The following is a 114,384-nucleotide window of genomic DNA, read 5'->3' as shown; positions in this document are numbered from 1 at the left end:
CACGTCCTCGTCGGTGCAGGACGACGGCACCCAGTTCTGGCTGGTGGTCTTCCAGGACATCACCGAGCGGCGGCGCGCGGCCGAGGCCCTGCGCTACCAGGCCACCCACGATGACCTGACCGGTCTGCCGAACCGCGCGGCGGTGAAGGACCTGCTGCTCGGATTGCTCGGGCGCGCCGACTCGCACCGCGTCGCGGTGCTGTTCTGCGACATCGACAACTTCAAACGGGTAAACGATTCACTGGGCCACGACGCCGGGGACGAACTGCTGGTCGCGCTGGCCCGGCGGCTCGAAGGCGGGCTGCCGGACGGCTGCACGGCGGCCCGGTTGTCCGGCGACGAATTCGTGATCATCTGCCAGGACATCGAGGCCGTCGGCGGCGTCGACTCGCTGGCGACCCGGGTGTCCGGGCTGCTGCGCACCGCGGTGCCGGTGCACGGCCAGCTGATCCGGGTCTCGTCGTCGATCGGCGCCGCGGTGCCCAACGGATCGGGGGCCGGCGGCGAGGACCTGCTGCGGTTCGCCGACGCGGCGATGTTCGAGGCGAAGCGCCGCGGCACCGGCAAGGTCTCGCTGGCCAGCCCCGCCCTGATGGCCTCGGCGGACCGGCAGCTGCAGCTGGAGGGCCAGCTGCGGGAGGCGCTGAACAACGACGGGCTCGTCCTGCACTACCAGCCGGTGGTGAACTCCGAAGGCGTGGTCGTCACCGCCGAGGCGCTGGTGCGCTGGCCGCACCCGGATCGCGGGATGCTCGCGCCGGACGCGTTCCTGCCGGTCGCGGAGCAGGGCGACCTGCTGCGCGAGCTGGACCGCTGGGTGCTGCGGACCGCGCTCCGGGAGGCGGCGACGTGGCCGGCCCGCAACGGCCGCCCGGTCGGCGTCGCGGTGAACCTGGCGGGCCTGGTGCCGGGCGGCCCGGAGTTCGTCGACGGGGTCGCCGACATCGTCGCCGAGACCGGCATCGCCTGGAACCGGGTGATCCTGGAGCTGGTGGAGACGGCGCTGGTGGACCTGCCGTCGCGGACCCGGCACGAGATGGGCGAGCTGGTGGCGCGCGGCGTGCGGTTCGCCGTCGACGACTTCGGCACCGGCTACTCGTCGCTGGCCCGGCTGAAGGACCTGCCGGCGCAGATCATCAAGGTGGACCGCCGGTTCGTCGCCGGCGTCGGCGGCGACGCCTCGGACTTCGCGGTGGCGCGGGCGGTCGTGGACATGGCGCGCGCGATGGGCCGCCAGTGCGTCGCGGAGGGCGTGGAGACCGCGACGCAGTTCCACGTGCTCTGCGGCGTCGGCGTGGACGCCTACCAGGGCTGGCTGTTCTCGAAGGCGATCCCGGCGCGCGAGTTCCGCGACCTCCTCGAACGCGGCCCCGTGCCGATCCCGGGAGCCTGACGAGGCGGCGGTTTCGCGCGAAACCGCCGCCCGTAGGCGTGCCGAACGCCGTTTTCGCGCGAAACCGCCGCGCAGCCGAACAGTCCCGGCGACGAGGCGACGCCTGGACCTCCGGAGAGCTCGCGGTCGTTACGGTGTCGCGGCGCGGAGCAGGTCGGCGATCCGGTGGCGGGGCAGGTCGATCAGGCGCAGTTCGAGGTCGGCCGCGCTCGGGGCGAGCGCGGCGACCCGTTCCCTGGCTTCGCGCTTGGTCAGGTCCGCCTCGGAGCGCGCGATCAGCGCCTCCCGCCAGACGTTGCCGACCTTGCCGTGCGCCCGGGTCAGCAGGTGGTGCGCCACCGTCGGGGTGTCGACGAGGTCCGCCACCAGGATCGCGTGCTTCGAATCCGGGCTGCTGCGGTGGAACCGCAGCCGGTACTTCGCCTCGACCAGCCCGGAAATGGCGCGCTGGGCGCGTTCGCTGGTGATGTCGGGGTGGTTGTTCGGCACCACGAATCCGGCGCGTTCGGCGTTGCAGGCCAGCAACATCCGCAGCAGCCACGGCCCCGGGTCGGCCCGCAGGTCGAACACCGGCGCGCCCTGCTGCTGCCGGATCGGCCGGGGCCAGCCGGGGTCCCGCAGCGACGTGACCGGGCCGCCGACCCGCTCGCCGATCGCCTCCAGGAACTCGGCGGGCGCGGAGGCCTCCAGCGCCTCCACCGACTGCGGGCCGTGCGTGTAGATCCCCGGCGCCTGGCGCAGCGCCAGCTTGCGGGTGTGCGCGGTCGGCTGGCACACGTACAGGTCGCTGGCGCTGCCGATGGCCTGCGCGCCGAAGTACCGGTGGAACCGGGGCAGGATCGCCTCGAACACCATGCCCAGCCGCAGCAGTTCCTGCTGCACCTTGTGCCCCAGCGCCGGCGTCCGCGGGCTGTAGCCGTAGGCGATCAGCAGCCTGCTGTTCGGGCCGGCCAGGCACTCGGCGGCCCGGGTGGCGAACAACCCGATGCCCTCCGGGGTGTAGGGCGGGTCGGTGAACACCAGGTCCGCGCTGCTCTCCAGCACCGGCGGCACCCCGAACCGCAGGTCGGCGTGCATCGTCCGGACGGCGAAGCCGTGCTCGGCCGAGACCGAGTCGATGTGCTCCAGGATGCGTTCGTCGACGTCCACCACGGTCACCGACGCCGACGGCACGACGATGCTCAACGCCAGCGAAGTCAGGTCGTGGTCGCCGAGGCAGAGCACCTGCGCGCCGCGCAGGTCGTAGGTGTCGCGCAGCCATTCGGCGCGGCGCAGTGCCGTTTCCGGCGTAGCCGTCACGTGGTCGAGCGCCGCCGCAGGCGCCGGCCCGCTCTCGATGAACTCGCGCATCTTCGCCAGCTGCTCGGCGCCGGTGGGCGCGGCGGGTCGCAGCTCGTCCAGCGCGAAGCGCTGCCGGTAGCGGTCGCGGGCCTCCGGCGTCAGCCGGTACGTCTCGCCGGAGGCTTCGACGTCGGGGCCGGCGGTGGCGATCAGGTCCTCGACCGTGCGCCGCGTGACGGCCGTCCGGCGGATCAGCTCGTCGAGCGGCAGCGCGCCTTCGGCGAGCTGGGCGAGGACTTCGCGCAGCCGTCGGGCGAGGACTCCGGCTTCGGCGAGCACCGCTTGCACGGCGTCGACGGGCTCGGGAGTTGCGGGGTGCTGAGCAGTGTTCATCGGGTTCTCAACCTTACGGCGTGCCCCGCGCGGCCGCTGCCGCGCAGGTTCCCAGAGCGTGGGAGCGCGCTGTCGAGAAGATCACGCGATGGTCTCAGCCGATCGCACGATTCGGCCGATCGAGCTAGGGTCGGCCAGGTTTGGGGGACCGCGACGATCTACGAGGGGGCTCGGTTGATCGAGTTCCAGGCCGTGCGCAAGCAGTACGACAACGGCACTGTCGCCGTCCAGGAGCTGAGCCTGTCGGTGGGGACTGGCACGATCACCGTCCTGGTGGGGCCGTCCGGGTGCGGCAAGACCACCCTGATGCGGATGGTGAACCGGATGATCGAGCCGTCGTCGGGAACGGTGCTGGTGGGCGGCGAAGACGTCCGCCGGCGCGATCCCGCGCAGCTGCGCCGCGGCATCGGCTACGTGATCCAGCAGGCCGGGCTGTTCCCGCACCGCAACGTCCTCGACAACGTGGCGACGGTGCCCGTGCTGGACGGTCGCAGCAAGCAGGAGGCGCGGCGGCGCGCGAGCGAGCTGCTGGAGCTGGTGGGGCTGTCGCAGGAGCTGGGCAAGCGCTACCCGGCGCAGCTCTCCGGTGGTCAGCAGCAGCGCGTCGGGGTGGCCCGGGCGCTGGCCGCCGATCCGCCGGTGCTGCTGATGGACGAGCCGTTCAGCGCCGTGGACCCGGTCGTGCGCGAGGGCCTGCAGGACGAGTTGCTGCGGTTGCAGGACGAGCTGGACAAGACGGTCCTGTTCGTCACGCACGACATCGACGAGGCCGTGAAGCTGGGCGAGAAGGTCGCGGTGCTGCGCCAGGGCGGGCACCTCGTCCAGTACGCCGCGCCCGACGACCTGCTCGCGGAGCCGGCCGACGACTTCGTGACCTCCTTCGTCGGCAAGGACCGCGGCTACCGCCGACTGTCCTTCGTGGACTCCGACGGGCTGAGCCCGAAACCGGTGGCCACGGTCGAGGTGGGGACGCGGGTGGCGCCGGAGCAGCGCTGGCGGCTCGCGCTGGACGGCGACGGCCGGCCGCGCGGCTGGCTCCCGCCGGGCTCCACTGTGGATGGTGAGCTGGCCGAGGCGCAGCTGGTCGCCGGCGGCTCGCTGCACACCCTGCACACCCCGCTGCGCGGAGCGCTGGACGCGGCGTTGTCCACGCCGTCGGGTCTTGGCGTCGTCGTCGACGGCGACGGCCGGTACGTCGGCGTGATCACCGCCGACCACGTGCTCGGCCTGATCGAGCAGCACCGCCGCGCGGACGGCGAAGGGCTGACATGATCGACTTCTTCAGCAGCCCCAGCAACCGGGAGATGGTGCTCGAACAACTCGGCCAGCACATCTACCTCTCGCTGCTGCCGCTGCTGCTCGGCGTCCTGGTGGCGCTGCCGCTGGGCCGCCTGGCGCAGCAGGTGCGCTGGCTGCGCGGCCTGTTGCAGGGCAGCGCCAACATCTTCTACACGATCCCGTCGCTGGCCCTGTTCGTGATCATCCCCGGGCTGCTGGGCACGCCGCTGCTGTCCTCGATCAACGTGATCATCGCCCTGACGCTCTACACCGCGGCGCTGCTGGTGCGGCCGGTCCGGGATGCCCTGGAATCGGTGCCCGCGCACATCGTCACCGCCGCGACCGCGATGGGCTACCGCTCCGGCCGGCGGTTCCTGGCCGTGGAGCTGCCGCTGGCGGTGCCGGTGCTGGCGGCCGCCGTCCGGGTCGCGTCGGTCAGCAACATCAGCCTGGTCAGCGTGGGCGCGCTGGTCGGCATCGGCGGCCTCGGGCGGCTGTTCACCGCCGGGTTCCAGCTGGACTACCCGGAGCAGATCATCGTGGGCATCGTGCTGACCGTGCTGCTGGCGCTGGTGGTCGACCTGCTGCTGGTGGCGTTGTGGCGGCTGCTGACGCCGTGGGCGCGGGCGGGGGTGAGCGGCGCATGATCGGCTCGCTGATCGCCTGGCTGACCGACCCGGCGCACTGGACGGGGCCGGGCGGAATCGCGGCGCAAACGCTGCTGCACCTGTACTACTGCGTGCTCTCGGTCGCCGTCGCGTCCGTGGTGGCCGTCCCGCTGGGTGTCTACATCGGACACACCGGGCGCGGCGCGGTGTTCGTGGTGGGGATCAGCAACGCGATGCGGGCGCTGCCGACGCTGGGCGTGGTGACGCTGCTGGTGCTGGGATTCGGGCTCGGGGAAGGCCCGGCGCTGGCCGGGCTGGTCATCCTCGCCATCCCGGCGATCCTCTCCGGCGCCTACGCCGGGGTCCGCAACGCGCCCGCCGACGCGGTCGACGCGGCCAAGGGCATGGGCATGACGCCGATGCAACGGCTGTGGCAGGTGGAGCTGCCGACCGCGCTGCCGCTGCTGCTCGGCGGGGTGCGCAGCGCGATGCTGCAGGTGGTCGCCACCGCGGCCGTCGCCGCCTACGTCGGGCTCGGCGGGCTGGGGCGGATCCTGCTGGACGGCCTGAAGATCAGCAACTACGCGCAGATGGCCTCGGCCGCGATCGTCATCGCGGTGCTCGCGGTCCTGCTCGACCTGGTGTTGGCCGGCGCGACCCGGCTGTTGGTGCCGCGCGGTCTGGTGCTGGCCGCCCGACGAGGAGGTAAGGATTGATGAAGCGGTTGCTGGTGTGCGCCGCCGCGGCGGCGCTGCTGCTGACCGGCTGCGGTTCGCAGGACCCGTTGCAGGCCAACCGGGACGCCGCCGGTGGCGCGCTGGTGGTCGGCTCGGCGGACTTCGCCGAGAGCGAGCTGCTCATGCACATCTACGCCGAGGCGCTGAAGACCACCGGCGCCGAGGTGGAGACCCGGCCGCGCATCGGCGCCCGGGAGTTCTACGTGAACGCGGTGCGCAACGGCGAGCTGGCGGTGGTTCCCGACTACACCGGCAACCTGCTGCAGTACCTGGACCCGCAGTCGCCGGCGACCGAGAGCCAGCAGGTCTACGACCAGCTGAAGAAGGCCGTGCCGGGCGAGATGGAGCTGCTGGAGCAGTCCCCGGCGGAGGACTCCGACGTGCTGACCGTCACCGCGGCCACCGCGGGCACCGGGGTGCGCTCGATGGCCGACCTCGGGCCGCGCTGCGGCGAGTTCGTGCTCGGCGCGCCCGCGGAGTGGAAGTCCCGCTGGGAGACCAAGATCGCGGAGGACTACGGCTGCCGGTTCAAGGAGATCCGCCCCGTGGAGGCGGGCACCATCACGGTGAACGCGTTGACCGCCGGGCAGATCCAGGTGGCGAACCTGTTCACCACCTCGTCGCAGATCGCGGCGAACAACCTGGTGAAGCTGGACGACCCGAAGAACATGTTCCCGGCGCAGAACGTGGTTCCGCTGGTGCACAAGGGGAAGCTGACCCCGCAGCAGGCGGAGGCGCTGAACAAGGTGTCCAAGGCCCTCGACACGGACAAGCTCACGGAGCTCAACCGCAAGCTGGAGGTCGAGAAGGCCAACCCGGCGGACGTCGCCAAGGAATTCGTCGCCTCGGCCGGCCTCTGACATTCCAGGTGTTCCAGGCTCGTTCTGCGTAGCGGTGCGGCCGCTGATCCTGGTGGGCGCGAAAGCTGGTTCAGCTCGCTTTCGCGCCCTCAGCCGGTCAAACGGCTTGGATCGCGCAGCGCACGAGTCCGGCCTGCGCGAGCAGGCCCTTGTCCCGCGTCAGGAGAGGGGCGCGGAGGTGTTCCGCTGTCGCGACGTAGGCGGCGGCGTAAGCCGTGAGGTTGCCGCGGAGCTCCCACACCCTCGGTAGCAGGTCGGCCGTGGGCACGACTTCGATCGCCATTTCCCGGATGACGTTGAGCACCGCCGACGCCTGGACGTCGCTGAGGTCGTTGCGCGCATGACGGCGCAGGACGTTCACGATTTCCAAGCGCAGGTGTTCAGGCGCGGCGAGTTTCGTGTACGACTCGAGCGCTGCTCGCGCCGCTGCGCGGCGGTCGCCGGGCAGCAGCGCGTCGCACCAGACGCTGGCGTCGATCACAGCGGTGCTCATGAGTGCCCTTCTGCACGGTCAGCGTCGCGCGCGTCTTGTTCGTCCCGAAGCTCGCGGACCGCTTCTGCGGCGTCCTCGGTCAGCATCGGCTCGTCGCCGAGAACCGCGTCGAGCTGAGCGAACATGTTCCGCATCCGGGTTCGCGCCGTGTGCTCTTCCAGCACGGAAAGCAGATGCTGCTGGAGCGACAGCCCGTGTTCCTCGGCCTCAGCGCGCAGCGCATCCATGACGTCGTCGGGAACATTTCTGACCTGCACGCTAGTCATGCGTCCACGCTAGCATGCACTTGCTGCATGCACCCGTGTCATCAGGCGGTGCGGCCGCTGATCCTGGTGGTCAGCTCCGTTGCCGCGTGGTGGACCTGAGCGGCCAGGTCCGGCCAGGTCTCGGCGCAGGGTTCGCCGCCCGGGGTCTCGCAGAAGTGGCGGAACGTCACGCTGATCGCCGCGATGGGGCGGGCGCCGTGGTCGAACACCGCGCACGCCACCGAGGCGAAGCCCGCCGTCACGAAACCGTCCTCGACCGCCCAGCCGCGGCGGCGCTCCGCCGCGAGCAGCCGGCGCAGTTCGGGCAGGTTCCGCGGGCCGCGGTCGGTGCGCAGCACGAACCGCTCGCTGGACGGCAGGAGTGCGCGCACGTGCGCGGCGGGCAGGTGCGCGAGCATCGCGCGCCCGGACGCCGTCAGCTGCGCGGGCAGCCGGACGCCCACGTCGGTGACCAGCGTCTGCGGCTGCGACGGCCGCTCCTTGATCAGGTACAGCGACTCGCCGCCGTGCAGGACACCCAGGTGCGCGGTGCGGCCGACCTGGTCCACCAGCCGCCGCAGCAGCGGCCCGGCGAGGCGTTCCAGCGGGTCGTGGCGCAGGTAGGCGGAGCCGAGCTCGAAGGCCGCCATGCCCAGCCCGTAGCGCCGCTCCTCCGGCAGGTGGGTCACGAAGCCGGCGGCGACCAGCTCGGCCAGCAGGTGGTAGGTCGTCGACCTGGGCAGGTCCAGATCGCGGGCGATGACCCCGGCCGACACCGGCCCGGCGCGGCCCGCGAGGACCCGCAGGATGGCCAGCCCGCGCCGCAGCGCCGGCACGTCGCTGCTACCGCCCACGACCGCCTCCGTTCGGGTTCCGGTCTCGTATTCCAGACATTCTCACCCCATCCGGTCTTCTGCCGGTAGCGCCGTCGCGCTGGTATGGAGATATGCAGGACGACATGCTGAATGTTGGTCCGGAGCCGTTGCACCGCGAGCAGGTCGTGGCCGTCGCACGCGCCGCGACGCGGGTGGAACTGACCCAGCTGGCGGAACAGGGCATCGTCGCGACGCGCAAGCACATCGAGGCGCTCGCCGCCGAGAAGCGCCCCACCTACGGGGTGTCGACCGGCTTCGGGGCGCTGGCCGTGCGGCACATCCCGGCCGGTCGGCGCGTGGCCCTGCAGCAGTCCTTCGTCCGGTCGCACGCGGCCGGCGCCGGTCCGGCGGTGGAGCCGGAAGTGGTGCGGGCGCAGATGCTGCTGCGGCTGCACACGATCGCCACCGGGCGCACCGGCGTCCGCCTGGAGACCGCGCACGCGCTGGCGGCGATGCTCAACGAGGGCATCGTGCCGGTGGTGCACGAGCACGGCTCCCTCGGCTGCTCCGGCGATCTCGCGCCGCTGGCGTCCGTCGCGCTCGCGCTCACCGGCGAGGGCGACGTCTTCGACGCTTCGGGGCGGCTGCGCCCGGCCGCCGAAGCGCTGGCCGACGCCGGGATCGAGCCGGTGGTGCTGGTGGAGAAGGAAGGCCTGGCGCTGACCAACGGCACCGACGGCATGCTCGGCATGCTGGTGCTCGCGCTGCACGACCTGTCCGCGCTGCTGGACGTGGCCGATGTGACCGCGGCGATGAGCGTGGAGGCGCTGCTGGGCACCGACCGGGTGTTCGCCGCCGACCTCCAGCGCCTGCGCCCGCACCCGGGGCAGGCGGTGTCCGCGGCGCGGATGTCGGCGCTGCTGGCGGACTCGCCGATCATGGCGAGCCACCGGGGCCCCGACTGCACGCGCGTGCAGGACGCGTACTCGCTGCGCTGCGCGCCGCAGGTGCACGGCGGGGCGCGGGACACCGTCGCCCACGCCGAGGCCGTGGCCGACCGGGAGCTCGCGGCCGCCATCGACAACCCGGTGGTCCTCGACGACGGCCGGGTCGAGTCCAACGGCAACTTCCACGGCGCGCCGCTGGCCTATGCGCTGGACTTCCTGGCCATCCCGCTGGCCGACGTCGCCGGCATGTCCGAGCGCCGCACCGACCGGATGCTCGACGTCGCGCGCTCGCACGGGCTGCCCGCGTTCCTCGCCGACGACCCGGGCGTGGACTCCGGGCACATGATCGCCCACTACACGCAGGCGGGCCTTGTCGCCGAGCTGAAGCGGCTCGCCGTGCCCGCGTCGGTCGACTCCATCCCGACCAGCGCGATGCAGGAGGACCACGTGTCGATGGGCTGGTCGGCGGCCCGCAAGCTCCGCCGCGCCATCGACGGCCTGACGACCGTGCTCGCCGTCGAACTGCTCACCGCCGCCCGCGCCCTCGACCTGCGCGCGCCGCTGCAGCCGGGCCCGGCCACCGGCGCCGTGCGGGACCTGCTGCGCACCCGAGTCCCGGGCCCCGGCCCCGATCGCCACACCGCGCCGGAGATCGCGGCGGCCGAAGAGCTGATCCGTTCCGGCGCGGTGCGCGACACCGCCGCCGGCTTCACGAACTCCACAGTGGACCGGAGGTTGCCATGAGCGAAGCCCGACCCGTGCGCGCCCCGCGCGGGAGCACCCTGACCGCGCGGAGCTGGAGCACCGAAGCACCCTTGCGGATGCTGCAGAACAACCTCGACCCGGAGGTCGCGGAGCGGCCCGACGACCTCGTCGTCTACGGCGGCACCGGCAAGGCGGCGCGGAACTGGGCGTCGTTCGACGCGATCGTCCGGGAACTGACGACGCTGCGCGAGGACGAGACGCTGCTCGTGCAGTCCGGCAAGCCGGTCGGCGTGCTGCAGACCCACGAGTGGGCGCCGCGGGTGCTGATCGCCAACTCCAACCTCGTCGGCGACTGGGCGAACTGGCCGGAGTTCCGGCGCCTCGACGCGCTCGGCCTGATGATGTACGGCCAGATGACCGCCGGATCGTGGATCTACATCGGCACGCAGGGCATCCTGCAGGGCACCTACGAGACCTTCGGCGCGATCGCGGCCCGCCGCTTCGGCGGCAGCCTCGCGGGCACGCTGACCATCACCGCCGGGCTCGGCGGCATGGGCGGCGCGCAGCCGCTGGCGGTGACGATGAACGAGGGCGTCGCGCTTGTCGTCGAATGCGACGCCGAACGCGCGCACCGCCGCGTCCGGCACGGCTACCTCGACGAGGTCGCCGACAGCCTCGACGACGCCATCGAGAAGGCCGTGGCGGCCAAGGAAGCGCGGCGCGCGTACTCGGTGGCGGTGATCGGCAACGCCGCCGAGCTGCTGCCCGAAATGCTGCGGCGCGGCGTGCCCGCCGACATCGTGACCGACCAGACCTCCGCGCACGACCCGCTGTCCTACCTGCCGCTGGGCGTCGACGTGGACGACTGGGCCGACTACGCGGCGAAGAAGCCCGACGAGTTCACCGAGCGGGCGCGCGACTCGATGGCCAAGCACGTGGAAGCGATGGTCGGGTTCCTCGACGGCGGCGCGGAGGTCTTCGACTACGGCAACTCGCTGCGCGGCGAGGCCCAGCTCGGCGGCTACGAGCGGGCGTTCGCCTACCCGGGTTTCGTGCCCGCCTACATCCGGCCGCTGTTCTGCGAGGGCAAGGGCCCGTTCCGGTGGGCGGCGCTGTCCGGCGATCCGGCCGACATCGCCAAGACTGACCGGGCGATCCTCGACCTCTTCGGCGAGGACGAGCACCTGGCGCGGTGGATCCGGCTGGCCGGCGAGCGGGTGTCCTTCCAGGGGCTGCCCGCGCGGATCTGCTGGCTCGGCTACGGCGAGCGCGCCGAGGCGGGCCTGCGGTTCAACGAGATGGTGGCCTCCGGCGAGCTCGCGGCGCCGGTGGTGCTCGGCCGCGACCACCTGGACTGCGGATCGGTGGCCTCGCCGTACCGGGAGACCGAGGCGATGGCCGACACCTCGGACGCGGTCGCGGACTGGCCGCTGCTGAACGCGCTGGTCAACACGGCCTCCGGCGCGACGTGGGTGTCGCTGCACCACGGCGGCGGCGTCGGCATGGGGCGGTCGCTGCACGCGGGTCAGGTGACGGTCGCCGACGGCACCGAACTCGCGGCGCAGAAGCTCGCGCGGGTGCTGACCAACGACCCGGGCATGGGTGTGATCCGGCACGTCGACGCGGGCTACGACCGGGCGGAGCAGGTCGCCGCCGAGCGCGGCGTCCGCACGCCCCTGGTCGGCTGAGCACTCGTGAGTGTTTTTGGCCGCCATAGCGACCAAAAACGCTCACGAGCTCTGGAACTGACGGGTTGCTGCCCGGGACGCGGGTGTTCGGGAAGGAGCGGGTGTGGCGGGACCGAACGAGTTGATGGCGGCCATCGCCGATGTCGGCGCGGACCGGCGCCGGGGCGGGTACTCCCGGCACGTCTTCGACGACGCCGAGCGGGAGCTGCGCGAGTGGTTCGTCGAGCAGGCCGAGGCTCGCGGCCTGCGCGTCACCACCGACCAGAACGCGAACATCTGGGCGTGGTGGGGCGAGCCGGGCGATGACGCGGTGGTGACCGGCAGCCACCTGGACTCGGTGCCCGGCGGCGGCGCGTTCGACGGCCCGCTCGGCGTGGTCAGCGCCTTGAGCGCGGTGGATCTGTTGCGGGCCAAGGGTTTCACGCCTCGGAAGCCGCTCGCGGTGGTCGTCTTCGCCGAGGAGGAAGGCGGCCGGTTCGGCGTGCCGTGCCTGGGCTCCAGGCTGCTGGCCGGGACCATCGACGCGGACCGGGCACGCGCGCTCCGCGACCCCAACGGCGTGACATTCGCCGAGGCCATGCGGTCCTTCGGCGCGGACCCGGCCAGGCTGGGGCGCGACGACGCGGCGCTGCGGAGCATCGGGCAGTTCGTCGAGCTGCACGTGGAGCAGGGCCGGGGACTGATCGACCTGGACCGCTCGGTGGCGGTCGCGTCGTCGATCCTGGCGCACGGCAGGTGGCGGTTCCGGTTCAGCGGCCAGGGGAACCACGCCGGCGCGACGCTGATCGCCGACCGCCACGACCCGATGCTGCCCGCGTCGCGGCTGGTCCTCGAAGCCCGCCGGATCGCGGCGGGCGTCGACGGCGGCCGGGCGACGGTGGGCAGGCTGGTCCCGAACCCCGGCGGCACCAACGTCATCGCGTCTACTGTGGACATCTGGTTGGACGCGCGGTCGCCGGACGACCGGTCGACGCGGTCCATGGTCGAGGACCTGTCCGGAGCGGCCGCGGAATTCGCCGCATCCGAGGGCTGCCAGGTCGAGGTGACCGAGGAGTCCTACGGCGACACCGTGCACTTCGACGCCGCGTTCCGGGACCGGCTCGCGGGCCTGCTCAGCGACGCCCCGGCGCTGCCGACCGGAGCCGGGCACGACGCGGGAATCCTCGCCGCCGAGGTGCCGACGGCGATGCTCTTCGTGCGCAACCCGACCGGCATCAGCCACGCCCCGGAGGAACACGCCGAGCCCGGCGACTGCGATTCCGGCGCGCACGCGCTCGCCCAGGTCCTGGAAGACCTGGCCGGGTGAGGCGGTTGACCACCTACTGGTGCGAATGGGCCTGGCTGCCGAGCGGACCGGAGCGGGGCGTGCTCTTCGAAGTCGACGCCGGCCGCATCGCCGCCGTCGGCTCCGCGCAGAACCCGCCGGAGCACGCCGAACGGTTCCCGGGCATGACGCTGCCCGGCATCGCCAACGCGCACTCCCACGCGTTCCACCGCGCGCTCCGCGGCGGCGACGACGGCGCCCGCGGCACCTTCTGGACCTGGCGCGAACAGATGTACCGGGTGGCGGAGGTGCTGGACCCGGACGGCTACTATCGGCTCGCCCGCGGCGTCTACGCCGAGATGGCGCTGGCCGGGATCACCTGCGTCGGCGAATTCCACTACCTGCACCACGCCGCGAACGGCACCCGGTACGACGACCCGAACGCGATGAGCCAGGCCCTCGCGCAGGCCGCGAAGGATGCGGGGATCCGGCTCACGCTGCTGGACACGTGCTACCTGGCAGGTGGTTTCGGACGGTCGCTGGACGGCGTGCAGCTGCGCTTCTCGGACGGTTCGGCGGCGAGCTGGATCGACCGGATCGATCGGTGCACTGTGGACGGTGACCGGGTTCGCCTTGGTGCGGCGCTGCATTCGGTTCGCGCGGTGCCCGCCGAGGAGATCCCGGAAGTGGCCGGCTGGGCGCGCGAGAACGAAGCACCGCTGCACGTGCACCTGTCCGAACAGCGCGCCGAGAACGAAGCGTGTCTGGCGGCGCACGGCTGCACCCCGACCCAGCTGCTGGAATCGCGCGGCGCGCTGGGGCCCGGCGTGACGGCGGTGCACGCCACGCACCTGGCCGCGTCCGACGTGGCGCTGCTGGGCGGTAGCGCGACCGGGGTGTGCCTGTGCCCGACGACCGAAGCCGACCTGGCCGACGGGATCGGTCCGGCGGCGGCGCTGGCCGTCGCCGGGAGCCCGCTTTCCGTCGGCAGCGACGGGCACTCCGTGATCGACCCGTTCGCGGAGGTGCAGGCCGTCGAGTCCTACCTGCGGCTGGACACCGAGACCCGCGGGCACTTCGCGGCCGCCGAGCTGCTGGCGATGGCCACCGAGGCCGCGCACCGGTCCCTGGGCTGGGCCGACGCGGGACGGCTCGAAGCCGGTGCCCGCGCCGATTTCGTGGCGGTGGACCTCGGCTCGACCCGGCTGGCCGGAGTCGCGCCCGAGGCCGTCCCGGCGGTCGCGCGGGCCGGCGACGTCCGGGTGGTGATCGCCGACGGGCACAGGATCGTGCAGGACGGCAAGCACGAAGCGATCGACGCGGCGGGCGAGCTCGGCGAAGCGATCGCCGCGCTGCGCGCATGAGTAATACGAACGAGGATCAGGAAGCGATGACAAGCACTGTTATTACTGGAATCGGCGAGCTGACGACGAACGACGACGAGCTCGGCACGCTCACCGATGCCGCGCTGGTCATCGACGGTGACCGGGTCGTCTGGGCCGGCCCCGCGGCCGCCGCGCCGGAAGCCGACGAGCGTTTCGACGCGGCCGGGCGAGCGGTCCTGCCCGGCTGGGTCGACAGCCACACGCACCTGGTGTTCGCCGGTGACCGCACCGCGGAGTTCGCCGCCCGGATGGCCGGGCAGTCCTACCAGGCGGGCGGGATCGCCGTCACCGTGGCGGCGACGCGGGCCGCCACCGACGAGGAACTGGCCGCCAACCTGCGCAAGCACATCACGGAAGCCGCCGCGCAGGGCACGACGTGCATGGAGACCAAGACCGGCTACGGGCTGACGGTCGCCGAGGAGCTGCGGGCCGCGAAGATCGCCGCCGAGGCCGACGAGGTGACGTTCCTCGGCGCGCACCTGGTGCCGCCTGGCGAGGACGCGGACACCTACGCGGACCTGGTGCGCGGGGAGATGCTCGACGCCGTGGCGCCGCACGTCGGCTGGTGCGACGTGTTCTGCGAGCAGGGCGCGTTCGACGCCGACCAGTCCAGGCGAATCCTGGTGGCGGCGAAGGAACGCGGGCTGGGGCTGCGCGTGCACGGCAACCAGCTCGGCCCCGGGCCCGGCGTTCAGCTGGCCGTCGAACTCGGCGCCGCGAGCGTGGACCACTGCACCTACCTCACGGAGTCCGATGTGGACGCGTTGGCGGGTTCGGGCACCGTGGCGACGTTGCTGCCCGCCTGCGACCTGTCCACGCGGCAGCCGCTGCCGGACGCCCGGGCGCTCATCGAGGCCGGTGCCGCGGTCGCCTTGGCGTCCAACTGCAACCCCGGTTCGTCCTACACGTCGTCGATGGCGTTCTGCGTGGCGACGGCGGTGCTGCAGATGCGGATGACCATCGAAGAGGCGGTGCGGGCGGCGACCTGGGGCGGCGCGCGGGCGCTGCGCCGGGAGACCGGCGACGGCGCGGTCGGCGTGCTCCGGCCCGGCGCGCGGGCGGACGTCCACGTCCTCGACGCCCCGAGCACGACGTGGCTCGCCTACCGACCGGGCGTGCCCCTCACCCACGCCGTCTGGCGCAAGGGCGCGCGCGTCGGCTGACGCGAGCATGGGAACTTTCCTGTCACCGGCCCTTGCTCACACCTCCTGGAGGCGTGAGCAAGGGCACTTTCCGGTCGCCGCGCCGCCATGTTGACCTCCAGTTAAGTCGAAGTCGGAGGCTGTTGGCAGCCAACGGAGGAGCTGAGCGATATGCGCGTGGTGCAGGTGACCGGCTTCGGTGGGCCGGAAGTGCTGGCAGTGGCGGACGTCGCCGATCCCGAACCCGGCGCGGGACAGGTGCTCGTGCGAGCGTCCGCAGTGGACGTCCTGTTCCTGGACACCCAGCTGCGCGAGGGGTGGGGCAAGGAGTTCTTCGGTCAGTCGCCGCCGTACGTGCCCGGTGACGGCGTGGCCGGAGAAGTGGTGTCGGTCGGCGGATCCGTCGACCCGAGCTGGATCGGGCGGTCGGTGGTCGCCAGCACGAGCAACGGCGGCACCTACGCGGAGCTTGTCGTCGTCGACGAGTCCGAGCTGCTCCCGGTGCCGGATGGGCTGGGCGAGCGCGAAGCCGTCAAGCTGCTGCACGACGCGACCACGGCGTTGTTCCTCGCGGAGCACGCGCGGATCCAGCCCGGCGAACGCGTCCTGGTCAACGCCGCCGCCGGGGGAGCGGCCTCGGTGCTGGTCCAGCTGGCGCGGGCGGCCGGTGCCCACGTCATCGGCGCGGCGCGCGGCGACGCGAAGCTGAACCTGGTTCGCGAGTTGGGCGGGGAACCGGTTGACTACGCGAAACCGGACTGGGAACAGCGGGTGCGGGAGCTGACCGGTGGCGTCGACGTGGTCTTCGACGGCGTCGGCGGTGCGCTTGGGAGCGCGGCGTTCGAGACGACGAACAACGGTGCCCGGTTCTACTCGTACGGCGCGGCCAGCGGCGACTTCACCGAGATCGACCCGGCGGAAGCGCAGCGGCGCGGCGTGACCGTGGTGGGGCTGCTGGACGTCCAGCCTCCCCCGGAGCAGAAGAAGCAGGTGACCGAACGCGCGCTGGCGGAGGCCGCGGCAGGGCGGATCAAACCGACCATCGGCCAGACCTTCCCGCTGGAAAGGGCCGCCGAAGCACACGCTGCGATCGCGGCCCGCACTACACCAGGCCGAACCCTGCTCCTGCCGTGACGTGTCGGTGTGACAGGAAGGTTCCCATGCTCGCGTCGCGTCGGTGACAGGAAGGTTCCCATCCTCGCGTCGCGCTTCTCGAAGGCCGCTGATCCCCAGGGCTGAGCAGCGCCCGCAGCATGAGCATGGGAACTTTCCTGTCAATCCGGCGCGACGCAGGACCGGGAAGGGTGGCCTAGCGGTCCTTGCTCGTCAGCAGCGCGTTCAGCACGACGCGGACCAGCGGGTGCTCCTCCCGTCCGCACTGGACGGCGGCGAAGACCCGGCGGGTCGGCGGCTTGCCCGCGACCGGCAGCGCGACCACGTCCAGGCCGGCCGCGATAGCGGTGCGGGGCACCAGTGCGACACCGGTGCCCGCCGCGACCAGCGCCACCACCGCGTGGAAGTCGTCCGAGGTGTGCGTGATGTTCGGGACGAAACCCGCGTTCTCGCAGGACACCTGGGCCACCGCGCGGCACGGGTTGCCCGGCAGCGGCGCGATCCAGTCGTCGTCGCGCAGCGCGTCGAGCGCGATCTCCGCGGCAGAACCGAGCGGGTGGTTCGGCGGCAGCACCACGTCGAACGGCTCGGCGTACAGCGGGAACCGGCTCACCCGGCGGGCGTCCGCCTGCAGCGTCGACGTGTACTCCATCGAGATCGCGATGTCGATCTCCCCGGCCAGCAGCATCATCAGGCTGTTGTGCGCCTCGGCGTCGCGCACCAGCACCCGCACGTCCGGCGCCTGCTGCCGCAACGCGACGATCGACGGCGCCACGACCTGCGTGATCGCCGAGGCGAACGATGCCACCTCGACCGTGCCGACGGTGCCCGCCGCGCACGCCGCCAAGCTCGCCTCCGCGCGCTCCAGCTCCGCCAGCACCGCCTTGGCGTGCTCGACCAGCAGCTCACCGGCCGCGGTCAGCCGCACCCGGCGGCCCTGCCGGACCAGCAGCGGCTGCCCGACCTCGTTCTCCAGCGCGGTGAGCTGCTGCGACACCGCCGACGGCGTCAGGTAGAGCTTCTCCGCCGCCGCGCGCACGGTGCCGTGGTCGGCGAGCGCGCGGAGCACCTGGAGCCGCCGGGGGTCTATCACCGGGCGATGGTACCCATCCGATCGCGGGCCGCCACGAACGCCGACACCGCCCGCTCCACGTCCTCGGTGCTGTGCGCGGCCGACATCTGGGTGCGGATGCGGGCCTTGCCCTTGGGCACCACCGGGTAGGAGAAGCCGATGACGTAGATGCCCTCTTCCAGCAGCAGGTCCGCCATCCGCGCCGCCTCGGCCGCGTCGCCGATCATCACCGGGATGATCGGGTGCTCGCCGGGCAGCAGGTCGAAGCCCTCCTCGGCCATCCGGCGGCGGAACAGCGAGCTGTTGTCCCGCAGCCGCTCCCGCAGCTCCGGTTGCGCGGCGACCAGGTCCAGCGCGGCCAGCGAAGCGGCCACGATCGACGGCGCGAGGGAGTTCGAGAACAGGTACGGCCGGGAACGCTGCCGCAGCAGCTCGACGATCTCGGCGCGCCCGGACACGTAGCCGCCGCTGGCGCCGCCGAGCGCCTTGCCGAGCGTGCCGGTGACGATGTCGACCCGGTCGGCGACGCCGAACAGGTCCGGCGTGCCCGCCCCCTTCGGGCCCGTGAACCCGACCGCGTGCGAGTCGTCGACCATCACCATCGCCCCGTACTTCTCGGCGAGCGCGCAGATCTCGTCAAGCGGCGCCAGGTAGCCGTCCATCGAGAACACGCCATCGGTGACGACGAGCTTGCGCCGCGTGTCGGAGTTCTCCTTGAGCAGCCGCTCGAGATCGGCCATGTCGCGATTCCGGTACCGGCCGCGGCGGGCCTTGGACAGCCGGATGCCGTCGATGATGCTCGCGTGGTTGAGCTCGTCGGAGATCACCACGTCCCGGTCGTCGAGCAGCGTCTCGAAAACCCCGCCGTTGGCGTCGAAGCACGAGCTGTACAGGATCGTGTCATCGGTGCCCAGGAACTCCGAGAGCCGCCGCTCCAACTCCTTGTGCGGGGCCTGCGTGCCGCAGATGAACCGCACCGACGCCATCCCGAAACCCCACTTCGCCAGGGCCTCCTCGGCGGCGGCGAGCAGCGCGGGGTGATCGGCCAGCCCCAGGTAGTTGTTCGCGCAGAAGTTGAGCAGCTCGGCACCGCCGACACCCACCCGGGCGCTCTGCGGCGAGTCCAGCACCCGCTCGTCCTTGTACAGCCCGGCGGCGCGGATCTCGGCCAGTTCGGCGCGGACGTCGTCAGCGATCGTGTACATCAGGCGGGCCCCTTCGTCGTCCAGTCGAGGATGACCTTGCCGCAGCGGCCGCTGCGGGCCGTCTCGAAGGCCTCCGCGTGCTGCGTGTACGGGAAGCGGTGCGTGATCACCGGGCTCAGGTCCAGCCCGGACTCCAGCAGCACCGACATCGAGTACCAGGTCTCGAACATCTCGCGGCCGTAGATGCCCTTGACGGTGAGCATCTTGAACACCACCGCGCTCCAGTCGAGCGGGAAGTCCTCGGCGGGCAGGCCCAGCATCGCGATCCGGCCGCCGTGCGCCATGTTCGCCACGGCCTCCCGCAGCGCCTCGGGCTTCCCGGAGACCTCCATCGCCACGTCGAAGCCCTCGCTCATGCCCAGCTCCTGCTGCGCGTCGGCGACCCGGGTCTGCGAAACGTCCACCGCCAGATCCACCCCGACGCGGCGGGCCAGCTCCAGCCGGTGCTCGCTGACGTCGGTGATCACCACGTGCCGGGCGCCCGCGTGCTTGGCCACCCCCGCGGCCATCAGCCCGATCGGCCCGGCGCCGGTGATCAGCACGTCCTCGCCGACGACGGGGAAGCTGAGCGCGGTGTGCACCGCGTTGCCGAACGGGTCGAAGATCGCCGCCACGTCCGGATCGACGTCGCCGCGGTGCACCCACACGTTCTGCTCGGGCAGCACCGCGAACTCGGCGAACGCGCCGTTGCGGTGCACCCCGAGGCCCTGCGTGTGCGCGCACAGGTGGCGGCGGCCGGCGAGGCAGTTGCGGCAGCGGCCGCACACCAGGTGCCCCTCGCCGCTGACGAAGTCGCCGACCGATGCCCGCGTGACCGCGGCGCCGGTGGCCACCACCTCCCCGGCGAACTCGTGGCCAACCACCAGCGGCGTCGGCACGGTGCGGGCGGCCCACTCGTCCCACGACGCGATGTGCAGGTCCGTACCGCAGATGCCGGTGCGCATCACCCGCACTACGACTTCGTCGGGGCCCGGGGTCGGGTCGGGGAGCTCGGCCAGTTCCAGGCCGGGCGCGGGTGAGGTCTTCACCAGAGCGCGCAAGGTTCCTCCGCTCTCGATGCTTGTCGCAGTGGAGTCTGGCCCGGTGCCGCGGCGCGGGTCCATCGCGACTTTCTGCACTGGCTGGTTAGCGGTGCTGCACAGCGCACGGCGCCCCACCCGCCTTCGACGAATGGGGCGCGGCGTCGGCGGCTGGTCAACCGTTCGACGACTGCTCGTGCGTGTGGGAGAAGCTCTGCTGCCCATGCGGGGAAGAGGTCTTCACGTGGTGCTGGTTCACGTGGTGGTACTTGTGCTGCTCGTTGTGGCTCACCTGGGTTTGCTGGTTCGGCCCCTGCAGGCTGCCGGCGATCGTGGCGAGGAACGGGTCCGACGCCGATGGTTGGGGGCCGTCGGCGGCAGCGGCCGTTCCGGCGGCGCCCAGCACGGCGAGACCGGTGAGCAGGGTGCTGGCAAGCAGACGTCGCATCGATTCCTCCGTAGTGCGGTGGCATTGCCAGCGCAGAGGCGATCACACATCGGCCCCGGGCGCCGCGCACGTCACTCCGTGGGGGATCACCCCGCATCCCCGGCCACCCGGCCGTGGGAGCCGCCCAGAACGCCCCGCCGACCCCCACGGCGAGAGGAAGGGAACCTTCCTGTCACCCCGGGCGCGGCGGTGGTGCGAGCAAGGGAACCTTTCTGTCACGACGAAGCCCGCACCAGCCGCTGTGAGGTGTGGAAGGGAACCTTCCTGTCACCCCGGGCGCCGTGGAGCGGGGCTGCGAGCATGGGAACTTTCCTGTCACGCGCGGCGGCCGGTGGGCGCGGTGGCGACGACTTGACTTCTACCAAGGTGGAGGTTCGAGGATCGTGTCGAAGCCGATGATCACGAGGAGGCCCGATGACGACCGGCCACACCGAAATGCCCGACATCACCCGATCCGACGTCGGCACGATCCTGGTCAGCCCGTGGCTCGTGGGCACCCCGCAGCGGCAGCGCGACGCGGTGGACTCGACGATCGCGGAATGGCGCGTCGCACCGTGGCCACCGGCATTCCTGTCGTTGAACTGCTTCGTGAGCGACGACGGCACCACGGTGCTGAACTACGCGCAGTGGACCGACGACGACGCCCACCGCGAATTCGTCCGGACCTACCGGCCGGCGCTGGTCCGCGGCATCGACGAGGCCGTGCCGGGCATCGAACGCCCCGGGCTCGTCAGGTACCGCCTGCACAGCAGCGTCGTCGCACCAGAGCCTGGACGCGGCGATCTGGTCGCGGTTTTCACCTACGACACCGAGGACATCGAGCAGGCGCGGCAGCTGGCCGACGATGCGCGCGGCCGGATCACGCCCGAGCTGCCGCCGGGGCTCATCGCCGCGCACTTCCACATCAGCGTCGACGGCACCCGGGTACTGATCTACGAGGAATGGGCCGATGAGGCCGCAGTCGCCAGCAGCACCCACCACCCGGAAACCGTTGCCGCCGGCGACCTCTACCGGCTGCACCGCAGCCTGACCCGCTACCGGGCCTGACGGGGAGGAGCAAGGGAACCTTCCTGTCACCAACGTGCGTGCGGCGGGGTGGCAGGAAGGGAACCTTTCGATCATCGCCGGCCCGACGGCCGTGGCACGAAGGGAACTTTCCTGTCACCGGCAGGCCGGCGCTCGCCTCTGAAACGGCCCGGGGCGAGGGGATGGGAACCTTCCTGTCACCAACCGGTCGCCCCGGTGCTGGCCGAGCCTCGGGGCTGGTTACTCGTCGTCGGCGTCGTCGCGGGCGAGGAACGTGGCGAGGCGTTCGGTGGCGTCCTCGAAGTCGGGGTTGAGGTCGACGAACGCCCGCATTCGGTCGGCGACCCAGGCCAGCGTGACCTCGTCGTCACCGCGACGATCTTCGAGTTCCTCAATGCCGCGGTCGGTGAAGTACACCGTGTCCTCCTAGTTGTTTCCGTCCGTGACCGGTGCGATCGGGGTTGGCAGAACAGCAGAGTACGAAACGCAATTCCGGCGGTGACGGGAACCGCCCCGAACGGCGGGAAGGTCGTTGTGCTTGCGAAGCTCCGGGACTGAACGCCACAAGGCCGGAGCAGGACTCTAATCCGACGCGGCGAACCGCATCGAGCCGGGGCCGTGGAAGCATGGGAACCTTCCTGTCACCATTCCACGCCGCAGTGCGGGGTCAGGCCCTCCCGGTCTCCCTCGAAGCAAGCTGTGCGGCAACGGATCCGGCGGTATCCAGCGCAGCGTTTCCGGGAATCCGCTGCAGCCGCAAAAAACGGGCCGCCGGTTCCGGGAGGGAACCGGCGGCCCGCTTCAGCCGTGATCAGGCGAAGGCGTTGCGCACGACCTCGGCCTGCTCGACCTCGTGGACCTTGGCCATACCGGTGGCCGGGGCGGCCATCGGACGGCGCGAGACCCGCTGGAGCTTGCCGACCAGCTGCGGGAACAGCTCCGGCAGGGCCAGGCCGAGGAACGGCCACGCGCCCTGGTTGGCCGGTTCCTCCTGCGTCCACCGGATCGAGGTGGCGTTCGGGTACCGCTCGAACAGCGCGCCCAGCTTGCGGTGGGGCAGCGGGTAGAGCTGCTCCAGCCGGACGATCGCGGTGTCGGTGATGCCCTCCTTGTCGCGGTGCGCGGCCAGCTCGTAGTAGAGCTTCCCGGTGCACAGCACGACGTTGCGCACGTTGGCCGGGTCCGGCTGCGCCGGGTCGTCGATCACCGAGGTGAACTTGCTGCCGTTGGTGAAGTCCTCGACCGGGCTGGTCGCGGCCTTCAACCGCAGCATCGACTTCGGCGTGAACACCACCAGCGGGCGGTGGATGTTGTCCAGCGCGTGCCGCCGCAGCAGGTGGAAGTAGTTCGCCGGCGTCGACGGCATCGCGACGGTCATCGAACCCTCGGCGCACAGCTGCAGCCACCGCTCGATGCGGGCCGAGCTGTGGTCCGGGCCCTGGCCCTCGTGGCCGTGCGGAAGCAGCATGACCACGTCGGACCGCTGGCCCCACTTGGCCTCACCGGACGAGATGAACTCGTCGATCACCGACTGGGCGCCGTTGAAGAAGTCACCGAACTGCGCTTCCCACAACACCAGCGAGTCGGGGTTGCCGACCGAGTAGCCGTACTCGAAGCCCAGGGCCGCGTACTCCGACAGCGCCGAGTCGTAGACCAGGAACTTCGCCTGGTCGTCCGACAGGTTCTGCAGCGGCGTGTACTCGGAGTCGTTCTTGCGGTCGATGAGCACCGAGTGCCGCTGGACGAACGTGCCTCGCCGGCTGTCCTGACCGGTCAGACGGACCTGGCGGCCTTCCATGACCAGCGAGCCGAATGCCAGCAGCTCGCCGAACGCCCAGTCGATGCCGCCCTCGCGGCCCATCTTGGCGCGCCGCTCCAGCACCGGCTTGACGCGCGGGTGCGGGGTGAAGCCCTCCGGCAGGTTGATGTGCGAATCGGCGATGCGCTCCACGGTCTCCAGCGAGACCGCGGTCGTCAGCCCGCGCGGCACCTGCTGCTCGGACTCCACCGACGGGCTCGGCGCTGGCGGGTGCTTCTCCAGCTCGCGGACCTCGTTGAACACGTGCTCCAGCTGTGCGGCGTAGTCCTTCAGCGCCTTCTCCGCCTCTTCGACGGTGATGTCGCTGCGGCCGATCAGAGCTTCGGTGTAGACCTTGCGGACGCTGCGCATCTTGTCGATCGCGTCGTAGATCTTCGGCTGCGTCATCGACGGATCGTCGCCCTCGTTGTGACCGCGGCGGCGGTAGCACACCATGTCGATCACGACGTCCTTGCCGAACGCCTGGCGGTACGCCACGGCCAGCTTCGCGACCCAGACGCAGGCCTCGGGGTCGTCGCCGTTGACGTGGAACACCGGGGCGCCGATCATCTTCGCCACGTCGGTGCAGTACTTGCTGGAGCGCGAGTGCTCCGGCGCGGTGGTGTAACCGACCTGGTTGTTGACGACCACGTGCACCGTGCCGCCGGTGCGGTAGCCCCGCAGCAGCGACAGGTTCAGCGTCTCGGCGACCACGCCCTGACCGGCGAACGCGGCGTCGCCGTGCAGCAGCACCGGCAGAACGGTGAAGCCCTCCTGGCCCTTGTCCAGGATGTCCTGCTTGGCGCGGACGATGCCTTCGAGCACCGGGTTGACGGCTTCCAGGTGCGACGGGTTCGACGTCAGCGACACCTTCGTCTCGCCGTCGCCGAACATCCGGAAGTACTTGCCCTCGGCGCCGAGGTGGTACTTGACGTCGCCGGAACCGTGCGCCTGGCCCGGGTCCAGGTTGCCCTCGAACTCCCGGAAGATCTGCGAGATCGGCTTGCCGACGATGTTGGCCAGCACGTTGAGGCGGCCGCGGTGCGGCATGCCGATGACGACCTCGTCGAGCTCGTGCGCCGCCGAGGTGTCCAGCACCGCGTCCAGCAGCGGCACCACGGTCTCGGCGCCCTCCAGCGAGAACCGCTTCTGCCCGACGTACTTGGTCTGCAGGAACGTCTCGAACGCCTCGGCCGCGTTGAGCTTCGACAGGATGTACTTCTGCTCCGACGGCTCCGGCTTGGTGTGCGGCTTCTCGACCCGCTGCTGCAGCCACTCGCGCTCGTCGGGCTCGAGGATGTGCATGTACTCGACGCCGACGGTCCGGCAGTACGAGTCGCGCAGCACGCCCAGCACGTCGCGGAGCTTCATGTGCTCCTTGCCGGCGAAACCGCCGACCGCGAACTCCCGGTCCAGGTCCCAGAGGGTGAGGCTGTGCGACAGGACGTCGAGGTCCTCGTGCCGCCGCTGCCGGTAGTTCAGCGGGTCGATGTCGGCCATCAGGTGGCCGCGGGTGCGGTAGGCGTCGATCAGCTCGAGCACGCGGGCGGTCTTGTCCACCGCGCCCTCGGGGATGTCCTGCGTCCAGCGCACCGGCTCGTACGGGATCCGCAGCGACGCGAAGATGTCGTCGAAGAACCCGTCCTCGCCCAGCAGCAGCTGGTGCATCTTGCGCAGGAAGTCACCGGACTCGGCGCCCTGGATGACCCGGTGGTCGTAGGTGGACGTCAGCGTCACGATCTTGCTGATGCCCATGTCGACCAGCGTCTTCTCGCTGGCGCCCTGGAACTCCGCCGGGTAGTCCATCGCCCCGACGCCGATGATCGCGCTCTGGCCCTTGGTCAGCCGCGGCACCGAGTGGTTGGTGCCGGACGGGCCGGGGTTGGTCAGCGAGATCGTGGTGCCGGCGAAGTCGTCGGCGGTCAGCGCGTTGTTGCGGGCCTTGCGGATGATGTCCTCGTAGGCCTGCCAGAACTGCTGGAACGTCATGTCCTCGCAGCCCTTGATGGAGGCGACCACGAGGTTGCGCGACCCGTCCTTGCCTGGCAGGTCGATGGCCAGGCCCAGGTTGATGTGCTCCGGCGTGACGGCCGCGGGCTTGCCCTTGGCGTCCTCGCCGTAGTGGCGGTTCATGTTCGGGAAGTCCCGGACCGCCCGGACCAGCGCGTAGCCGATCAGGTGCGTGAAGGAGACCTTCCCGCCCTTGTTCCGCTTGAGGTGGTTGTTGATGACGATGCGGTTGTCGAACAGCAGCTTGGCCGGCACCGCGCGCACGCTCGTCGCGGTCGGCACGGTCAGCGACTGATCCATGTTCTTGGCGATCGCAGCCGCGGCCCCGCGGAGCGTCTTCACATCGCCGCTGGCCTGGGGCTCCTTCACCGGAGCGGCCTTGGCGGCCTGCTGCGGGGACGGCTTCGGCGCGGCGGCGGGCTTGCTCGCCGGGGGCGCGGTCGCAGCGGCGGCCGGCGGGACCTGACCATTGGTCTCACTCGGGCGCGTCGCGGTGGCCGTGGTCGTCGGGGCCGCTGCAGCGGTGGCAGCAGCGGTGTTCTCGGTGGCTGCCTGGCCCGGCTTGTAGTCGGCGAAGAATTCGTGCCACGCCGAGTCTACGGAAGTGGGATCGTTGAGGAACTGCTCGTACATCTCCTCGATCAACCACTCGTTGGGGCCGAACTGTGACGCAGGGCTGCTGGACACGGCTGGCGTTCGCCTCGATCCATATGCTCGTGATTTACAGACACACTCAAGTACCAGGCTAGCGGTCCGATTCGCGCGGTTGACACACAGGACGGCCGTTCGGCCGACGAGGTCGGTCACAAAATCGATCAGGAAAGCCCAGCTCGCGGGGAACGGGCCCCGTCCGGCTCGGACGAACGATCATCGACCGCACTTCGGCATGCACCACTCAAGATCGGCGTTGCTCGGTACTACTCCATCCGGGTTGTCGTCCGACACCAGTATGACGTTTCACCGACACGCTGTGTTCCCTCTCCGTTAATCGACATCCGCGGAGTTCGGGCCTCGGTGACACTCCGGCCCCATTCGTCCCGAGCAGGTGTGACGGCAGGGGGCCGGGGTTGCGGAGCGTGTCCGGAATGTTCCTTTCCGTGTACCCCGGTGGGGGCGTCGTGCGGTTCGGTGGCAGAAAGGTTCCCTTGCTCACACCGCGGGCCTGGCGATGACAGGAAAGTTCCCTTCCTCTCAATCCGCAGCGGCGCGGCAGGCCGGTGGATGACAGGAAGGTTCCCTTCCTCACGTCACAGGGCCCGGTGGTGACAGGAAGGTTCCCTTGCTCACATCGGTCAGGCGATGTTGGTCGCGTCGATGTCCCGCTCCCGCTCGCCCGGCGCGCCGTCCGCTGCCCGCCACAGGCGTGCGTAGTGCCCGTCGTCCGCGAGCAGTTCGGCGTGGCTGCCCTGCTCGACGATCCGGCCCCCGTCGATGACCACGATGCGATCGGCGCGCGCCGCCGTCGCCAGCCGGTGCGCGACGACGAACGTCGTGCGCTGCGCAGCCACCCGGTCGCTGGCCGCGACCACCATCGACTCCGTCGCCGGGTCGAGCGCGGCGGTCGCCTCGTCGAGCAGCAGCACGTCGGGGTCCACCAGCTCGGCGCGCGCCAGCGCGACCAGCTGCCGCTGACCCGCCGAGAGGCCCCGCCCGCGCTCTCCCACCTGCTGCCGGAAGCCGCGCGGCAGCATGGCGATCCCCGGCAGCGCCCCGACCGCCCGGGCCGCGGCCTCGACCTCCGCCGGATCGGCGTCCGGCTGCGCGTAGGCGACGTTGCTGGCGATGTCCCCGGTGAACAGGTGGCCTTCCTGCGGGACGACGGCGAGCCGCCGGTGGAACGCCGCGAGGTCGTAGCGGCGGATGTCCTGCCCGTCGACGAGCACGGCGCCGTCGGTGGCGTCGTAGAACCGCGCGATCAACTTGATCAGCGTCGACTTCCCGGCACCGGTCGCCCCGACCAGCGCCACGGTCTCGCCGGGCCGCACCCGCAACGCGATGTCGCGCAGCGCGAACTGCTCCGTGCCCGGGTAGCGGAACGACACCGACCGGAGCTCGACGCCCCCCTCGAACCGCTCCGGCACGGGAGCGGGATCGGCTGCGGCGGGCACCGAGGTGGGCGTCCGCAGCAGGTCCCCGATCCGCTGCAGCCCCACCCTCGCCTGCTGGTAGCCGTCGAACACGCCGGACAGCTGCTGCACGGGCGAGAAGAACAGGCCGAGGTAGAGCAGGAACGCGACCAGCACGCCGGCGGTCAGATCGCCCGACGCGACTCGCGCCGCGCCGACGCCCAGCACCGCCGCCTGCGCGATCTCCGACAGCAGCGCGACGAACGGGAAGTAGGTGGCGATGTAGCGCTGGGCGCGCAGCCTGGACCGCCGGTAGGCGTCGCTGCGCTGCGCGAACACCTTCGCGGCGTGCCCCTCGCGGCGGTGCGCCTGCGCCACCCGCATCCCGGAGACGTTCTCCTGCAGGTCGGCGTTGACCGTGCTCACCCGCTCGCGCGCTTCGGCGTAAGCGGTCGACGAGACCCTGCGGAAGATCACGGTGGCCACCAGCAGGAACGGCAGCACCGCCATCGCCACGAGCGCCAGCGAAACGTCCGTGACCAGCAGCGCGCCCGCGATGCCGAACAGCGTCAGCACGCTGACCACGAACGTCGCCAGCCCGGTCTGCAGGAACGTCGACAGCGCGTCGACGTCCGTGGTCATCCGGGTCATGATCCGGCCGGCGAGCTCCCGCTCGTAGTAGTCCAGCCCGAGCCGCTGCAGGTGCGCGAAGCTGCGCAAGCGCAGCAGGTAGAGCAGCGTCTCGCCGGTGCGCGCGGTGATGACGGTCTGCAACCTGACGACCAGCCAGCCCGCCACGACGACCACGGCGCCCAGGCCGGTGGCGATCCACAGCGCGTCGGTGTGGCCTGAGCCCACCCCGCCGTCGATGCCGTAGCGCACCAGCGACGGCAACGAGATCGACGTCAGCGCGTCCCCGGCCACCAGCAGCACGGTCAGCAGCAGGCCCCAGCGGATCGGCCGCAACAGCCGGGACAGCTTGAAATCGGGGTCGGGCGCCGTGGCGTCTTCGCCGCGCAGATCGGGCCGATCGGTCGCGGGCGGGAGCTTCCGGATGCCTTCGGCCAACTCAGGCGTCGGCGGCATCGTCATGCCGCCCGACCCGGGCATCGTCGCCGCGCCGGCGGCAGCCGATTCGGCGTCGTCCACCGCCGGCCAGAGCTCCGGGGTGATGCCGTCCGGGCCGGCCACTACGTGGCCGTCGCTGCGGCTGTCGATGGACTCCCCAGGTCCGGCCAGCAGCGACCGGAACAGCTCGCACCGCTGGTTCAGCTCCGCCTCGGTGCCGACGTCGACGACGCGCCCCTCGTCGAGCACCGCGATCCGGTCGGCCAGCGCCAGCGTCGACCGGCGGTGCGCGATCAGCAGGGTGGTGCGCTGCGCGGTCACCGACCGGAGGGTGTCGTGGATGGCCGCTTCGGTCGCCGGGTCCACCGCCGACGTAGCGTCGTCGAGCACCAGGATCCGCGGGTTCGAGAGCAGCGCCCGCGCGAGCGCCACGCGCTGGCGCTGCCCGCCCGACAGCGTCAGGCCGCGCTCACCGACCGTCGTGTCGTAGCCGTCGGGGAGGCTGGTGATGAACTCGTGCGCCTCCGCGGCCTTCGCCGCGGCGATCACATCGGCCTCCGAAGCGTCGGGGCGGCCGTACGCGATGTTGCCGCGAATGGTGTCGGAGAACAGGAACGCCTCCTCGAACACCACCCCGACCGCGGCGCGCAGCGAATCCAGCCGCAGGTCGCGGATGTCGTGGCTCGCGTCGCCGTCCTCGGCGGGCCCGATCCGGATGCTCCCCGCGTGCACGTCGTAGAAGCGCGGCAGGAGCAGCGAAACCGTCGATTTGCCCGAACCCGCCGGGCCCACCAGCGCCACGGTCTCGCCGGGGCTGACGCGCAGCGACGCGTCTCGGAGCACCGGCTGATCGCGGGTGTAGCCGAAGCTCGCGTCGTCGAGCCGGACCTCCAGCGGCCCGCCGGGCAGGGTCGCCGCGCCGGGTTTCTCCTGCACCTCGGGCTGGGAATCGATCAGCTCGTGGATGCGCTCGACACCGGCGCGGGCGAGCTGCGCCTGGATCATCACGCTCGACAACATCCGGGCCGGACCGGCCAGCATCGCCACGTACCCGGCGAAGGCGACGAACGTCCCGAGGCTCACCTGGTCCTGCAGCACCATCCAGCCGCCGAGGCCGAGCACCCCGACCTGCCCGGCGGAGGGCAGCGCGGCCAGGCTCGCCGCCGGTTTCGACGTCATCCTGGCGGCACGCAGCCGCTCGGCGAACAGCCGCCGCGCGCGGCCCTCCAGCCGCCCGACCTCGCGGTCCTCCTGGCCGAAGCCCTTCACGACCCGGACACCGGTGACCGTTTCCTCGACGTGCTGAGCGATGTCCGCAGCGCGCTGCTGCGCCGACCACGTCGCGGGGAACAAGCTCTTCTTGCTGCGCGCCGAAATCACCGCGATCAGCGGCGCGACGATCAGCGAAACCACCGTGAGCAGCGGCGACAGCCACAACATCGCCACGATCGCGAACAGCGCGAGCACCGCAGTACCGGCCGCCAGCGGCAGCATCGACAGCAGCGAGTTCACCATCTGCAGATCGCTGATGGAGCGGGACACGACCTGGCCGGTGCGCAGCGCGTCCTGCTTCCCGCCGTCCAGCCGCTGCATCGCGGCGAACACCGCCCGGCGCAGGTCGTGCTGCACGTCGAGGGCCAGCCGCCCGGCGCTGTAGCGGCGGACGAACGCCGACGCGAACCGGAACACGCCGAGCCCGAGCAGCGCGATCACGATCCACCACAGGCGGTCGGTGCTGCGCGCGACGGCGTCGTCCACCGCCAGCTTGGTCAGCAGCGGAACCAGCGCCTCCAACCCGACTGCCGTGACGGACGCGCCCATCGCCAACATCAGGGCCACGGGGTGCCGGCGACAGGCGGCGAAGAGGCGACGGATCCAACCGCCGGAAGTCGGGCGGGGATTACCGGAGTCGCTCACCTCGCCAGGTTATGCCGCCCCACCGACGACGCAGCCCGGCCGGACGGTCGCTGTGACCCCCGCCAAACCGAGGAGGCGGTGCGAGCATGGGAACTTTCCTGTCACCACGACGGCCCAGACCGAGGCCGGAGTGACAGGAAGGTTCCCATGCACCACTCACCGGTCCCCGAGTTCGGGCGGCGGGTCCGCTTGGCGGCGCCCGGTGGCAGATGGCAGGAAGGGAACCTTTCTGTCACCGGCGTCGCAGTGACAGGAAGGTTCCCTTCCACCGGTGGTGCGCGTCAGGCGATGTCGCGCCGGCGGCCGGCCAGCCAGCCGCCGGCGATGAACACGGCGGCGTAGCCGACGAAGGTGAGCAGGCTCGCCCACCACGGATGGCCGTAGCTGCCGCCGAAGAAGAAGTGCAGGATCTCGAAGATCGCCCGCGGTGTGTCCGGCTCGTCGGGCCCGGCGACCGCGGAGACGAACAGCGGCACCGCCATGTTCGCCACGATGCCGTTGCCAGCCGTCCCGGGCAGGTACGGGCTGACTCCGGAGATCGGCGATCCGATCAGGACCAGCGACAGGATGAACTCGACCATGAACTTGTAGATCAGCGGCAGGATGATCGCGAGCACGGCGTTCGCGACCAGCGCGCCGAACCCGACGCCCAGCACCGTCCACAGCACCATCGTCAGCACACCGGCCGCGCCGACGCTGAGCCAGTCGGCCAGGCTGCCGAAGGTGCCGAAGTCCATGCCCGCGCCCACCAGGCTGCCGAGGCTCGCGGACAGCACGTTCGTCACGCCGTAGATCAGGCCGATGCCCGAGTAGGCGAGCAGCTTCGCCGCCAGCACCGCGCCGCGCGGGTTGCCGGTGAGGTACGTCGTCGAGATGGTCCTGTTCCGGTGCTCGCCGGCGAACGCCATGGCCCCGAACAGCCCCGCGAAGATGGTGCTGAAGTTCGTCGACATCGAAAGCGACAGCAGGCCCAGCGGGACCGGCCGGTCGAGCTCCTTCACCGAGTCGATGAGCGCCGCCATGGGGCCGCCCAGCGAGCCCGCGCCGAAGCCGAGCAGCACCACCGGCGCGAGCATCCCCCACCACAGGCTCGTGGTGAAGATCTTGCGGAATTCCGCCTTGACCAGCGCGACCATCATGCGGTCCCCCCGAATCCGCGGGCGTCCGGCGCGGCCTGCGCGCCGTGCTGCTGGACGCCGGTGTACTGGCCGTGGGTGAGCTGGAAGAACAGCTGTTCCAGACCGATCCGCTCGTCCTGCATCGCGTACAGCGCGATCCCGGCTTCCAGCGCCAGGTCCGCGACCGTGCGGGAGTCGGCGCCGGTCACCGCGAGCCGGCCGTCCGGGACGTAGTCGACGCTCAATCCGGCCGCGTGCAGCTTCTCGATCAGCTTGCGGGGGTCGGCGGCCTGCACGAGCGTCCGCGAGCGCTGCGCGGCGCGCAGCTCGTCGAGATGGCCGTCGAAAACGCAGCGCCCGCGGCTGATGATCACCAGCTGGTCGACGGTGTGCTCGATCTCCCGGAGGAAGTGGCTGGACATCAGGACCGTCCGGCCGCTCGCGGCGAAGGCCTTCAGGAAGTTCCGCAGCCAGGCGATGCCCTCCGGGTCCAGCCCGTTGGCCGGCTCATCCAGCACCAGCACCTGCGGGTCGCCGAGCAGCGCGGTGGCCAGCGCCAGGCGCTGCCGCATGCCCAGCGAGAACGTGCCCGCTTTGCGCTTCCCCGCGGAGCCCAGCCCGACGAGTTCGAGGGCCCGGTCGACCTGCGTGTCCGGCACGTTCATCGCCGCGGCGTAGCACCGCAGGTGGTGACGGGCGGTTCGACCGGGGTGGAAGCTCTGCGCGTCGAGCACGGCGCCGACCACGCTCGCCGGGTTCGGCAGCTGGTGGAACGGCAGTCCGTTGATGGTGGCGGTGCCCGAGGTGGGCATGACCAGGCCGAGGAGCATCCGCAGCGTCGTCGTCTTGCCGGACCCGTTCGGACCGAGGAACCCGGTCACCGCCCCGGGGCGGACCGTGAAGCTCAGGTCCTGCACCGCGCTGACCGGGCCGAAGCTCTTGCTGAGACCCTCAACGACGAGCCGGCCACTGCCGTCGTGCACACGCCCTCCATCGTCACCCGTTCAACCGACGGGGCCCATCCTGCCGGACAGGCCCGGGTGGTCAGGTGCGAAGGAGCGTTTTCCCAGCTTGTTCTCAGCGCCGGGCGTGGTCGCGGCCCTGCGGTGTGACGGGTATCGCCACGTGCGGGCGCCTAGGGCCAGCGGATGGACCGGTCGATCACGGCGGCCCGGTAGATCCTGCCGCGATCCGCATCGAGGTGACCGGTCGCCAGCGGCGGGGTCGGGTCCGTGGTCAGGTCGGGGCGGAGGAATTCGTTCGTGTCCCAGTCGCTGGGCCCGGGGCCGGTCTAGGAGATGATCGGCTCGGGGATGATCGCGATGTCCCTCGCCTCGTCGTCCCACCTGCGCCGCAACCTCCGGCGCAGCGCGTCCAGAGCGCTGCCGCGGGCGTGCGCGGGCTCGCCGGTGTGGTCCCCGATCAGCAGCCGGTGCGCGGTCACCCAGATCGTGCAAGGCCACGGTCGGCTGCGCAGCGTGCCCTGGCAGGACCGGCACCTGCCGTCCTCGGCCGGTTCGTGTTCGTCGAGCAGGGCGCGAAGGCCCTCGGTGAGCCGGTAGAGCTCGGAGCGGGCGAGCGGCAACAGCACCTCGGGTGCGTTGTCTTCGGATGCCAGATCCACCCTGTCGAGTCTGTCGAGGACAGCTTTCCGCAGCGCCGTGTCCGTCACTTCGTCTCCCACCGTCGAACGTTGCGAGTGCGTCGGTGTTGCCGTGGAGATCGCGGAGCGGAGCACCCCGACGACCCCCATCGGGTGACATCGGCAGTCGAGTCGCACGCCTGCACACCCACCACTCGAGGCTCACTCCATCGAGTGGTTATCGATTCGGTCCGAAATTGGCGGCTGAGCGGGGGCTCGCTGCTTCGGCAAATGGGCGATCGTGGCCTACACTAAAAGTGGCGGCCTGCTCCCGGTGACCCCCAGGCTGGTTGAGCGGGCCGCCCCGTTCGGCTGTGTGAGCCCTTCACCTGTTCGGTGCATTCGCGGCGACGATCCGAGAACACGTCCCAGACGGGCTCCCGCATGCGAAAACGCCGCGAGCGGGGGAACCGCCCTGCCGCGCGGTGACAGGAAGGTTCCCCCGCTCGCAGGCGAGGTCAGGCGAGCACGCTGCTGATCGGGGTGCTGGTCAGCCCGTGCGCCTCGGCGACCGGCTCGTTGACCAGCTTGCCGTCGTGGGTGTTGAGGCCACCGGCGAGCGCGTCGTCCGCGCGGCAGGCCTGCTGCCAGCCCTGGTCGGCGATGCGCAGCACGTACGGCAACGTGACGTTGGTGAGCGCGTGCGTCGAGGTGTTCGGGACCGCGCCCGGCATGTTCGCCACGCAGTAGAACACCGAGTTGTGCACCCGGTACGTCGGGTCGTCGTGCGTGGTCGGGCGGGAGTCGGCGAAGCAACCGCCCTGGTCGATGGCGATGTCGACCAGCACGCTGCCCGGCTTCATCTCGGAGACCAGGTGGTTGGAGACCAGCTTCGGCGCCTTCGCGCCCGGGATCAGCACGGCGCCGATGACCAGGTCGGCGGCCCGCACCGCCTGCTCGACCGAGTAGCGGTTGGACGTCACGGTGCGGATCTGGCCGTGGAAGTCGCGGTCGATCTCGCGGAGCTTGTCGACGTTGGTGTCGAGCAGCTCGACGTTGGCACCCATGCCCAGCGCGACGCGCGCGGCGTTGAGGCCCGCGACGCCACCGCCGATCACCACGACCCGCGCCGGGTGCACGCCGGGAACACCGCCCGGCAGCACGCCGCGGCCGCCGCTGGGACGCATCAGCGAGTAGGCGCCCACCTGCGGGGCGAGGCGCCCGGCGACCTCGCTCATCGGCGCGAGCAGCGGCAGCGCGCCGTTGGCCGTCTGCACCGTCTCGTAGGCGATGCCGGTGACCCCGGACTTCAGCATCGCGTCGGTCAGCTCGGCGGAGGCCGCCAGGTGCAGGTAGGTGAACAGCACCTGGTTCCGGCGCAACCGCGGGTACTCCTCGGCGATCGGCTCCTTGACCTTGAGGACCAGCTGGCCCTCGCCCCACACCTCCTCGGCGGTGGGCAGCACCTTCGCCCCGGCCGCGAGGAAGTCCTCGTCGGGGATGGAGGAACCGGCGCCGGCGTTCGTCTCGACGAAGACGTCGTGACCGCGGGTGGTCAGCTCGTGCACGCCCGCAGGTGTGATCGCGACCCGGTACTCGTTGTTCTTGATCTCGCGCGGAACTGCGATCTTCACGGCGGAATCCTTTCGTCTCCTGTTGCGCACCACGATCCGCTGCAGCCGAAAGGGGCGCATCATTCCCGCAGGATGAGATTGCCCCGCGCGCTTTGTGCCCGCAGCACAAAGCCTGCTGCGGCGGCGCCAACGCGCCGAGAGGGGCCGAAACGGCGCGGCGAGGCCGGGGTGACAGGAAGGTTCCCTTGCTCGCAGCCACCCGGGCGGCCGGTGAAAGCAAGGGAACTTTCCTGTCATGCGGTGGCAGGAAGGTTCCCTTTCACACGTCACCGGGGGTGCGTCACGGGCGTGGTGATGACAGGAAGGTTCCCTCGCTCGCAGCCGCCGGGGGCGCGGCTCGGCGGGGGCGGGGTGACAGGAAAGTTCCCTTGCTGTCAGCCGTGCTGGGCCCAGCGGTCGGCGAGCAGTTGCACGAACAGCGCCGCGCGGACGTTGGGGTTCTCCAGGTCGATGTCCACGAGTTGGGTGAGCCGCTTCATCCGGTAGCGGAAGGTGTTCGGGTGCACGCGCAGCTCCCGGCTCGCCTGCCGCGGGTCGCCCGGGTGGCGCAGCCACGCGTGGAGGGTTGCCAGGTATTCGGTGCCCTGCGTTCGGTCGTGCTCGCGCAGCACCGGCAGCGGGCCCAGGGAGCCGACGCCCGCGTCGGTCGACGCGCCGGCCATCCGGCTGAGCACCACCAGGGGCCAGTTGTCCTCGTACACCGCCACCCGGTCGCGTAACTGGCCGGTGCGCAGCAGGCCGACCAGCTCCTCGGCCTGCGCGCGCGACTGGGGGAGGTCGGCGACCGCCACCGCATTGCCCACCGCGATCAGCGGGCGCGGCGAAGCGTCGTGGGACACGAGCGCTTCCCGCAGGTCCGGCCAGCCGCCCGCGCCCGCCCGGTCCGGCACCAGGGCGTAGAGCATGGTGCCGATCTCGGTGACCAGCGGGCGCCGTCCGATCCCGCGCGTGATCCACTCCCACATCGCCAGCCGGTGCCCCTCCGCTGGCCCGGCGGACGACGGCATTTCGATCGCGACGACCCGATGCGCCTCGTTGGGCACCGCCAGCTCGTTCACGGCCACCCGCCAGCCCTCGCCCCCCTCCAGCAGCAGCCGCACCTGCTCGGCGGACCGGCGGCGCTCCGCGTCCGCCACCGCCCGCCACCGCAGCAGTTGCAGCGCGACCAGCGGGGCGGTGTCGGCGAACGCGGTGGACCGCTCCTCGGAGACCTCGCCGGGCACCACGGCCCACATCGAACCGAGCAGCTCGCCGCCCATCCGGATCGGCACCACCAGGCGGGGCAGGGTGCCGTCCTGCTGGGCGGGCACGAAGATCGCCGAACTGCCCTTGCTGAGCTGGCGGAACGTGCCGCGGGCCCGGAACTTGGCGAGCACCTCGTCGGGCTGCTTCCGGCCCATGATGGTCGACACCCGCGCCGGGTCGGTCAGGTCCTGCCGGGCGGAGTAGGCCAGGACCTGGGAGTGCGCGTCCTCGATCGTGACCGGCGCGTCCACCACGTCGGCGACCGCGTCGGCGAGGCGGAACAGGTCGCCGACCCCGGTGCCGCGCGCGTCGGCCTCCTCGATGCCGGTCCCGCCCAGCGCCGCCCGGATCAGCCACACCAACTGCGCCCAACCGGTACCCGGCCGGACTTCCACCAGGGCCACCCCGGCTTCCTCGGCCGCCGCGGCCACCGCGTCGTCCACCGAGATCGGCGGCTTGAGCAGCACCGCTGCCGCGCCCTGCGCGCCGCAGGCCCTCGCCAGCCGCTTCGCCTGCTCGCGATCCGCGACTGCCACGCCCAGCACGAGGTCGCCGCCCGCCGCGGTCGGCGGCTCATCGGGTTCGGCGATGACGACGTCTCCCACGCAGACCGTCGGCTCCGGGCTGACCACTGTGCGCAGCAGCGTGGGGCCGACCCGTTCGACCAGCGCCCGGATGTCCAGCATCACCGGCCTCCTGAGTGCTTCGGGCCGCTGCCAGTCAGGTGGGGGAGGGCATTGACACCAGGGCTGGCCCGTTTATCGTTGCTGAGCACATCGACAATCGCATACCGGCCGTCGACCCCGTGCGGGAGAGACCTTGAGGGCTCACACCGAGCCGTCAGGGCGCCGAAGGAGCAAGACTCCCCACAAACTCTCAGGCACCCATGACCGTTCGGGCGAGGCAACTCTGGAAAGCGCGCGTCATCCGTGACGCTCCACCCACGGTGCAAGCCGCGAGAAACCGCGGCGAAGCTCTCAGGTTCCGAAACAGAGGGGGAGGCCCAGCCCCGGGCATCCCTGCCCCCGAAAGCCTTGGAGCCTCCCGACATGTCCCTGCCTGCGAACCTGCGCTACACCGAAGAGCACGAGTGGATCGAGGACCGCGACGAGCTGGTCCGGATCGGCATCACCCAGCACGCCGCGGACGCGCTCGGCGACATCGTCTTCGTGCAACTGCCCGAGGTGGGGGAGCAGATCGAGGCGGGCCAGGCCTGCGGCGAGCTGGAGTCCACGAAGTCCGTCAGCGACCTGTTCGCGCCGGTCACCGGCGAGGTCGTGGCGATCAACGAGTCCGTCGTGGACGATCCGGCGCTGGTCAACTCCGAGCCCTACGGCGAGGGCTGGCTGCTGGAGGTGCGCACCTCCGACACCGGTGCCCTGCTCACCGCCGAGCAGTACGCCGCGGTGATCGCGGAGTAGCGGGGAATAGGCGAGGGGAGGAGACGGTCAATGGCGATCAGCGTCTTCGACCTGTTCTCGGTCGGTATCGGGCCCTCCAGTTCGCACACGGTCGGCCCGATGCGCGCGGCCCGGCTGTTCGTGCAGCGGTTGCACGGCGAGGGCCGGTTGCCGCAGGTCAAGCGGATCAAGGCGGAACTGTTCGGGTCGCTCGGCGCGACCGGGCACGGGCACGGCAGCCCGAAGGCGGTGCTGCTCGGTCTCGAGGGGCACAGCCCGGAGACCGTCGACCCGGCGGCGGTGGAGGGCCGGGTCGCCGAGATCCGGGAGACCGGGCGGCTGCGGCTCGACGGCGTGCAGGAGATCCGGTTCACCGTGGACCGCGACCTGGTGATGCACCGGCGCAAGTCGCTGCCGCTGCACCCCAACGGCATGCGGTTCACCGCGACCGGCACCGACGGGGTCGAGCTGGAGAGCGCGGTCTACTACTCGGTCGGCGGCGGTTTTGTCGTCGACGAGGACGCCACCGGCACCGATCGGATCAAGCCCGACGCGACCCCGGTGCGGTACCCGTTCCGGACCGGCGCGGAACTGCTCGCCCGCACCGAGGAGTCCGGGCTGCCGATCAGCGGCGTCATGCTGGCCAACGAGCTGTCCTGGCGCGGCGAGGACGCCGTGCACAAGGAGCTGCTGGGCATCTGGCAGGTCATGCGCGAATGCGTGGACAACGGATGCCGGAACTCCGGCGAACTGCCCGGCGGGCTCAAGGTCCGGCGACGGGCGGCGGAGCTGGCCGCTTCGCTGACCGAGCACGACGATGCGCTGGAGTGGGTGACGCTCTTCGCGCTCGCGGTGAACGAGGAGAACGCGGCCGGCGGGCGCGTGGTGACCGCGCCGACCAACGGCGCGGCCGGGATCGTCCCCGCGGTGCTGCACTACTACATGCGGTTCGTGCCGGGCGCCGACGACGCCGGCGTGGTGCGCTTCCTGCTCGCGGCCGGTGCGGTCGGCGTGCTGTTCAAGGAGAACGCGTCGATCTCCGGTGCCGAGGTCGGCTGCCAGGGCGAGGTCGGGTCCGCGTGCTCGATGGCGGCCGCCGGGCTCGCCGAGGTGCTCGGCGGGACCCCGAGCCAGGTGGAGAACGCCGCGGAGATCGCGATGGAGCACAACCTCGGCCTCACCTGCGACCCGATCGGCGGTCTCGTGCAGATCCCGTGCATCGAGCGCAACGCAGTCGCGTCGGTGAAGGCGATCACGGCGGCTCGGATGGCGCTGCGCGGCGACGGCACCCATTTCGTCTCGCTGGACAAGGTCATCAAGACCATGCGCGAGACCGGCCGGGACATGAAGGTCAAGTACAAGGAGACGGCTCGCGGCGGCCTCGCCGTCAACGTCATCGAGTGCTGACCCGCCGCACGCCCGGTGAGTGCATGGGAACTTTCCTGTCACCACCGGGCCGTGCGGTGAGTGCTGGGGAACCTTCCTGTCACCACCTGCCCGCACCGGGGCCAGGTGGCATGCGGATGGGAACTTCTCTGCCACCGGGCCCGTAGTGCGAGCATGGGAACTTTCCTGTCAGCGCCGCTCAATACCGCGGTGAGTGCATGGGAACTTTCCTGTCACTACCAGGCCGTGCGGTGAGAGCTTGGGAACCTTCCTGTCACCAGGCCGGTTCGTGCGGTGAGTGCATGGGAACTTTCCTGTCACCGATGAGCCACCGGGCGCCTGCTGTGGAGCCTTCCCGCCGTCGGCTCCGGTGCGAGGATGGGAACCTTCCTGTCACCGCTCCCCGCCGCGCACCGGCCAGATGCCGTGCACCGGGGACCAGTCGAGGAGGCGCCGCGCCGCTTCGCTGCTGACGCGGTGCGACGGCTCGGCCGCCTCGTCCGGGGCCTGCCCGGGGGCCGGGCTGCCGTCCGTGCGGGCCAGCTCGCGGTAGTAGTCCGCGACCCGGACGGGCTCGTCGGCGATGTTCAGCGTCTCGCCAGCGCAGCCGCGCTCCAGCGCGCCGACCACAGCCTCCGCGTAATCCCGCGCGTGCACCATCGCCGCCCACGACCGCCCGTCGCCCGGGATGGGCAGCCGCCCGGCGCGCAGCCGGGCCCGCTGCTGGTCCTGCACCGTCGCGGGGCCCACGAAGCGTCCGCCGCGCAGGATGCTCCACGCGATCTCGTCGGCGGGCAGTTCGCGGACCGCGGCCTCCATCGCCTGGACCGGGGCGACGATGGTCGTCCGTTCCGGCCGGTGGTCGAACGGCGCCGTCTCGGTCAGCGGGGTGTCGCCGCCGTCCGCGTAGGCCATCGTGATGCTCATCTGGACGAAGCGCCCCACCCCGGCTTCCTGCAGCGCGTCGGTCACCACCGCGGTTCCGGTGCTGCGCAGCGCCGTGTTCAGCGCCCAGCTGCCCGCGGTCGGCGGGACCGCGGTGGCCGCGTTGACCACCGCGTCGACGTCCTTGAACTCCGTCGCCAGCAGTCGCCCGGCGACCGGGTCGAGCAGCGACGCCCGGATTCGGCGGGCTTCTTCCGGCAGGCGGTCGAGGCGGTCGCCGGGCGCCATGGCGGTCACGTCGTGTCCGCGGCGCAGCAGCATCGGGACGAGGTGGCGGCCCAGGACCCCGCTGGCCCCGATGGCGAATACGTGCATCGGTTCCCCTTCAGTTCCGCAGTTGTTCGGCGAGTCCGGCGGCGAACGACCGGTAGTCGCGCGGCGGTCGGCCGGTGATGTCGGCGACCGCCGTCGTCACCACCTCCGCCTCGCCGGCCCGGTAGGTGGCGTAGAGCTGGAGGCGCGCCGCCACCGCCCAGTCCGGCACTCCCGCCGATCGCATGGCCGCCGCGACCTCGGCGGGCGCGGCGTCCACGTGCCGGATCGGACGTCCGGCCACTTCGGACAGGATCTCGGCCACCTCCCGGTAGCCGAGGGCTTCCGGCCCGGTGAGGTCGTAGTCCCCGGCCGCGACGTCCGCGGTCAGCAGGCTCACCGCCGCGAGGGCGATGTCCTCGACGTCGATCATGCTGACCCGCGCCGCCCCGACCGGCAGCACGATCGCGTCGCGCGCCCGGATCGTCGGCAGCCACTGCAGCGCGTTCTGCATGAAAGCGTTGGGGCGCAGCACCGCGTGCGGAATGCCGGCCGCGCGCAGCTCGTCGTCGCCGACGCCGTGCTGGTGGTGGATGCTCGACTCGGCCCCGGGCTGCGCCCCGAGCGCCGACAGCTTCACCACCCGGCTCACCCCCGCCTCGCCGCTGGCCGCGATGAGATTCCGTTGCAGCACAAGCTGTTCCGGGTGGAACGGGGTGAGCATGAACAACCGGTCCACGCCGCGCAGCGCGCTCAGCGTCGACGCGCGGTCGGCGAGGTCGCACTCGACGACCGCCGCGTCGGGTGCGCGGTTCGGCGAGCCGGGGCGCACCAGCGTGCGCGGGCGGTGGCCGAGCCGCACGAGTTCCCGCGTCACCGCGCGCCCGACGGCACCCGATGCGCCCGCGACGGCGATGACCGGCCCGCTCACGCCGCCCCCAGCGCGCGTGCCCCGGCGAGCTCCAGGTCCGCCGGGAGCCGGTCGTGCACCGCCGAGTCCGCGAGCAGTTCGCCCAGTTCCGGGGCGAACTTGAACAGGTTGTGCCCGGCGATCGCGGTGACCCCGGGGGAGTGCCAGGCGCGGAGCGCGTCGCTGCCCGCGGGCAGCTTGCTCATGATGCACACCCGCACCCCGATCGGCTCCGGGATCAGCCCCGGCAGGGCCCGCTCGACGTAGCCGGTGACCCGGCGGACGTGGTCCTCCATGCCTTCCTCACCGGTCAGCGCGCCGCGGGCGTCGAACGGCACGTCGACGCCGTCGCCGATGAGGCCCAGCACGTACTGGTCGGTGTAGGGGATCACCGAGCCGTACACCATCTCGCCGAACTGGCCGGACTTGTCCACCCAGCACGGCGTCGGCGCGCCGCGCAGCTCCTCGCGGATCCGGTAGTGCGGGCGGGCGTGCAGCGCGCAGTCCAGCGGGATGTCCCAGCCGAGGCGGGCGGCCAGGCGCGGCGTGTCGACGCCGGCGCAGAGCACGACGTGCCGCGCGTGGTAGATCGCGTCGGCGGTCTGGAACTCGACCTTCCCGTTGTCGAGCACCAGGAGGCTGTGGATGTCGTTGGTGATGATGTGGTCGCCGACCCAGCCGGTGAGCGTCTCGATCACGTGGTTGACGCGCAGCGCCCCGGCGGTCGGGTCGACCAGCAGCGGGCCGTCGATGGGCCCGAGCGCGCCGAACACCTCCGCGCGGTCGGCCGCCGGCGCGTAGTGGTGCGGCACCTGGTGGATCTTCAGGCCGGTGGTGTCGGAGGGGGTGGTGCCCAGGTACGCGCAGCCCTCGGTGCCCACCATCTCGACGCCGGAGCGGCGCTCCCACTCCCGGTAGCCGGCCAGGCCGCGCGCGGCCAGGTCGACGATGTGCGGATCGTCGTGCCGGTGCCGGAAGGTGCGGGACAGCCCGCCCGACTGGCCCGACCCGGGCCGGCGGCCGTCGAAGCACTTCACGTTCGCGCCGCGCCGCAGCAGGGCCTCCGTGGTGGACAACCCGAGTACCCCGGCGCCGATCACCGCGATGTCCAGTTCCCTCTTGTGCTCAGCCATCTTTCCGCTCCTCCAGCCGTTTGCCGGCGTCTGGTTCTCCTTGCGGCAGCCGGACCCCAGCATGCTTCGCCCGGCCCGGCCGCGACATCACGTGTTCTCGGGAGCCGGTCGCGAAGCGAAGATGCCGCCTCGCTCGGGCGAGGCGGCATCTTCCGGGGAAGGAAAGGAAATCGGATCGTCTACAGTGGCCGGTCAGCCCTCCACGAATTTCAGGCCGGCGATACCGACCACGATCAGTGCCAAGAATGCCAGTCTTGAGAAGGTCACCGGCTCGCTCAGGAAGATCATCCCCACCGCGGCGACTCCGACGGTGCCGATGCCGACCCAGATCGCGTAGGCGCTGCCCACGGGAAGGTCCTTCAGCGCCACCGAAAGCATGCCGAGGCTGATCATGGCGACGCCGATGCCCAGCACCGCCGGCCACAGCCGCGTCATGCCCTCGGCGTGCTTCAGCGCCAGCGACCAGATGATCTCGAGCAGGCCCGCTGCGACGAGGATGACCCAAGCCATTGCTGTTTCCCTTGTTCCAGGAGGTCGGAGCAACGCCGTCAGGCGTTGGCGCCGCCGTCGACGAGGATGCCGGTGCCGGTGATGTTGCGGCCGCCCTCGCCGGCCAGGAACGCGACCGCGGCCGCGATGTCCGCCGGGTCGTTGTAGCGGCCCAGGGCGGTCAGGGCGCGCTCGCCGTCGGCCTCTTCGCCGTCGGCCGGGTTCATCTCGGTGTCGGTGGAGCCCGGGTTCACCAGGTTGACCGTGATGCCGCGCGGACCGAGGTCGCGGGCGAGACCCCGCGTGAAGCCGGTCAGCGCCGACTTGCTCAGCGAGTACAGGCTCAGGCCGGGACCGGGGGTCCGGTCGGCGAGGTTGCTGCCGACGCTGATGATCCGGCCGCCCTCGGGCAGGTGCTTGACCGCGGCCTGCACGGCGACGAACACCGCGCGCACGTGGATGCCGACGGTCTCGTCGAACTGCTCCAGGGTCAGCTCGTCGATGGGGGCCCACGGGAAGATCCCGGCGTTGTTGACCAGGATGTCCAGCCGGCCGAACTCGGCGACCGTCTGCTCGACAGCGCTGGTCACCGCCGCGGCGTCGGTGGCGGGGGCCGCGAACGCGGCACCGCGCCGGCCCGCTTCCTTGATCTTGCCGACCACGCCGTTGGCACGGTCGGCCGAGGTGTTGTACGTGATCGCGACGTCGGCGCCGTCCGCGGCCAGTCGCTCGGCGACCGCCGCACCGATGCCGCGTCCGCCACCGGTGACCAGCGCGACCTTGCCGTCCAGACCTGTCATGAGCCCCTCGCTTTTCTGTGTCGAACGATATATAAATGGCTATCATCGCTACTCTCGGGTGTCAACAGGGGAAGGCCCGGTGCGAACCGGCGCCATCCGGGGAGGAGGGAAGCCGATGTCGCCACGCGGACGTCCGCGCAGCTTCGACCGGGAAGCCGCCCTGCGGACCGCCATGGAGCTGTTCTGGGAACGCGGCTACGAGGCCACGTCGCTGAGCGACCTCACCGGCGCGATGGGCATCAGCTCGCCGAGCCTCTACGCCGCGTTCGGGTCCAAAGAGGACCTGTTCCGGGAGGCCGTCGCGCTCTACAACAGCGCCGACGAGGCGGTCGGCGACCGGTCGCTGCAGAGCCAGCCGACGGCGCGGCGCGCGATCGAGGCGATGCTGCGCGACAACGCCGACGCCTACGTGGATCCGGACACGCCGCGCGGCTGCATGGTGGTGCTCGCGGCCACCAACTGCACACCGGAGAACGAGCGGATCTGGGACTTCCTCGCGGAGTGCCGGAAGGACGACTTCCGCGCGGTGCTCGCGCGACTGGAGCGCGGCGTCGCCGACGGCGACGTGCCCGCCGGCGCGGACCTGGAGAAGATCGCCTCGTTCTGCCTGACCGTCCTGCAAGGACTGTCCATCCAGGCCAGGGATGGGAGCTCCCGCGAGGCCGTGCACGCGGTCATCGACTGCGCGATGCTGGCCTGGGACGGGATGATGGCCGCGCCGGAGGTGCGTCGCGATGACGCCGTGCCCGCCTGATCCGAGCGCGTCGACCGGGCACCGGCGCAGGCCGGTGCCCGGGGTGCGCGCCCGCTGCGGTGGGCCGGCCGGACTATTCGATGCCGTACTTCTCCGACGCGATCCGCATGGACCGTTCCACATCGGCCTCGAATTGGCTCGGCGGCGGCGCCGGCTGACCGGGCACCGCCTCCACGCCGACCTCCAGGAAGAATTTTTCGAACCCGCTCGGAACGAAAAGCATGAGCATTCTCGCGGGGGTATCGGAAATATTCTTGAACCGGTGCGCCGAACCGCGCGGAAGATAAATGAAAGAACCCGGTTCGGCGGTGAATTCACGGTCCCCGTCGAACACCTGGAGGCTTCCTTCGACGAGGTAGAAAGCCTCGTCCTCGTACTGGTGGACGTGCAGCGGCGGGCCACTGCCCGGCGGGATCTCGCCCTCCATGACCCCGATCATTCCGTCCGTGTCCTCGGCTCCGACCTTCAGCGTGTAGCGGTCGCCGCTGAAGGCCCAGACGCTTTGGCCCGCGCCGGGCGGGACGTGGATCACCCGGCGGGTGACCTCCGGTGCGCTCATGTTCAGACTCCTCTCGACCAGCGGGTGCGCGCTGTCGAGCCTCTGCGATCGGGCCGGGTGCGGGCATCACGTCATCGCGGGATTCCCGTTGGCCGGCCGTTCCCAGTCGACCGCCCCGCGCGATGTGTCCAATATCACCCGTTTTCGGGGTGCTCGCGCCGCGCTGGGCCGAACGGTGGCGCACGATTCCGCCGACGGGAATTCACCGGATGCGTCGCGGCGGATATGCCGTGAAAAGAAAATGGACGGAGGGTTACGGACTTTGATACCAAAAAAGCCCCGCGCGGTAAAGATCTACCGGCGGCATCCTCCTGCGACACTCGGGTGAATGCATTCCCTTTGGCGCTTTTGGAACAACCCGCCTGCTGCTGATTGTTCGGGTACTGTCGCGTCAGCTATCTGCGTTCGTCTGATGCTGCTCACCGAGGGGAACACACGATGGACACTGATGCGTTACCGCTGATCGGCCGGGAACGTGTCTTAGGTGAATCGCGCGAGTTATTGCTGCAGGTCGCCGAGGGAGCCGGGAACTGCGTCGTCGTGGAGGGGTCGGCCGGCATCGGCAAGAGCCGACTGCTGCAGGAAGTGGAGGCCGAAAGCCGCGCACTGGGTCTCGGAGTCATCTCTTCGCAGGCCGTGAAGCTGGACAAGAACACGCCGTTGATCACATTGCGTTCGCTGTTCCGATCGTGCCATCTGCTCGGACCGCAGATCCCGGCGGGCCCCGAGCTGAACACCTCCACCCTGTGGGCCGTGGACCAGGTCGGCGAGATGATCGCGCAACAGGCCCGGAAGCAGCCGATGCTGATCGCCCTCGACGACGCGCACTGGGCCGACGAAGCGACCGCGCTGGCGCTGCGCGTGCTCGTGCCCGCCCTCCGCTCGGAACCCGTGCTCTGGTACTTCACCCGCCGCCCCTACCCGATCCGCAGCTGCGCGCAGGAAGCGCTGGACTGGCTGATCGGCGACGGGGCCCAGAAGCGGCAGCTCGAACCGCTTTCCGACGGCGCGGTCGCGCAGCTGTGCGCCGAGGTGCTCGGCTTCGAACCGGACGAGGTGACCCTGGCCTACGCGGCGCGCAGCGGCGGAAATCCCTTCCTGCTGCGGGAGATGCTGCGCGGGCTGCCGGGCGACGGCCCGCAGGAGCCGCCCGCGGCGATGACGCCGACGTTCTTCGACGCCGTCGGCGAGCGGATGCAGGACCTGCCGGAGGACACCCGCCGCGCGCTGGACGCGATGACGGTGTTCGGCCGGCCCTTCGGGGTGCACGAGGTCGCCGCGCTGCTCGGGCGTCCGGCGGTGGACCTGCTGGGCACCATCGCGATGCTCGTCGACGCCGAGGTGCTGGTCGAGCAGGGCGCGAAGCTGAGCTTCCGGCACGAGCTGATCCGCGAGGCGCTCTACCACCGGATGCCGGAGCCGACCCGGGCGACGCTGCACCAGGAGGCCGCGTCGGTGCTCGCCCAGCACGGCCGGTCGGCCACCGAGCAGGTCAAGCACCTGCTGCTCAGCGGCGGCGGCTGGGTGGACGTGGCGACCGTGGTGAAGCGCGCGGTGCAGGAGATCGCCCCGGCGGCACCGAACACCGGCGCCGACCTGATCCTCCGCAGCCTGCCGCTGATCGACGAGCGCAGCCCGATCCGCGCGGAACTGGCCGCCGAGGCGGTGCGGCTGCTGGTGCTGGCGGGCCGCCCGGCCGAAGCGATCGAGCTCGGCCAGCGCTTCCGCGGCAGCGGGCTGCCACCGAACACCGAGGCGATGTTGTTGCTCGGGCTGACCGAAGCGCTGCACACCGTCGGCGAGCACGCCGCGGTCATCGAGCACACGGTGCTCGCCCTGCCCCGCGCCAAATCGGATTCGATGGTGCGCGCCGAGCTGCTGGCGATGCACGCGCACGGGCTGGTCGCGGTCGGCGACATCGAACCGGCGGCGGCCGCGGCGACCAACACCGTGCACGTCGCCAACCGGGCCCGCACGCTCGGCGCGCTGGTGTGCGGAACCGGCGCGCGGAGCCGGGTTTCCCTCGCGCAGGGCGATATCGCATCGGCCATCCGGTACGCGGCCGAAGCGGTGCGGCTCGGCGACCGCGCCGGTGACATCGGGCGCACCCGGCATCCCCGGCTGCACCTGGCCGCCGCGCTGACGGCCGCCGACCGCCTCGGCGAGGCGGAGGAAGAGCTGGGCCGGGACGAGCAGGACGTCGCCGAGCTGGAGACGGTGTGGTCGCAGCCGCCGCGCTACCTGTGCCGGGCCGAGCTGCTGTTCGCCACCGGCCGGCTCAACGACGCCGCGGCCGAAGCGGAAGCCGGAATCCTGCTCACCGAACAGCTTTCCGCGGAAGCGCTGGCCGTTCCGCTGCTCGCGCTGCGGGCCGTGGTGGCGCTGCGGGCCGACGGCGTGCCGGCCGCGTGGCAGCACCTCAACCGCGCCCAGGAGATCGTGGAGACCGGGCGGCGGAGGATGCCGGACCTGCTGGTCTGGGCGCGGCTGCTCGCCGAAGGGGCGGAAGGTGATCCGGACCGGATCCGGCTGGAGCTGGTGGAAGTCCTCGACCGGCTCAAGCGCAGCAGGTCGCTGCTGGTCGGCTCGCCCGAACGAGTCCCGGTGCTGGTGCGGCTGGCCATGCGGGTCGGCGCCGACGACGCGGCCGCCCAGGTGATCGCCGCGGCGGTCGAGCTGGGCCGCCGCAACCCCGACGTGCACGTGTTCCTCGGCGCCGCAGCGCACGGAGCCGGCCTGCACCGCGGGGACGTGCGGTCGCTGCGCACCGCCGTCGAGCACTACCGGGCGGGCTCGCAGCCGGTGCTGCTGGCGCACGGGCTGGAAGACCTGGCGGCCGCCGAGGCTGATCTCGGCAACCGCGACCAGGCCACCGAGCTGCTCATCGAAGCCGAATCCGGGTACGCGCGGTGCGACGCGTTGCTGGACGCCGCCCGGATGCGCGGGCTGCTGGCCCGGACCCCGAACCTCCCGGAGCCGCGGCGGCAGGGCACCCGCAAGACGGGCTGGGGCAGCCTGACCCGCGCGGAGCTGCGCGTGGTGCGGCTGGTCGCCGAGGGGCTCACCAACCGGGAAGTCGCGAACCGGCTGTACCTGTCACCGCACACTGTGGACAGCCACCTCCGGCACAGCTTCGCGAAACTGGGCATCACCAGCCGCGTCGAGCTGGCGCGACGCGTGATGACGCACGACCAGCCGGCAACTCACGCGAACACGTGATGACCGTCGGCGGCCCGGGCGGGGATGCTGGTTGCGAGCCGGCCGGAGACCCGCCGAAGAAGGCGGAAGTCCTTTCCACCGGCCCCGATCACCCGATTCCCGTTAGGAGCTGTGGTGTCCACAAACGTAGTCGGACCGGACTTCCTGACCCTGCAGGTGCGCGACCTGGAGCGGGCGCGGCGGTTCTACACCGAGGTCGTCGGATTCTCCACTGTGGAATCCAAGGTGCCCAACGCGGCGGTGCTGGCCGCCGCGCCCATCCGCATCGCGCTGCGCCAGGCCACCATCGACCTCGACGAGGTCGCCAAGGTCGGGCACGGCGTCGTCGTCTGGATCAAGGCGGAGAACCCCGACAAGCTGCACGAGCAGCTCACCGCCGCCGGCGTGCCGATCAGCAAGCCGATCTGCGACGGTTCCTGCGGCCGTGAGTTCATCTTCGAGGACCCCGACGGCTACCTGATCACCGTCTACGAAGGTCAGCCCGCCTAGCAGGACCGTCCTGCGCGGCGGCGCGGGCGGCGGAACCTCAGAGGCCTTCTCGCCGCGTCTTCGCGAGAAGACCTCTGAGGGACTGCTTCCGAACTGGTTCTGCTTGGCGGCGCGGGTGGCGGCCTCCTGCGGGAATTGCGGCCGCCGCCTGGCTGCGGGAGCCCCGTCCATAGCGGCGTCGGGGCTGTCCTCGCCAGACGACGTCTGAGAACCCGAGGCGGTGCAGCTCTGGTCCCGCGCCGCCGAAGAAACAGGGATCTGTCCCCTGTGGACGATTGTGTTCGTCGGCGCGGCCCCGTTCGCGGTGCGCCGTGCCGTTTCCTCCTGCCGTCCGCCCGGGCCGGTTCGCGCCCTGGCGGTCCCCGAAGGAGCACCAGCATGATCGCACTCGAGAACATCCGTCCCGACGCGCGCCTTCCGTTGCCCGCGCGGCTGAAGTTGCTGCTGGACCGGGAACTGGGGATGGGCAACTTCCTGGACCGCGCGGCGGCGCACAACCCCGCCCCGGACCGGGCGTTCCTGTTCGCCCAGCGGCCGGAAGGCGAGATCGAGGCCTACAGCCTCGCCCGGCTGGTGGAGGTGCGCAACGCCTACGCGGCCTGGTACCACGCGCACGGCGTCGGCAAGGGCGACGTGGTCGGCGTGCACGTCCCGGAAGGCGTCGACTCGTTCCTGCACTTCCTGGCGTTGACCTCGCTCGGCGCGATCGCCGCGCTGGTCAACGGCCGGATGAAGCCGGAGGTCGCGGCCGAGTACCTCGGCCGCATCGGCGCGCTCGGCGTCGTGGCCGACGGGCCCCGCCTCGAACGGCTGCGCGACGCCGGCCTGGACACCGAGCGGCTCGCGTTCCACACCGAGCCGACCGCGCTGCCCACCACGCCCGCCGCCGACGCCACCCATCCCGGCGTCTTCCCGTACGTCCACGCCGACGACGACCTGGTGATGGTCTGCCACACCTCCGGCACCACCGGCCCGCCGAAGGCCGCCAGCTTCGGCCACCGCCAGTTCTTCCTCGGCAAGCGCGGGCGGCTGTGGAACTTCCCGCCGGCGGCCCGCAACCGGCTGCTCACCGCGCTGCCGCAGTCGCACTCGGCGGGCATCAGCTACCTGATGACCGCGACCCTGCTCGGCCTGCCGACGCTGGTGATGGCCGACACCGGGGGCCCGGCGGTGCGGGCGGCGATGCGCCGGTTCCGGCCGACCATCGTCGCCGCGTTCCCGCAAACCTGGGCCGACCTCGCCGAAACCGGCCTGGACGCGGCCGACGCCCGGCACGTGCACACGTGGATCAACACCGGCGACGCCGCGCACGAGGCGCACATCAAGGCGCTCATCCAGCACGGCCGCCGCCCCGGCCTGCTCCGGTCCCGGCCGGGCAGCCGGTTCATCGACGGGCTCGGCTCGTCGGAGATGGGCATGGCGCTGTTCCGCAAGGTCAGCGAGCTCGGCAGCACCGACTACGGCCGCTGCGTGGGCACGCCGATCAAGGTGGTGCGCCGCGCCGTGGTCCTGGACGACGACGGCCGCGAGCTCGGGCCGGGCCGCGCCGGGCGGCTGGGCGTGCTGACCCCGACCCGGACCCCCGGCTACTGGAACAACACCGAGCAGACCGTGAAGTCGTCGTTCGCCGGCTACTGGCTGACCGGCGACGTCGTCTACCGCGACGAACGCGGCCGGTTCATCCACCTCGACCGGGTGCCCGACGTGATCCGCACCTCCGACGGCCCGGTCTACAGCCTGCCGCTGGAGGAGGCGATCCTCATCGGCTGCCGGTTCGCGGCGGACTGCTCGGTGATCGGGGTCAGCGATCCCCGCTCGCCCGGCGCGCAGGTGCCGCTGGCCGTGGTGCGCCTGCACCCCGACGCCGAGCCGGTGGCGGACCTGACCGCGTCGATCAACGCGGCGCTCACCGCCGCCGGACTGTCCGAAGTGGACGGATCGGTGGTCGCCCGCGAGGACGCGGACTTCCCGACCGGCGCCACCGGCAAGGTCCTCAAGCGGCAACTCCGCGAACGCTTCGCCGACCACCTGATCACCACCAACGTCTGACGCCCGTTTTACGAGCGGCGCGAACCGTTTCTCGATCACTGCGCCCGGGCGTGCCTGCGCCCGGATGGGGAAGGGGAGTCATGAACGAACCCGGCTCGGCGACGCCCTACGGCGTGCTCTCGGAGGGAACGCAGGCGCCGCCCGCGGTCCGCATGTACGAAATGCTCTACAGCTCGCTGGTCAGCCAGCTGCTGATCGCCGTGGCCGAGCTCGGCGTCGCGGACGCGATCCACGGCGAGCCGACGCACGTCGACGACATCGCCGCGCGCGTCGAGGCGGACGCCGACAGCCTCTACCGGGGCCTGCGGGCGCTGGCCAGCGTCGGGGTGTTCACCGAGGTCGAGCACCGGGTGTTCGACCTGACGCCGCTCGCGGCCACGCTGCGCAGCGACGGCGAAGGCTCCATGCGCGCCCTGGCCCGCTACGTCGGGCTGCCGGAGCGGCAGCGCTCCTTCGGCGCGCTCGCCTACAGCCTGCGCAGCGGCCGCCCGGCCTTCGAGCACGTGCACGGCCGCGGGTGGTGGGCGCACTTCGCCGACCACCCCGAGCTGGCGAAGCTGTTCAACGACGCGATGGGCAGCATGGCCCGGATGGTGAACTCGGCGATGCTGGAGGCCTACGACCTGACGGGCGTGCGGCACCTCGTCGACGTCGCGGGCGGGCAGGGACATCTGGTGGCCACCATCCTGGCGCGCTACCCGGAGATGACGGCGGAGGTCTTCGACCTGCCGCGGGTGGTGCCGGAGGCCGAGGAGGTGCTGCGGGCGGCGGGCCTGTCCGACCGCGCGAAGTGCGTCGGCGGCGACTTCTTCGACTCGGTGCCGACCGGCGGCGACGTGTACGTGCTGTCCTGGACCATCCACGACTGGAAGGACGAGGACGCGATCAGCATCCTGCGCAACATCCGGGCGGCGATGTCGCCGGAGAGCAAGCTGCTGGTGATCGACGAGGTGCTGCCGCCGGGCGACACCCCGCACTTCGGCAAGTTCGAGGACATCGTGATGCTGAGCCTGCTGTCGGGCCACGTCCGGACGGAGCCGGAGCTGACGGCGCTGTTCGAGAAGGCGGGCCTGCGCCACGAGGAGACGCGGGCGACGAGCTCCCCGACCAGCGTGCTGGTGGCGTCCCCCGCCTGACCGCCCGCGAGGACCGTGCCCGGCCGGGCACGGTCCTCGCTCGGGTAGGCGTCCTATGTGGATTGGCCGCATCGGATCGCGCATTCGGCGTCCTGGCGGTACTTGCTGGGGCTGACGCCGTGGAACCGCTTAAAAGCCGTGCTGAAGCCGAAGGCGTCCGCGTATCCGACCCGGTGCGCTATCGCGGCGACCGGGTCGGTGGATTCGGCCAGCAGGTCGGCGGCCAAGGTCATCCGCCAGTCCGTCAGGTACGTCAGCGGCGGCTCGCCCACCAGCTCGGCGAACCGGCCGGCCAGCGTCGTGCGCGACACCCCCGCCTCGCGGGCCAGGACGGCGAGCGTCCAGGGCTTCTCCGGCGCGGCGTGCATCGCCCGCAGCGCCGAGCCGATCGCGGCGTCGCCCAACGCCCGGAACAGGCCGGGGGCAACGGATTCAGGACGGTCGAACCAGCCTCGCAGCGTGCACACCAGCAGCCAGTCGAGCAGCCGGTCGAGCACCACCTGCCGGCCCGGCGGGCTCGCGGCGATCTGCGAGTCCAGGAAATCGCGGATCGACGCGCAACCGTCCCCGTCGGGCACCACCAGCACGGGCGGCAGCACGCCCAGCAGCCGTTGCGACACCTTGCCCCGCACGCGGTACGTCCCGGTCAGCAGCACCGTGCGATCGGCCGACACCGCGTGCCCCGGTTCGGGCCGGTCGGAGATGGCGAAGGGCCCCGGGCCGCGCGCGATCGCGGTGTCGCCGGCCCGGACCAGCCGCGGTTTCCCGCCGTCCCCGAAGGAAATCCAGCCCTCGCCCCGCAGCGGCGCGAGCAGCGTCAGGGATTCCGCGTCCCCGAACCGCAGCGCCCACGGCGGGGAGAGCTCCGTTCGGCTGAAACCGGCGCCCTCCGCGCGGACGCCCCGCAGCAGGTCGTCGAACGGGTCCATGAACTCCACGATAGCGGCGGACGATCGGACATGTTCCGCGTACGACGAGCCATGGCCGCTCCGCGCCGCCGTCGGTTGACTGCTTCCCATGACGACACGAGCGGATTCGATCCTGGTGCTGGCAGCGACGGGCAAGACCGGACGCCGGCTGGTGAGCACGTTGCGCGCGGCGGGCGAACACGTCCGGGCCGCGTCCCGCTCCGGCGAGGTGCGGTTCGACTGGGCCGACCGGGGAACCTGGCCGGCCGCGCTGGACGGGGCCTCGGCGGTCTACCTCGTGGCCTCCGAGAACCCGGCGCTGACAACGGCTTTCGTCGAGAATGCGGTCGCGGCGGGCGTCCGCCGGTTCGTGGCCCTGTCCGGGCGCGGCATCGGGCTGGTTCCCCCGGAGCCCTTCAGGAGCGTGGTCGCGGCGGAAGAGGCAGTGCGCGACTCCGGCGCGCAATGGTCGGTCATCCGGCCGAACAACTTCAACCAGAACTTCGACGAGGGCCTGTGGCGCGCGCCGCTGCGAGCAGGCCTGCTGACCCTGCCCATCGGCCCCGCACCGGAACCGTTCATCGACGTCCAGGACGTCGCCGACGTCGCGGCGGCGCTGCTGACATCCGACGGCCACCACGGGAAGGTGTACGAGCTCTCGGGGTCTCGGGCGCTCACCTTCGCGGAGGCCGTCGAGATGATGGCCGATGCCGCGGGGCGGCCCATCCGCTACGCGGAGCTCACGCCCGAGGAGTACCGGGCCGAGCTAGTGGCCGGGGGAGCGGCGGAGGACGAGGTCGAGGAGGCCGACGCGATGTTCGCCGCGATGCGCGCCGGGCACCTCGCCGAGCCCACCGACGCGGTTCGGCAGGTGCTCGGGCGCGCGCCGGTCGAGTTCGGCGACTACGTGGCCCGCGCCGCCGCGGCGGGCGCGTGGTCGTAGTCGCGTGGCCGGGTCCCGTCATCCGGGTAGGCCGAACGGAGCAGCCACCGAGAGTGAGTCAATCACGTGATCACGTGATGTCCTTTGGCGCAGGGATCTACACGATTGGGTGTAGCCGCCCGTGATCGACGCTGCGGGCCGCGACTCTGCGTCATCCGCCCTTTGCTCCATGAGGTCGACGCCGGTCCGGCCTGTCCGCGGATCGCGACGGCGCAGGGGACCAAGTCACTCTCGGAGGAGTTCGCATGAGCGCGTTATCGCGCCGCAACCTGCTCACCTGGACTGCGGCGCTCGGCGGCTCGGCCGCCGTCCTCTCCACCACCGAAGCACTCGCGGCACCAACCATCCCGCAGCAGGTGGGACCGGCCGCCAACCCGGCCATCACCGTCGGCCCCGCGGACGTCCGCTTCGCCGGCCTGACCCGGGGCCAGAACCAGCGATTCGTGAGCAACCCCGAAAGCGTGTGCCTGCCGTCCACGACGGAGCAGGTGGTCGCGGCCGTCGGCGACGCGGCGCGGCGCGGCAAGCGCATCGGCGTGCGCAGCGGTGGGCACTGCTACGAGAACTTCGTCGACAACCCCGACGTGCGGGTCCTCATCGACATGACGCAGATGAACGCGATCGCCCACGACACCAGGATGAACGCGATCATGGTCGAGGCGGGCGCGGAGCTGGGCGACGTCTACGACACGCTCTACAAGCGGTGGGGCGTCTGCCTGCCCGGCGGCTCCTGCTACACCGTCGGCGTCGGCGGGCACGTCACCGGCAGCGGCTACGGGCCGCTGAGCCGCCGGCACGGCTACATCAGCGACCACGTGTACGCGGTGGAGGTCGTGGTGGTCGACGCCGGCGGGAACGCGCGGGCGATCGTCGCGACCCGGGAGGCCAACGACCCCAACCGCGAGCTGTGGTGGGCGCACACCGGCGGCGGCGGTGGTGCTTTCGGCGTCGTCACGCGGTTCTGGTTCCGCGCCCCGAACGCCACCGGCACCGACCCGGCGAAGCTGCTGCCGGTCCCGCCGCGGGAGGCGTGGATCCACCGCCGCGAGTGGGCCTGGGACCAGATGACGCCCGAGCGGTTCGCCCGGCTGCTGCGCAACTACGGCACCTGGATGGAGCGCAACAGCGGCCCGGACAGCCCCTACACCGGGCTGTTCTCCCGGCTGGAGCTGACGACCCGCGCGTACGGCCCGTTCCACCTGGTCGTGCAGATCGACGCGGGCCTGCCCAACGCGGCGCGGCTGCTCAACGACTTCCTCAACGCGGTCGGCGAAGGCGTCGGCGTGACGCCCACCGTCACCGACCACCGGAAGCTGCCGTGGCTGCACGCGACCGGCTGGCCCGGGATGTGGATGAGCAACCCGACCGACCGCTACAAGTACAAGTCCAGCTACCACCGCAAGGGCTTCACCGACGCGCAGATCGCCGCGCTGTACGAGCAGCTGACCAACACCGACTACGCGCAGCTGCCGTTCGTGGTGTCGATCGCGTCCTTCGGCGGCAAGGTCAACACCGTCGCGCCCGACGCGACCGCCAACCCGCACCGCGACTCGGTGATGAAGCTGCTGTGGGGCACCGCCTGGCAGGGCTCCGCGGACGACGACCGCCACGTGGGCTGGCACCAGCGGTTCTACCAGGCCGTCTACCGGGACACCGGCGGCGTGCCGGCGCCCAACGACGTCACCGACGGCTGCTTCATCAACTACTGCGACATCGACATCAGCGACCCGGCGTGGAACGCCTCGGGCGTCCCGTGGCACGACCTGTACTTCAAGGGGAACTACCGGCGCCTGCAGCAGGCGAAGAAGGCCTACGACCCGAGGGACGTGTTCAAGCACGCCCAGTCGGTCAGGCTGCCCTGACCGGTGCGGCGCGGCCGCGGGTGGTGCCACCACCCGCGGCCGCGCCGTCGTCTTCAGCGTTCACGGCCTGTCGTCTGCTCGTGCTGGACCGGCTGGGGCCGGGCGTCCGTGGTGGATCGGAAGTCGGTGGCGTGGTCGATCACCCATTGCCGGAACGTCCGAGCCGGTGTGCCGGTCACCGCTTCGATCGTGGTGGTGGTTTCCGGTGCGGGCCAGGTGATCATCGTGGCGTAGGCGTCGAGCAGAACGTCCACGAAGGACGGTGGGAAGTCGTCGGCGACCAGTTGCCGCCGGGCGTCCTGCGGGGACAGTTCCTCCCAGCGCAGCGGGCGGCCGATCGCTTCGCCGATGATCCGCACCTGCTCGGCTTGGGAGAGCACCTGGGGTCCGGTCAGGCGGTAGGTCGCCCCGTCGTGCCCGTCGCTGGTCAGGGCCTGCACCGCCACGGCGGCGATGTCCGCTTCGTGCAGCATCGCCAAGGGGAGCTCGCCATATGCGCCGCGCACGACGTCGCCGGCCCGGATCTGCTTGGCCCACCACAGTGCGTTTACCGCGAACGTGCTCGGCCGGATGACCGTCGACTCCAGACCGCACTGCTCGATCAGCTGCTGTTGCTGGTCCGTGGTGAGGTCGCCGACACCGCCCGAGCCGAGGAACACCACGCGGCTGGCCTGCGTCGCGATCACCTCCAGCACCGCTGGCAGCGCCTCGCCGGTGTGCAGCGGCCACATGAGGAACACCGCGTCCACCCCGCGCAGGCAGTCGTGCAGGGACTCCGGCTCGGCCAAGTTCCCGCGTACCACCTCGACGCCGTCCGGCAGGTCGGCCATCGCTGGGGTGCGGACCATCGCGCGAATGGCGACATCGGGCTTGGCGAGCAGGTGGGCGAGTATCTGCCGCCCCACGTTGCCGGTCGCCCCAGTAACCAGAATCGTGGCTCGTGCTGTCATGACGTACTCCTCTCGTCGTCACGACAACGATCGCCACAGGTGCGATCCTCCGTCGTCTATCAGGCATTTCGCGGCGGTTTCCGTCGTGAACTATCGTGATCAGATGGAATCCGTCACGCTTGACGACGTCGATCGCGGAGTGGTGCACGCGTTGCAGATCGACGGACGAGCCCCGTTCAGTGCGATCGCCGGTGTGCTCGGAGTATCGGAGAACACCATCGCCCGCCGTTACCGACGCCTCCGCTCGGCCGGCGTGCTCCGGGTCGTCGGCTCCGCGAACGGGTTCCTGCTCGGGTACACCTCGTGGACCATCCGCGTGCGGTGCACCCCGGATGCCGCCAGCGCGATCGCCGCCGCTCTTGCCCGGCGCCCGGACACGTTCTGGATCCACATCCTCTCCGGCGGCACCGAGATCTCCTGCAACGTGCAAGCACGCAGTGACTCAGACCGCGACACCCTCCTGCTGGACAAGCTGCCGCGCACCAGCCGCGTGCTCGATGTCAGCGCTCACGCGCTGCTCGGTGGCGGTTCCCGGCCGGGCGAGTGGACCGGTGCGCACGCGCTCACCGCCGACCAGGTCGCCCGGCTCCGGCCCATGCCACCCGCACGCACCCAGGACACGGGCACGCTTGACGCGGGCGACCACGCCCTCCTGGCGGCCTTGTCCCGCGACGGCCGCGCCCCCTATGCCGAGCTCGCCGCCGCGACCGGCTGGTCGGAATCCACTGTGAAGCGCCGCCTGAACCACCTCCGCCGCACCGGAATCCTCGTGCTCGACCTCGACATCGCGCCCGCCGCGCTCGGCTACCACGCCGAGGCCCGGCTCTGGATGACCGTGCGGCCAGCCGCACTCGTGCGAGTGGCCGACGCCATCGCCGGCCACCCCGAGACCTCGTTCGTCGCCGTCACGACCGGCCGGACCAACCTCGTCGCTGCCACCATCTGCCGAGACAGCCGCCATCTCTACCGCTACCTGACCGAACAAATCGGATCACTGGACGACGTCCACACCGTGGAAACCGCCCCGCTGATCCGCACCGTGAAACGCGCAGGCACGGTCCTGCCCCTCTGATGGACGGCGTCGGGGGCATCCTCAAGGGTCGAACGCGCGTAGGGCTAGGCGGCGATTTCGCACGAAATCGCCGCTTCCCGCGTTCAGCCGGACCAAGCGGACGGACCGTACTCGTCCAGCGCCCGTTGCACGAACCAGGACGCCGCGCCGAGGTAGTTCTGCGGGGCGAGCAGCTCCCGCACCGCCTCCGCGTCCACATCGGACCCCTGGAGCTCGGGTGCGGTCGCGAGCAGCTGGTCGAACGTGCCGCGCCCGGCGGCGGCCTCGGCCGAGATGCGGGCCAGCACCTGCTTCGCGCGGACCTTGCCGAGCACCGGGGCCAGCGCGACGTTGACCCGCTCGGCGACGATCGCGCCACCGGTCTGGTGCAGGTTCTCCAGCATCCTGACGGGGAACACCGCGAGGCCCTCGGCCAGTTCGGCGGCCGTGTGCGCCGCGCCGCCCGCCGCGCGCAGGCAATCCCGCATCGGCTGCCACTCGGCGTGCCAGGCCCCCGCCGGACGCTCGTCCTCGGCGAGCATGCACTGGGCCAGCACCCCCGCCGCCGGGGCGACCTGCCGGGCGGCGGCCACGACCAGCGTCGACAGCACGGGATTGCGCTTCTGCGGCATCGCCGACGAGGCCCCGCGCCCGGCCGGGCCAGGCTCGACGGCCTCGCCGACCTCGGTGCGGCACAGCACCTGCACGTCCGCGCCGAACTTGCCCAGCACCCCGGCGACGACGCTGAGCGCCCAGCCGAGATCCGCCAGCGGCACCCGCTGCGTGTGCCACGGCACGGCCTGCACCGCGAGCCCGAGTTCGCCCGCCATGCCCTCGACGAGCTCGCCCACGAGATCGGCGCCGGTGGCCGCCTGCGCATAAGCCGCGTAGGCGGCGGCGGTGCCGCCCGCGCCGCCGACCGACACCGGCAGCCCCTCGGTGCGCAGCCGGTGCACCCGGCGGCGCGCCTCGCCGACCCCGGCCAGCCAGCCGGCCGCCTTGAGCCCGAACGTCGTCGGCACCGCGTGCTGCGTCAGCGTCCGGCCCGCCATCGGCGTGTCCCGATGCCGCTGCGCCAGCGCCGCGAAGGCGGCCGCACAACGGTCCAAACAGGACTCGATCTCCGCGAGTGCCCGCCTGGTGACCAGCATGGACGCGGTGTCCAGCACATCCTGGCTGGTGCAGCCGCGGTGCACGTGGTCGGCGGCCGCCGGGCTTTCCGCGGCCACCAGCGAGGTCAGCGTCGACACCAGCGGCACCACCGGGTTGGCGGCCTCGCGCGCCCGCACGGCCAGCTCGCCGAGGTCGAACCGCTCCGGCTGCGCCACCGACTCGATCACCGCGACCGCGGATCCCGGGATCACCCCGAGCCGCGCCTGCACCCGCGCCAGCGCCACCTCCACCCGCAACATCGCCGCCAGCCACGCGCCGTCGGAGGTCGCGGCGTGCACGGGAGTGCCCGCCCACACCGGAGAAAGCAGGCCCGCATCCAACCCGGGGCTCATCGGGCCGCCCCCTCACTCGCTCGCCGCGGCGCGCTGGTCGGCAACCAGGCGAGCGGGTTGTGGTAGTCGGCGTACAACGCGGCCCGCCGCGGGCCGGGCTCGCTGCGCGGCACCGACAGGCACGCCCGCGCGACGCTGTCCGCGTCGGCCAGGCTCACGGAATTCACGCCGGGCCGCGCCCCGGCCGCGGTCACCCAGTGCACGGCCTCGGTCGGCACCCCGAACGCGAAGCGCCGCGGATGCGGGCGGCCGGCGGCGTCGATCAGGTGGTACGGGCGGCGCGTCACCGCCAGCCCACCGGTCCGGAAAGCGCCGTCCGGATCGGCGATCCGGTACGCCACGCACTGCCCGGTCCGGCGCAGCCACTTCAGCAGCGGATCGGCAGAACGCTCCAGGTCAGGTTCCGGCAACCGGGCCTCGATCAGCGTCGTCACCGGCACCGGCGGCGCCGCCACGCCACGCGCGGAGACCACGAACGACGCATCCACGGCCGACACCCGCATGCCGGGGCCGAGCACGTGCACCACGCCCGCCTCGACCAGCGCGATCAGCTCGGCGATCCGCCGCGCCGGCGGGCCGATCGACAGGAACGCGTTCTCCCCGGTGTACCACCGCTGCACCTCGTCCCGGTAGGAGCCGCCTGCGATCCCGCCGTGGTCGATGACCAGCCGGATCTCGTTGCGCAGATCCCGCAGCACGTCCAGCGCCGCCTTCAGCGGCCCCGCGACGTTGCCCAGCTCGGCCTCGACGAGATCGCGTTCCAGGTGCTCCAGCAGCCAGCCGTGGAACTCGTCGCGGCCGGCGAAGACCCGCCCGGCGCAGGGACGCGTCACCCGGTCCCAGTCCCACCACTCGCCCTGCGGCACGCCGTAGCGGCGCAACACCCAGCGCTCGGCGATCTCGTCGTCGATCGCGCGCAGGTAGTCCCGGCGGAAGACCCGGGCGGTGCTCGCGCTGCGGTGCTGCCCGATCCAGGTCGTGTAGTACACCGCGCGGACCTCTTTGGACACCAGCGGCCACACGTCGTCCAGGAAACCCGGCGCGGCGCCCTCGGCGGCCCGCTGCTGAAGCCCGGCGATCACCTCCGGAGTCAGGAACAGCGGTTCATGCCGCCCCGACACGCCCTTCTGGTTCCGCCCGCGCGCGTGGTACGGCACGCCCCGGCGCGAACCGGCGTACAACACCGGCTCGCGACCGGAAGGGATGTAGCGCAGCTTCCCGCCGACCGGCGCGAACCGGCCGCCTCGCCCGGCGGTCAGCAGCGCCAGGTAGTCGAAGAAGTTCAAGCCCAGACCGCGAAGCCCGACCGGTTCGCCAGGGACGATCGACGAAAGGTCCACTTCGGACGGATTGCTCGGCGGCACGTAGCGCAACCGGTACCGCCGCGCGAACTCCGCGAGATCGCGCGGCGCACCGGCGGACTCGGCGTCGACGTGCCCCTGCGCGAGCACCACGGCATCCGCGGTCACCACGCTGCCGTCGGCGAGCCGGACCCGCTGGTGCTGCGCCTCGTCCTGCAGCGCGACGGCGGTCTCGGCGTGCAGCCGGACGGTCACGTTGGGCGGCGCGGTCGCGATCACGTGGTCCAGGAACCACGCCAGATAGCGGCCGAACGAGGCGCGCGTCGGGTAGTCGTCCGGCCCGAGCGGAACCTCGTCCGGATCGGTGCGCGCCCACTCGTGCAGGCTCGGCCCGGGCCGGATCGGCCCCTCGCACTCCACGCTGTCGTCGGTGAACACGGTGACCTGCGAGGCGACCGTGTTCATCAGCAGCAGCGAGCTCTGCCCGGTCCACCACACCCGGCCACCCGCACCCACGTGCGGATCCACCAGGTGGACCTCGACCGGCTCCGCCGGGCCGACGAGTTCGCGGCTGTTGGCACAGATCCGCTCCAGCACCATCAGGCCCCGCGGGCCCGCACCGATCACGCAGATCCGCATCGGAGTTCCCCTCGATCGCACGGCATCCTCGAATCTCCCGGCCGACATCGCACCGCCCGATTCAACGCGCGCGAGCACGCGCCGCGCAGCACGTCTTTCCGTGATATCGCGCGGCAAATCAGCCCGCCACCACGACAATCACGTGTTCCCGCGATGCCCCTCGACGAAGCGGTCGATTAGAAAGATGTTGCACGACAGAACGTTTCGTCCCGGCGTCGGCTGCGGCGCGCCCCTCGCGATGAGGTGTCGATGAAACCATTGGTGCAGAAGTACGGCGGCACCTCGCTGAGCACCGCCGAACACGTTCGCCGGGTGGCCGAGCGCATCGACGCCGCCCGGCAGACCGGTCGCCCGACGGTCGCGGTCGTCTCGGCCCGCGGCGACACCACCGACCGCCTGCTGGCCGACGCCAAGCAGCTACACCCGCACCCCGCGCCGCGGGAAACCGACCAACTGCTGGCCACCGGCGAGGTGGCCTCGGCCGCCCTGGTGGCCACCGCCCTGCACCGCCGGGGCACCCGAGCCGTCTCGCTCACCGGCGCGCAGGCGGGCATCCGGACCACCGGGCCGCACGGCGCCGCCCTGATCGACACCATCGACACCCGGGCGGTGCGCGCCCACCTCGAACGCGGCTCCGTCGTGGTCGTCGCCGGCTTCCAGGGCATCGACCCGGCGGGAGAGCTGTTCACGCTGGGCCGCGGCGGCTCCGACACGACCGCGGTGGCGCTCGCCGCCGCGCTCGCCGCCCGGTGCGAGATCTACACGGACGTCGACGCCGTCTACACCGCCGACCCCAGGCTGGTTCCGCAGGCACGTCCGCTGCCGGAGATCGCGGCGCCGCTGATGGCCGAGATGGCCTTCGCCGGGGCGCGGGTGCTGCACGCGCGAGCCGTGGAACTCGCCGCGGTCCGCAACGTGCCGCTGCTCGTGGCGAGCGCCATGCACGACCGCCCCGGCACCACGATCACCGGAGGGAGCCCCATCGGCATGCTGGAGAAGGAAGGCTTCGTCGCCGCGATCACCCACGACGCGGACATCGCCCGGTTCACCATCCGGCTCGACCCCGACGACCCGGAACGACCGCACCGAGCACTGCGCGCCATCGCCGACCAGGTCATCCCGGTCGACCTGGTGACATGGGCGGACGACCGGCCGGCGCTGAGCTTCACGGTCGCCGGTGCCGCCGTCCACCAGGCGCGGCGGCAGGTGGAACTGGCCGTGCCGAACGCCGGCCGCGACGTGGCGGTGCAGCGCGAACTCGGCAAGATCTCCTTGCTGGGCACCGGAATGCTCACCCGGCCGGAATACGCCGTGCGGGTGCTGCGCACCCTCGAAGACCTGGGTGTGCCCGCGAACTCCTTGCACACCAACCAGTTGCGCGTCTCGGTGCTGGTACCGGCCGAGCACACCGCGGCGGCGGTGGCCGCGCTGCACGACGAATTCGAACTGGACCGACCCCGCCCCGATCCCGTCCCCACCTCGTGAACAGGAGGACCCGGTGTCCACCACTCGATCGTTCGGCGCGCAGCTGAGGCTCCGGCGGATGTCGCGAAACGGCGACGACCGCCTGCTCCTGGTGCCGATGGACCACTCCGTCACAGACGGCCCGTTACCGACGCCCGGCGGCCCGGCGAACCTCACGCCGCAGCTGGCCGCCAACGGCGTCGACGCGATCGTGCTGCACAAGGGCGCGCTGCGCTACATCGACCCGGCGGCGTTCGTGAACATGTCGCTGATCGTGCACCTCAGCGCCAGCACGGCGCACGCGCCGGACCCCGACGCCAAGTACCTCGTCGCCAGCGTGGAAACCGCGCTGCGGCTGGGCGCCGACGCGGTGAGCGTGCACGTCAACCTGGGCTCGACGGAGGAACGCCGCCAGGTCGCGGACCTCGCCGCCGTCGCGGAGGCGTGCGATGCCTGGAACCTGCCGCTGATGGCGATGATCTACCCGCGCGGCCCGCAGATCACCGACCCGCGCGACGTGCGGCTCGTCGCGCACGCCGCCACCCTCGCGGCCGACCTGGGCGCGGACCTGGTCAAGACCGTCTACCCGGGCACGGTCGAGGCCATGGCCGAAGTGGTGGACTCCTGCCCCGCGCCGATCGTCGCGGCGGGCGGCCCGCGCGTCGACGACGAAGCGAAGGTCCTCGCCCACGTCGAGGGAGTGCTGCGCGCAGGCGCGGCAGGCGTGGCGATGGGGCGCAACATCTTCGAGGCCCCGGACCCCGGGGAGCGGGCCCGCCGGGTGGCGGCGCTGATCCACCCCGCCCGCGAGTTCACCGACGACCTGGTGCCGGAACTGGCCTCCTGACCAGCCCGGCCCCACCCAGCGCGGGGGACCGCCTGCGCGAACCGAGTTCCGCCAACAGTCACCGAGACCTGACCGAGGAGCGCGTGATGAGACTGACGTGGTTGGACATCCGAGGTGTCGACGCCGAGATCAAGACCGCCATCGTCGAGGAGGCGGTGCACCAGCGGGTGAGCGCCATCGTGGCCGACGAGCCCGGCGAGCTGGTCGACCTGCCGCCGACGGTGCGCAAGGTGCTGCTGCCGCGCGGCCCGCTGCCCGACGACCTGGGACCGGCGGACGTGGTGATCGTCGACCCGGAGCGCCACGGCGACCCGGCGGTGCTGGCGGCCCGCCACCCGGGCGTCGAGTTCGGGCCGTTCGTGGAGATCGTCGACGCGCCGACGCTGGAGGTCGCCTGCGAGGCGGCGCGCACCCAGCGGTGGAGCGTGCTGTGGTTCCGCGACCCGACGAAGATCCCGCTGGAGATCGTGCTCGCCGCCGCGGCCGGCGCCTCCGGCAGCATCGTCACGGTCGTCGAAGACGTGGAGGAGGCCGAGATCGTCTTCGGCGTCCTGGAGCACGGCTCGGACGGCGTGCTGCTCAAGCCGCAGCGCGTCGGCGACGCCACCGACCTGGTCGCGGCGTCGGCGGGCGGCTCGGCCGACCTGGAGCTGACCGAGCTCGAGGTGGTGCGCACCGAGCACGTCGGCATGGGCGAGCGGGCGTGCGTGGACACCTGCACCTACTTCCGCGAGGACGAGGGCATCCTCGTCGGCTCCCACTCCAAGGGCATGATCCTCTGCGTCAGCGAAACGCACCCGCTGCCGTACATGCCGACCCGCCCGTTCCGGGTCAACGCCGGGGCGATCCACTCCTACACCGTGTCCCACCAGGGCCGCACCAACTACCTGAGCGAGCTGAAGTCGGGCAGCAAGGTGCTCGCGGTGGACACCAAGGGCCGCACCCGGGTGGTCACGGTCGGCCGCGTCAAGATCGAGAGCCGACCGCTGATCTCGATCGAGGCGGTCAGCACCACGGGCCAGCAGGTGAACCTGATCCTGCAGGACGACTGGCACGTCCGGGTGCTGGGCCCGGGCGGAGTGGTCCTCAACAGCACGGAGCTCAAGCCGGGCGACCGGCTGCTCGGCTACCTGCCGGCGGAGGACCGCCACGTCGGCTACCCGATCAAGGAGTTCTGCCTGGAGAAGTGACCCGACGCAGGTGAAGGGTCCTCGCCACCGGCTCCCGGCGGCGAGGGCCCTTCGCTGCGCGGGGGTGGGGTGACAGGAAAGTTCCCATGCTGTCAGCCGGGCCGCGGGTGGGTGGGGTGACAGGAAAGTTCCCATGCTCACAATCGGCGATACACAACTGAGTTGTGCACAACTGAATTTCGAGCTACCTTGTCCGTGTGGATGAGTCGAGGTTGGCGTTGGACCGGCAGGTCTGCTTCGCGCTGTACAGCGCTTCGCGGGCGTTCACCGGCCTGTACCGGCCGGTCCTGGAAGAGCTCGGGCTCACCTACCCGCAGTACCTCGTGATGCTGGTGCTGTGGGAGCACGAGTCGGTGACGGTCAAGGAGCTCGGCGCCGCCCTGCGGCTCGACTCCGGCACCTTGTCGCCGCTGCTGAAGCGGCTGGAGGCGCGCGGCCTGATCACGCGTCGACGCAGCTTCGCGGACGAGCGGTCCGTGGCGGTCGCGCTGACGGCGGACGGTGCGGAAATGCGGGCGCGGGCCCGGTGCATCCCGGACCGGATGGTGAACGCGTCCGGACTGCAGGTCGACGAGCTCGAACAACTGAAGTCCACATTGGAACGCCTGACGGCCGCCCTGGATTCGGCGGCGCAACAACAGGCGGAAGACAAGCGGGAGGGTCAGCGATGACAGTGCTCTACACGGCCGAAGCGACGGCGACCGGCGCGGGCCGGGACGGCCGGACCCGGTCCTCGGACGGCGTCCTGGACCTCGACCTCGCGGTGCCGAAGGAGATGGGCGGCCCGGGCGGTGCGGTGACCAACCCCGAACAGCTCTTCGCCGCCGGGTACGCGGCGTGCTTCCACGGCGCGCTCCAGGTGGTGGCGCGCCGCGCCAAGGCCGACATCGCCGATTCGTCGGTCACCGCCCAGGTCGGCATCGGCCGCAACGACGCCGGCGGATTCGGCCTCAGCGTCGGCCTGGTCGTCGACCTGCCGGGCGTGCCGCGCGAGCAGGCGCAAGAACTCGTCGCCGCGGCGGACCAGGTCTGCCCGTACTCGAACGCGATCCGCGGCAACGTCGAGATCGAACTGCGGGTCGCCTGACTCAGGAGAACAGCACGTAGATCAGGCCGGAGCTGCCGGCGAGCACCGCCAAGACGGCGACCGCCGCCGGCAGCGCCCCGCCGGGCAGCGGCGTCTCGGCGTGCAGCCTGCGTTCGCCCCGGAGGTGCCGGCGCCAGACGAGCCAGCTGATGGCAAGCCCGAGCGGCAGGGTGAGCGCGGCGCAAACCGCTGCCGCGATGACGCTCTCGTGCGCGAGGAGCCGCAGCAGCACCAGCATTCCGACGACGAACGCGAGCGCGGTGCGAAGCCACGCGAGGGTGGTCCGCTCGACCTGCAGCCCCGGATCCCAGGGCCCGTCGGGGCGCGCCACGTCAGAACCCGGTCACGAACAAGAGCACGCAGGCGGTCACGCCGATCGCGCCGAGCCCGTAGCCGAGGACCGGCGCCAGCCGCGGCGCAGGCAGCGGGCGGCCGCGCCGCAGCGCCCGCTCGGTCGTCCACCAGCGCGTGAAAGCCGTTGCACTGCAAAGCACCCCGGCGAGCAGCAGCAGGACCGCCAACGCGGTCCGCAGTGGACTCGGCTGACCGGTGGCCGCGTTCAGCGCCTCGACGCCGACGCCACCGGCCATCAGCGCCAGCGCGGTGCGGATCCACGCCAGGAAGGTGCGCTCGTTGGCCAGGGTGAACCTCGGGTCGGGATCGGAGCCGTCCCGGTACAGCCGCCGCGGCCAGCGGGAATCGCAGTCTTCTCGATCGGTCGCCATGGGGTCACCGTAACCCGAACGGCGGTATGGCGAGAGCGCGTGTTCCGCAGGTCACGGCACGCGTCGGGCCCCGCACGCGGCGGGGCCCGACAGCAGCCTCAGAACGAGAACACCTTGCCGGTCGCGGCTCCGGCGACGCATTCGTTCGGGTAGGTCTTCTCGAAGGTGACCGGCTTGCCCTGCCACCTGCCCTGCGCGGTGAGCGTCACCGGTCGGTACACCAGCGGACACGTGGAGTTACCGGTGCTGAGCAGGTTGAAGTCGCCGTTGACGTCTCTGAGCGCCGAACACGCGTCTTGCGCGTGCGGATGCGAGCCGCCGGCGGGCTCGCACATCAGGAACGCGCTCCGGAGGTCGTCGCGGCCTTCGCCGCGGACCGAGAGGTTCATCATGCTGGCGTGCGCGGCCGACGCGGGTTCTGCGTGGGCGAGCGCCGGGGCCAGCGCGGTGCCGGCCAGCGTGGCGGCGGCGAGCAAGGTTCGGCCGATGAGCCGTTTTGCAGCCATTTCGTCAATCCTCCTGGGTTGGTGAAGCAGACGATTCGCTTCTCTTTATCGGCGAGGTCGAGCGAAATGCGGCAGATGCGACGGCGGATCACTGAAACGTGGTTCGCCCGAACCGGTTTCCATCACGACCCGTCACGAAAAGGCGTTGCCCCGCGGGGCGGGAAGTCGCCCACAAGCGGTGCGCTGCTCAATAAGGTGGTGGACCTTTTGTCGATCACTGGTCATTGTGGTGCGGAACCACGTGACGCCGGGCGGCTCTCCGGTGTCCGCAACAGACGGGAGGCCTGATGGCGACGGTACCTGCGGGGCCGGACACCGCCACGGTGCGCAAGGCGGCGTTCGCCAGCGCGGTGGGCAACACCATCGAGCTCTACGACTTTCTGATCTACGGCACCGCCGCGGCCGTGGTGTTCAACAAGCTGTTCTTCCCGGCGGGAGACCCCTGGGTGGGGGCGTTGCTCGCGTTCGCCACCTTCGGCGCGGGCTTCCTCGCGCGGCCCCTCGGCGCGGCGGTCATCGGGCACTTCGGTGACGTGGTGGGCCGCAAGCTGATGCTGGTCATCACGCTGAGCGTGACAGGCGTGTGCACGGCGGCGATCGGGTTGCTCCCGACCTACCAGCAGGTCGGGGTCTGGGCGCCGGTGATGCTCGTGGTGCTGCGGCTTGTGCAGGGCTTCTTCCTCGGCGGCGAGCAGGGCGGTGCGGTGCTGATGGCCGTCGAGCACGCGCCGCCGCACCGCCACGGCTGGTACGGCGGGTGGACCTTCCTGGGCTCCCCGAGCGGCATGTTCCTGGCGACCGGGGCATTCGCCGGTGCGACCGCGATCTCCGGCGACGCGTTCTTGACCTGGGGCTGGCGGATCCCGTTCCTGGTGAGCCTGGTGCTCGTGGGCGTAGGCCTGTACGTGCGGCTGCGGCTGGCCGAAAGCCCGGAATTCGCGAAGATCCGGGAACGCGGACAGCGAGCCCGCCTGCCGGTCGCCGAGGCGTTCTCCAGCTCCTGGCGGCAGATCCTGCTGTCGGCGGGTGTCAACCTCGGCTTCAACACGTTCATCTTCATCCTGACCACGTTCCTGCTGACCTACGGAACGGAGAAGCTCGGCGTCACCCGCGACGTGATGCTGCTCGGCAGCCTGTGCGGATCGGCGGCGCAGATCGCCGGAATCCTGCTGTTCTCGCACCTGTCCGACCGCCTCGGCCGCACTAAGGTGATGCTCGGCGGCGGCATCTTCCTGGCGCTGTACGCGTTCCCGATGTTCTTGCTGCTGGACACCGCGACCCCGGCGCTGATCGTGCTGGCGATGACGCTGGGATACGCGGGCTCGGCGGCGGTCTTCGGGCCGATGGCGGCGTTCTGCGCGGAACTGTTCGCCACGAAGGTCCGCTACACCGGCGTGTCCCTGGGCTACCAGAGCGGCTCGGTGCTGGGCGGCGGGCTGTCGCCGGTGGTGGCGACGGCACTGCTGACCGCCTCCGGCGGAGCGTCCTGGCCGATCGCGGCCTACCTGGTGATCGGCGCGCTGATCACGGTGACGTGCCTGGTCATCACGGGCGAACCGACCCGCTGGGCCCGCGAAGCGGAACCCGCGACGACCTGACCGGCCGCCGCCGGGACGGCTGGTGCCACCGGAACCAGTCGCCCGGCGGCATCAAGACAGGCGGCGGATGTGCCGGTGGACTGAACCCAGGCTTGTCGTCACGGTGACGGAACCTCCCGTCCCAGATCGCCACGGGCCTCGGTGACAGGAAGGTTCCCATCCTGCCAAGCCGCAGGGCCGGATGACAGGAAGGTTCCCATCCTCGCGGCCGTCATGAGCCGTGGTGACAGAAAGGTTCCCTTGCTGTCGGGCGACAGCAAGGGAACCTTTCTGCCAAGTGGCCAGGCTGGAAGTGACAGGAAGGTTCCCGTGCTCGCGCCGCCGGGACCGCGGTGACAGGAAAGTTCCCATGCTTGCGCTGTCGGGTCAGTCGCCGTAGAGCTGGTCGATGATGTCGGCGTACTTGTCGTGGATCACCCGGCGCTTGAGCTTCAGCGTCGGGGTCAGCTCGCCGCCTTCGACGCCCCACTGCTGGCCGAGGATCCGGTAGCGCTTGATCTGTTCGGGCCGGTTCAGCCGTTCGTTCGCGGCCCGCACCGCGGCCTCCACTTCGGACCGGACCGCGGGATGCGCGGCGAGGTCGGCGCGGTCCCGGAAGGCGATGCCGCGCTCGCGCGCCCACTTCGGCGCGGTGTCCTCGTCGAGCACCAGCAGCGCGACGAGGTACGGGCGGCCATCCCCGAACGCCAGCGCGTGCCCGATCAGCGGATGCGCCGTGAGCGCGTTCTCCACCGCCGTGGGCGCGATGTTCTTGCCGCCTGCCGAGATGATCAGCTCTTTCTTCCTGCCGGTGATCGTGAGGAAACCGTCGGCGTCCAACACGCCGACGTCGCCGGTGCGCAGCCAGCCGTCGGCGTCGGCGGCCGGCCGGATCAGCCCGTCGGGCTGCAGATATCCCGCGCACACCAACGGGCCGCGCACCAGCACCTCGCCGTCGGCCGCGGTGCGGATCTCCACGCCGGGCACGGCGCGGCCCACGGTGCCGGGGCGGCGCGCGCCGGCGGAGTTGGTGGTGGCGCAGCCGGTGGTTTCGGTCATGCCCCAGAGCTCGAAGATGTCCAAGCCGATCGTGCTGAAGAACTCCAGCAAGCCGGTGTCGATCGGGGCGGCGCCGCTGGACGGCCACAGGGCGCGGTCCAACCCGATGCGGGCGCGCAGCGCCTGCTGGTTGGCGCGCTGTTCGGCCGGGATCTTCTGGAGCGCTGCGGCGAGCTTCTCCCAGATCCGGGGAACGCCGAAGAAGAGCGCAGGGCGTGCGTGGGTCAGCGCGGCCAGGATCCGGCTTTGATCGGCGCAGAAGTGCACGTGCGCGGCGTCGTGGATCGCGGCGTAGAGCCCGACCATCCGCTCCGCGATGTGCGCCAGCGGCAGGTAGCACAGGCGCGGCGCGTGCCGCTCGGGCTGCGTGATCTGATGCAGCGCTGCGGCCGCGAAGCAGATGTTCCGGTGCGTGAGCACCACGCCCTTCTGCTCGCCGGTGGTACCGGAGGTGTAGAGGATCGCGGCCGGGTGGTTCGGCGCGATCGCCGCCGCCGTCCGCTGCACCAGGTCCGGATCGTCGCGCAAGCGCTGTTCGCCGAGCACCCGCAAGCGCTCCCAGGTGCGGAACCGGTGATCCGCGGACACCATCGCCGCCTCGTCCAGCACCACGACGTGCTCGATGGTGGACACGTTGCGCAGCACTTTGGACCAGCGTCGCAACTGGTCGGCGCCGTCGAGCACGACGACCCGGGCCCTGCTGTGCTGGGCGATGTAATGCACCTGGTCCTGGCTGAGCGTGGGGTAGAGGGTGCTCGGCACCGCGCCGATGTGCGTCGCCGCGACATCGATCAGCCAGTGCTCGGCGCGGTTCGCCATCATGATCAGCATCGTTTGGCCTGATTGCAAGCCCAATGCCGTAAGCCCGGCGGCCAGCTCGTGGACCTCGTGGCGCGCTTCGGCCCAGGTCCAGGCGCGCGGCTCGCGCCCGTTGTCGGTGAGCGCAGGGCGCTGCGGGAATTCCGCGGCGTTGCGCGAGAACAGCTGCGGGATGGTCGTCTCCGACGCGGTCGCGGCCCAGGCTTCCGAAGCGCTCATCGCATCCGGTCTCCCCTCTGCGCATGCTCGGGTGTGGCACGCGTCACGACGAGATGAAACCTCATGGGAGGTGTCGTTGGCCAGCGCCGAAAGCCGGAATCGGCCGCCCGATCCGGTCAATTCAGACGTGGTCGCGGATCACGTCGTTGACGGCGCGCTGGAACCCGTTGACCAGGACCTGGATGGTCAGCGGTCGCAACTGGTCGGTCGCCGCGCGGACCCGCTCGCGCTCATCTTCCGGTCGGCCGCGCTCGACGTAGGGGCGGAGCACGTTCGCGGCGAACAGTTCGCGCAGCTCGGTCGCGATCTGCGCGGTGTGCTGCTCCACGATTCCCTTGGCCTGCAACAGCATTTCCAGCGGCAGGTCGAGGTCCAGGATCTGCAGGCCGACGCCCAGCATCGCCGAGCTGGGCAGCCGGAGCCGCGTCGAATCCGGGATCCGCTGCAGCATTCCGAGTTCGATGAGCTGCTCGACCAGCCGGTCGTCGAGGTGCCGGCCGGCGCGGCGATCGAGCTCGTGGCGCTCCAGGTCCTCGGCGTGGTCGTCCGTCCACGGCGCGATCAGCGCGCGCTGCAACGCGAGCTCGTCCGGCGAGGCATCGGCCGGGATGCGCTCCAGGTGGCGCTCGATCGCCGATAGCGTGAAGCCGAGTGCCTGCAGTTCGCGGATCAGGTCGAGTCGGGCCAGGTGGTCGCCGCCATAGAGGCCGAGCCGGCCGCGCAGTCGCGGCGGCGGCAGCAGGCCGCGAGAGGAGTAGAACCGGACGGTGCGCACGGTGACTCCGGCGCGGGCGGCCAGTTCGTCGATGGTGAGCTCTTCGTCCGCAGTTCGGAGCATGGCCGCAACGTTACTCCTTGACCGCTGTAACACCAACGGTGTCTCATCGACACTGTGATCCCGGTTGTCCGGGTTCAAGCAGGTCGGACTACTGCTGTCCGCCCCAGAGGCTTGGCCGACCGCCATGCGGATGGCCTGTTCCCGAAGGCGCGAGAACAGACCGTCCGCATGAACGGGCCACCGGCGGTCCGAGCCGGGGCGCTCGGGGCCTAGCCGACCCGCAGCGTCGGGGCCTCTCGTCCTCGTTCGATGTCCGGGCCGCGGTAGAACCCTTCCGGGATCTGCGCGAGCCTGGACGGGTGCACCTGCGGTCCGAGCCCGTAGAACTTCTGGAAGCTCATGATCAGCGGTCGCCACGCGTCCGGGTCGATGCGGTCGCTGGTGCCCTCCATGCGGATCTGCTCGTGCACGTGCACTCGCTGGATGCGCACCTCGAGGGCCACGATCCCGCCGCGCTGCGCCTCGTCGTCCTCGGCCACCGGGTGCTCTGCCTCGACGACGGCTTCCATCGCCACCGGGCACTCGGCGGCGCGTGGCGGCGACACCGTTTCGGAGGCGACCGGTGTGAGTTCCGCGCGGCCGAACTTGTCGGGCTCGAACCGGTAGCCCGCCTCGTGCTTGTAGGGCGGAACCGGATTCGAACCCGTGGTCATCGCCAGCCGATCGACGACGTGCGCGAGCGAATCGGACGGCAGGTTCAGGACGCATTCGCCGGTCCGCCGCATGTTCTGCATGGTCTTCGAGTGGGCGCTCATCCCGAGCATGCCTCGCCAGCCGAGCCAGAAGGCCGATGACATCGGGGCGAGATTGGCGGATCCGTCTTCGTTCAGCGTGGAGATCAGCACTACCGGTGTCCCGAAGTAGAGGATGCCGGGTTCGATCCGGGTATGCGTCGAGGTTGTTGCCGTCATGCGATCAATCCTTGCGGCGGGAGGTGCACCGGGCTGGCGGCAAACGGACGTCTCGTTCCGCGCGCCGACGGCACCACTGCGAGCGCTGCGTGGGAGCCGAGTGCATGTTCCGTGTGCTGTGATGCACGTCTGCTCGGACCTGCCCCGAACGCAGGGCTTTCGGGGCAGGTCAAGGCCTTGACCGCTGTAACACCAACGGTGTAACACTAATTGCGTCGCGATACTTGTGGTGCGTGACACAGGCCGTGGAGAGGTGTGGCGTGACGGGAACAGGCGGGCCGCTGGCAGGGATCAAAGTCGTCGAACTCGCCGGTATCGGGCCGGCCCCGTTCTGCGCGATGCTGCTGGCCGATCTCGGTGCCGACGTGGTGAGAGTGGACCGGCCCACTGCCGCCGGGGGCAAGACCGACCTGCTCAACCGCGGCAAGCGATCGGTGCAGGTGGACCTCAAGCACGAACGCGGCGCGGAGGCGGTGCTGGCGCTGGCCGAGCGGGCGGACGTGCTGCTGGAAGGACTGCGCCCCGGGGTCACCGAACGCCTGGGCGTGGGGCCGGAGCAGTGCTGGGCGGTCAACCCGAAGCTGGTCTACGGGCGGATGACCGGCTGGGGTCAGCACGGGCCGCTGGCGTCGACCGCGGGGCACGACATCGACTACATCTCCCTCGGCGGCATGCTGCACGCCATCGGCCGCGAAGGCGGGCCGCCGCAGGTCCCCGCGAACCTGCTCGGCGACTTCGGGGGCGGCGCGATGTACCTGGCTGTCGGTGTTCTGGCAGCGCTGCTCGAAGCGCGCACCAGCGGCCGCGGGCAAGTCGTCGACGCGGCCATTGTGGACGGTGCCGCGCACCTGGGCACCATGCTGTTCAGCTTCCTGTCGACCGGCGGCTGGAAGACCGACCGCGGCACCAACCTGCTGGACACCGGTGCGCCCTACTACGACGTCTACGAAACCTCCGACGGCGAATACGTCTCGGTCGGCGCGCTGGAGCCGCAGTTCTACGCCGAACTGCTGGACCGGCTGGGGCTGGCGGGCGAGGTGCCCGACCGCGACGACCCCGCGAACTGGCCGGCGCTGCGCGAACGGTTCGCCGCAACCTTCCGGCAGCGCACCAGGCAGGAGTGGGCCGAACTGTTCGCCGGCTCCGACGCGTGCGTCGCGCCGGTGCTGTCCATGGCAGAAGCCGAAACCCACCCCCACGTCGCGGCCCGGGAAACCCTGGTGCGACGGGACGGTGTCTTGCAGCCGGCACCGGCACCGCGCTTCAGCCGGACCCCGAACCCGCCGCCCGGACCGGTCGCCGAGGCGGGCGCGGACACCGAGGAGGTGCTGCGGGACTGGAAGGTCCCGCCGGAACTGTTCGAATCCGGTGCGTTCGGTTCGAGGGACCGATGAGCGGCGCCGCCGCGACCAGTCGCCGCGTGGGCGGGGGATGGCAGAAAGGTTCCCATCCTCGCACCCGCTGGCAACCGGCTCCCGGGCCCGAAACCGCGACCCGCCCTCGCCGGTCGGTGACAGGAAGGTTCCCATCCTCCCGTCCGGCTGGGGTCGTGGTGACAGGAAAGTTCCCATGCTGTCGTCCCGCCAGGGTCGTGGTGACAGGAAAGTTCCCTTCCTCCCACGCCCGGCGTGAACATCGAAAGGAGGCGTGAACCGATGCGCAGGGAGTTGTTCGAGCCCGAACACGAGGCGTTCCGCGAGACGGTGCGCACCTTCGTCAACAAGGAGCTCGTGCCGCACGTCGAGGAGTGGGAGGCCGCCGGGGTCGTCAGCCGCGAGTCGTGGTTGGCCGCCGGGGCGCAGGGGCTGCTCGGCTTCGCCGTCGACGAGCAGTACGGCGGCGGTGGCGTCGACGACTTCCGGTTCAACGTGGTGTTCGACGAGGAACTCGTCGGCGCGGGCATCTCCGGCTTCGGCTCGCCGCTGCACAACGACATCATCGCGCCGTACCTGAACAGGCTGGCCACCGACGAGCAGAAGCAGCGCTGGCTGCCCGGGTTCTGCAGCGGCGAGCTCATCACCGCCATCGCCATGACGGAGCCGGGTGCGGGCAGCGACCTGCAGGGCATCCGCACCACCGCGGTGCGCGACGGCGACGACTTCGTCCTCAACGGGCAGAAGACGTTCATCAGCAACGGCATCCTCGCCGACCTGGTGATCGTGGTGGCCCGCACCGACCCGGACGCCGGGTACGAGGGCATCAGCCTGCTGGTCGTGGAGCGCGGCATGCCCGGCTTCGAACGCGGCCGCAATCTCGACAAGATCGGCCAGAAGTCGCAGGACACCGCGGAGCTGTTCTTCAACGACGTGCGGGTACCGGCGCGCAACCTGCTCGGCGAGGAAGGGCAGGGCTTCATCTACCTGATGCAGAACCTGCCGCAGGAGCGGCTGTCGATCGCGGTCGCCTCGGCCGCCACCGCCGAGAAGGTCCTGGCCATCACCAAGGACTACTGCCGCGACCGCACGGCGTTCGGCCGTCCGATCGGCAAGTTCCAGCACATCCGGTTCGAGCTGGCGGAGATGGCCACCGAGGTCGAGATCGGCCGGGTGTTCACGGATCGTTGCGTCATGGACCACGTTCGCGGTGAACTGGACAACGAGCACGCCTCGATGGCCAAGTGGTGGCTCAGCGAGCTGAACAAGCGGGTCGTGGACCGCTGCCTGCAACTGCACGGCGGCTACGGGTACATGACGGAATACCCGATCGCCAAGGCGTACCTGGATTCCCGGATCCAGACGATCTACGGCGGCACCACCGAGATCATGAAGGAAGTCATCGGGCGGTCGATGGGATTCTGACGGTCGTGGGCGCACGCGCCCACGAGAGAGGCAGGGCGCCATGGACTGGATCGTCGCTCCCGACGACGACGGGCGAGCACTGCCCGACGTCCTCCCATCGTTGCTCGGTGCGATGGACGTGGCCGGGTTCTCCGACACCATCGGGTTCCCGGCCTGCCGCACCGCGGGCGTGTTGCTGATCGACGGGCTCGGCCAGGACCTGCTGCGCGAGCACGCGGAAGACGCGCCGTTCATGGCCGGCCTGCTGACGTCGCCGCCGCTGAAGGCCGGTTTCCCGACGACGACGGTCACCAGCATCACCTCGCTGGGCACCGGCCGGTGCGCGGGCGAGCACGGTCTCGTCGGCTACAGCTTCGCCGAGCCCTCGGGCGGCCTGCTGCACCCGCTGAGCTGGGGAACCCACGGGACGACGGGCGATTCCGCCGGAGGCCGTCGGAGCCTGCTCGACCAGTGGCCACCCGAACAGGCCCAACCGACGCCGACGGTGCTGGAACGGGCGGCCGCAGCGGGCGTCGACGTCCGGACCGTCGTGCCCGCGGAGTTCGCGAACACCGGGCTGACCAGGGCCGCGTTTCGCGGCGCGGATTTCCGGGGCTTGCGCGCCCTGGGCGATCTCGCCGCTGAACTGCTCGCCGCGCTGGGAGCCGACAGCCCGGCGCTGTGCTACGGCTACCACGGTCACCTCGACTTCCTCGGGCACGTCCACGGCCCCGGCTCGTTGCCGTGGCGCCTGCAGCTGACGGTCATCGATCGCCTGGTGGCGATGCTGGCCGAACGCCTCCCGCGCGACGCGGTGCTGACCGTGATCGCCGATCACGGCATGGTCGAGATCGACCCCGGCGAGGCGGTCGACGCCGACACCGACCCGGCATTGCGAGCCGGTGTCCGCCTCCTCGGCGGCGAGGTCCGCGCCCGCCACATCTACGTCGAACCCGGTGCGCTGGCCGATGTGCACGCCGCCTGGCGGGAGACGATCGGCGATCGCGGCATGGTGCTCACCGGTGAGCAGGCGATCGACGAGGGCTGGTTCGGCCCGGTGGTCGCCGATTCGGTGCGACCGCGCATCGGCGACGTGCTGGCGATCATGCGTGATTCCGGGGTGATCCGGTCGGTGGTCGAGCCGGGGGAGTCCGCGCTGCGAGGTCACCACGGCTCGCTCACCTCGGCCGAACAACTGGTTCCGGTGCTGATGTTGGGCGGGTGACGGGCGGATGCGCGACGAGGGGTTGTTCGGGCCGCGGACCGTGACCTGGCAGCTGCATGCTGACCCGGCGATGTGGATCGCCGGGATCTGCAGCCTCTACCTGCAGGCGTTGCACCCGCGTGCGGTGGCGGCCGTCGTGCAGAACTCCCGGTTCCGGGAAGACCCGCTGGGACGCCTGATGCGCACCGGGAACTTCGTCGCCACGACGACCTACGGCACGACGGCCGAAGCCGAATCCGCGGGCGAACGGGTCCGCCGGGTGCACCGCATGCTCAGCGCGACCGATCGGAGAACCGGCGCCGAGATCCGCTTGGACGACCCGGACCTGCTGCGCTGGGTGCATTGCGCCGAGGTCGCATCGTTCGCCGGTGTCGTGCGGCGCGCAGGGTTCCCGCTCACCGAGGCGCAACTCGACCGGTACTTCGACGAACAGCGCCGGGCGGCCGCCCTCGTCGGGCTCGACCCGGCGGAGGTGCCCGGCTCGACCCGTGCGATGGCGGAGTACTTCGAGCAGATCCGGCCCGAACTGCAGCGGACGGCCGACTCCGACCTGGTCTACGACTTCCTGCACCGGCCGTTCGCGCCGTGGTGGCTGCTGCCGGTGAACCTCGGCTACCTGCCCCTCGGACACCTCGCGTACTCGGTGCTGCCGGGGTGGGCGCGGAAGCTGCACGGCCGCCCGGCGTACCCGGCGCCGGTGGTCGCGGCGGGACTGTGCGGGTTCAGGACGACCGGCCTGGCGGTGCCGGACCAACTGCGCTTCCGCTACCCGGGCGATCACGTCCAGCGCGCGGTGGACCGCCTGGGCAAGACGGCCATGCCGTCGATCAAAACCCTCGCCCAGCTGTGACACGGCGAAAGCATGGGAACTTTCCTGTCACCACGGCGGCGGCCGGAGTGCAGCACGGGAACCTTCCTGTCACTCCGCCCGCATAGCGGCGCAGCATGGGAACTTTCCTGCCATTGCCGACGGCGTGAAGCATGGGAACCTTCCTGTCACCACGGCCCGAGTGGGGCCGCAGCACGGGAACCTTCCTGTCATTCGCGACGCCTGCGGCGAGGGGTCACTGCCGGAGCAGGAGCTTGGAGCCGTCGGCGAAATCGATGGAGGCGAACGGCGCTCCGACGAACGTCCGCCCCAGCAGCACGTCGCGGATGCCGCGCACTGCGTTCGGCGGCTGTTCCCACCACGTGATCAAAGACGTTTCCAGCCCCAGCAGCGGCGCGGGGGGCGGGGTTCGGGAGGCGGGCAGGTCGACGAACCGGGCCGGGATGACCACGGCCATGCGCTGGTTGGTGGCGACCAACCAGGCGTACCCGTTGCCCGCGGTCAGCACGTCGGCGCTCTGGATCGCGAGTTGGCCGCTGTCGGACGCGGTGGCCCAGCCGCGGATTCCCGCGTCGTGCACCCACTCGTCGCCGAGGTAGTCCCCGCGCACGGTGAGGTCGGCCGGCTTCAGGTACGTCTCCGACACTTCCTGCTTGCACTTCGGCACGGGGTTGGCCGGTGCGTGCGGAACGGCGTTTCGACCGGCCACCGTGGACGCCAGGAACCCGGGGGCGCGGTGGAAGATGCGGTGGAACGCCTCGCCCTGCCGGAGCCAGCCGTGTTCGGCGACCTTCGCGACGTCCTTCGGGGTGGCTACCAACTGCCGCTCCTGGTGTTGACCAGACCGAGCACCCGGTCCGGTTGGGCTTTCGCGGGCACCTGGAGATCGAGCCGCGAGCCGTCGGCGAACGTGATCCGCAGGTACGCCGCCGCCCTGTCTTCCCGTTCGCGCCCGAGACCGCCGAATCGGCGTTGCACGATCTCGTAGCCGCTGATCTGGTCGGTGCCGACGCTCGCGCGCTCGATCACCTGCGGCACCTGGGTCTGGCCGCCATGGTCGAAGTACCGGCCCTTGTTGTTGACCGTGCTACCCATGGTGCCCGCGAAGTCGTCGGCGAGCCGGTAGACGGGGCCGGTGGCTTTCTTGATCGTCTCCATGCCCTTGTCGAACCAGTCCTGCGAGCCTTCCGGGAGTTCTGGCAGCTCCAGCAGCGCCAACCGGTCGGGGGTGGCCACGAGGACGCCGGGGAGTTCTCCCGGGGCGGCCTCGCCTTGCGCACCGGTCATCCGCACGGCGGTCTCCGACACGCTCCGGGCCGAAACCACCGCTGTCGGCAGGTTGCGTTCGTCGGACGGCTCGTCGCCGCCGGTGAACAGGGAGTTGACGCGGAACGGCACTGCGCCCACCTGGAACGCGGCGCGGGTGAGGATGCCGCGCCGCTTCTTGCCGTGCTCGTCGAGCCCGCCCACTTCGAACAGCGGGACGTGGTACGGGTCGGGGAAGGCCCAGGCGATCGGCTCCCCCGGCCGGCACCACGACGAGCGTGCGCTCAGGATCAGGTGTTCCAGGGTCATTCAGCTCGCCGCTCCCACGGGGTCACGAGAATCCCTTCTCCTGCGCGGCCTTGCTCTCCTCCGGGGAGAGCTGTCCGCTGATCCGCTGGTTGGCCTCGTCGTACATGGCCTTGGGGATCTCCTTGACGGCCTGTCCTTCGAGGGTCTCCGTCACGCCACTAATACCAGCACCGACCAGCGACGTCTCGCCGCCGAGCGCCCCGCCGATGACCTTGCCCGCGAGGTTCGCGGCCAGCGCTTCCTCCCCGGTCTTGTGCAGGCCCTGGCCCTTCATGAAGACGTTGCTGGTCTTCGACGTGGCGAACTCGCGCAGCACCTCGCCGGTGTTGGGGTCCTTCACCTGCTCGATCTTGCCCTTGGAGATTCCCCGGGTGAGCAGCCTGCCGAGCTTGCCGGATTCGCGGATCTTGTTGAGCAGCTCTTCCAGCCTCTTCAGCCACTTGTAGAGCTGGGCCTGGATCTTGGCGACCTGCGTGGCGATCCGGCCACCGGTGATGCCGACCGACGCGGTGGTGGTCGCGCCGGCCGCGCCCACCACCGCGCCCGCGGTGATCCACGACGCGGCGAGCGCGGCGAGCCACTGGACGATCAGGCTGATGATCAGCTCGGTGAGGATGTTGATGACCATCTCGACGAACATGTCGAACATGTCCGCGATGCCGTCCAGGGTTTCCTTCAGCCCGCGGACGTCCTGCGCCAGGGCCTTGGTCCCGTCGCCGAACTCGGTCATCTGCTTGCGGAAGGCGTCGCCGTCCTGGCCGACCCACGTCCCGGCGGTCGCCTCAGCGCGCTGGGGCTCCTGCTCGGCGACCGAGTCGAGCCACTTCGCGACCTCGTCCCAGCCCTTGCCGGTGGCACGCATCTGCTCGGGGTCGCCGATGGCCTGCTCGGCGATCTCGATCAGCGGCGTCATCACGATCGACACCAGGAACCCGAGGCCGTTGTCCAGCAGCGCCGCGCCGGGATTGGACAGCAGATCCATCTGCTCCTGGCGCGCCGAGATGACCGCGGAGGTCCATTCGGGCGCGGCGGAGCCGTCGGCGAGGCTGCCGCCGTTGGTGTTGGCGGCCGCGTCCTTCAGGTCGGAGGTGGCTCCGGCGATGGAGGAGCCGCGGGTCAGGGTCTGCTCGGCCCAGTTCTTGCGGGTGGAGTCGCCCTGGTTGAGCTCGGTGAAAGTTCCCGGGCCGGTCATCCTGCGAGCCCCTCTCCGGCCTTGTTCAGCATCTCGATGATCTGCTGCTCGGTCTCGTCGTAGTCCTTGATGGTGTCTTCGAGGGCCTGCTTGGTCTCGGTGAGGAACTGCTGGGCCTTCTGCGCCATCTCCTGGCAGCCCTGCAGGGTTTCGAAGTACTTGTCGCTGATGCCGACGGCGTTGCCGATCGGGCCGAAGCACTGGTCGTCGGTGCGCGCCTGCTCCAGAAGCTGAGAGAGCTGCCCGAACTTGTCGGCGAGGCTCTCGCAGCCGGAGCCGTGTTCGGTCAGCGTCCCGGGCGTCATCTGCAGATTGCCACCCACTGCGGCACTTCCCCTCAGCGTGATTTGACTGGTTGTCGACCTTACGTCGCGTTTGACGTTGATGAGAAGTATTCGGTTCCGCTCGTTTTGAGACGTCTTCCGCTTTCGTCCGTTGACCGCGGCGCTCGCCTCCGGGCCTCGGCATTCGCGGCGGTGCGAGCATGGGAACTTTCCTGTCATCCGGCGGCCCGGAGGGCGTGAGGATGGGAACCTTCCTGTCATTTCCCGCCTGGCGGCGGCTCGTCTTGCGGTGGAAGTGACAGGAAGGTTCCCTTGCTCTGGTCACGGCGGGAGCCGAGCGCGATCCTGATGCTGTGCGCGACGGCGGAACATCTTGTCCACCTCTTGTATCTATGTTGTGAACAACCTAGGGTTCCCGATGACCGGAAGGGTCATTCCGTAAAACGGAAGTAACCGGGAGGCTGAGCATGCAGTCGACCAGCACCGCGATCGAGCCGGTGCTCGACCAGGTCGTGCAGCGGTTCCACGCGGCACTGCCGCCCAACGCAGTGATCACCGACCCGCAGCGGCTGCGCACCTACGAATGCGACGGGCTGGCGAGCTACCGGGTCGTGCCGGCCGTGGTGGTGCTGCCGGAAACCGCCGAGCAGGTCCAGGAGATCGTCCGGATCTGCGCCGAGCACCAGGTCCCGTTCGTCGCCCGAGGTTCCGGCACCGGACTGTCGGGCGGGGCGCTCCCGCACGCTTCCGGTGTGCTCGTGGTGACCTCGAAGATGCGGCGGATCCTGGAGATCGACCTGGCCAACGAGCGGGCCGTCGTCGAACCGGGCGTGATCAACCTCGATGTCACCAAGGCCGTCGCCGCGCAGGGCTACTACTTCGCGCCGGACCCGTCCAGCCAGCAGGTCTGCTCGGTGGGCGGCAACGTCGCGGAGAACTCCGGCGGCGCGCACTGCCTGAAGTACGGCTTCACCACCAACCACATCCTCGCTCTCGAGGTCGTCACCCCGGACGGCGACATCGTCGAACTCGGCGGCAACGCGCGTGAAACCCCAGGCTACGACCTGCTGGGCGCCTTCATCGGCAGCGAAGGCACGCTCGGCGTGGTCACCAAGATCACCGTGCGGCTGCTGCGCAAACCCGAGGCGGTGCAGACCTTGCTGGCAGGGTTCCCGTCCACCGACGAGGCGGGCGCGGCGGTCTCGGCGATCATCGCCGACGGCGTCACCCCGGCGGCGATCGAGATGATGGACGCGCTGGCCATCGAAGCCGCCGAACAGGCCGTGCAGTGCGGCTACCCGGAAGGCGCCGGCGCGGTGCTGGTCGTCGAACTCGACGGCCCCGCAGCCGAGGTCGAGCACACCTTCACCGAGGTGAAGCGGCACTGCGAGGCGCACGGCGCGTTCGAAATCCGGGTCGCCGCCGACGATCACGAACGCGCGATGATCTGGAAGGGCCGCAAGTCCGCGTTCGCCGCGGTGGGCCGCATCAGCCCCGACTACATCGTGCAGGACGGGGTGATCCCGCGGACCGCGCTGCCCGAGGTGCTCGGCCGGATCGCCAGGCTGTCCGCCGAATCGGGCGTGCGGGTCGCCAACGTCTTCCACGCCGGAGACGGGAACCTGCACCCGCTGGTGCTCTTCGACGATGCCGAGCCGGGGGCGAACGAGCGTGCCGAAGCGGTCTCCGGCGCGATCCTCGACCTGTGCATCGAGCACGGCGGCTCCATCACCGGAGAGCACGGGGTCGGCGCGGACAAGGTCAAGTACATGGGCCGGATGTTCACCGCCGACGACCTGGACACCATGCAACGCGTGCGCTGCGCCTTCGACCCGGTCGGGATCTGCAACCCGGGCAAGGTCTTCCCGACGCCGAGGCTCTGCGGCGAAGTGCCCGGGCCCCGGCGCGGCGTGCACCCACTGACCGAAGCGGGATTGGCGGACCAGTTCTGATGCCCACTACGACCAAGGACGCCGCGCACGGAGCACTGGTGGCCGCGCTGGGCGCCGAATGCGTGCGGGAAGCGACGGAGGCCGACGCCGTGTCCGGCGTCCGCCCGCACTGGGTGGCCACTGTGGACGGAACGGAGCGGGCGTCGGTGGCGATGAAGATCGCCGCCGAGCACGGCCTGCGGGTGGTGCCCAGGGGATCGGGCAGCAAGCTCGCCTGGGGTTGCGCGCCGGACGCCGTGGACCTGCTGCTCGACGTGTCGGCCGCGAGCGGCATCGTCGACCACGCCGCGGGTGACCTCGTGGTGCACGCCCTGGCCGGAACGCCGATCGCCGAGGTCAACAGTGCTGCCCGCGCCGCCGGGCAGCAGTTGGCGATCGACCAGCCGCTGCCGACGGCGACGCTGGGCGGCATCATCGCGACCGGAACCGCGGGGCCGTCCCGGCACCTCTTCGGCGGGGTGCGCGACCTGCTGATCGGCATCACGGTCGTGCGGGCCGACGGCACGGTGACCACGGCGGGCGGCAAGGTCGTGAAGAACGTCGCGGGCTACGACCTCGGCAAGCTCTACACCGGCTCCTTCGGCACGCTCGGGGTGATCACCGAAGCCGTGTTCCGGCTGCACCCGGTCGCCGCCGAGCACCGCTGGATCACGGTCACCGTCGACGACCCGGAAAGCGCCGCGGCCGCCGCCGACATCGTCCGGCACTCCCAGGCGATGCCCACCGCGATCGAACTCGACCGGGCCGAACCCGGCGGGCCGATCACGGTCTGCGCGCAGCTCGAAGGCAGGCCCACCGCCACGCACGACCGCGCGGTCGAGCTGGCCGCCGCCATCGGGCACGGCGCGGAAGTGCTGGCGCAGGCCCCTTCGTGGTGGGGGCAATACCCGTTCGACCCGGCCGACGGGATCGGCCTGCGCTTCGGCGCGGAGCCGACCGCGCTGCCCCGACTGCTCAACGCCGCGCAAGACGCCGCCGCGGCGAACGGCCTGCCGCTGGCGATCCGCGGCGCCGCCGGACTTGGCGTGCTGAACGCCGGGCTGCCCGGCGACGCGGACGCCGCCGGCGTCGCCGAGCTCGTCAAAGCGCTGCGCGCCAGCTGCGACTACGCGGTACTGCTCCGCGCGCCGCAGGACGCCGCGATCGACCCGTGGGGGCCGATCGCGCCCGGACTGCTGGCGCTGATGCGTCGCACCAAGGACCAGTTCGATCCGGAACACCGGCTCGCCCCCGGCCGGTTCGTGGGAGGAATCTGATGACCGAGACCCCGGCCCGCCCGGGCGCCTTCGACGCGCTGCACCCGCCGCAGCGCGAGCTCGTCGACGACTGCGTCCACTGTGGATTCTGCCTGCCCACCTGCCCCACCTACGACCTGTGGGGCGAGGAGATGGACTCGCCGCGCGGGCGCATCTACCTGATGAAGGAAGGGCTCGAAGGCGAGCCCATGACCGACACGATGGCCGGTCACTTCGACGCATGCCTCGGCTGCATGGCCTGCGTGACCGCCTGCCCGTCCGGGGTGCAGTACGGCACGCTCATCACCGAGACGCGGGCCCAGGTCGAACGAAACCACCAGCGCGGACGCTGGGAGCGGCTCCTGCGCACGGCGATCTTCACGCTGTTCCCGTACCCGCGCCGCCTCAAGGCGATGCGCGGACCGCTCGCGCTGTACCAGCGGCTCGGCATCGGCAACCTGCTCAAGCGGTCCGGGCTGCTGTCGAAGCTGCCGGACGGGCTGCAGGTGATGGAGTCCCTGGCGCCGCCGATCAGTCGCGCGCCGAAGCTGGGAAACCGGATCCCGGCGCGCGGCAAGCGACGCGCGACCGTCGGCATGATCACCGGCTGCGTGCAGAGCGCGTTCTTCCCCGATGTCAACGCGGCAACGGCGCGCATCCTCTCCGCAGAAGGCTGCGACGTCGTCATCCCGCCGGCGCAGGGCTGCTGCGGCGCGCTCAGCGAGCACTCCGGGCGCGAACCCGAAGCGGTGAAGTTCGCCCGCCAACTGCTGGACACCTTCGAAGAATCCGGCGTGGACTACGTCGTCATCAACTCGGCCGGCTGCGGCTCCACGCTGAAGGAATACCCGCGACTGCTGCAGGACGACCCGGAATACGCCGAGCGAGCGGAACGCTTCTCCGCGCGAGTGCGCGACATCTCCGAACTGCTTGCCGAGCTGGGCCCGGTCGCCGAGCGCCACCCGCTGCCGGTGCAGATCGCCTACCACGATGCCTGCCACCTGGCGCACGGCCAGGGCATCAGGTCGCAGCCTCGTGAACTCCTGCGCGCGATTCCCGGGCTGGAGCTCAAGGAGATCAACCGGGGCGAACTGTGCTGCGGTTCCGCAGGCGTCTACAACCTGCTCCAGCCGGAGGCCGCGCGCGAACTGGGTGACCGCAAGGCCGAGAACATCCTCGCCACCGGCGCGAAGCTGCTGGTGACGGCGAACCCGGGGTGCTCGATGCAGATCCGCACGGCGCTCGAGCGTCGCGGTGAGCGCCTGGCGATGGCGCACACCGTGCAGGTGCTCGACGCATCCATCCGCGGCCGGGGCGTCGAAACGCTGCTGCGCGGCTGAAACGGCACTACCGCGAGGTCGGCGACCCGGTCGCCGACCTCGCGACCATTTCGCCACCACCAGCCGGGCGCCGAGCCGAGGCGCGCCGGGCGCGAGCATGGGAACCTTCCTGCCATTCCGGGCGCGAGCATGGGAACCTTCCTGTCATCGGATTCCAGGAGGTCGGGTCTTGGTTGCGCAGGCGGGCCGGTGTCTGGCTTGTGATCTCTCCAGCGGCGCAGTCCGCCTCCCGGGCGGGAGAATCCACGAGACGGCTTCCTGGGTGGTGGAGCACTGCGTGGGTCCGTTGGGCATTGGCACGCTGCTGGTCAAGCCGTTCCGCCACGTGCTGCACATCGCGGAGCTGACCGAAGAGGAGAGCGCCGAGCTCGGTCCGCTGCTGCGGCGCGTGTCTGCAGCGGTCGAAGACGTCGTGCGCCCGGAGCAGGTCTACGTCTGCCTGTGGTCGCATTCCGGAGGCGTGCCGGGACACATCCACTTCGTCGTGCAGCCCGCCACCTGCGACCTGATGGAACGGTTCGGCGGCTACGGGCCCGCGCTGCAGATGGCGATGTTCGCCGAAGGCGACATCCCGGACGAAGCAGAGGTGGAAGCGATCTGCACCCAACTCAGAGCGGCGCTGCACCCTTCGGCTTCCTGACGCAGGCCCTTGCTGCCGACTGCGCAGCCAGGTGGGTCCGCCCCGGCCTGGAGTGACAGGAAGGTTCCCTTGCTCCCGTCGGGCGGGCCGTTTCGGTTCCTGCGGTGACAGGAAGGTTCCCTTGCACCGCTTCCGTGGCCGGCGGGAGCGGGCCGCGACCGAGCGTCTGATTTCACCTCCACTTCACTTTTGCGAGCGTTTACTTGCATTCGAAAAATGCGAGTGTTTGCTCGTATGTGCGTCCTAGTTGGCAACGACACCGCCAGCAGCCAAGAGAGGGACTTCTCGCGATGCTTGATTCGGGCAACAGTCCGCCCCCCGAACCCGCGTTGGCGCGCCTCGGCCGATTCGTGATCCGGCGCCGGTGGTGGACCCTCGCGGTCAGCCTGGTCATGTTCGCCGTGGCACTGGTCGGTGCCTCCGGCGCGATGAGCGCGCTTTCGCTGTCCCGCTTCGAATCGCCGGGCAGCGAGTCACTGGTCGCCGCCGACGTGCTGGACCGCGAGTTCGGCACCGGCGGGCCGAACATGTCACTGCTGGTCACCGCCAAGAACGGAAACGTGGACGATCCGGCCGTCGCCGCGGCAGGTCGGGCGCTGACCGACGAACTGGCCGCCCGTCCGGAAGTGGCCGAGGCCGACTCCTACTGGTCCCGCGGGACCAGTCCGTCGCTGCGGAGCGCCGACGGACGGCAGGCCCTGGTGTTGGCGCGGGTTCCGGGCGACGCGACGCAGACCCGCGGCATCCTCCGCAACCTCTCACCGCAGTTCACCCGCGACACCGCGGACATCGCGGTCGAGGTCGGTGGCCGAGAGGAGGTCTTCCGGCAAGTCGGCGCGCAGGCTGGGCAGGACTTCATCCGGGCCGAAGCGCTGATCTTCCCGCTCGTGTTCGTGCTGTTGGTGCTGGTGTTCCGCGGATTCGTCGCGGCTCTGCTGACGCTCGGAATCGGAGTGTTCGCGATGGTCGCCACCATGGCGGCGTTGCGCGTCACGGCCGCCTTCACCGAAGTCTCCACGTTCGCGCTCAACATCACCCTCGCGATGGGATTGGGGCTGGGAGTCGACTACTGCCTGTTCGTGATCAACCGGTTCCGGGAACGTCTCAGCAGCGGCGACACCCAGCACGACGCGATCATCCACAGTGTGCAGACCGCCGGGCGAACGGTGCTGTTCAGCGGGCTGACCGTCGCGATCTCGCTGCTGGGGCTGCTGTTGTTCCCGTTCCCCTTCCTGCGGTCCTTCGCCTACGCGGGATTCTTCGTCGTGCTGTTCAGCGCCATCGGGGTGCTCTTCACCCTCCCGGCAGCGCTGGCCCTCGTCGGACGTGCGGTAGGCGGAGGCATGCTGCGGCGTCGCCGCCCCAGGCCGAGTCGCGCCGGCTTCTGGCACCGCACGGCCCTGATCGTGATGCGCCGACCAGTCGCCTTCGGCGGCGCCGTCATCGTCATCCTGCTGGTGCTGGGATCACCGATCCTCGGACTGCGGTTCGGCCTGCCGGACGACCGGGTGCTGCCGCCCAGTGCATCGAGCCGGCAGGTGTCCGAGCGAATCCGGGCCAACTTCGGGGTCGAGGAGTCCGACGCCATCCACCTCGTCGCCCCGTCCGCCGGTGACCCGAGTGGACTGCGGCCGCAGGTCGAGGGTTACGCGACCGCGCTGTCCCGGCTGGAAGGGGTGGTGCAGGTCGATACCATGGCCGGCCGGTTCGTCGATGGGCAGCGCGCGGCCGGTGTGCCGGCCGAATTTGACCGGTTCACCAGCGGCACGGGAACGTGGCTTTCAGTCGTGCCCAGCACCGCGATCCTGGAGGTGGACCCGCTGGGCTTCGTGCAGGACGTCCGAGACGTCCCCGCGCCGTTCGCCGTGCAGGTGGGCGGTTATCCCGCCGAACTCGCGGACTTCCGGGCGGCGCTGCTCGACAGGTTGCCGCTGGCGTTGCTGGTGATCTTCGGGATCACGTTCATCATCCTGTTCCTGATGACCGGCAGCCTGGTGCTGCCGCTGAAGGCGACAGTGCTGAACCTGCTGAGCCTGTCGGTCATGTTCGGTGCGCTGGTCTGGATGTTCCAGGAAGGGAACCTGTCCGACGTCTTCGGTTTCACCGCCACCGGAACGCTCGAAACCAGCATTCCGATCCTGATGTTCTGCATCGCGTACGGGCTGTCCATGGACTACGAGGTGTTCATGTTGTCGCGGATCAAGGAGGAGTACGACCGGACTGGTGTCAACGAATCGGCTGTCGCGGTGGCGATCGAACGCAGTGCACCGCTGATCACCGCTGCCGCAGCGATCTTGGCGGTGTCCTTCGCGATGTACGCGTCTTCGGGCGTGCTCTTCCTGAAAATGCTCGGGCTCGGCCTGGCGTTGGCGGTACTGGTCGATGCCACGTTGATCCGAGCTGTCCTGGTGCCCGCGTTCATGCGGCTCGCCGGAAACGCCAACTGGTGGGCCCCCGCACCGCTGAAGCGAATCCACGCCCGGTTCGGCATCAGCGAAGCAAGCCCATCGCAGTCGCCGACCGCGCAATCCCTGGCCGGAACTCGCTAGCGCCCGACCAACGGCGCTCGCTCCACAGCTGTGCGGGGCGGGCGCCGTGACAGGAAGGTTCCCTTCCTGTCACGGTTCAGCAGTGCATGACCGGCGAGATCTCCGCGCGACGTTTTGAAGCTGGAGTGCGTGGCCCGGGCCAGATCAGTCGCCGACCAGCGGTGCCAGGGAGGCGTGGAAGATCCGCTTGAGTTCGCGGACGACCGACGCTCGCTCGTCTCCGGTCGACGTGATGATCAGGGGCAGGACGCCGCGGAACGCTCCGGTCAGCACCCGCGCGGCGCGCACCCTCTGGTCCTCCGGCAGCTCCGGGGCGCGCGCGGCGAAGATCGTGCTCAGCCGGTCGATCACCGCTTCGCGGATGTGCAGGGGTTTCGTCGCCACCTCGTCCGGGGTGTTGAACAGGGCTTGGAAGCCCGGGTTCGACAAGTTGAAATCGATCATCGGGTCCAGCATCGCGTCGATCAGCTGGGCGAGCGGGAGGCCGGCGTTCTCCACGGTCAAGGCGGTGCGGTGTGCTTCCTGCAACTGGCGGAGGTACCGCTCGGCAAGGGCGCGGGCGATCTCCTCCTTGTTCGGGAAGAACTGGTAGAGCGACCCGGGGGAGGACCCGGCGCGAGCCGCGATCGCGTTCGTGGTCGCGGCGGCGAAGCCGACCTCGCTGAACACCTCGGCGGCGGCGTCCAACAGCAACTCGATGCGCCGTTCGCCCCTTGCTTGCCTGCGACGCTGCGGCGGCCGATCCGCCATCCCTGCCACCTCCTCCGCGCGGCCGCCACCAGCCCCGGCGAAGATGCGACCGTTCGTTCACATTCTCCGTGGACGGTATCCGGTCCGCGGTGGTAGGGGCGGCTGGGAACCTTCCTGCCGCCCCTCGGGGCTGGATGCGAGGAAGGGAACCTTCCTGTCATGCGGCCCTCCGTGCGTGGAGGTGACAGGAAGGTTCCCATGCTCGCACCGCCCCAACCCCCATCCGGGCGCAACTGATCGTTCGGCAAGCCCCACACCCATTGACTGTGACAGTGTTGGTGTCACACTCTGGGTGGAGCACCTGCCGCAATGAGGAGGCACGCCACACATGTCCGAGGCGTTCGTCTACGACGCGATCCGCACACCACGCGGTCGCGGCAAGAAAACCGGGTCGCTGCACGGGGTGAAGCCGATCAGCCTGGTGGTGGGCCTGATCCAGGAGCTGCAGCGCCGCCACCCGGACCTGGACCCCGCGCTGATCGACGACGTCGTGCTCGGCGTGGTCTCGCCCGTCGCCGACCAGGGCGGCGACATCGCCAAGACCGCCGCGCTGGCCGCGGGCTTGCCCGACACCGTCAGCGGCGTGCAGATCAACCGCTTCTGCGCGTCCGGCCTGGAGGCCGTCAACATCGCCGCCCAGAAGGTGCGTTCCGGCTGGGAGGACGCCGTGCTCGCCGGCGGCGTCGAATCCATGTCCCGGGTATCGATGGGCTCCGACGGCGGAGCCTGGGCGATGGACCCCGAAACGAACTTCGCCACCTCCTTCGTGCCGCAGGGCATCGGCGCCGACCTGATTGCCACCATCGAAGGCTTCGACAGGTCCACTGTGGACGCCTATGCCGCCGAGTCGCAGACCCGCGCCGCCAAGGCCTGGGCCGACGGCCGCTTCGCCCGCTCCGTGGTCCCGGTGACCGACCGAAACGGCGTCACCGTCCTCGACCGCGACGAACACATCCGCGCCAACACCACGGCCGACAGCCTCGGCGGGCTGAAGTCGTCCTTCGCCGACATCGGCGAGCTCGGCGGATTCGACGCCGTCGCGCTGCAGAAGTACCACTGGGTGGAGCGCATCGACCACGTCCACACGGCCGGCAACTCCTCCGGCATCGTCGACGGCGCCGCGCTGGCGCTGATCGGCAGCGAATCCCTCGGCGAACGCACCGGGCTGCGTCCCCGCGCCCGGATCGTCGCCGCGGCGCTCAGCGGCGCCGATCCGACGATCATGCTGACCGGCCCCGGCCCGGCGGTCCGCAAGGCGCTGGCCAAGGCCGACCTGAGCATCGACCAGATCGACCTGATCGAGATCAACGAGGCCTTCGCCGCGGTCCCGCTGAAGTTCATGAAGGAATTCGGCGTCGCCCACGACAAGGTCAACGTCAACGGCGGGGCCATCGCCATGGGCCACCCGCTGGGCGCCACCGGGGCGATGATCCTGGGCACCCTCATCGATGAGCTGGAACGCCGCAACCAGCGCTACGGCCTGGCCACGCTGTGCATCGGCGGCGGCATGGGGATCGCGACTGTCGTCGAACGGATCGGCTGAAGGACACATCACACATGAGCGAGCAGAACACCATCCGCTGGGAGTCCGACGCCGACGGCATCGTCGTGCTGACCCTGGACGACCCGCAGCAGCAGGCCAACACCATGAACGAGCGCTACCAGCGCTCCATGGACGAAACCCTGCAGCGCCTGGAAGCCGAGCGCGACAACATCACCGGCGTCGTCCTCACCTCCGCGAAGAGCACCTTCTTCGCCGGCGGTGACCTGCGCGAGCTGGTCCAGGCCCGCCCCGGCGACGCCGAACGGGTCGCCGGGACCACCACCGGCGTCAAGCGGCAGCTCCGCCGCCTCGAAACCCTCGGCGTGCCGGTGGTCGCCGCGCTCAACGGCACCGCCCTCGGCGGCGGCCTGGAGATCGCGCTGGCCTGCCACCACCGCATCGCGCTGAAGGACCCCAAGGCCCGCTTCGGTTTCCCCGAGGTCACCCTCGGCCTGCTGCCCGGCGCCGGCGGCGTGGTCCGCACGGTCCGCCTGCTCGGCATCGCCGACGCCCTGCTGAACGTGCTGCTGCAGGGCCAGCGGCTGCGCCCGGAGAAGGCCGCGGAGATCGGCATCGTCGACGAGCTCGTCGACACGCCGGAGCAGCTGATCGCGGCCGCCAAGGACTGGATCAAGGCCAACCCCGAGGCGGCACAGCCCTGGGGCCGGCCGGGACACAAGATTCCCGGTGGCACGCCGTCGAACCCGAAGTTCGCCGCGAACCTCCCGGCGTTCCCCGCCAACCTCCGCAAGCAGCTCAAGGGCGCGCCACTGCCCGCCCCGCGCAACATCCTCGCCGCCGCAGTGGAAGGCGCGCAGGTCGACTTCGACACCGCGCTCGTCGTCGAGGGCCGCTACTTCGTGGAGCTGGTCTGCGGCCAGACCGCCAAGAACATGAGCAAGGCGTTCTTCTTCGACCTCCAGCACATCAACTCCGGCGGCAGCCGCCCGGCCGGCGAACCCGAATGGCGCGCGAAGAAGGTCGCGGTGCTCGGCGGCGGGATGATGGGCGCGGGCATCGCCTACGTGTGCGCCAAGGCCGGCATGCAGGTCGTGCTCAAGGACATCTCGCTCGCGGCGGCCGAGAAGGGCAAGGACTACTCGGCGAAGCTGCTGGAGAAGGCCATCGCCAAGGGGCGTTCGACGCAGGCCAAGGCGGATGAGCTGCTGGCTCGGATCACGCCCACCGACCAGATCGACCCGCTGACCGGCTGCGACCTGGTCATCGAGGCCGTCTTCGAGGACCCGAAGATCAAGCACCAGGTGTACTCGGAGGTGCAGGAGGTCATCGACGGCGACGCGCTGATCGCCTCCAACACCTCCACACTGCCGATCACCGACCTCGCCGAGGGCGTGCGCCGCCGCGAGGACTTCATCGGCCTGCACTTCTTCTCCCCGGTCGACAAGATGCCGCTGGTCGAGATCATCTGCGGTCAGCACACCAGCGACCGGGCCCTGGCGCGTGCGTTCGACGTGGTGCAGCAGATCAACAAGACGCCGATCGTGGTCAACGACAGCCGCGGCTTCTTCACCAGCCGCGTCATCGGCAAGTTCGTCAACGAGGGCGTCTCGATGCTCGCCGAAGGCGTGCACCCGGCGTCCATCGAGCAGGCCTCCGCGCAGGCCGGATTCCCGGCGCCCGTCCTGCAGCTGTTCGACGAGCTGACCTTGACGCTGCCGCGCAAGATCCGCGACGAGACCAGGCGCGCCGTCGAGGCCGCCGGCGGGACCTGGACGCCGCACCCGGCAGAGCTGGTGCTGGACCGCATGGTCGACGAGTTCGACCGCAAGGGCCGCTCCAGCGGCGCCGGCTTCTACGACTACGTCGACGGCAAGCGGGTCGGGCTGTGGCCGGGACTGGCCGAGCACTTCGGCGCGGCCGAGCGTGATCCGTCCGAGGTGAGCCTGACCGACCTCAAGGAGCGGATGCTGTTCGTGGAGGCGCTGGAAACGGTCAAATGCCTCGACGAGGGCGTGCTGCGGTCGGTGCCGGATGCCAACATCGGTTCGATCTTCGGCATCGGGTTCCCCGCCTGGACCGGCGGAGTCGTGCAGTACATGAACGGCTACTCGGGCGGGCTGGCCGGATTCGTCGCGCGCTGCCGGGAACTGGCGGAACGCTACGGCGAGCGGTTCGAGCCGCCGGCCTCCCTGGTCCGCCGCGCAGAGGCGGGGGAGCCGTTCGACCTCGGCGAACCCGACGGGGACATCGTCGCCGCCACTGCGGCGTGACGCGCGAGGCTTCGTAGCCGTCGAACTCGCGGACGTGAAAAGGCGCCGGGCCAACGAGGGTCCGGCGCCTTTTCCGCTGGTCCTGCTCAGCGCTTGGGGTGGTCGATGATCGGCGCGTTGACGCAGTTGTTGATCTGCGGCGACAGGATCGGGACCACGATGGCGGCGACGGCAACGTTGTTGCCGCACAACTGCACCGGAACGGCGCTGACGTTGTTGTCGTCCAGCAGGTTGATGCCGTTGTTGTTCGCGCTGTCGGCGAAGGCCGGGGAGGCGATGGCCATCATCGCAGCTGCGGCTGCGGCAACACCAGCAATACGAGCACCGGTACGCACTGTGCTTCTCCTTAGGTGACTGAACATTGCGGGTTCATCCCTTGCGGCGACCGGGAAAACGCGGGAACAGGCCCGTGCAACGGCGACCGCGTGGCAGAGTTTGCGCCATGCCCGCAGGCGAAGTCGAACCGCTCCGGGCGTGTTCCGCCAAGTTCCCACGATGGAGTGAGAAATCCATTGTGGAGCGTTGCTTGTTCGTTGTGCGGACACGAAAAAGTGGTCCCGGAACGATGTCCGGGACCACTTGATCAGATCGTGCTCAGCGCAGCGTGCGGGCCACGTCGCCGATCGACGGGAGCTGACCGGTGATCCGGCGCACCGGAGCATTCGGAAGGCTGCCCGTGACCTGCTGCGCGACGTCCCTCGCGCCGCCGCCGAGGCCGCTGTTGAGCTCCGACGTCACCGGGGTCTTCTCGACCGCAGGCACGAGCTTCTCGGGCTGTGGCAGGGCGACCTGCTTGCCGGAGCTCTGCAGCGGGTTGCGCTGCAGAGCGGGGGCGACCGCGCCGACCGGGTTGGCCAGCGGTTCCGTCGCGTAGCCCTGGGCCGCGGTCAGGTCGACCGCGGTGTCCAGCGTGGACGTGCCCTGGTGTCCGGGCTCGCGCGGTCCTACCTCGGCGTCCAGCAGAGTGGCTTCCGGAATGCGGCCGGAGGCCACACCGAGGTGGCCCGGGGCAACCGAGCCGCCGATGGTCGGGCGGGTCTTCGTCATCTGCTCGACGCGGGTGGTCTCGGCGAAGACGTGGCCGAGCACGTTCTTCGGCTTGCCGGGCGCGAGCACCGGGCGGCCGTCCCGCAGCTCACCGCCAATCCCGTGGCCGGTGGTGGTGATGTCCGCGCCCACCTTCTTGACCAGGTTCGGGGCGTTCGCGTACAGCTGGGTGTCCGCGCACGGAGCCTTCGTCGGGCTGTACCCGGGCCCGTTCTGCATCTGGCAGGCGTTCAACGGGGCGAGGACCCCGACGTTGTCCGGAACGGACGACAGGTCCGGCTTCGGGAGGTCGGTGCTCTCCGCGGCAGAGGCGGCACCGGTTCCGACAGCGGCGAACCCCGCGGCCACAACGGCTGCCTTTACTGTGCGCGTGGTCCAGGGGCGCAAACTGTTCTCCTTGGGTCTGACGTGTTGGCACGGCTGACTCGGTATCGGAGAACGTTCGGTGGATCTTGACCCCCAACTCTCGATCACCGCCCGAACGAGTGAAGTTCGAGAGGTGCGACCCGCTGCTCGGGTCAGAACCGGCCCCCTGCTGCCTCGGCATTCCGGCCCCGCGATCCCGCACCGGCAACACACTCGCGGCGCTCCAGTTGAGGGACGGATGACAGGAAGGTTCCCATGCTTCAAGGGTGCGGGGGTGCACTCGGCGTGAGGTGACAGGAAGGTTCCCATGCTTCAAAGGCGCAGCCCTGCGACAGGAGTGGAGTGACAGGAAGGTTCCCATGCTTCAAAGGCGCAGCCCTGCGACCGGAGTGGAGTGACAGGAAGGTTCCCATGCTCCAACCGACGTCCCAGGGCCGCCGGCGGCTGGGCCGCCTTGCGGGCGGGTGGTGTCAGGGGACTGGGGTGAGGCTTGGGGCGAACAGCGCCATCAGGTGTCCGGTGGCTTGTTCGGCGGTGATTTCCGGGCGGCGGTCCCGCCACAGGGCGAGGCGTTCGCAGGCGCCGATGATCGCCTCCGCGAACGCCTCCAGCTGCACCGGATCGAGGTCGGGGCGCGCGGCGCCCATCAGTCCCGAGGTGAACTCCATCTGCTGCATGCGGATCGATTCCAGCTCGCTGCTCACCGACGAGCTCGGCACCGCGGACTCGTTGCGCAGCAGCGCCCAGGCCTGGGCGTGGTCGTCGCTGAACTTGAAGAACGCCAGCAGGCAGTCGTGCAGCAGTTGCTCGGGGGTGGCTGCGCCGGCCGCCGCGACCGTGGTCGCTTCCAGCAGCTCGCGCTTGGCCCGTTGCAAGCAGGCGAGCAGCAATCCCTCCTTGGAACCGAAGTACTCGTAGAGCATCGGTTTGGACAGGCCGACCCGTGCCGCGATGTCGTCCATGGACGTGCCCTGGTAGCCGTCCGCCGCGAACACCTGCTCGGCGACGGCGAGGATCTGGCGTTCCCGCTCGGCTCGGGGCATCCGCTTGCGTCCGGTGGTCGGTGCCTGCTGCGTCTCCACGGAAACACCCTACCGCAAGTAACTTACTCGTAGTAAGCTACTCCCGGGTAGTCAGTCGTTCCGGTGTCGGAGGAGGACCTGATGGTGCAACGGCAAACGCAGGACCAGCGCAAATACCGGACCTCGGTGATCATCGTCGGGACCGGCTTCTCCGGGCTCGGGATGGCGATCCGGCTCAAGCAGGCCGGGATCAGCGACTTCATCGTGCTGGAGAAGTCCGCCGACCTCGGCGGTACCTGGCGGGACAACACCTACCCGGGCTGCGCCTGCGACGTGCCGTCCTTGATGTACTCGTTCTCCTTCGAGCAGAACCCGTCCTGGTCCCGGATGTTCGCCAGGCAGGGCGAGATCTCCGACTACCTGCAGCACTGCGCGGACAAGTACCGGGTCCGAGACCACATCCACTACGGCGTCGAGTTCACCGGCGCCGAGTACGACGAGGACGCCAGCACCTGGAGGGTGTCCACTGCGGACGGAACCGAGTACGAAGGCCGCGCGCTGGTGTCCGGCGTCGGCGCATTACACATCCCGAGCTACCCGGAACTGCCCGGCGTGGAAGGCTTCGAGGGCGAGGTGTTCCACTCCGCGGAGTGGAACCACGACTTCGACCTGGCGGGCAAGCGGGTCGCGGTGATCGGCACCGGGGCGAGCGCCATCCAGTTCGTGCCGCGCATCGCCAAGGAAGTGGCGCAGCTGCACCTGTTCCAGCGCACCCCGCCGTGGATCCAGCCCAAGCCCGACCGGCCCATCCCGGAGTCGGTGCAGCGCCTGTTCCGCAACGTCCCGCTGGTCCAGCGGGCCGCCCGCGCGGCGCTGTACTGGACCCTCGAAGCGCGCTACTTCGCGGTGTTCAACCGCCGCCTCGGCAAGTTCGCCGAGCAGCTGTCCAAGCGGTACATCCGCAAGGCCGTCAAGGACCCGAAGGTGCGCGCCGCGGTGACCCCGGACTACGCCATGGGCTGCAAGCGGATCCTGCTCTCCAGCGACTACTACCCGGCGCTCAACAGGTCCAACGTGGACCTCGTGACCAGCGGGGTGGCCGAGGTCCGGTCGCGATCCGTGGTCACCGGCGACGGTGAGGAGCACGAGGTCGACGCGATCATCTACGGCACCGGCTTCCACGTCACCGACGCGTTCGACCACCTGAGCATCGTCGGCCGCGACGGGCGCAAGCTGCAGGACGCCTGGCGCAACGGGATGGAGGCCTACCTCGGCATGACCGTCTCCGGCTTCCCGAACCTGTTCTTCCTGCTGGGGCCCAACACTGGGCTCGGGCACAACTCCGTGGTGTTCATGATCGAGTCGCAGATCAACTACGTGCTCAGCTGCCTGCGTCCGATCTGCCGCGACGAGATCGGGCAGATCGACGTGCGGAAGTCGGTGCAGGACGCCTTCAACGCCGAGATCCAGGCCGAACTGGCCGACGAGGTGTGGTCGGCCGGCGGGTGCCGGAGCTGGTACCTCGACGAGAACGGCGTGAACCGCACGATCTGGCCCGGATTCACCTGGAAGTACTGGCAGCGCACCCGGAAGGCCGACCTCGCGGACTACGAGGCGACGGCCGGCCAATCCCGTTGAAGCTTCGCACGGGCGTTCGATATAGTGGTGGCGTCACTGTCTAACAGCCCCGAAGGGGCTCACCCTTGAGCAAGGGGTGGCGATGTCACCGCTGTCGTCCGATGAGCTGCGCGGAATCCGCGAAGAGCTGAACGCCGGAACCACGCCGACGGTGTGGTTCACCGGTTCGGCCGTGGGCGTCCAGGAAGGCCGCTCCGGCAAGGTCGTCGCGCTCGGCGAACCGGCCGAGGGCGACTTCATCCAGGTCCGCCCGGCCGGTTCGAAGGACGTGCTGTCCTTCTCGGCCGCGGAGGTCACGAAGGTCAAACCACCCCGCAAGAAAGCGGCGCCACCCGAGCCGCCGGCAAAACCCGCCGCGAAGCCACGCCCTGCCACCCCGGCACCGGCTCCGGCTGCGGCGAAGCCACCGGCGGCGCAGGAGAAGCCCGCCGCTGCGGTGAAGCCTGCTGCTCCGGCGAAGCCCAAGGCCGCCGCGGCTCCGGCCACTGCGCCGGCGAAGCCGGCTGCGGAGTCGGCGGCACGCCGCAAACCACGACAGGCGAAGCCGATCGGCGGGGCAACGGTGACGCTGACGGCGGACCAGGACGGCCAGTGGAGCGTCGAGGTCAGCGCCGGCAAGAAGCGCGTCGTGCGCCCGACACCCGTCGCAGCGAACGCGGTTGCGCAAGCGGCGAAGGCGCTGCACGACGACGTCGCGGCAGCGGTGGAACCGCTGATCGACGCCGCTCGCGAGCAGCAGCGCCTGCGCGTCGAGCAACTTCGCTCGGAGCTCGCCGCGGCGCAGGCGGCGCTCGACGAACTCGGGAACTGAGTCCCACTGCGCTGAGCCGGATTTCCGTGTCCGAAGCTCGCCAGCATCTGTCGCCGCGCTCCGATTCACTCATGTCAGGTATCAGGCCAGGACATGGTGAAGAGGAGCTCGATGACCGAAACGTTGTCGCGGCGGCGCGGCTCCAGCGGGCAGCTCACCGCGTTGCTGGGTGGGATGTTCCTCGGCAACGTGGACGTGGCCATCGTCAACGTGGCCGCGCCGTCGGTCCGCGATGACCTGGCCGCCTCGGGTGCCGAGCTGGAGCTGATCGTCTCCGGGTACGCGCTCAGCTTCGCGGTGCTGCTGATCACCAGCGCGCGGTTGGGCGAGATGCGCGGCTACCGGCGGATTTTCCTCCTCGGTCTGGCGGTCTTCACGCTCGCGTCGTTGGGCTGCGGGCTCGCGCCAACATCCTTTCTGCTGGTGTGCGCACGGATCGTGCAGGGCGCCGGGGCGGCGTTGATGACTTCGCAGGTGCTGACCGGAATCCAGCTGAACTTCCGGGACGACGAACGCACCCGTGCGCTGGGCTTTTACGCGGTGACCCTCGCGGGCAGTGCCGTGATCGGGCAGGTGCTCGGCGGCCTGCTGGTCTCCGCGGACCTGTTCGGCACCGGGTGGCGTCCGGTCTTCCTGATCAACGTGCCCATCGGCGCGGCCCTGTTCGTGACCGCCTGGTTCTTCCTGCCAACGGACCGGGGACGCAGCACGGAGCGGCTGGACCTGGCAGGAGCGGCGGTCTTGGCCGCGGCGCTCGCGTTGCTCATCGGCCCGATGATCCTGGGGCGGGAGATGGGCTGGCCGATGTGGATGCAGTTGTGCTTGGCGGCCAGCCCGCCCGCGTTCGCGCTGTTCTTCGTCGTCGAACGTCGCGCCGCGCGGCCACTGGTCGAGCTGGGCCTGCTGCGGCGGGCACCGGTGGTGTGGGCGATGGTCGCGCAAACCACAGTGCGGGCCACGTACTTCGCGCTGCTGTTCGTGCTGGCGCTCCACCTCCAGCAAGGGTTGGGGGAGAGCGCGACCTATTCCGGGCTGGTCCTGGTGTCGTGGGTGGCCGCTTTCGGCGTCTCGGGCCCGCTGCTCGGCCGGATTCCCGCACGCTTGAGGAGATCGGCGGCACCGGCCGGGAATCTGCTGCTCGCCGCTGCTTTCGCCGGGATCGGCTCGGGCCGGTGGTGGGCCGCCACGGCCAACGGACCCCTGCTGATCGTCCTGCTCGGTCTCGGCGGGCTGGGGTACGGGGCGGCGTTCAGCGCCACGCTCGACCACCTGACGAGCGTCGTCGAAACCCGCCACGCACCGGACGTGAGCGGACTGTTCAACACCACGTTGCAGGTCGGCGGTGCCGTGGGCGTCGCCGCCTTCGGTGCGATCTACCTGGATCTGGCGCCGTCGAGTGGACCGGAAGCGGTGACCGCCTTCAGCACGGTCGCCTTCGCACTAGCCGCCGCGGCCCTGGCCGCAGCGGCATGTGCCCAGCTCGCGATCCGGACCACCAACCCCCGGCAACTGCCGCAAACCTGATGCGAGCATGGGAACTTTCCTGTCATCCGCCAGCCGGACAGGCGCTGTGACCAGGGGTTTTCCAGAGGCATCCGGTATCGAACGAACGGCGCTCGCCGCCGCGCGGGAACGCAGCTGGCGAGCGCCGCCAGTCGTGTGCTGGGTCCGTCAGTTCTCGATGTCGGTGGTGGTGGTCATGGTCTGCTTGCCGCGGTCGGTGGGCGGGATGCGGTCGTAGGCGGCGGGGTCGAGGTGCTCGACCTGGCCGCTGGCGACCGATGAGAGGATCCCGTCGAGTCCGATGTAGACGGCTCGGGTCAGCATCGCGCGATGCTGCTCGCCCAGCGTCTGGGTCTGGCCGCGCACCTCGAACAGCACCGCGCCGCTGCCGTTGAGCTGGAACGTGCCAAGGCCCGTGCCCGGCAGGTTGGTGTCCTGCGGGTAGAGCGTGATGTTGCCGAATTCCGGATTGCGGTTGGCCGCGGCCTGCAACGCGTTGTACGCGGCCACGTTGAGCTGCTTGGAGTACTCCGGCCGGAAGGAGTCGGCGAACTCGGCGTACGCGGCGCCCTCCGGGGTCGCGGGGTCGGCGACGAACTTGCCGGACAGGCTCAAGGTCACGAACCGGTCGGTACCCGGAACCGTGTAGCAGGCGCCCTGGTGGTGCAGGTCGATGTAGGTGTCGACCGCGCCGAACTCGGCCTGCAGCGAGCGGTAGACATCCCGCACCGACTGCGTCTCCGGGCTGATGAACCAGCCCGGCCGGTCGCTGCTGCCGGGGAAGTCCTGCGGCTGCGGCTGGTAGTCGAGGTCTGGGTTGTAGTCCCGGTTGACGTCGAAGCCGGGCCGCTGCGAGTAGTCGTCCCCCTGCCGGGGCTCGGTGTAGTAGTTCCAGGACGGTGGCGCGGTCGCCAGCTGCGGGAAGCGCGCCTGCACCTCCTGCCACGTCATGTCGTTGCCGCGGCGATCGAGCGCGGCCCCGTCCGGGTTGATCTTCGGCATCGCGACCACGGTCAGCTGCTCGCGGATCTGCTTGGCCCGGCTGGAATCCGAGGTGCCCAGGAAGTCGAGCAGGTCCAGCACAGCATCCGGCCCGGTCTTCTCGTTGCCGTGGATCTCGGCGGTGACGAGCACGACCTTCGGGCCGGTACCGACGCGCGCGAGGAGCATGTCGCGGCCCCGGTTGGATTCGCCGACGGTTTCCACCGCGACGCGACCCGCGCTCACCCGCTCGATCCGGTCGAGCTCGACGAGGACCTCGTCGTAGCTGGTGAACTCGCTGATCGGGTTCTCCCTGGGCTCCTCGCTGCACGGCGGCGGGGCCGCCATCGTCAGCGGTGCGGTGGCCGCTGCGGGAACGAACGCCGATCCCGCGACTACGGCCGCCAGTGCCAGTGCTCGCATCCGATTCATGCAGAAACTCCTCGCCGTCGCAGTGACGGCCCAAGCCAAACCGATCTAGGCGAAAGCCACAATCGGCCATGAGTGCGCATCTCGGACTTCATGGACCGGATGGACAAAGCATGGTCGCGGGGCCTATCAAGAACTCGTGCGAGTCTCGGTTGAATCCCCCGCCAAGGACAGGACGGCGTTGCAGCACCGGTCTTTTCGGCTTCTCCTGGTAGCGACCGTCGGCGGTTTCGCCGGGTATGTGCTGCTGATGCCGGTCCTCCCGCTGTGGGCGGTCGCGGGCGGTGCGGGCGAGGTCGCGGCCGGGGCGACCAACGCCGTCTTCATGCTCGTGACGGTGCTGACCCAGCTGGGCATGCCATGGCTGCTCAAGCGCATCGACCACCGAATCGCTTTCGCGCTGGGCACGGTGGTGATCGGCTTGCCCACCCCGCTGTACGCGCTGTCCAGCGAGCTGTGGCTGCTGCTCGGCGTCTCCTGCTTGCGAGGAGTCGGCTTCGGGCTTCTCACCGTGACCGGCGCCGCCCTGGTGGCAGAGCTCGTGCCCGCCGCGCAACGCGGCCGGGCGGCTGGGCTCTACGGGTTGTCGATCGGGCTGCCGAACGTCCTCTTCCTGCCCGCCGGCGTGTGGCTGACGCAGACGATCGGCTTCGTCCCGCTGTTCTGGATCGCCGGGGCACTACCGGTGGCTGCGACCGCGGCGGCGCTGGGCATGTCGCGCGTGCGGGCCAAGGCGGTGGAGCGGTCCGGCACCTCGGCGTTCCCGCTGGCGCTGCTGCCGTCGTGGACCGTCATGACCACGGCCGCGATCGCAGCCGGCGGGCTCACGGCGTTCCTGCCGCTGGCCATCGCAGGATCGGTGGCCCCGGCGGCGTTGCTGGCCTTCGGCGTCGCCACGATGCTCGGCCGGTGGGCCGCCGGACAGCTCGGCGACCGGCTCGGGCACCACCGGGTTCTGGTGCCCGCCGTGCTGCTGGCCGCCCTGGGCACGGGCCTGCTCGCGGTCGCGGCGTGGGGTGCGGACCCGGTGGCCCTGGCTGGAGCGGCTGCCTTCGGGGCCGGATTCGGCGCGGTGCAGAACATCACCCTGGTCGTGATGTTCGAGCGCACGGCGTCCGGCGTGGCCAGCACCGCCTGGAACATCGCCTACGACGCCGGCCAAGGCCTCGGCTCGATCGGCTTCGGCGCCCTGGTCACGCTGTCCGGCTATCCGGTGACCTTCGCCGTCGCGGCGATCCTCATCGCCATCGGCACGCCCCTGGCCGCCTCCCACCGCCGGCGGGGTTGAGAGCAAGGGAACCTTTCTGTCACCCAACCCCCTCCCGGCGCCGCCGGTCGGAGAGCCGCAGCATGGGAACCTTCCTGTCACTCGCAGCATGGGAACCTTCCTGTCACTCGCCGCGAGAGCCGGGCGGTCGTGGTGACAGAAAGGTTCCCTTCCTGTCACGACGCGTAAGACCTGTGGTGTGTGGTTGGACACATTTCGTGGAATTTCAGCCGGCCGAAGCGCGCTTCAGCGGATCGGCGAATCCGGCCCCGGGTGATCGGGGCGAACAGCCCGTGACGACACCGGGCCACCCGGTCGCTCGGGACCGCCTAGAATTCGGGGTGTGTTCCGCAGCCTGTTGACCCCGCGTTGGCTGCTTCTGCACGCGCTTTTCGTCGTGGCCGCGGTCGCCACCGGCTTCCTTGCCGTGTGGCAGTGGGATCGCGCGCACGAAGCAGGGGGAAGTTTCCAGAACCTCGGCTACGCCTTGCAGTGGCCGCTGTTCGGCGTGTTCACGATCTTCCTGTGGGTCCGGCTGATGCGCATGGAAGCGCACCGGGATCGGGGAGAGGCGGAGCCGGAACCTGCGGAGACCGCGCCTCGGGAAGATGTCGCGCCGCAGGTCGAGGCCCAGTCGGCCGCGCGCCGGAAGCGGCCCCTGGTGCCGCCGCCGGCGGCACCGGTCGGTGCCGAGGATGATCCGGAACTCGCCGCCTACAACCAGTACCTGGCCGACCTGAACAAGTCGGATCGCCGCGCTAGTTGAACGTGATGTTGCCCTCGATGGTGCGCGCCTGGATCAGGTTCTTGACCTCGCCGCGGTTCACGTTGACCACCGCGTTGCCGGAGGCCGAGATCTCCTCGTGCACCTCGGCACCCTCGGTGCGCAGCTCCTCCGCGAACTCGGCGTCCTCCGCGCAAACCTGGTCCAGCCGTTCGGCCAGTGCCTTCACCTGCGGCTGGCCCGCCGAATCCTGTTCGGCGGCTTCGAGCGCGGCCCTCGTCTCCGGATCGTTCTGAGACCTCCGGCGCAGGAGGTCGCGGACCTTCTCCAACGCCTGCTTTCCGGCAGCGCCGAGCGCGGTGGCGGCTTGCCCAGCGAGCGCCGTGGCCAGCGAATCCAGGAACGGGTCGGTCATTTTTCCTCCGCGGTGATCGACTCCGGTGGTCACCAAGTGTAGTGATCCGGGCCAGGAGCGTGGGGCTGTCGGCGGAGACTCGGCCGTTCGGTGCAACGCCGCGCGGATCGGCGGATGTGATATCAACGAATCGACTGACAGCTAGGGAGAAGCGGGCGTCGGCCGATGCCGACGGGACGCTCCCGGGCCGATCGTTGGACGAGCGGGGGCGGGCCCCAGGTGGGCCCTGCGATCGGCGGTCGAGTCGGGTGGACATTTGGTGATTGGGGCTGGCGTGCGCGGCGGCGTGCTGTTGAAGATGTTCGGACTGTGCGTCCTGGCCGGTGTGCTGGTGGCGGCGTTGTTGCTGCCGATGGCGACCGGGGCCGGGGCGATGGTCAACCAGACGAGCGACGCCATGTCGAAGATGTCGGGTTCCCTGGCGAGGCGCGACATGCCGCAGGTGTCCACCATCATGGACAAGGACGGCGAACCGATCGCGTACTTCTTCGACCAGTACCGCATCGAAACGCCGCCGGATCAGGTCTCGGACACCATGAAGGCCGCGATCACCGCGGTCGAGGACAAGCGCTTCTGGGACCACGGCGGCGTGGACTGGCACGGCACCATGCGCGCGCTGGCGACCAACGTCAGCAGCGGTGAGGCGGCGCAGGGCGCGTCCACGATCACCCAGCAGTACGTGAAGAACTACCTCGTGCACGTCGCGGCGGACTCCGAGGTGGAGGCCGAGAAGGCCAAGGAATCGACGATCGCCCGAAAGCTCCGCGAGGCGAAGATCGCCGTCGAACTCGAACACACCATGACCAAGGAGGAGATCCTTACCGGATACCTCAACGTGGTGCCGTTCGGAAACCAGACCTTCGGCGTCGGCGCGGCCGCCCAGACCTACTTCGGCACCACGTCCGACAAGCTGACCATCGCCCAGGCCGCGCTGCTCGCCGCGATCGTCAACCAGCCCGGTTCGCTGAACCCCAACAGCAACCCGCAAGACGCGATGCAGCGCCGCAACCTCGTGATCGACCTGATGGCGGACCCGAACAACAACATCCGCATCACCAAGGAAGACGCGGAGCGGGCCAAGCAGGAACCGCTCGGCGTGATGTCGCCGCTCGGCCGGCCGCCGAACGGCTGCGCCGGCGTCGGTGACGGTGCCACCGACGGCTTCTTCTGCACCTACGTCACGGACTACCTGAACCGGCTCGGCATCGACAAGGACAAGCTGAAGACCGGCGGCTACACGGTCCGCACGACGCTCGACCGCAAGGCCACCGACGCGGCCAAGGCCGCCGCCGAAGCCCAGGTGCCGACCCAGACCGATGGCATCGCCAACGCGATGGCGATGGTCGAGCCCGGCAAGGACAAGCACAAGGTGCGGGCGCTGGTCGCCAACCGCGACTACGGCAACGACGCGAGCAAGGGCCAGACGGCGTACGACATCGTCAGCCGGGTGCAGCCCTTCGGTGCGGGCTCGGTCTACAAGGTGTTCACCGCGGCCTCCGCGATCGAGCAGGGCATGAGCGTCTACGACACGATCGACGTGCCACCGTCCTACACCTCCCGCGTGTACAAGAACGGCACCGCGCCGTACACCGTCTCCAACGCCGACGGCGTGCAGCCGGGGCCGAGGACGCTGCAGATGGCGCTGGCCACGTCGCCGAACACGGCGTTCGTGGCACTGTCGGAAAGGGCCGGCCTCAACAACGTCGTGGACATGGCCTCGCGCCTCGGGTTGCGGGTCGGCATGAACGGGGTCAACTCCAGCGGTCTTCCCCTGAAGGCCGATGGCTCGAACGGCCCGTCCCAGGCCGACGTGATCAAGAAGGGCAACCGGGGCGCATTCACCCTCGGTTACACCCCGACGAGCGTGCTGGAGCTGTCCAACGTCGGGGCGACGATCATGAGCGGCGGCGTCTACTGCCCGCCGACGCCGATCGAGGAAATCAAGGACCGGCACGGCAACCCGCTGCAGCTCAACGAGGCCGCATGCGAGCAGGCGGTGTCCCCGCAGGTGGCGGCGGCCCTGGCGCAGGGCATGAGCAAGGACGACACCGACGGCACATCGCGCCAGGCAGCGCAGAGCGTCGGCTGGAATCGGCCCATGATCGGCAAGACCGGGACGACCCAGGCGCACCAGTCGGCAGCGTTCCTCGCTGCGACTCCCCAGATGTCCGGTGCGGTCCTGACCTACGCCGACGGCAGCACCCCCCAGGGGATCTGCGACGGCGGCGGTGACGCGCCCCCGTACTTGTGCGGGAAGAACGGCGGGAACATCTACGGTGGCAAGGTGCCGGCCCGGACCTGGTTCGCCGCGATGACGAAGGTCCACGAAGGCCTGCCACCGGCGCCGCTGCCCAGTTGACCTGGCACTGCTCAGGCCTGAAGCCCGTGCTCACACCGTGAGCACGGGCTTTTTCATGTCGTGAAAACGGGAATTTTCCGTTCAAAAGAAGAATTGGTCCGCGGTGGTACCGCCATCGGCGTTCCGCTTTTGAAGAATTGCGTGACGTTGATTACGTGGTGCCCGAAATGGTCGCCTTGATATATTTGGCTCGAATGTGGCTCTGGGGCTCTTTGGATTCTGCTGAGGGGATTGTGCTGCATGCTGGCTTCATTTGGAAAAACGGGAATTCGCGCGCTGGTTCTAATGCTCACCGTGCTCGGCTGCATGGGTGCAATGCTCGGAACCGCCAATGCTGCCGGAATAACCTGCCGGGATATCGGAAACGGATTGCTGTGCTCGAACCGGATCGGTAATCACCACTTCGACGTCTGGTACGACAAGCGCGCCGGGGATTCGGTCGACGTCATGCTCGGATGGCGGAACATGGACGGCGGTATCACGCCCCACAACGAGTGGTTCACGCTCCGCCCCGGCCAGCGCGCCTTCCACTCGTTCCCCGGTGGGCCCGGCGCGAACTGGTGCGCCTACGCGAACCTGTTCTCCCGGCCGACCAGCGCCCCCGGCGCGACGCCGCAGAATTTCTACGGCGCACTGGATTGTCCGTGAGTTCCTCTTCTCGCCGCTGACCGAAACGGTTTCGGTCAGCGGCGATAAATCGTGCATCCTGTTCCACTCCACTGCGATCAGCAGATTTCGACTCATGTTCGATCTGCGGTCCGGCGGAGTTCTTCGTGCTGCGTAAAAAATCGGAATGGAGTTGGGGAGTGTTCCGAAGATGGATCTGCGCAGGAGTGCTTGCCGTGCTGTTGCCGGCCGTGCTGATGCCGGCGACGCAGGCCTTTTCTTCACCACCAGGTGTCGCAGAAGCGGCACCTGCGGGGCAGCAGGGTGTCGGCAGACCGGAGCCGCCTCCGCAAGTGGCTCCGGAGAAGCGCGACGAACTGCTCTCCGAACGATGGCGTTCCTCCGATGACATCGCGTGGGCGACGTCCGGCGACGCATTCGGATTCCACGTCCTGGTGGCCGAAGCGCGCACCGGATACAGCTGGCGGACTGCAGCAACCCTGTCGGAACCCGGTGTCGCCGCCGACCAGTGGATCGGCAATGCCTGCCTGGCGAGCTCGGGCAAGCGGCTCGCCGTGGCATACGCGCCGCGCACCTTCACCAACGACGCCGCGCTCTCCGGTCGCGGCGCGTTCACCGCGGTCGTCGACCTCATCGACGGCTCTGTGGTGAAGCTCCCGATGCGGAGCAGCACCGCGCACTTCAACCCCGGTTGCGGTGCCGACGATCGCGCCGTCTTCACCCAGGAAGGCCACGAGGACAAGGGGCTCACCCGGCTGGTCGAGGTCGACGTAGCGCGCGGTGCGGTCGCCGATGCGATCGTCACAGCAGGTCAGGTGACCTCGGCGGTGCCGACGTCGCGCGGCGTCCTCGCCGCCAACGGTTCCCGGGTGGTGAGCGTTTCTCCGTCCGGGAACCAGGAGGTTCAGGCCGACGTCGCCGGGACCCCGTTCGAACTGCACCCGGATGCCGACGGTGGTCTGGTCTTCCTGGAACGCTCCGGAGACCGTGTGACCGTGCAGCGGCTCCACGATGACGATATTCGTGGTTTGGCGACAGGAAAGCTTTCCCACCTGCGGGTTTCTTCTGGAGCACGCGGGCAGGTCTTCATCACCGGCGAGGGCGGAGCGGCCGGAGACCTGCCGCGTTCGGTCCGGAAGCTCGACGTCCCGGCCCGCGCTCGACCGTCCACTTCGGGCGAACTGGTGCTCACGGACGTCGGGCCGCGGAAGGACGCCGAGGGCCGCCCCGCCGCGCCGTTCCCAGCGGAATCGGCCGAGCCGGTCGAGATCGCCGCCGAGGTGCTGGCTACCGGCGCACGGCTCGACTTCGGCGTGGTGCCGGAATCCGATCGCGGCCCGGATGGAAACGAGCCTTCTCCCGGACTCGACCTGACCGAAGTGGACAGCGGCCTGCAGAGCGCAGCGGACCCGACCGACCCCGACCGCAGTTGCGCGGTGGTGCGCAACGATCCGCGGACGCAGGTCTACCAGCCCACCAAGCGCCAGGTGGAGTGGGCGGCCAACCAGGCGGTGCAGCACAACCTGTTCCCGCCGCGACCCGCCAACTGGAAGCAGTCGGGACTGCCGGCGTGGACGCCGCAAGCGATGTTCCCGCCCGTCCCCTTGGAAGGCGGTGGTGAGGTTCCGGCGCAGATCATGCTCGGCGTGCTCACCCAGGAATCGAACATGGCGCAGGCCAGCTGGCACGCCCTGCCCGGTGTGACCGGCAATCCGCTGATCGGCAACTACTACGGGACCGAGGTCTACGACGAGAACCCGGGCAACGACTGGGACGTCGACTTCGCCGAGGCCGACTGCGGCTACGGCATGGCGCAGGTCACCGACCACATGCGCCGGGCGGGCCACGAACGGCCGGGAGACCTCCCGGCGTGGCCGGCCGACAAGCAACGTGCGGTCGCGCTGGACTACGCCACGAACCTGGCTGCCGGCCTGCAGATCCTGCAGCAGAAGTGGAACGCCACGCATTCGGCGGGGATGGTCGTCAACAACGGCGACCCCTCGAAGATCGAGAACTGGTTCTACGCCCTGTGGGCCTACAACAGCGGCTTCTACCCGCAGGGCAGCGACCCGAGCGGCCAATGGGGCGTGGGCTGGTTCAACAACCCGGTGAATCCCCGCTATCCCGCCGACCGGAATCCGTTCCTGGAGTTCACCTACCACGACGCGTCGCATCCGCAGGACTGGCCGTACCCGGAGAAGGTGATCGGCTGGGCCGGTCATCCGCTGGCCGACGCGGACGGCGCCGGATACCGGGCCGCGTGGTGGAACGACGGCCCCGCACCCGGCGCGGAGAACCGCGAGACGGCGAAGCCACCGGTGGAGCTGTTCTGCGACGCGCGCAACTCGTGCGACCCGGCCGCCGCCGAAGCATGCCTGCGCGCGGACTTCAAGTGCTGGTTCCACTGGCCGGCGACCTGGAAGGCGGACTGCGGCTACAGCTGCGGCAACGAATTCATCAGGTTCGACACCACCTACCCGGAACAGCCCGACGGCAACAAGTATCCGCCCGCCTGCGATCTCGACGGGCTGCCGCCCAACGCACTGATCGTCGATGACGTGCCGGATTCGGTGCCGCCGGTGCGGACCACGGACCGCCACGGCAACAAATGCGTCCGCCCGCACACCAACAGCGGCACGTTCGACCTGAACTTCGCCACCGATGCCCAGGGGCGCCATCCGTCCAAGGTGGACTTCCACCAGATCGGAGGCGGGTTCGGCGGGCACTTCTGGTTCGCCCACACCCGCCAGCCCGGCGCGTGGGGCGGCAAGATGGACGTCACCGGAACCTGGACGCTGGACCGGCCGCACACCGGGCCGATGAAGATCATGGTCGCGCTGCCGGACCACGGGGCGCACACCAACCTGGCCGACTACCGGGTGAACGCTCGGCCGGGCGAGCGGTCCCGGGTGACGAAGCAACCCGGCGAGGGCAACCGCTGGGTGTCCATCGGGGCCTACATGTTCGACAACGTCGTTCCCCGGGTGACACTGAGCTCGGTGACACCCGACGGCACGGGCGATGAGGACATCGCCTTCGACGCGGTGGCGTTCATCCCGATCCAAGGCGAGTACCGCGAGGAATCGATCGAAGCGGTCGCGGTGTTCGACGAGGACCAGAACATCGACACCTCGGCGCCGGGCGCCTGGCTCGCCGGGCCGTTGGCCGGGCGGCAAGCGCTGCACGACTGGGCGATCGAACGGTCGAACGCGATCCTGGCGCAGCCCGGTGCGCCGAGCAACGTCGCGCGAGCGGTGCGGGCCTGGCAGGACGAGGTCCGACTGTCCGGCGTCGACCCGGTGAACCATCCCGACGGGCACAGCATCGCCCGCTGGATCCACTTCGCCAACTCCTACCTGGACCGGCCGAGCAGCGACCAACGGCCGGCCGGCTTCGACGACGACGCCCGGTACAAGATCCGGACCAAGGCGACGGTGTCGTTCGTGGTCGACGGCGGCAAGCAGGTCATCCCCGGATCGGAATCGGTCGTCTACTCGCACCGGACGGCGGACACCCACCTGCCGCCGTTCGTGCTCGACCTCATCCGCGCGATCAACTCCGATTACGAGGTGCCCGAGCCCGACCTGACCTATCGGATGCAGAACCTCAACGAGCACAACAGCGCCTGGACGACGGCGAACCCGATGCGGGACGCAATCCTGCCCGGCGGGGTCTACGGGTCCGGTGGGACGGCACCGCAGCTGGTCGACGCGGCGGGGAAGCCGACCGCTGGGGCGGCCGCGTGCGTGCGCGCCACCACATCGGCGGGTGGAACCATCGGCTACCGGCCGATGCTGGCGGAGGCCGGCCCGGCGGATGCGATGCTGCAGTACAGCAACCGGATCCGCGGCGATGCCCGAATTGCGCCGGGCATCGGCGTCCTGGTCGAGGACATCCGCAAGATGTTCTTCGCCCGGGACGGTTTGAACGGAGTCGAGACATCGCTGTTCGCCGTGGCGCCGCCGATCTGGCAAGAGCTCCGCTTCGACGCGTGCGCCGATGGGACGGTCCGGAAAGTCGATCCCCATTCGCCGATATTGCGGGCGAGCCTGATGCCCGACCAGTACCTCTACCACAACAACACGGCCATCAGCCGCGACGGCGTTCGCACCGGGAGCAACGGTCCGGTTCTGAAGGGAGATTTCTTCCGCTTCAGCAACCTTCCCGAGACATCATCGGAAACGCCCTGGGGGCAATGCCAGCCGATTGGTCCCGATCGGTTCGGAAATCCGTGGACCATCAACCCCGATCTCGTATTGAAACCGAAGGACTACGAGTTCAGGAGGTTCTGCTCGGATGGGACGCTCGACCCAGACCCCGCGCACAGCTGGTGATTCATGATCATTCCTGCGCTCGTACTCATCCTCGGGGTGGCGGCGCTATGGGTGGGAGTCGCGTTGGCTCCGCTGAAGCGCGTGGTGACGAGGGTCGTGTTCCTCGCCGTCCACATAGCCGTGTCGATCGCGCTTTTCGCCTGGGGCGTGTGGGGTGCTCGAGACTGGTCGGTGTACGTGTTCCTCGGCATCGCTGTGGGGCCCGGTTCGGCCGTCAGCGCGATCCGCATCCTGCGGGCGATCGCCCGAAAGGAGTGAGGTCGATGAGCTGTCGCGTGTGATCCGTCACCGGAGATGTACGCAAGGGGCTCCCGTCGTTTCGTGCGACGGGAGCCCCTTGCCTGCAGGGCCCGGCTCTCAGCGAGGTTTTGGCAAACTGGCGAAGTGAGCACTGACCAGGACCGAGTGGATGTCCGCGGCGTTGTCAGTTTCGTCGCAATCGCCTATTTGCCGGCGTGGCTGCTGACCCTGCCGCTCTGGTTGACCGGTGAAGGACTGTCGTGGAGTTGGGCGCCCCTCGTCCTCTTCCTCATGATGTTCATGCCGGCGGTGGCGGCATTGGTGGTCACCAAGTGGATCAGCCCGCGGCCGAAGGTGCTTCGAGGGCTGGGAATCACCAACCCCGGCGGCATCAAGAAGTGGTGGCCCTACGCGCTGATCGCCTGGCTGGGGCCGCCGCTGGTGGCGACCTTCGCGCTGATGGTGGGCTACCTGCTCGGGGTGTACCAGGCCGATTGGACGGGTTTCTCCGGGCTGGCCGAGCAGTTCGGTGGCACCGTGGTGGGCGCGGAGCCCGAGACGTCGCCCGGGATGCTCGCGCTCACGCAGATCGCCGCGGTCTTCGGGCTGGGCTGGCTGCAGGTCATCCCCGCGCTGGGTGAAGAACTGGGCTGGCGGGGCTACCTCACGCAGGCGCTGCTGCCCCTCGGGCAGCCCGGCGCGTTCCTGACGACCGGCGTGCTGTGGGGCCTGTGGCACGCACCGGTCCTGATCCTCGGCTACAACTACCCGACGCTGCCGATCGTGGTGGCGTTCATCATGATGGTGTGCTTCTGCACCCTGGTGGGAACGCTGCTGGGCTGGCTCAGGCTCGCGTCGCGCAGCGTCTGGCCGGCGGTCATCGCGCACGGATTCCTCAACGCGGCGGCTGGTTTGGGCATGGTCTTCAGCATGGCCGGGCACCCGGTCGACAACGCGTCGACGGGGCTCCTCGGATGGAGCGGGTGGATCGTGCTCGCTCTGCTCATCCTGGTGCTCGTCATGCTCGGGAAGCTCCCGGTGCGGTTCCCGGTGAAGACGACCGGGATCTCCCGAGGAGTCAACCGCCGCACCCGCCGCTGACGGGTTTCGGTGCGAGCATGGGAACCTTCCTGTCACTCGCACCCGAGCCGCAGGCCGGTCGCGGGACTCCGAATGCTTCAACACCGCTTTTCACAGGGGTGGAAGCATGGAGGCATGACGAGTCTGCTGCCCTCCACCCAGAGAGCCCTCCTGCGTCGCCTGGCCGTGGAGCAGAGTGAAAACCGTGTTCCCTCGCTGATCGCGGGGCTGATCCGCGACGGCGAGACGATCTGGGTGGACAGCCGTGGGCAGGTCGGCGGCCGGCCCTCCACAACGGACACCCAGTACCGGGTCGGTTCGATCACGAAGACCTTCGTCGCCGTGCTCGTGATGCGCTTGCGCGACGAAGGCCGCCTCGACCTCGCCGACAAGCTCGACGACTACATCCCGGGCACCTCGATCGGCAAGCGGAGCATCGGTGAAATCCTTTCGCAATCAAGCGGCTTGACCGCGGAACCCGCCGGGCAGTGGTGGGAGCGAACCCCAGGCGGCAGTGCCGAGGAACTCGTGGCCAGCATCGACGAAACCGCGCTGCGCCCGACGCCTCGCCACGGCTTCCACTACTCCAATGTCGGTTTCGGTGTGCTGGGGGAGCTGGTGTCGCGGCTGCGCGGAGCCCCTTGGGGCGAGGTGCTGCAGCGCGAGATCCTCGAGCCGCTCGAGATGAAGCGCACCACGCTCAGCCCGGTCGCGCCGCACGCGGAGGGATTCGCCGTGCACCCGTGGGCGGACGTGGTGCTTCCCGAGCCCGCCGAGGACGCGGGAGCAATGGCCCCTGCCGGCCAGCTTTGGTCGACCTTCGACGACATGGCTCGGTGGGCGCGTTTCGTGATCGGCGACAGCGGCGAGGTGCTGCACCCGGACACCGTCGCCGAGATGCGATCCCCGGCGTCGGTCGACGACGGCGCCGAATGGCGAGGCGGTTACGGGCTCGGGCTGCAGCTGCTGCGGCACGGCGGACGTCGGCTCGCCGGTCATTCAGGATCGATGCCCGGATTCCTGGCATCCGTCTGGGCAGACCCCGCCGAGAACACCGGGGTGATCTTCATGGCCAACACCACGGCGGGCGTCACGGGTCTGTTCGCGACCGACCTGCTGGACCTGCTCGCGAAGCACGAGCCCCGAATCCCGGCCCCGTGGGAACCCCGCGGCGACGCGGACCTGCGGCTCCTGGAGCTCACCGGCCAGTGGTACTGGGGGCCGACGCCCTACGTGTTGCGGGTGCGCCGCGACGGTCTGCTCGACCTCTCGCCGTGGCAGGGGCGCGGGCGGGCCTCCCGATTCCGGGCCAACCCGGATGGCACCTGGACCGGGCTGGACGGCTACTACTCGGGTGAAATCCTGCGCGTGGGGCGCAACGACGACGGTGTGCCCACCCACCTCGACCTGAACACGTTCATCTTCACCCGCACGCCATACGCCCCCGACGCCCCGGTGCCCGGCGGTGTGGCCGGCTGGCGCCCGGCTAAGTAACCCGCGGCTGGCGTTGAAAGCATGGGAACCTTCCTGTCAGAGCGGTGACAGGAAGGTTCCCATGCTTCAGCCTTCGATCTGCCAACTCGGATGGGAGCCCGGGCGTTGTGGTAGGCGAGGTGCAGCCGCAGGACCGGCCAAAACAGCGTGAGGCATGCTGACTGGTATGCCCGCAGACTTGCCCGTCACCAGCCGCTGGACGATCCCTGCGCTCGAGCTCTCGGAGCGCTTCTCGCGGTCCTCCGGCCCTGGAGGGCAGGGCGTCAACACAACGGACTCGCGTGTCGAACTGTCCTTCGACCTCGCGCGCTCGACGTCGCTCCCCGAAGCTCTGCGGGACCGTGCCGTGGAACGCCTCGCCCACCGGCTCGTCGACGGCGTGCTCACGATCGCAGCCTCCGAGAATCGCGCGCAGCTCGCCAACCGACAGGCCGCTCGGGAACGGATGGCCAGGCTGCTCGCCGAGGCAGTTACCCCGCCTGCCCCGAAGCGTCGGCCCACCAAACCGACCAAGGGTTCGCAGCAACGTCGGCTCGCTGGTAAGAAGCGGCGTGCGGAGGTAAAACGGCAGCGCCGTCGAGGTGATCCCGGCGACGCCTGACGTGTGCTGCGAGTGTGCGCGGCTAGCCTCGGAAGAAGACGAACGCAGAAGGGACATTGCTGATGCGCACGGCATGGGTCTTGCCAGGTGGCTCCACCTTCGGGGCGATCCAGGCTGGCCTGGTTACGGCATTGTTCGAGGCCGGTATCGAACCCGACCTGCTCGTCGGGACCTCTGCAGGCTCGCTGAACGCGGCATGGCTCGCCGGCGACCCAACACCGCGCGGGGCGGCGAAGCTCCGCGAGCTGTGGATGTCGATGCGGCGCACAGATGTCTTCCCGATCCAGCCCAGCCGGATACTCGCAGGGAAGATCGGGCTGTCGAACCACGTCATGGGAAATCACGGGCTGGCGCGCTGGCTGCACAACAACCTGCCGTTCCGCCGATTGGAAGACGCGCAGATCCCGGTGACCGTGACCGCAACGGATCTGGACTCCGGCGATCCGGTGTACTTCGAGAGCGGCCCTGCGCTTCCTCCGCTGGTGGCTTCGTGCTCGATTCCCGGCATGTTCCCGCCGGTGAAGGTGGGGGACCGCTGGCTGGTGGACGGTGGCCCAGCGGCGTTCATGCCGATCAGTCGCGCCGTCGAGCGTGGGGCGGAGCGCGTTTACGTGCTGCCATGCGGAGGCACCGAGCCTTTCGAGTTCAGCCAGCGCAGGCGGGGGATCGGTTCGATCGCGACCTGGCCGCCGCCGAAGACGCCACCACGGTCGGTCGGCGGGGTGAACGGTGCGGCGCTCGGCGCGGCGATGGTGTCCGCGGCACGGCTCGACCTGCAGTTGAACGCGACGCGCTGTGAGCTCTACGTTGTGCCAGCCCCGTCGGTGGCCGGTCTCTCGCCGTATTCCTTCGCGCACGCAGAGGCCCTGATCAACGCCTCATGGGAGATCGCCAAGAAGTGGTGCCCGACGGCCAAGCCGGTGCCGTCCGGCCCCGTCGACATCGGCGGAAACCCGATCGCAAGCGGCCGGTTCGGGGTCTCCGAATCCGCGCCCAGCACCAACTGACCAGACGCTGAAAGCATGGGAACTTTCCTGCCACGGTGACAGGAAAGTTCCCATGCTTTCGTCGGTCAGGCCCGAATCGGGGCTTCTTCGGGCAGCTCGTCCACGGCGAGTCGCTCCGACGGTGTGGTTGCCGGGCGGGCGAGCGTCACCGCGACGTTGACCAGGACGTTCGCGGCGAGACCGAGCAGACCAGCGTTGATGCCGAGCCACGGGTCGTTTCCAGTGAGGACGAGCGACGCGACGACCACCACCCCGGCAGCGAGCCCGGAGGCGGCCGCCGCAGTCGACATGCGCTTCCAAAGCAAGCTGATGAGTACCACCGGCAAGAGTTGCGCGAGTCCTTGATACGAGAGGACCGACAATTGCACCAGGGTGCTCGGTGAAATGAACGTGAAAAGCAGTGCCACCAACCCGACGACGAACGTGACCAGCTGAGACAGCTGCTTCTGGTGCGGCGCTGTCCGGGGATGCACGCCCAGGACGGACCGTCCCCACATCGTGCCGATCACGAGCATGAAGACAGCCATCGGAACGATCGACGACAACGCCCCGGCGACCCCGACGAGCCCGACGAGCCAAGCCGGCATCGAGTCGACGACGAGCTTGAACATCGCCAGATTGGAATCGTCGAGCCCCGGGACGACGAACACCGCGGCCAAGCCCAGCAGGATCGGAACGAACAGCAACACCTGGTAGAAGGGCATGATGATCGCGTTGCGGCGTAGTACGCCCGGATTCTTGGCACTGAGGTTGCCCCTGTAAGCCGGACACCCTGATCCCAGGCAAGTTGCCTGAGCAAGGATGTCCCTGTGTCAGGTTCATCGAAGTATCCCGAGCAGT

95 protein-coding genes and 2 riboswitches (1 of these 97 only partly in view) are annotated in these 114,384 nt (G+C 70.3%); of the genes, 52 read left to right on the top strand and 43 right to left on the bottom strand.

Translation table 11 applies throughout. From position 1 onward, the window contains the following. Nucleotides 1-1,393, top strand: partial view of an EAL domain-containing protein gene (locus ACWEV3_RS27775; RefSeq protein WP_452616701.1) — the end only. 1,424 nt of this gene lie to the left of the window's left edge; 1,393 of the gene's 2,817 nt are visible here — the last part of the coding sequence; its start codon lies off the left edge, out of view; its stop codon occupies nt 1,391-1,393. A gap of 129 nt (nt 1,394-1,522) precedes the next feature. Here the strand turns inward: ACWEV3_RS27775 and ACWEV3_RS27770 are convergent, their stop codons facing one another. Next, nucleotides 1,523-3,067: a bis-aminopropyl spermidine synthase family protein gene (locus tag ACWEV3_RS27770; protein ID WP_452616700.1), complete on the bottom strand. Its 1,545-nt coding sequence runs from the start codon at nt 3,065-3,067 to the stop codon at nt 1,523-1,525. A 174-nt stretch (nt 3,068-3,241) separates the two neighbouring features. Between ACWEV3_RS27770 and ACWEV3_RS27765 the strand changes: the two genes are divergently transcribed. The 4 genes from ACWEV3_RS27765 to ACWEV3_RS27750 are packed head-to-tail and all read left to right on the top strand — an operon-like array spanning nt 3,242 to nt 6,550. Continuing rightward, nucleotides 3,242-4,339 (top strand): ABC transporter ATP-binding protein, encoded by a 1,098-nt coding sequence (locus ACWEV3_RS27765; RefSeq protein WP_452616699.1) that lies wholly within the window; start codon nt 3,242-3,244, stop codon nt 4,337-4,339. Then, complete coding sequence (locus ACWEV3_RS27760) at nt 4,336-4,992, top strand: ABC transporter permease (protein ID WP_452616698.1); 657 nt, start codon at nt 4,336-4,338, stop codon at nt 4,990-4,992. The genes ACWEV3_RS27765 and ACWEV3_RS27760 overlap by 4 nt, the downstream gene beginning before the upstream one ends. Then, a complete protein-coding gene (locus ACWEV3_RS27755) occupies nt 4,989-5,669 on the top strand; it encodes an ABC transporter permease (protein ID WP_358574364.1) in 681 nt (226 codons plus the stop codon). Before ACWEV3_RS27760 ends, ACWEV3_RS27755 begins: the two co-directional genes overlap by 4 nt. Continuing rightward, a complete protein-coding gene (locus tag ACWEV3_RS27750) occupies nt 5,669-6,550 on the top strand; it encodes an ABC transporter substrate-binding protein (RefSeq protein WP_452616697.1) in 882 nt (293 codons plus the stop codon). The genes ACWEV3_RS27755 and ACWEV3_RS27750 overlap by 1 nt, the downstream gene beginning before the upstream one ends. A gap of 97 nt (nt 6,551-6,647) precedes the next feature. On the opposite strand, the gene ACWEV3_RS27745 is transcribed toward ACWEV3_RS27750, so the two are convergent. The 3 genes from ACWEV3_RS27745 to ACWEV3_RS27735 are packed head-to-tail and all read right to left on the bottom strand — an operon-like array spanning nt 6,648 to nt 8,142. Beyond that, the gene (locus tag ACWEV3_RS27745; protein WP_452616696.1) at nt 6,648-7,043 is read right to left on the bottom strand and encodes a type II toxin-antitoxin system VapC family toxin; all 396 of its coding nucleotides are present in this window, start codon (nt 7,041-7,043) and stop codon (nt 6,648-6,650) included. Beyond that, nucleotides 7,040-7,309, bottom strand: coding sequence for a FitA-like ribbon-helix-helix domain-containing protein (locus ACWEV3_RS27740; protein ID WP_452616695.1), 270 nt, complete (start codon nt 7,307-7,309; stop codon nt 7,040-7,042). The genes ACWEV3_RS27745 and ACWEV3_RS27740 overlap by 4 nt, the downstream gene beginning before the upstream one ends. Before the next feature lie 41 nt (nt 7,310-7,350). Next, complete coding sequence (locus ACWEV3_RS27735) at nt 7,351-8,142, bottom strand: IclR family transcriptional regulator (protein WP_452616694.1); 792 nt, start codon at nt 8,140-8,142, stop codon at nt 7,351-7,353. Between the two features lie 104 nt (nt 8,143-8,246). Here ACWEV3_RS27735 and hutH point away from each other — a divergent pair, with 104 nt between their 5' ends. From hutH to ACWEV3_RS27705, 6 genes are all read left to right on the top strand, one after another. Next, on the top strand, nt 8,247-9,794 hold the full coding sequence (gene hutH / locus ACWEV3_RS27730; protein ID WP_452616693.1) for a histidine ammonia-lyase: 1,548 nt from the start codon (nt 8,247-8,249) through the stop codon (nt 9,792-9,794). Beyond that, nucleotides 9,791-11,443 (top strand): urocanate hydratase, encoded by a 1,653-nt coding sequence (gene hutU, locus ACWEV3_RS27725; RefSeq protein WP_452616692.1) that lies wholly within the window; start codon nt 9,791-9,793, stop codon nt 11,441-11,443. Before hutH ends, hutU begins: the two co-directional genes overlap by 4 nt. 124 nt (nt 11,444-11,567) lie before the next feature. Continuing rightward, on the top strand, nt 11,568-12,749 hold the full coding sequence (locus ACWEV3_RS27720; RefSeq protein ID WP_452616728.1) for an allantoate amidohydrolase: 1,182 nt from the start codon (nt 11,568-11,570) through the stop codon (nt 12,747-12,749). A 5-nt stretch (nt 12,750-12,754) separates the two neighbouring features. After that, complete coding sequence (locus ACWEV3_RS27715) at nt 12,755-14,071, top strand: formimidoylglutamate deiminase (RefSeq protein WP_452616691.1); 1,317 nt, start codon at nt 12,755-12,757, stop codon at nt 14,069-14,071. Nucleotides 14,072-14,097: 26 nt separating this feature from the next. After that, nucleotides 14,098-15,255 (top strand): imidazolonepropionase, encoded by a 1,158-nt coding sequence (hutI, locus tag ACWEV3_RS27710; protein ID WP_452616690.1) that lies wholly within the window; start codon nt 14,098-14,100, stop codon nt 15,253-15,255. Nucleotides 15,256-15,405: 150 nt separating this feature from the next. Beyond that, nucleotides 15,406-16,368 (top strand): zinc-binding dehydrogenase, encoded by a 963-nt coding sequence (locus tag ACWEV3_RS27705; RefSeq protein WP_452616689.1) that lies wholly within the window; start codon nt 15,406-15,408, stop codon nt 16,366-16,368. Between the two features lie 175 nt (nt 16,369-16,543). Here the strand turns inward: ACWEV3_RS27705 and ACWEV3_RS27700 are convergent, their stop codons facing one another. The 4 genes from ACWEV3_RS27700 to ACWEV3_RS27685 form a co-directional block, all read right to left on the bottom strand. Further along, nucleotides 16,544-17,440 carry a LysR family transcriptional regulator gene (locus ACWEV3_RS27700; RefSeq protein ID WP_358574377.1) on the bottom strand — a complete coding sequence of 299 codons (897 nt, stop codon included), beginning with the start codon at nt 17,438-17,440 and terminating at the stop codon, nt 16,544-16,546. Next, nucleotides 17,437-18,624: a glycine C-acetyltransferase gene (locus tag ACWEV3_RS27695; RefSeq protein WP_452616688.1), complete on the bottom strand. Its 1,188-nt coding sequence runs from the start codon at nt 18,622-18,624 to the stop codon at nt 17,437-17,439. Before ACWEV3_RS27695 ends, ACWEV3_RS27700 begins: the two co-directional genes overlap by 4 nt. Further along, nucleotides 18,624-19,664 (bottom strand): L-threonine 3-dehydrogenase, encoded by a 1,041-nt coding sequence (gene tdh, locus ACWEV3_RS27690; protein WP_452616687.1) that lies wholly within the window; start codon nt 19,662-19,664, stop codon nt 18,624-18,626. The genes ACWEV3_RS27695 and tdh overlap by 1 nt, the downstream gene beginning before the upstream one ends. A gap of 154 nt (nt 19,665-19,818) precedes the next feature. Next, nucleotides 19,819-20,091, bottom strand: a complete 273-nt coding sequence (locus ACWEV3_RS27685; RefSeq protein WP_452616686.1) for a hypothetical protein — start codon at nt 20,089-20,091, stop codon at nt 19,819-19,821. A gap of 414 nt (nt 20,092-20,505) precedes the next feature. On the opposite strand from ACWEV3_RS27685, the gene ACWEV3_RS27680 reads away from it, so the two are divergent. Further along, complete coding sequence (locus tag ACWEV3_RS27680; RefSeq protein ID WP_452616685.1) at nt 20,506-21,138, top strand: antibiotic biosynthesis monooxygenase; 633 nt, start codon at nt 20,506-20,508, stop codon at nt 21,136-21,138. A gap of 219 nt (nt 21,139-21,357) precedes the next feature. On the opposite strand, the gene ACWEV3_RS27675 is transcribed toward ACWEV3_RS27680, so the two are convergent. From ACWEV3_RS27675 to ACWEV3_RS27640, 8 genes are all read right to left on the bottom strand, one after another. Next, complete coding sequence (locus ACWEV3_RS27675; RefSeq protein WP_010304877.1) at nt 21,358-21,534, bottom strand: DUF6104 family protein; 177 nt, start codon at nt 21,532-21,534, stop codon at nt 21,358-21,360. 394 nt (nt 21,535-21,928) lie between these two features. Then, the gene (locus ACWEV3_RS27670) at nt 21,929-25,558 is read right to left on the bottom strand and encodes a multifunctional oxoglutarate decarboxylase/oxoglutarate dehydrogenase thiamine pyrophosphate-binding subunit/dihydrolipoyllysine-residue succinyltransferase subunit (protein WP_452616727.1); all 3,630 of its coding nucleotides are present in this window, start codon (nt 25,556-25,558) and stop codon (nt 21,929-21,931) included. Between the two features lie 659 nt (nt 25,559-26,217). After that, nucleotides 26,218-29,889, bottom strand: a complete 3,672-nt coding sequence (locus tag ACWEV3_RS27665) for an ABC transporter ATP-binding protein (RefSeq protein ID WP_452616726.1) — start codon at nt 29,887-29,889, stop codon at nt 26,218-26,220. Nucleotides 29,890-30,257: 368 nt separating this feature from the next. After that, entirely contained in the window at nt 30,258-31,115 is an 858-nt protein-coding gene (locus tag ACWEV3_RS27660; protein ID WP_358574386.1) for an ABC transporter permease, read from the bottom strand. Continuing rightward, a complete protein-coding gene (locus tag ACWEV3_RS27655) occupies nt 31,112-32,077 on the bottom strand; it encodes an ABC transporter ATP-binding protein (protein ID WP_452616684.1) in 966 nt (321 codons plus the stop codon). The genes ACWEV3_RS27660 and ACWEV3_RS27655 overlap by 4 nt, the downstream gene beginning before the upstream one ends. Before the next feature lie 308 nt (nt 32,078-32,385). After that, nucleotides 32,386-32,718: a hypothetical protein gene (locus ACWEV3_RS27650; RefSeq protein WP_452616683.1), complete on the bottom strand. Its 333-nt coding sequence runs from the start codon at nt 32,716-32,718 to the stop codon at nt 32,386-32,388. A 476-nt stretch (nt 32,719-33,194) separates the two neighbouring features. Beyond that, on the bottom strand, nt 33,195-34,310 hold the full coding sequence (gene ald / locus ACWEV3_RS27645; RefSeq protein WP_452616682.1) for an alanine dehydrogenase: 1,116 nt from the start codon (nt 34,308-34,310) through the stop codon (nt 33,195-33,197). 374 nt (nt 34,311-34,684) lie between these two features. Then, a complete protein-coding gene (locus ACWEV3_RS27640) occupies nt 34,685-36,241 on the bottom strand; it encodes a PucR family transcriptional regulator (RefSeq protein WP_452616681.1) in 1,557 nt (518 codons plus the stop codon). 112 nt (nt 36,242-36,353) lie between these two features. Continuing rightward, nucleotides 36,354-36,458, top strand: a riboswitch (glycine riboswitch). Then, nucleotides 36,459-36,558, top strand: a riboswitch (glycine riboswitch). A 46-nt stretch (nt 36,559-36,604) separates the two neighbouring features. Between ACWEV3_RS27640 and gcvH the strand changes: the two genes are divergently transcribed. Then, on the top strand, nt 36,605-36,976 hold the full coding sequence (gene gcvH / locus ACWEV3_RS27635) for a glycine cleavage system protein GcvH (RefSeq protein ID WP_132489726.1): 372 nt from the start codon (nt 36,605-36,607) through the stop codon (nt 36,974-36,976). Nucleotides 36,977-37,006: 30 nt separating this feature from the next. Continuing rightward, complete coding sequence (locus tag ACWEV3_RS27630; protein ID WP_452616680.1) at nt 37,007-38,362, top strand: L-serine ammonia-lyase; 1,356 nt, start codon at nt 37,007-37,009, stop codon at nt 38,360-38,362. 372 nt (nt 38,363-38,734) lie between these two features. On the opposite strand, the gene ACWEV3_RS27625 is transcribed toward ACWEV3_RS27630, so the two are convergent. The 5 genes from ACWEV3_RS27625 to ACWEV3_RS27605 form a co-directional block, all read right to left on the bottom strand. Beyond that, a complete protein-coding gene (locus ACWEV3_RS27625; protein WP_452616679.1) occupies nt 38,735-39,601 on the bottom strand; it encodes an NAD-dependent epimerase/dehydratase family protein in 867 nt (288 codons plus the stop codon). A gap of 10 nt (nt 39,602-39,611) precedes the next feature. Next, nucleotides 39,612-40,469: an NmrA family NAD(P)-binding protein gene (locus ACWEV3_RS27620; RefSeq protein ID WP_452616678.1), complete on the bottom strand. Its 858-nt coding sequence runs from the start codon at nt 40,467-40,469 to the stop codon at nt 39,612-39,614. Continuing rightward, complete coding sequence (locus ACWEV3_RS27615; RefSeq protein WP_452616677.1) at nt 40,466-41,581, bottom strand: NAD(P)/FAD-dependent oxidoreductase; 1,116 nt, start codon at nt 41,579-41,581, stop codon at nt 40,466-40,468. Before ACWEV3_RS27615 ends, ACWEV3_RS27620 begins: the two co-directional genes overlap by 4 nt. A gap of 192 nt (nt 41,582-41,773) precedes the next feature. Beyond that, nucleotides 41,774-42,091, bottom strand: coding sequence for a DMT family transporter (locus tag ACWEV3_RS27610; protein WP_358574395.1), 318 nt, complete (start codon nt 42,089-42,091; stop codon nt 41,774-41,776). A gap of 38 nt (nt 42,092-42,129) precedes the next feature. After that, the gene (locus tag ACWEV3_RS27605) at nt 42,130-42,870 is read right to left on the bottom strand and encodes an SDR family NAD(P)-dependent oxidoreductase (protein WP_093276651.1); all 741 of its coding nucleotides are present in this window, start codon (nt 42,868-42,870) and stop codon (nt 42,130-42,132) included. Nucleotides 42,871-42,985: 115 nt separating this feature from the next. On the opposite strand from ACWEV3_RS27605, the gene ACWEV3_RS27600 reads away from it, so the two are divergent. Then, nucleotides 42,986-43,624 (top strand): TetR/AcrR family transcriptional regulator, encoded by a 639-nt coding sequence (locus ACWEV3_RS27600; RefSeq protein WP_358574396.1) that lies wholly within the window; start codon nt 42,986-42,988, stop codon nt 43,622-43,624. 73 nt (nt 43,625-43,697) lie between these two features. Here the strand turns inward: ACWEV3_RS27600 and ACWEV3_RS27595 are convergent, their stop codons facing one another. After that, nucleotides 43,698-44,183 carry a cupin domain-containing protein gene (locus ACWEV3_RS27595; protein ID WP_358574397.1) on the bottom strand — a complete coding sequence of 162 codons (486 nt, stop codon included), beginning with the start codon at nt 44,181-44,183 and terminating at the stop codon, nt 43,698-43,700. 438 nt (nt 44,184-44,621) lie between these two features. On the opposite strand from ACWEV3_RS27595, the gene ACWEV3_RS27590 reads away from it, so the two are divergent. The 4 genes from ACWEV3_RS27590 to ACWEV3_RS27575 all read left to right on the top strand — a co-directional run bounded on the left by ACWEV3_RS27590 (nt 44,622) and on the right by ACWEV3_RS27575 (nt 51,076). Next, on the top strand, nt 44,622-47,402 hold the full coding sequence (locus ACWEV3_RS27590) for an ATP-binding protein (protein ID WP_452616676.1): 2,781 nt from the start codon (nt 44,622-44,624) through the stop codon (nt 47,400-47,402). A 114-nt stretch (nt 47,403-47,516) separates the two neighbouring features. Then, nucleotides 47,517-47,891, top strand: coding sequence for a VOC family protein (locus tag ACWEV3_RS27585; RefSeq protein WP_452616675.1), 375 nt, complete (start codon nt 47,517-47,519; stop codon nt 47,889-47,891). 378 nt (nt 47,892-48,269) lie between these two features. Further along, the gene (locus ACWEV3_RS27580; protein ID WP_452616674.1) at nt 48,270-49,940 is read left to right on the top strand and encodes a class I adenylate-forming enzyme family protein; all 1,671 of its coding nucleotides are present in this window, start codon (nt 48,270-48,272) and stop codon (nt 49,938-49,940) included. 80 nt (nt 49,941-50,020) lie between these two features. After that, complete coding sequence (locus ACWEV3_RS27575) at nt 50,021-51,076, top strand: methyltransferase (protein ID WP_358574402.1); 1,056 nt, start codon at nt 50,021-50,023, stop codon at nt 51,074-51,076. Between the two features lie 53 nt (nt 51,077-51,129). On the opposite strand, the gene ACWEV3_RS27570 is transcribed toward ACWEV3_RS27575, so the two are convergent. Further along, complete coding sequence (locus ACWEV3_RS27570; RefSeq protein WP_452616673.1) at nt 51,130-52,005, bottom strand: AraC family transcriptional regulator; 876 nt, start codon at nt 52,003-52,005, stop codon at nt 51,130-51,132. Nucleotides 52,006-52,093: 88 nt separating this feature from the next. Between ACWEV3_RS27570 and ACWEV3_RS27565 the strand changes: the two genes are divergently transcribed. Beyond that, the gene (locus ACWEV3_RS27565) at nt 52,094-52,927 is read left to right on the top strand and encodes an NAD(P)H-binding protein (RefSeq protein WP_452616672.1); all 834 of its coding nucleotides are present in this window, start codon (nt 52,094-52,096) and stop codon (nt 52,925-52,927) included. A 245-nt stretch (nt 52,928-53,172) separates the two neighbouring features. Continuing rightward, nucleotides 53,173-54,789: an FAD-binding oxidoreductase gene (locus tag ACWEV3_RS27560; protein WP_452616671.1), complete on the top strand. Its 1,617-nt coding sequence runs from the start codon at nt 53,173-53,175 to the stop codon at nt 54,787-54,789. A 53-nt stretch (nt 54,790-54,842) separates the two neighbouring features. Here ACWEV3_RS27560 and ACWEV3_RS27555 read toward each other — a convergent pair whose 3' ends face one another. Next, complete coding sequence (locus ACWEV3_RS27555) at nt 54,843-55,739, bottom strand: NAD(P)H-binding protein (protein WP_452616670.1); 897 nt, start codon at nt 55,737-55,739, stop codon at nt 54,843-54,845. Between the two features lie 103 nt (nt 55,740-55,842). On the opposite strand from ACWEV3_RS27555, the gene ACWEV3_RS27550 reads away from it, so the two are divergent. Continuing rightward, nucleotides 55,843-56,811, top strand: coding sequence for an Lrp/AsnC family transcriptional regulator (locus ACWEV3_RS27550; RefSeq protein ID WP_452616669.1), 969 nt, complete (start codon nt 55,843-55,845; stop codon nt 56,809-56,811). An 83-nt stretch (nt 56,812-56,894) separates the two neighbouring features. Here ACWEV3_RS27550 and ACWEV3_RS27545 read toward each other — a convergent pair whose 3' ends face one another. Beyond that, entirely contained in the window at nt 56,895-58,295 is a 1,401-nt protein-coding gene (locus ACWEV3_RS27545) for a lyase family protein (RefSeq protein ID WP_452616668.1), read from the bottom strand. Further along, nucleotides 58,292-60,235 (bottom strand): FAD/NAD(P)-binding protein, encoded by a 1,944-nt coding sequence (locus ACWEV3_RS27540; protein ID WP_452616667.1) that lies wholly within the window; start codon nt 60,233-60,235, stop codon nt 58,292-58,294. The genes ACWEV3_RS27545 and ACWEV3_RS27540 overlap by 4 nt, the downstream gene beginning before the upstream one ends. Nucleotides 60,236-60,484: 249 nt before the next feature. Here ACWEV3_RS27540 and ACWEV3_RS27535 point away from each other — a divergent pair, with 249 nt between their 5' ends. The 5 genes from ACWEV3_RS27535 (at nt 60,485) to ACWEV3_RS27515 (ending at nt 64,823) form a co-directional block, all read left to right on the top strand. Next, nucleotides 60,485-61,720, top strand: coding sequence for an aspartate kinase (locus ACWEV3_RS27535; RefSeq protein WP_452616666.1), 1,236 nt, complete (start codon nt 60,485-60,487; stop codon nt 61,718-61,720). A 13-nt stretch (nt 61,721-61,733) separates the two neighbouring features. Continuing rightward, nucleotides 61,734-62,546, top strand: a complete 813-nt coding sequence (locus ACWEV3_RS27530; RefSeq protein ID WP_358305957.1) for a 2-amino-3,7-dideoxy-D-threo-hept-6-ulosonate synthase — start codon at nt 61,734-61,736, stop codon at nt 62,544-62,546. A gap of 86 nt (nt 62,547-62,632) precedes the next feature. After that, nucleotides 62,633-63,736: a 3-dehydroquinate synthase II gene (locus ACWEV3_RS27525; protein WP_132491154.1), complete on the top strand. Its 1,104-nt coding sequence runs from the start codon at nt 62,633-62,635 to the stop codon at nt 63,734-63,736. 197 nt (nt 63,737-63,933) lie between these two features. Further along, entirely contained in the window at nt 63,934-64,407 is a 474-nt protein-coding gene (locus ACWEV3_RS27520; protein WP_452616665.1) for a MarR family winged helix-turn-helix transcriptional regulator, read from the top strand. Beyond that, nucleotides 64,404-64,823 carry an organic hydroperoxide resistance protein gene (locus tag ACWEV3_RS27515; RefSeq protein ID WP_452616664.1) on the top strand — a complete coding sequence of 140 codons (420 nt, stop codon included), beginning with the start codon at nt 64,404-64,406 and terminating at the stop codon, nt 64,821-64,823. The genes ACWEV3_RS27520 and ACWEV3_RS27515 overlap by 4 nt, the downstream gene beginning before the upstream one ends. A 1-nt stretch (nt 64,824) precedes the next feature. Here ACWEV3_RS27515 and ACWEV3_RS27510 read toward each other — a convergent pair whose 3' ends face one another. The 3 genes from ACWEV3_RS27510 to ACWEV3_RS27500 all read right to left on the bottom strand — a co-directional run bounded on the left by ACWEV3_RS27510 (nt 64,825) and on the right by ACWEV3_RS27500 (nt 66,054). Next, on the bottom strand, nt 64,825-65,154 hold the full coding sequence (locus ACWEV3_RS27510) for a DUF202 domain-containing protein (protein WP_452616663.1): 330 nt from the start codon (nt 65,152-65,154) through the stop codon (nt 64,825-64,827). 1 nt (nt 65,155) lies between these two features. Next, a complete protein-coding gene (locus ACWEV3_RS27505; protein WP_452616662.1) occupies nt 65,156-65,548 on the bottom strand; it encodes a YidH family protein in 393 nt (130 codons plus the stop codon). Between the two features lie 98 nt (nt 65,549-65,646). Beyond that, nucleotides 65,647-66,054, bottom strand: a complete 408-nt coding sequence (locus ACWEV3_RS27500; RefSeq protein WP_452616661.1) for an SSI family serine proteinase inhibitor — start codon at nt 66,052-66,054, stop codon at nt 65,647-65,649. Nucleotides 66,055-66,341: 287 nt separating this feature from the next. Between ACWEV3_RS27500 and ACWEV3_RS27495 the strand changes: the two genes are divergently transcribed. Further along, nucleotides 66,342-67,652, top strand: a complete 1,311-nt coding sequence (locus ACWEV3_RS27495; RefSeq protein WP_452616660.1) for an MFS transporter — start codon at nt 66,342-66,344, stop codon at nt 67,650-67,652. A gap of 366 nt (nt 67,653-68,018) precedes the next feature. On the opposite strand, the gene ACWEV3_RS27490 is transcribed toward ACWEV3_RS27495, so the two are convergent. From ACWEV3_RS27490 to ACWEV3_RS27480, 3 genes are all read right to left on the bottom strand, one after another. Beyond that, nucleotides 68,019-69,728 (bottom strand): AMP-dependent synthetase/ligase, encoded by a 1,710-nt coding sequence (locus tag ACWEV3_RS27490; protein WP_452616659.1) that lies wholly within the window; start codon nt 69,726-69,728, stop codon nt 68,019-68,021. 121 nt (nt 69,729-69,849) lie between these two features. Further along, nucleotides 69,850-70,566 (bottom strand): MerR family transcriptional regulator, encoded by a 717-nt coding sequence (locus ACWEV3_RS27485; protein WP_452616658.1) that lies wholly within the window; start codon nt 70,564-70,566, stop codon nt 69,850-69,852. Nucleotides 70,567-70,775: 209 nt separating this feature from the next. Beyond that, entirely contained in the window at nt 70,776-71,477 is a 702-nt protein-coding gene (locus ACWEV3_RS27480) for a flavin reductase family protein (protein ID WP_452616657.1), read from the bottom strand. Between the two features lie 260 nt (nt 71,478-71,737). On the opposite strand from ACWEV3_RS27480, the gene ACWEV3_RS27475 reads away from it, so the two are divergent. The 4 genes from ACWEV3_RS27475 (at nt 71,738) to ACWEV3_RS27460 (ending at nt 76,329) form a co-directional block, all read left to right on the top strand. Beyond that, a complete protein-coding gene (locus ACWEV3_RS27475) occupies nt 71,738-72,871 on the top strand; it encodes a CaiB/BaiF CoA transferase family protein (protein ID WP_452616656.1) in 1,134 nt (377 codons plus the stop codon). A 261-nt stretch (nt 72,872-73,132) separates the two neighbouring features. After that, nucleotides 73,133-74,275 carry an acyl-CoA dehydrogenase family protein gene (locus ACWEV3_RS27470; protein ID WP_452616655.1) on the top strand — a complete coding sequence of 381 codons (1,143 nt, stop codon included), beginning with the start codon at nt 73,133-73,135 and terminating at the stop codon, nt 74,273-74,275. A gap of 40 nt (nt 74,276-74,315) precedes the next feature. Beyond that, nucleotides 74,316-75,479 (top strand): alkaline phosphatase family protein, encoded by a 1,164-nt coding sequence (locus ACWEV3_RS27465; RefSeq protein ID WP_452616654.1) that lies wholly within the window; start codon nt 74,316-74,318, stop codon nt 75,477-75,479. Nucleotides 75,480-75,486: 7 nt separating this feature from the next. Beyond that, entirely contained in the window at nt 75,487-76,329 is an 843-nt protein-coding gene (locus ACWEV3_RS27460) for an oxygenase MpaB family protein (protein WP_452616653.1), read from the top strand. Between the two features lie 214 nt (nt 76,330-76,543). Here the strand turns inward: ACWEV3_RS27460 and ACWEV3_RS27455 are convergent, their stop codons facing one another. From ACWEV3_RS27455 to ACWEV3_RS27440, 4 genes are read right to left on the bottom strand one after another with little or no spacing between them, the layout of a single operon-like run. Continuing rightward, entirely contained in the window at nt 76,544-77,128 is a 585-nt protein-coding gene (locus ACWEV3_RS27455) for a hypothetical protein (RefSeq protein WP_452616652.1), read from the bottom strand. Further along, nucleotides 77,122-77,883, bottom strand: coding sequence for a hypothetical protein (locus ACWEV3_RS27450; RefSeq protein WP_452616651.1), 762 nt, complete (start codon nt 77,881-77,883; stop codon nt 77,122-77,124). Before ACWEV3_RS27450 ends, ACWEV3_RS27455 begins: the two co-directional genes overlap by 7 nt. 22 nt (nt 77,884-77,905) lie before the next feature. Next, nucleotides 77,906-79,075 (bottom strand): WXG100 family type VII secretion target, encoded by a 1,170-nt coding sequence (locus tag ACWEV3_RS27445; protein ID WP_452616650.1) that lies wholly within the window; start codon nt 79,073-79,075, stop codon nt 77,906-77,908. Continuing rightward, on the bottom strand, nt 79,072-79,398 hold the full coding sequence (locus ACWEV3_RS27440; protein ID WP_452616649.1) for a hypothetical protein: 327 nt from the start codon (nt 79,396-79,398) through the stop codon (nt 79,072-79,074). Before ACWEV3_RS27440 ends, ACWEV3_RS27445 begins: the two co-directional genes overlap by 4 nt. A 428-nt stretch (nt 79,399-79,826) precedes the next feature. Here ACWEV3_RS27440 and ACWEV3_RS27435 point away from each other — a divergent pair, with 428 nt between their 5' ends. The 5 genes from ACWEV3_RS27435 (at nt 79,827) to ACWEV3_RS27415 (ending at nt 87,075) form a co-directional block, all read left to right on the top strand. Continuing rightward, the gene (locus tag ACWEV3_RS27435) at nt 79,827-81,311 is read left to right on the top strand and encodes an FAD-linked oxidase C-terminal domain-containing protein (RefSeq protein ID WP_452616648.1); all 1,485 of its coding nucleotides are present in this window, start codon (nt 79,827-79,829) and stop codon (nt 81,309-81,311) included. Beyond that, nucleotides 81,311-82,567, top strand: coding sequence for an FAD-binding oxidoreductase (locus tag ACWEV3_RS27430; RefSeq protein WP_452616647.1), 1,257 nt, complete (start codon nt 81,311-81,313; stop codon nt 82,565-82,567). Before ACWEV3_RS27435 ends, ACWEV3_RS27430 begins: the two co-directional genes overlap by 1 nt. Then, nucleotides 82,567-83,886, top strand: coding sequence for a glycolate oxidase subunit GlcF (gene glcF, locus ACWEV3_RS27425; protein ID WP_452616646.1), 1,320 nt, complete (start codon nt 82,567-82,569; stop codon nt 83,884-83,886). Before ACWEV3_RS27430 ends, glcF begins: the two co-directional genes overlap by 1 nt. Nucleotides 83,887-84,163: 277 nt before the next feature. Further along, entirely contained in the window at nt 84,164-84,526 is a 363-nt protein-coding gene (locus ACWEV3_RS27420) for an HIT family protein (RefSeq protein WP_452616645.1), read from the top strand. 392 nt (nt 84,527-84,918) lie between these two features. Continuing rightward, complete coding sequence (locus ACWEV3_RS27415; RefSeq protein WP_452616644.1) at nt 84,919-87,075, top strand: MMPL family transporter; 2,157 nt, start codon at nt 84,919-84,921, stop codon at nt 87,073-87,075. Nucleotides 87,076-87,219: 144 nt separating this feature from the next. On the opposite strand, the gene ACWEV3_RS27410 is transcribed toward ACWEV3_RS27415, so the two are convergent. Beyond that, nucleotides 87,220-87,825: a TetR/AcrR family transcriptional regulator gene (locus ACWEV3_RS27410; RefSeq protein WP_452616643.1), complete on the bottom strand. Its 606-nt coding sequence runs from the start codon at nt 87,823-87,825 to the stop codon at nt 87,220-87,222. Between the two features lie 328 nt (nt 87,826-88,153). On the opposite strand from ACWEV3_RS27410, the gene ACWEV3_RS27405 reads away from it, so the two are divergent. Together ACWEV3_RS27405 and ACWEV3_RS27400 are read left to right on the top strand one after the other, a co-directional pair. Beyond that, nucleotides 88,154-89,368, top strand: coding sequence for an acetyl-CoA C-acetyltransferase (locus ACWEV3_RS27405; RefSeq protein WP_452616642.1), 1,215 nt, complete (start codon nt 88,154-88,156; stop codon nt 89,366-89,368). Between the two features lie 14 nt (nt 89,369-89,382). Continuing rightward, the gene (locus ACWEV3_RS27400; RefSeq protein WP_452616641.1) at nt 89,383-91,599 is read left to right on the top strand and encodes a 3-hydroxyacyl-CoA dehydrogenase NAD-binding domain-containing protein; all 2,217 of its coding nucleotides are present in this window, start codon (nt 89,383-89,385) and stop codon (nt 91,597-91,599) included. Between the two features lie 86 nt (nt 91,600-91,685). On the opposite strand, the gene ACWEV3_RS27395 is transcribed toward ACWEV3_RS27400, so the two are convergent. From ACWEV3_RS27395 to ACWEV3_RS27385, 3 genes are all read right to left on the bottom strand, one after another. After that, entirely contained in the window at nt 91,686-91,934 is a 249-nt protein-coding gene (locus ACWEV3_RS27395) for a hypothetical protein (RefSeq protein WP_452616640.1), read from the bottom strand. A gap of 259 nt (nt 91,935-92,193) precedes the next feature. Continuing rightward, entirely contained in the window at nt 92,194-92,994 is an 801-nt protein-coding gene (locus ACWEV3_RS27390) for a hypothetical protein (RefSeq protein WP_452616639.1), read from the bottom strand. 488 nt (nt 92,995-93,482) lie between these two features. Continuing rightward, the gene (locus tag ACWEV3_RS27385) at nt 93,483-94,094 is read right to left on the bottom strand and encodes a TetR/AcrR family transcriptional regulator (RefSeq protein ID WP_358574540.1); all 612 of its coding nucleotides are present in this window, start codon (nt 94,092-94,094) and stop codon (nt 93,483-93,485) included. A gap of 81 nt (nt 94,095-94,175) precedes the next feature. Here ACWEV3_RS27385 and ACWEV3_RS27380 point away from each other — a divergent pair, with 81 nt between their 5' ends. From ACWEV3_RS27380 to ACWEV3_RS27370, 3 genes are all read left to right on the top strand, one after another. Further along, a complete protein-coding gene (locus tag ACWEV3_RS27380) occupies nt 94,176-95,672 on the top strand; it encodes a flavin-containing monooxygenase (protein WP_452616638.1) in 1,497 nt (498 codons plus the stop codon). 82 nt (nt 95,673-95,754) lie between these two features. Next, nucleotides 95,755-96,483 carry a DUF6319 family protein gene (locus tag ACWEV3_RS27375; protein ID WP_452616637.1) on the top strand — a complete coding sequence of 243 codons (729 nt, stop codon included), beginning with the start codon at nt 95,755-95,757 and terminating at the stop codon, nt 96,481-96,483. Nucleotides 96,484-96,594: 111 nt separating this feature from the next. After that, nucleotides 96,595-98,007 carry an MFS transporter gene (locus tag ACWEV3_RS27370; RefSeq protein ID WP_452616636.1) on the top strand — a complete coding sequence of 471 codons (1,413 nt, stop codon included), beginning with the start codon at nt 96,595-96,597 and terminating at the stop codon, nt 98,005-98,007. 147 nt (nt 98,008-98,154) lie between these two features. Here the strand turns inward: ACWEV3_RS27370 and ACWEV3_RS27365 are convergent, their stop codons facing one another. Then, nucleotides 98,155-99,399 carry a M14 family zinc carboxypeptidase gene (locus tag ACWEV3_RS27365; RefSeq protein WP_452616635.1) on the bottom strand — a complete coding sequence of 415 codons (1,245 nt, stop codon included), beginning with the start codon at nt 99,397-99,399 and terminating at the stop codon, nt 98,155-98,157. A gap of 136 nt (nt 99,400-99,535) precedes the next feature. Between ACWEV3_RS27365 and ACWEV3_RS27360 the strand changes: the two genes are divergently transcribed. Further along, nucleotides 99,536-100,684: an MFS transporter gene (locus tag ACWEV3_RS27360; protein ID WP_452616634.1), complete on the top strand. Its 1,149-nt coding sequence runs from the start codon at nt 99,536-99,538 to the stop codon at nt 100,682-100,684. Nucleotides 100,685-101,006: 322 nt separating this feature from the next. Then, complete coding sequence (locus ACWEV3_RS27355; RefSeq protein WP_452616633.1) at nt 101,007-101,429, top strand: hypothetical protein; 423 nt, start codon at nt 101,007-101,009, stop codon at nt 101,427-101,429. Here the strand turns inward: ACWEV3_RS27355 and ACWEV3_RS27350 are convergent. Continuing rightward, complete coding sequence (locus ACWEV3_RS27350) at nt 101,422-101,802, bottom strand: hypothetical protein (protein WP_452616632.1); 381 nt, start codon at nt 101,800-101,802, stop codon at nt 101,422-101,424. The genes ACWEV3_RS27355 and ACWEV3_RS27350 overlap by 8 nt on opposite strands. A gap of 298 nt (nt 101,803-102,100) precedes the next feature. Here ACWEV3_RS27350 and ACWEV3_RS27345 point away from each other — a divergent pair, with 298 nt between their 5' ends. The 8 genes from ACWEV3_RS27345 (at nt 102,101) to ACWEV3_RS27310 (ending at nt 113,544) form a co-directional block, all read left to right on the top strand. Then, complete coding sequence (locus ACWEV3_RS27345; protein ID WP_452616725.1) at nt 102,101-104,161, top strand: transglycosylase domain-containing protein; 2,061 nt, start codon at nt 102,101-102,103, stop codon at nt 104,159-104,161. 240 nt (nt 104,162-104,401) lie between these two features. Beyond that, nucleotides 104,402-104,809: a hypothetical protein gene (locus tag ACWEV3_RS27340; protein ID WP_452616631.1), complete on the top strand. Its 408-nt coding sequence runs from the start codon at nt 104,402-104,404 to the stop codon at nt 104,807-104,809. A 311-nt stretch (nt 104,810-105,120) separates the two neighbouring features. Next, nucleotides 105,121-109,122 carry a golvesin C-terminal-like domain-containing protein gene (locus tag ACWEV3_RS27335; protein WP_452616630.1) on the top strand — a complete coding sequence of 1,334 codons (4,002 nt, stop codon included), beginning with the start codon at nt 105,121-105,123 and terminating at the stop codon, nt 109,120-109,122. A gap of 3 nt (nt 109,123-109,125) precedes the next feature. Next, entirely contained in the window at nt 109,126-109,380 is a 255-nt protein-coding gene (locus ACWEV3_RS27330) for a hypothetical protein (RefSeq protein ID WP_452616629.1), read from the top strand. A gap of 126 nt (nt 109,381-109,506) precedes the next feature. After that, entirely contained in the window at nt 109,507-110,463 is a 957-nt protein-coding gene (locus ACWEV3_RS27325; RefSeq protein WP_452616628.1) for a CPBP family intramembrane glutamic endopeptidase, read from the top strand. Between the two features lie 114 nt (nt 110,464-110,577). After that, entirely contained in the window at nt 110,578-111,936 is a 1,359-nt protein-coding gene (locus ACWEV3_RS27320; RefSeq protein WP_452616627.1) for a serine hydrolase domain-containing protein, read from the top strand. 166 nt (nt 111,937-112,102) lie between these two features. Further along, nucleotides 112,103-112,537, top strand: coding sequence for an alternative ribosome rescue aminoacyl-tRNA hydrolase ArfB (arfB, locus tag ACWEV3_RS27315; RefSeq protein ID WP_452616626.1), 435 nt, complete (start codon nt 112,103-112,105; stop codon nt 112,535-112,537). Between the two features lie 62 nt (nt 112,538-112,599). Then, nucleotides 112,600-113,544 carry a patatin-like phospholipase family protein gene (locus ACWEV3_RS27310; protein WP_452616724.1) on the top strand — a complete coding sequence of 315 codons (945 nt, stop codon included), beginning with the start codon at nt 112,600-112,602 and terminating at the stop codon, nt 113,542-113,544. Nucleotides 113,545-113,609: 65 nt separating this feature from the next. Here ACWEV3_RS27310 and ACWEV3_RS27305 read toward each other — a convergent pair whose 3' ends face one another. Then, the gene (locus ACWEV3_RS27305) at nt 113,610-114,248 is read right to left on the bottom strand and encodes a hypothetical protein (RefSeq protein WP_452616625.1); all 639 of its coding nucleotides are present in this window, start codon (nt 114,246-114,248) and stop codon (nt 113,610-113,612) included. Nucleotides 114,249-114,384: the final 136 nt, after the last annotated feature.

The organism is Saccharopolyspora sp. NPDC003752, from assembly GCF_053605825.1.
Note: the sequence above shows the minus strand (reverse complement) of the source record. Positions and strands in the feature narration are given on the sequence as shown.

What these genes read in the sequence shown, in the direction of transcription:
- ACWEV3_RS27770 (WP_452616700.1), bottom strand. Translation starts at nt 3,067, where the DNA reads ATGAACACTGCTCAGCACCCCGCAACTCCCGAGCCCGTCGACGCCGTG.
- ACWEV3_RS27760 (WP_452616698.1), top strand. Translation starts at nt 4,336, where the DNA reads ATGATCGACTTCTTCAGCAGCCCCAGCAACCGGGAGATGGTGCTCGAA.
- ACWEV3_RS27755 (WP_358574364.1), top strand. Translation starts at nt 4,989, where the DNA reads ATGATCGGCTCGCTGATCGCCTGGCTGACCGACCCGGCGCACTGGACG.
- ACWEV3_RS27750 (WP_452616697.1), top strand. Translation starts at nt 5,669, where the DNA reads ATGAAGCGGTTGCTGGTGTGCGCCGCCGCGGCGGCGCTGCTGCTGACC.
- ACWEV3_RS27745 (WP_452616696.1), bottom strand. Translation starts at nt 7,043, where the DNA reads ATGAGCACCGCTGTGATCGACGCCAGCGTCTGGTGCGACGCGCTGCTG.
- ACWEV3_RS27740 (WP_452616695.1), bottom strand. Translation starts at nt 7,309, where the DNA reads ATGACTAGCGTGCAGGTCAGAAATGTTCCCGACGACGTCATGGATGCG.
- hutH (WP_452616693.1), top strand. Translation starts at nt 8,247, where the DNA reads ATGCTGAATGTTGGTCCGGAGCCGTTGCACCGCGAGCAGGTCGTGGCC.
- hutU (WP_452616692.1), top strand. Translation starts at nt 9,791, where the DNA reads ATGAGCGAAGCCCGACCCGTGCGCGCCCCGCGCGGGAGCACCCTGACC.
- ACWEV3_RS27720 (WP_452616728.1), top strand. Translation starts at nt 11,568, where the DNA reads ATGGCGGCCATCGCCGATGTCGGCGCGGACCGGCGCCGGGGCGGGTAC.
- hutI (WP_452616690.1), top strand. Translation starts at nt 14,098, where the DNA reads ATGACAAGCACTGTTATTACTGGAATCGGCGAGCTGACGACGAACGAC.
- ACWEV3_RS27705 (WP_452616689.1), top strand. Translation starts at nt 15,406, where the DNA reads ATGCGCGTGGTGCAGGTGACCGGCTTCGGTGGGCCGGAAGTGCTGGCA.
- ACWEV3_RS27695 (WP_452616688.1), bottom strand. Translation starts at nt 18,624, where the DNA reads ATGTACACGATCGCTGACGACGTCCGCGCCGAACTGGCCGAGATCCGC.
- ACWEV3_RS27685 (WP_452616686.1), bottom strand. Translation starts at nt 20,091, where the DNA reads ATGCGACGTCTGCTTGCCAGCACCCTGCTCACCGGTCTCGCCGTGCTG.
- ACWEV3_RS27680 (WP_452616685.1), top strand. Translation starts at nt 20,506, where the DNA reads ATGACGACCGGCCACACCGAAATGCCCGACATCACCCGATCCGACGTC.
- ACWEV3_RS27670 (WP_452616727.1), bottom strand. Translation starts at nt 25,558, where the DNA reads ATGTACGAGCAGTTCCTCAACGATCCCACTTCCGTAGACTCGGCGTGG.
- ACWEV3_RS27665 (WP_452616726.1), bottom strand. Translation starts at nt 29,889, where the DNA reads ATGTTGGCGATGGGCGCGTCCGTCACGGCAGTCGGGTTGGAGGCGCTG.
- ACWEV3_RS27660 (WP_358574386.1), bottom strand. Translation starts at nt 31,115, where the DNA reads ATGATGGTCGCGCTGGTCAAGGCGGAATTCCGCAAGATCTTCACCACG.
- ACWEV3_RS27640 (WP_452616681.1), bottom strand. Translation starts at nt 36,241, where the DNA reads ATGCTGGACATCCGGGCGCTGGTCGAACGGGTCGGCCCCACGCTGCTG.
- gcvH (WP_132489726.1), top strand. Translation starts at nt 36,605, where the DNA reads ATGTCCCTGCCTGCGAACCTGCGCTACACCGAAGAGCACGAGTGGATC.
- ACWEV3_RS27630 (WP_452616680.1), top strand. Translation starts at nt 37,007, where the DNA reads ATGGCGATCAGCGTCTTCGACCTGTTCTCGGTCGGTATCGGGCCCTCC.
- ACWEV3_RS27625 (WP_452616679.1), bottom strand. Translation starts at nt 39,601, where the DNA reads ATGCACGTATTCGCCATCGGGGCCAGCGGGGTCCTGGGCCGCCACCTC.
- ACWEV3_RS27615 (WP_452616677.1), bottom strand. Translation starts at nt 41,581, where the DNA reads ATGGCTGAGCACAAGAGGGAACTGGACATCGCGGTGATCGGCGCCGGG.
- ACWEV3_RS27610 (WP_358574395.1), bottom strand. Translation starts at nt 42,091, where the DNA reads ATGGCTTGGGTCATCCTCGTCGCAGCGGGCCTGCTCGAGATCATCTGG.
- ACWEV3_RS27605 (WP_093276651.1), bottom strand. Translation starts at nt 42,870, where the DNA reads ATGACAGGTCTGGACGGCAAGGTCGCGCTGGTCACCGGTGGCGGACGC.
- ACWEV3_RS27600 (WP_358574396.1), top strand. Translation starts at nt 42,986, where the DNA reads ATGTCGCCACGCGGACGTCCGCGCAGCTTCGACCGGGAAGCCGCCCTG.
- ACWEV3_RS27595 (WP_358574397.1), bottom strand. Translation starts at nt 44,183, where the DNA reads ATGAGCGCACCGGAGGTCACCCGCCGGGTGATCCACGTCCCGCCCGGC.
- ACWEV3_RS27590 (WP_452616676.1), top strand. Translation starts at nt 44,622, where the DNA reads ATGGACACTGATGCGTTACCGCTGATCGGCCGGGAACGTGTCTTAGGT.
- ACWEV3_RS27580 (WP_452616674.1), top strand. Translation starts at nt 48,270, where the DNA reads ATGATCGCACTCGAGAACATCCGTCCCGACGCGCGCCTTCCGTTGCCC.
- ACWEV3_RS27575 (WP_358574402.1), top strand. Translation starts at nt 50,021, where the DNA reads ATGAACGAACCCGGCTCGGCGACGCCCTACGGCGTGCTCTCGGAGGGA.
- ACWEV3_RS27570 (WP_452616673.1), bottom strand. Translation starts at nt 52,005, where the DNA reads ATGGACCCGTTCGACGACCTGCTGCGGGGCGTCCGCGCGGAGGGCGCC.
- ACWEV3_RS27565 (WP_452616672.1), top strand. Translation starts at nt 52,094, where the DNA reads ATGACGACACGAGCGGATTCGATCCTGGTGCTGGCAGCGACGGGCAAG.
- ACWEV3_RS27560 (WP_452616671.1), top strand. Translation starts at nt 53,173, where the DNA reads ATGAGCGCGTTATCGCGCCGCAACCTGCTCACCTGGACTGCGGCGCTC.
- ACWEV3_RS27555 (WP_452616670.1), bottom strand. Translation starts at nt 55,739, where the DNA reads ATGACAGCACGAGCCACGATTCTGGTTACTGGGGCGACCGGCAACGTG.
- ACWEV3_RS27550 (WP_452616669.1), top strand. Translation starts at nt 55,843, where the DNA reads ATGGAATCCGTCACGCTTGACGACGTCGATCGCGGAGTGGTGCACGCG.
- ACWEV3_RS27545 (WP_452616668.1), bottom strand. Translation starts at nt 58,295, where the DNA reads ATGAGCCCCGGGTTGGATGCGGGCCTGCTTTCTCCGGTGTGGGCGGGC.
- ACWEV3_RS27540 (WP_452616667.1), bottom strand. Translation starts at nt 60,235, where the DNA reads ATGCGGATCTGCGTGATCGGTGCGGGCCCGCGGGGCCTGATGGTGCTG.
- ACWEV3_RS27535 (WP_452616666.1), top strand. Translation starts at nt 60,485, where the DNA reads ATGAAACCATTGGTGCAGAAGTACGGCGGCACCTCGCTGAGCACCGCC.
- ACWEV3_RS27525 (WP_132491154.1), top strand. Translation starts at nt 62,633, where the DNA reads ATGAGACTGACGTGGTTGGACATCCGAGGTGTCGACGCCGAGATCAAG.
- ACWEV3_RS27515 (WP_452616664.1), top strand. Translation starts at nt 64,404, where the DNA reads ATGACAGTGCTCTACACGGCCGAAGCGACGGCGACCGGCGCGGGCCGG.
- ACWEV3_RS27505 (WP_452616662.1), bottom strand. Translation starts at nt 65,548, where the DNA reads ATGGCGACCGATCGAGAAGACTGCGATTCCCGCTGGCCGCGGCGGCTG.
- ACWEV3_RS27500 (WP_452616661.1), bottom strand. Translation starts at nt 66,054, where the DNA reads ATGGCTGCAAAACGGCTCATCGGCCGAACCTTGCTCGCCGCCGCCACG.
- ACWEV3_RS27495 (WP_452616660.1), top strand. Translation starts at nt 66,342, where the DNA reads ATGGCGACGGTACCTGCGGGGCCGGACACCGCCACGGTGCGCAAGGCG.
- ACWEV3_RS27490 (WP_452616659.1), bottom strand. Translation starts at nt 69,728, where the DNA reads ATGAGCGCTTCGGAAGCCTGGGCCGCGACCGCGTCGGAGACGACCATC.
- ACWEV3_RS27485 (WP_452616658.1), bottom strand. Translation starts at nt 70,566, where the DNA reads ATGCTCCGAACTGCGGACGAAGAGCTCACCATCGACGAACTGGCCGCC.
- ACWEV3_RS27480 (WP_452616657.1), bottom strand. Translation starts at nt 71,477, where the DNA reads ATGACGGCAACAACCTCGACGCATACCCGGATCGAACCCGGCATCCTC.
- ACWEV3_RS27470 (WP_452616655.1), top strand. Translation starts at nt 73,133, where the DNA reads ATGCGCAGGGAGTTGTTCGAGCCCGAACACGAGGCGTTCCGCGAGACG.
- ACWEV3_RS27465 (WP_452616654.1), top strand. Translation starts at nt 74,316, where the DNA reads ATGGACTGGATCGTCGCTCCCGACGACGACGGGCGAGCACTGCCCGAC.
- ACWEV3_RS27460 (WP_452616653.1), top strand. Translation starts at nt 75,487, where the DNA reads ATGCGCGACGAGGGGTTGTTCGGGCCGCGGACCGTGACCTGGCAGCTG.
- ACWEV3_RS27450 (WP_452616651.1), bottom strand. Translation starts at nt 77,883, where the DNA reads ATGACCCTGGAACACCTGATCCTGAGCGCACGCTCGTCGTGGTGCCGG.
- ACWEV3_RS27445 (WP_452616650.1), bottom strand. Translation starts at nt 79,075, where the DNA reads ATGACCGGCCCGGGAACTTTCACCGAGCTCAACCAGGGCGACTCCACC.
- ACWEV3_RS27435 (WP_452616648.1), top strand. Translation starts at nt 79,827, where the DNA reads ATGCAGTCGACCAGCACCGCGATCGAGCCGGTGCTCGACCAGGTCGTG.
- ACWEV3_RS27430 (WP_452616647.1), top strand. Translation starts at nt 81,311, where the DNA reads ATGCCCACTACGACCAAGGACGCCGCGCACGGAGCACTGGTGGCCGCG.
- glcF (WP_452616646.1), top strand. Translation starts at nt 82,567, where the DNA reads ATGACCGAGACCCCGGCCCGCCCGGGCGCCTTCGACGCGCTGCACCCG.
- ACWEV3_RS27415 (WP_452616644.1), top strand. Translation starts at nt 84,919, where the DNA reads ATGTTCGCCGTGGCACTGGTCGGTGCCTCCGGCGCGATGAGCGCGCTT.
- ACWEV3_RS27410 (WP_452616643.1), bottom strand. Translation starts at nt 87,825, where the DNA reads ATGGCGGATCGGCCGCCGCAGCGTCGCAGGCAAGCAAGGGGCGAACGG.
- ACWEV3_RS27405 (WP_452616642.1), top strand. Translation starts at nt 88,154, where the DNA reads ATGTCCGAGGCGTTCGTCTACGACGCGATCCGCACACCACGCGGTCGC.
- ACWEV3_RS27400 (WP_452616641.1), top strand. Translation starts at nt 89,383, where the DNA reads ATGAGCGAGCAGAACACCATCCGCTGGGAGTCCGACGCCGACGGCATC.
- ACWEV3_RS27380 (WP_452616638.1), top strand. Translation starts at nt 94,176, where the DNA reads ATGGTGCAACGGCAAACGCAGGACCAGCGCAAATACCGGACCTCGGTG.
- ACWEV3_RS27375 (WP_452616637.1), top strand. Translation starts at nt 95,755, where the DNA reads ATGTCACCGCTGTCGTCCGATGAGCTGCGCGGAATCCGCGAAGAGCTG.
- ACWEV3_RS27370 (WP_452616636.1), top strand. Translation starts at nt 96,595, where the DNA reads ATGACCGAAACGTTGTCGCGGCGGCGCGGCTCCAGCGGGCAGCTCACC.
- ACWEV3_RS27365 (WP_452616635.1), bottom strand. Translation starts at nt 99,399, where the DNA reads ATGAATCGGATGCGAGCACTGGCACTGGCGGCCGTAGTCGCGGGATCG.
- ACWEV3_RS27350 (WP_452616632.1), bottom strand. Translation starts at nt 101,802, where the DNA reads ATGACCGACCCGTTCCTGGATTCGCTGGCCACGGCGCTCGCTGGGCAA.
- ACWEV3_RS27345 (WP_452616725.1), top strand. Translation starts at nt 102,101, where the DNA reads ATGTTCGGACTGTGCGTCCTGGCCGGTGTGCTGGTGGCGGCGTTGTTG.
- ACWEV3_RS27340 (WP_452616631.1), top strand. Translation starts at nt 104,402, where the DNA reads ATGCTGGCTTCATTTGGAAAAACGGGAATTCGCGCGCTGGTTCTAATG.
- ACWEV3_RS27330 (WP_452616629.1), top strand. Translation starts at nt 109,126, where the DNA reads ATGATCATTCCTGCGCTCGTACTCATCCTCGGGGTGGCGGCGCTATGG.
- ACWEV3_RS27320 (WP_452616627.1), top strand. Translation starts at nt 110,578, where the DNA reads ATGACGAGTCTGCTGCCCTCCACCCAGAGAGCCCTCCTGCGTCGCCTG.
- arfB (WP_452616626.1), top strand. Translation starts at nt 112,103, where the DNA reads ATGCCCGCAGACTTGCCCGTCACCAGCCGCTGGACGATCCCTGCGCTC.
- ACWEV3_RS27310 (WP_452616724.1), top strand. Translation starts at nt 112,600, where the DNA reads ATGCGCACGGCATGGGTCTTGCCAGGTGGCTCCACCTTCGGGGCGATC.
- ACWEV3_RS27305 (WP_452616625.1), bottom strand. Translation starts at nt 114,248, where the DNA reads ATGCCCTTCTACCAGGTGTTGCTGTTCGTTCCGATCCTGCTGGGCTTG.